This window comes from Micromonospora humidisoli, assembly GCF_016900955.1.
GTDB classification, from domain to species: domain Bacteria; phylum Actinomycetota; class Actinomycetes; order Mycobacteriales; family Micromonosporaceae; genus Micromonospora; species Micromonospora wenchangensis.
In genome coordinates this window covers 113065-228407 of record NZ_JAFEUO010000003.1, presented here as the reverse complement: position 1 = coordinate 228407, position 115343 = coordinate 113065, and the positions used below count along the sequence as shown (strand labels likewise).

The window sequence follows — 115343 nt, the reverse complement described above, 5'->3', positions numbered from 1 at the left end:
ACCGAGCTGCTGGAGCAGCGGATACTCCCGCCGCATCCGGCTCTCCGGCACCCCGGCGAGGAAGTGGATCAGGCGGTCCTGGACCAGGGACCGGCCCAGCAGCCCGCCGTGCACCCCGGGCATCTGGAACACCGGAATGCCCGTGTACTCGCCCGGGGGCGCCTCGGTGGCCGTGGTGGTCGGCAGGAACGCCACCATCCGTACGCCCGGCACCGGGCACATCAACTGGTTGCGGTAGAACGGCGCGTTGTCCAGCAGGGAACGGATGAACGGCTCGTCCGGCCCGGCGTCGGTGACCCCGAACAGTTCGATCGTCCCGAGCAGGGCCCGGAGCTGCCAGCCGGTGGCCACACCCCAGCCGTGGGCCGCCCCGGCCGGCGGGTAGTACGCCCGCCCCGCGTTGATCAACGGGCTGAACATGACCAGGGTGTCCACCGCCGGGTGCGGGTGCTTTGCGAGGTAGGTACGGGCGAGCATCGCCCCCTCGCTCTCCCCGATCAGCGCCACCGGCCGGCCGGTACGCCCGTGCAGGCGGTCCACCTGTGTCCGGAGCAGGGCGGTCCCGCTCTCCAGCGACCGGTTGGTGTCCGACGACCGGTACGGCAGCGGTCGACCGTCCCCGTCCAACCCCCGGTAGGAGAACCGTTCCACGTTCGCGTCGACGGGCGGGGTGCCGTCGTAGGCCGACCCGTGGCCGGCGAGGACGATCACCGCGTGCCGGACGTCGGCGGGCAGCCGCTGCCCCAGCACCACCTGCTCGATCGTCACCCCGGCCGGGACGACCTGCACCAGCAGCGGGATCGCCAGCGGTACGGCGAGGGCCAGCGCGACGGCGATCGGGGTGACCGGCACCCGCGCCCAGCGCACCCGGGGGGCCAGCACGGCGACGTGCACGGTGCGTTCCCAGAGCAGCCCGTTGGCCGCCCCGGCGACCAGCGCGACGGGCACCGTCCACCAGCCGGGAACGCTCCAGCACAGCGCGCTCGCCACGGTGATCACCACGAAGTTCAGCAGCGACCAGCCGACCAGGGAGATCGACGGCAGTCCACGCCACCACGGCCCGACCACGGCGGCGCGTTGCAGGAACGGCGCGAGCAGGAACATCGGCAGCAGCGAGGCGAGCAGCACCCAGGAGAGCGCGACCACCGAGGCGGCCACCGAGATCAACGCCCACGGTGCGACCAGCACGACGACCACGCCGGACAGACCGAGGTTGCGGCCGAGCAGCCAGCGCAGACCGGGCCGGTCCACCCCGGCGGGCCAGGCGAGCGTGACCAGCCCGGTGGTGAGCAGCGCCCGGAACCCGATCACCAGCAGCAGTCCGACCAGGAAGTCGGGCCACGAGTCGTGGTAGACGTACAGCCAGCGCAGGTCGTGGTAGGTGTCGTACGGCCAGACGGCGGTGACCTGGGAGGACAGCCCTTCGGCGGCGACGAACCCGAGGCGGACCAGCAGCACCGCCTCGATCGCCGGGGGCAGGGCGGCCAGGGCGCACAGCGCTGTCAGCCGGGCTCGCGGTCGGTGCACGCCCTCTCCTCACCAGGTGACCGGGGTTCCCCTAGCAGGTTCCCCCGCCCGACGACCGCGTGTCGGGTCTACCGCCGAACTACCGCCGACCGGCTTGCCGCTCGTCCCCCCGATGGGGGGTCGTCGCGCGCTGCTGGAGGCCGGCGAGCCGCAGCGCGATCCGGCGGCGCACCGGCGGCACTCCCGACACCGCGCGTAGCGCCAGGTCCCGCAGCGGCCGGCCGGCGGGCGGCAGGGTGGCCAGCCGGGTCAGCCTGGCGGCGAAGCCGACGACCTCCTCGGCGAGCGGCCGACGGCGGGCCGCGTAGTCGTCCAGCAGGGTGTCGGGGTGGCCGGCGAGGACGTCGCCGAGGGCGGCACCGAGGGCCACCGCGTCGCAGATGCCGAGGTTCATCCCCTGCCCACCGGCCGGGCTGTGCACGTGCGCCGCGTCCCCGGCGAGCAGCACCCGGCCACGGCGGTAGCGGTCGGCGATCCGGTGGTGGACCCGGAACCGGGAACTCCAGAGCACGTCGGTCACCCGGTCCGGCCGCCGGGTCGGGCCGCGTTCGTCGAGCAGCGCCTGGAGCCGGGCGGCGTCCGGGTCGCGGGGCGCGTCGGCGACGGCGGCGACCAGCCGGACCACGCCGTCCGGCAGGGGTGCCCACACCAGCGGACCCGGCCGGGCGAGGAAGAGGGCGACCTCGTCGCGGGGGAGCACGCTGTTCACCCGGACGTCGGCGAGCAGGAACGACTCGCCCCGGTCGGCCGGCCCACCGAAGCCGATGCCGGCCAGGTCACGGACGGTGCTGTGCATGCCGTCCGCGCCGACCACCCAGCGGGCCCGCACGCTCGTCCCGTCGGCGAAGCCGGCCACCGCTCGGTCGCCGTCGTGGTCCAGGCCGGTGAGCTGGTACGGCCGGTGCACCTGCCCGCCGAGGGCGGCCAGCCGCTCGGTGAGCACCGCCTCGGTCACCGACTGGGAGACCAGCAGCGCGTACGGGTACGTCGACGGCAGGTCCCCGAAGTCGAGGGTGAGCAGCACCCGGTCGCGGTCCCGCACGGTGAAGCGCGACGCCCGCAGTCCCCGGGCCACCAGTGGCGCGGTGACGCCGATCCGGTCCAACACCTCAAGCGTGTACGCGTGCACGACGGCGGCCCGGGAGGTGACCGGCGGCGCGGACGCCCGGTCGACCACTGTCACCTCGACGCCCTGTCGGGCGAGGGTGGCCGCGACGGTCAGTCCGGTCGGGCCGGCTCCCACCACCAGGACGTCGGTCTGCGCGGGCAGCATCTCCCACCTCCGTTGCCAACAAGCGTTTGCCAACACTTGTTGGCAACGGTAGGCCGGGTGGACACCGGAGGTCAACGCCTGTTGGCATAGAGTCGGGGACATGACCGCCCGCCGATCGGACGCCACCCGGGCCGCGATCCTGACCGCGGCCCGGCAGCGGTTCGCCGCCGACGGATACGAGCGCGCCACCATCCGGGCCATCGCCGCCGACGCCAGGATCGACCCGTCCATGGTGATGCGCTACTACGGCAGCAAGGAGGGGTTGTTCGCGGCAGCCGCCGAGTTCGACCTGCGGCTGCCGGACCTCACCGACCAGCCCACCGACCAGCTCGGTGAGGTGCTGGTCCGGCACTTCCTCGACCGCTGGGAGGGCGACGGGACGCTGGTCGCGCTGCTGCGTACCGCCGCCACCAACCAGGGTGCGGCCGACCGGATGCGGGCGGTCTTCACCGACCAGCTCGGCGCGGCGGTGGCCGCCGTCGTACCCGATCCGGCGCAGGCACCCCGGCGGGCCGGTCTGGTCGCCAGCCAGATGCTCGGCCTGGCGCTGACCCGGTACGTGCTACGCCTGCCCCCGGTCGTCGACATGCCGCCGGCCGACCTGGTCACCTGGCTGGCCCCCACCGTCCAGCGCTACCTCCGCGCCCCCACCTGACCGCCGTCCGCCGAACGGCCGGCCGCCGGGTGGAATTGGGCGGATGTTGCGGTGTCCCGGGGCTGGGATACCGCAACATCCGCCCAAGCGTGACCCAGCCGGGGGGGCGACCCGGGGCCCGGCGGAGGGCTGGTCAGCCGGCCAGGCCGCCGGGCTGGTCGCCCCGGACCACGGGGGCCCGGACCAGGTTGCCCCACTCGGTCCACGAACCGTCGTAGTTGCGCACCTGCGGGAAGCCCAGCAGGTGGTGCAGGACGAACCAGGTGTGGCTGGACCGCTCGCCGATCCGGCAGTACGCCACCACGTCGTCGGCCGGGCTCAACCCGAGCTGGTCGGTGTAGATCGCCCGCAGCTCGTCGGCCGACTTGAAGGTGCCGTCGTCGTTCGCGGCGGACTTCCACGGCTTGCTCACCGCGCCCGGGATGTGCCCGCCGCGCAGCGCGCCCTCCTGCGGGTAGTCGGGCATGTGCAGCATCTCGCCGGTGTACTCGCCAGGCGAACGGACGTCGACCAGCGGCCGGCCCGCCGCCACGTGCGCCATCACCTGCTCCCGGTACGCCCGGACCGGCGCGTCGTTACGCTGCGGCACCGGATAGTCGGCGCGCGGCCGGACCGTCTTCTCCCGGGTCAGCTCGCGCCCCTCGGCGATCCACTTCTGCCGGCCGCCGTCGAGCAGCCGCACGTCGGCATGACCGAACAGGGTGAACACCCACAGCGCGTACGCGGCCCACCAGTTGAAGTTGTCGCCGTAGAAGACCACCGTGTCGTCCCGGCCGATGCCCTTGGCCGCGCACAGTTCGGCGAAGCTCTCCGCGTCCAGGTAGTCCCGGGTGACCTGGTCGTTCAGCTCGGTGTGCCAGTCGACCTTGACGGCCCCGGGGAGATGACCGGTGTCATAGAGCAGCACGTCCTCGTCGGATTCGACCACGACGAGACCCTCGTCGCCGAGGTGCTCGGCCAACCATTCGGTGGTGACCAGCCGCTGCGGGTCGGCGTACGTCTGGAGGCGGGGATGCGGATCACTCGGCACAGACATGAGCCCAAGTTACGCCGGTATCCGGGGCGTCGGCCGCCCAACGGGACGGGACCGCCGGTCAGGCGCGGCGGTGGACCAGGCGTCCGGCGACGACGGTGGCGAGGCAGCGACCGTCGTCGGCGAAGACGGCCAGGTCGGCGCGGCTGCCGACGGTGAGGGCCGGGGGCCGGGCCACGTCGAGGACGGCGACGTCGTTGCGGGCCGCCGCCGCCCGTAGCGCCGGGTCGGTCAGGTACGCGGCGAGCACCGCGCCGACGCCCGATCGCAGCAGCACGTGCACCCGTTCGCGCGGGGTGGGGGCCGGCGGCAGCGGCCCGTCGTGCACCAGCGCCGGCCCGAGGGTGCCGGGCCACCGCCGCACCCGCACCGTCGGGTACGCCTGCGTCAGCTCCCCGACCGGGCCGACCGCCTCGATCCGGTCCCCGTCGACCAGCACCGCCCAGCCCGAGAGCGGCCCACCGTCGCCCAGGGTCGACCGGTCCGGCTGTGACCCAGCGGAGACCTGCGCCGGCCGGCCCAACTGCGGCTCGTCGTCGGCCGGGACCGCCCGGCCCGGCGGTGGCCCGTCGCCTGGCGTCACCCGGCCCGACGGCGGCTCGTCGCTCGGAATCGTCCGGCCGGGTGGTGGCTCGTCGTCGAGGGTCAGGCGCAGCAGCGGGGCGGTGTGCAGGGTGCGCACGTCAGTCGGCGACCGGGCCGAGGATGGGGCGCTTCGCGGTGATCGTGTCGCCGGAGGACCTGCCGGTGAGTCGCCGGGTGATCCACGGGGCCAGGTGTCGGCCGACCCAGCTCAGGTCGGCGGCGCGGGCGGCGAGCCACGGGGTGGCGGCCGGGCGTTCCGGCACCATCAGCCACTCCTCGTCGCAGCCCACCCCGAGCGTGGTCAGCACCTGGCCGGCGACCCGCCGGTGCCCGGCGGCGGACAGGTGCAGCCGGTCGGGGCTCCAGAGGGTCGGGTTGAGCCGGAACGCGTCGTCGGCGAACAGGTCGATCAGGATCGCGCCGTGCCGCTCGGCGATCTCGCCGATGAGCCGGTTGATCAGCGCGATCCGGGGGGAGACGAGGCGCTGGCCGGGCAGCCGGGCCAGCACGTCGGCGAACCGGAAGAGGATCACGTCGGAACCGTTGGCGCGCAGTCGGGCCACCACGGCGTCGAACCGGGTCGCCAACGCGTCCGGGTCGAAGGTGCGGCGCAGCACGTCGTTGCCGCCGGCCGCGAAGCTGACCAGGTCGGGTTTCATGGCGAGCGCGGCGGGCACCTGCTCGGCGACGACGCTCGGGAAGAGCCGGCCTCGGATGGCCAGGTTCGCGTAGCCGAAGTCCGGCCCGGCCTCGGCGGCCAGCCGGGTGGCCACCAGGTCCGCCCAACCCCGGTAGGTGCCGTCCGGGTAGGCGTCGTCCATGCCCTCGGTGAAACTGTCCCCGACCGCCACGAAGCTTCGCCAGCGCACGCCGCCCCCTCATGCCCTCGTTGCCTGCGGCGACCAGTCTGTCACCGGCAGACCGTCGTGCGTCGCCGCCCACCGCCCCAACGTGGCGCAGGTCATCGACCAGCACTACGGGGGTGGGCCGGCCGGTCCCCGGCGGTAGGGGGCCCAGGCGACGAACCGCTCGAAAAGGTCACGCGGCGTCGGCCCGTCCTGCGGGTTCAGCCGGAACAGGTCGTGGCTCGCCTCGTGATAGAGCCCGGACAGATAGACGGCCAGGTCGACGGGGTGTGCGTCGTACTCGATGCGGAGCAGCAGCCGGGCCTCGGCGCACGGCCACGGGCCGCCGCAGGCCCGGCACACCCACAGCGGTCGCAGCGGCAGGTGCGGCCGGCCGCCCGGCGGGTGGGAGCGGGGCCGGTCGGCGTACGGGCCGAGACGCGGCACCGGAAACGGACGGAAGTTCACCGGTCTCGACCTCCTGGTGGTGGGAACGGGGCCGCCCCCTGCACGGGGAGGGTCACCAGCGGGCCGGAGGGAAGGCGACCCGCTGGTGACATTCTGGTGATGACACCACTACGGTCGGAAGGCATCGACGCCGGCCGGGGCGAGGCCGGGTCGACGGAGAGGGCCGCCCGGTCGGACCGGGGAGGCGGCCGGGACAACCGTGGAGGACGTGTGGAAAGTGAACCGACCGCCGACCTGATCCGGGCACAACTGCGCAGACTGCGGCTGCATGCGGAGCTGAGTCAGGAAGAGTTCGGCAAGCTGGTCCACTTCTCCGGCTCGCAGATCTCCGCCATCGAGCTGGGCCAACGCCCGTTCGACAGGCTGTTCCTCAGGCGGGCGGACGAGGTCCTGACGACCGGTGGGCTGCTCACCTCACTGCTCAGGCTGGCCGAGCGCTACTCGCAACCGAACTGGTTCCGGCCCTGGCTGGAGGCCGAACGCCAGGCACAGCAGCTCTGGTGTTACCACCCGACGCTCGTCCCGGGTCTGTTGCAGACGGAGAACTACGCCCGTGCGGTGATCCGGGCCGACGACATGCTCAGCGACGACGAGGTGGAGCGGCGGCTCGCCGTCCGGATGGACCGGCAGAGCGTGCTCAGTCGTCAGCAGCCGCCGAAGCTGATCGCGGTGGTGGAGGAGGCGGTGCTCCGGCGCGCGGACGAGGGCTTCCGGGGCCTGATGGTGCAGCAGATCGCCCATCTGTTGGAGTGCGTCGACCAGCCGAACGTCAGTATCCACGTGATACCCGCCGAGGTCAGCACCCATGTGGGTCTCGCCGGCCCGTTCACGCTGGCACTCGGCAACGACAGCGGTTGGGTAGGCCATCTGGAGAATCAGCTCAGTGGCACCACGATCGACAAGGACGGGGAGCTGACTATCCTGATTGCACGGTGGGAGAGCGTCCGCAGCGAGGCCCTGCCCCACAACCAGTCGGCACTGCTGATGAAGGAAGTGATGACGTCATGGAGCTGACCGGTGCCACCTGGCGCAAGTCCACCCGCAGCGGCAACGGCGAGTGCGTCGAGGTCGCCGACGGTCTGCCCGGCGTCGTCGGGGTGCGCGACAGCAAGGACCCGACCGGGCCCGTCCTCACCTTCGACCGCCGGGCCTGGCGCTCGTTCGTCGCTGCCACCGGCAAGGGTGTCGGCACCCACTGACCCGTTCCGGCCCGCCGAGGCCGGCCGGCTACGTCGGAGGCCGACGGTCGCGTCGGAGGCCGACGGCTAGGCCAGGCGGTAGACGGAGACGTGGGAGCGGGATTCGGCGGTGAACTCGCCGCCGGCCCAGTCCGCGTGCCGGCTCTCCAGGGTGAACCCGGCGAGCTGCCCCATCAGGTCCAGCTCGGCGGGCCAGACGTAGCGGTGCGGGGTACGGAACAGTTCCGCCTGCCGGCCGTCGCCGAACCGGAAGTGGTGGGACACCACGTGCTGCGTCAGCACGTCGTAGGTGTCCAGGCCGACGTAGCCGGGTTCGGAGTGCCACACCACCGCCTGCTGCCCGGGTGGGAGTTTGCGCAGCTCAGGCACCCACAGTTCGACAATGAACCGGCCGCCGGGGGCGAGGTGCCGGGCGGCGTTACGGAAGCACGCCACCTGTTCGGCCTGGGTGAGCAGGTTGGCGATCGTGTTGAAGACCAGGTAGACGAGGGAGAACTCGCCGGGGGCGACCGTGGTCGCCATGTCGCCGGGGACCACCGGGACGGTGTCCGCGTCCACCTTGGTGCGGAGTTGGGCGATCATCGGCGCCGACAGCTCGATCCCGGTCACCGGCACCCCCCGGGCGGCGAGCGGAACGGCGACCCGACCGGTGCCGATGGCGAACTCCAGTGCCGCCCCGTCACCGGCGAGCGCGGCCAACCGGTCCACCGTCGGCCCCAGCACGTCGGGTGCGAACATCCCCTCGCCAGGCGTGTCGTAGTGCCGAGCAGCCTCGGCGTCCCAGATCTCGTCCTGCCGCATGCCCCGATGCTCACCGCCCCAGAAACCCATGTCCATCGAATTACCCCCACGCCACCCCGCCGCCCCTCGCCCCCTCACCCCGCCCTCTCGCCCCCTCGCCCCCTCGCCCCGGTGATCAAGAGGTTTGCGTCAACTGATCAAGAGCTTTGCGTCAACCTGAAGATCAAAGCTGACGCAAACCTCTTGATCACCGCGAAACGGCGGAGGCGGGGGCGGGGGCGGGGGCGCGCAGGGTGGGAGGGGGTGAAAGGGATCGCTGGGGTGGGGGGTGCGCCGGCTCGACGTGGCGCTCGACCTCGGCGGCCGGTTGTCGGCGGCTGGCTTGCGGGTGCTCGTCGACGACCGGGCCACCGTCTCGGCCGGGGTGAAGTTCACCGATGCCGAGCTGATCGGCATCCCGTGCGTCGTCGTGGTCGGCCGCCGACTCGTTGACGGGTACGTCGAGGTGCGCGACCGGGCGACCGGCGGACGCGACGAGGTGCCGTGGGACGGCCTGGCCGACCACCTGCTGAGTCGGGTTCGCGGCAACGGGGTGTAGCGGACGCGCCACGGGGTACCAAAGTCGGATCGACTACGGGTGTTGTGCGGAGGCTCTCATGTACCGGGTCAGTGACGTGATGACCAAGCAGGTGGTCTATCTGTCGGCGGAGACCACTCTGGACGAGGCGGCCAGGGTGATGAAGGAGGCCGACATCGGGGATGTGGTGGTCACCGACGGTTCCACGCTGGCGGGTCTGCTGACCGACCGGGACATTGTGGTCCGGGCCGTGGCCGAGTGCAGCGACCCGGCCAGCACCTCGATCGGCTCGATCATCACCCGGGAGGTGGTGATGATCGAGCAGCACGCCACGGCCGGCGAGGCGGTGGCGTTGATGCGCGAGCGGAACATCCGGCGCATCCTGGTCTGCGACAACGAACGCAAGCTCGTCGGCATCGTCTCCCTGGGTGACCTGGCGATGCAGCTCGACCCCAGCTCGGCGCTTGCCGACATCAGCGAGGGCGCCCCGAACAACTGAGCCCGAACGAACTGAGCCGGACACGACGGCCGGTTACCGGGGGCGGGTGGCAACGACGGCCGGTGCGCACGGGTGACGTGGCCGGGGGCAGGTGGACCCACCCCCGGCCGGGCCGGGTGCCCGGGGCGGGCCGACCGTCGGGCGGGGACGGCAGGGGACGGCGGTAGCCTGGCGGAATGCCCGAGATGCCGACGAAGCTGGCCGAGATCGTCGAGGAGTTCGCCGACGCGCCCCGCGACGTGGTGCTGGAGATGCTGCTGGAGTACGCCGACGTGGTCCCGCCGCTGCCGGCCGGGGTGGACCGCGACGACCTGGAGCAGGTCCCCGAGTGCCAGACGGCGTTCTTCCTGCGCGCCGAGGTCGCCCGGGACGGCACGGTGACCACCGTGTTCGACTGCCCGCCGGAGGCGCCCACCACCCGGGCCTTCGCCGGCATCCTCGCCGAGGGGCTGGCCGGGGCGAGCGCCGCGCAGGTGCTGGACGTGCCGGACGACCTCTACCAGCGGATGGGCCTGGCCCAGGCGATCAGCCCGCTGCGGGTACGCGGCGGCACCGCGATCCTGGCCCGACTCAAGCGGCAGGTACGGGAACAAGCAGGCTGAGCTGGGGGTTGTCTCCGGTCATGGAGATCGAGATCTACGCCGACGTGGTCTGCCCCTGGTGCTACATCGGCAAGCGCCGCCTCGAACAGGCCCTCGCGTCGTACGACGGCGAGGTGACCGTCAGGTACCGGCCGTTCCAGCTCGACCCGTCGCCGGTGACCACGTCCCGACCGCTGCTCGACGCGCTGGCCGCGAAGTTCGGTGGCCGGGAGCGGGCCGAGTCGATGGCCGGCCAGGTGACCCAGGTGGCCGCCGGGGTGGGGCTGACGTTGAACTTCGACCGGGCGGTGAGCGCCAACACCTTCGACGCACACCGGCTGGTCCGGTTCGCCGACGAGCACGGTCGGGCGGGTGAGCTGGTCGAGGCGCTCTACCGGGCGCACTTCACCGACGGGGTCGACGTCGGCTCGCCGGAGGCGTTGGTGGCCCTGGCCGTCTCGGTCGGGCTGGACGAGGGCGAGGCGCGCGAGTACCTGGCCTCGAACGCGGGTCGTCGTGAGGTGGCCGCCGACCTGACCACCGCCCACCAGCTCGGGGTGTCCAGCGTGCCGACCTTCGTCCTGGCCGGCAAGTACGGCGTCACCGGTGCGCAGGAGCCCGAGACGCTGCTCGCCGCCCTGACCGAGGTCGCCCAGCGGGAGTCGGCCGCCTGACGCCCCGAGCGCCGGGGCGACATCGACGGGCACGATGTTTCACGTGCAACAACATCGATGAATGCGAATGACTATGCGGGCCGGGCCAGGCCCTCCACCACCCGCGCCCCGGGCAGCGCGCCGAGCGCCGGCCCCGGCAGGGCGATCTTGCTGTGCCGTACGCCGGAACCGATGATCACGTGCGGGGTGGCGATCACCCGGGCGTCGACCAGGATCGGCCAGGACTCGGGCAGCCCGATCGGGGTGATCCCGCCGTACTCCATCCCGGTCGACTCGACCGCCTCGGCCATCGGGGCAAAGCTGGCCTTGCGGACGTCCAGCGTCCGGCGGACCACCCCGTTGACGTCGGCCCGGGTGGTGGCGAGCACCACGCAGGCGGCGTACCGGATCTCGCCCTCCCGCTTGCCGGCGATCACCACGCAGTTCGCCGACACGTCCAGCCCCACCTCGTACGCCGCACAGAAGGCGGCCGTGTCGGCCAGCGTGGCGTCGATCGGGGCGACCAGGACGGCGTCCACGTCGACGGGGGCCTGTGCCGGCCACGCCGTCAGCGCGGCGGCCACCGGTGCCGCCAACAGGTCGGGGCGGGTCCGGGCGGGCTCGGTCTGCAAGGTTCCCATCACGGCAGCGATCCTCGCACCCCTGGCGACCGGCCGCCCGACGGGCCACCCCGCAGTTCAGCGCGGAAGCGCCACGGGCCGGCAGGTCAGTTGCCGCCGAGGAAGCTGTTCTCCCGCAGGAACGCCCGGTCGTCGGCCGACGCCGACTGCGCACCCCGCAGCACCTGGGGCCGACGGGCCTCCAGATCCTCCATGCCGTGCCGCACGGCGAGACGGATCACCCCGTAGAGGAAGACCAGACCGAAGATGTAGAGCAGCACCGTGACGACGAAGACCACCATGGGGTCACGGTAGGCAGGACCGGAACCCGTAGCCGGCTCATCTTCGGCCGGTCCCCCGTACGTGTCGACCTCACTTCAGCAGGTCCACGACGGTCAGCACGAGGAAGAACCCCACCACCGCCTCGCTGATGATCCACGAGTGCCGGTCCGCCCAGTCGCGCATCCGGGGCAGCACCCGGTCCGCCCGCTTCCCGAGCAGCAGCAACGCCAGCAGGGGCAGCGCGAGCAACAACAGGGTCAGCAGCACGAACGGCACCAGGTGCCACCACGGCAGCCCGTGCCGGGCGGCGGTCGCCCCGACCGTCACCATGGTCAGGTCGTCGGAGGGCATCACCACGAACAGCAGCAGGCCCAAGCGGAACGCGTACCCGAAGCCGGCGTGCTGGAGGCGGCCCATCCACGCCGGCTCCCCGGCCGAGTGCCGGCGCAGGAACACCACCACCGCCAGCACCACCAGCAGCGCCAGCACCACCCAGTCGATGACCGTCTCGACCGGCTTGCGGCCACCCCCGCCGCCCCCGCCGGCCGCACCCCTGACCAGCCGGAAGACCAGCCAGGCAAGGGTCGTACCGGCGGACACCACGAGCGCCGCGCCGGCCAGGAAGCCCAGCGACGCCCGGCGGGGCCGGTCACCGGAGGCGAGGAAGACCGCCGCCACCAGCTGCGTACCGGCCACCATCACCACGGCCATCGGCAGGATCGTCAGGACGTTCATCGCCCACCATCCTCGCCGCCGGGCCGGCCCGTCCGACGGGATTCCCCGGGATCAGGCGGGACGTCCCCGGGCCGGCACCACCCGCCCGGCGAGCAGCGCGCCGAGCAGCGCACACCCCACCGCCACGGCGAGCGTCCCCGCGTACCCGGCCGGGCCGGGCGTCGTCCCGGCGGCGAGCACCGTGCCGGTCAACGCCAGCACGGTGGCGGTGAACAACGAGTCGGCCAGTTGCAGCGAGGAACTGTTGCGGCCCTGCTCGTCGGGGGCCGACAGAGCCAGCGTCAACACCGACAACGACGGGAACGTCAACCCCATCCCCAGCCCGGCCACCGCCCAACCGGCCACCGCGACCGCCACCGGCACCGCCGGCCAGACGGCGAGGGTGACGGTGGCCGTGCCCGCCGCCACGCAGGCCAGCCCGAGCCGGGGCAGGGTCGCCGAGGACCGGGGCGGCGGCAGCCGACTCTGCGCCCAGGAACCCACCGACCAGGACAGCGCGCCGACGGTCAGCACCAGCCCGGCGGCGGTCGGCGAGAAGCCGCGTTCCCGGGACAGCATCAGCGGGATGACCACCTCCGCGCCCGCGAACGCCGCCGCCGCCAACCCGCGCAGCCCCACCACGGTGGGCAGGCCCCGGGCCGCCCGCAGGAACCCCGCCGGCAGCAGCCGGGGCGCACAGACCCCCAGGCCGGCCAGGGCCACCGCCACCAGGGTCACCGCGAGCACACCGCGCTGCTGCCCCCCGTGGTGCAGCAGTGCGGCGCTCACCCCCGCCCCGGCCGCCCACCCGATCCGGGCCGCCGCGCCCGCCGGTGGCCCGGCCGGCGACGGTCGGTGCAGCGTCCGCAGGCCCGACTCGACCAGCAGCACCGCCGGCAGCGCCACCACCGGCACCGCGAGGAACACCCACCGCCAGCCCAGGTACTCCACGATCAGCCCGGCCACCGCCGGCCCGACCAGCGCCGGTACGACCCACGCCGCCGCGAACGCGGCGAACACCCGACGCCGCAACTCCTCCGGGTACGCCTGCCCGACCACCACGTACAACGCGACGGAGAGCAGGCCTGAGCCGAAGCCCTGCACCGCCCGGCCGACCACCAGGGTGCCCATCGCGTCGGCGCTCCCGGCGACGAACAGGCCGGCGACGAACAGGCCGACCCCGGCCCACATCGGCCCCCGCGGCCCCCGGGCGTCGCACCAGATACCGGAGAGCACCATGGCCAGCACACCGGCGGCGAACGAGCCACCGAAGGCGAGCGCGTACAGCCCCAGCCCGTCCAGCGCGCGGGCCACCGTGGGCATGGCGGTGCCCACCGCCAACGCCTCGAAGGCGAGCAGCGACACCAAGGCGACAATGCCCACCGTCATCGCCCGCAGGCGCGGGTCGTACAGGCGGGTGGCCGGGGTGAGGGTGGCGGTCACCGGACGACGCCGGGCGGTACGTCGGACATGCGCCCAGCCTGCGACCTGCACCCCGGTTCAGGTCAAGGGTGAGCCCGGTCTCGTCAGGCCGACTCCAGCGCCTCGCCGAGCCCCTTGGCCAGCCCCGACAGGTGCTGGTCGGCAAGCAGGTGGCCGGCGGTGACCACCAGGGCCAGCGGCCACTCGATGACCTGGAGGGCGGCGAGCAACCCCACCCCGGCGTAGTAGGCGAGCTTGTCCGGTGGCGGCACCGCCACCTCACCGAGCATCGGCACCTCCACCCGCCTGGTGTACGCCCGGACCGTCTCCCGGGCACCGCTGAGGTCTCGCGTGATCGTGCTCATTCCGGCCTCCCTGCCTAGCCGTCGGGTCGTCAGCCGGATTCCACGGGCAACGCCGTCCATGCCCCGCCCCCGACGGAAACTTCCCCCGCCCGGGGGGCATAACGGACGCCCGGCCGGGAAGCCAGGCCGCCTGACGAACGCGGGAGGCGAGATGGCGTACGGCGGCAGTGGGCGGGACCGATCCGGCCGTACCCCTCGATGACCACGCTGGGCCGGGTGGCCGGCCGGGTGCTCCCGTCGGTGCCGGTGCCACCGCTGCTCGGCGAGGCGTCCCGTACTTTCGGTTCGGCCGCCGGCCGGCTGGCCCGGGTCGCCGGGTTGGCCCGCCGTCAGGTCTGGTCCCGCGACGGCCGGCACCACATCGAGGTGCACGGCGTCTGCCAGGACGGCGGCGACCGGCTGGCCCGTCAGGTCGAGGCGGCGTTGGAGCGGATGCCCGGGGTGGCCTGGGCGCGGGTGAACGCCCCCTCCGGCCGGGTGGTGGTGGCCGTCGGGGAACCGAAGCCGAAACTGCGCGACCTGATCGACACGGTGACCCGGGTCGAACGGATCTGCCCGCACGAGCCGGACCCGGAGATCCCGCCCCCGCACCCGCCGGAGGACGGGCCGCGTACCCCCCGCACGCTGGGCGCGCTCGCCTCCGACGCGCTGGGCCTGACCATCTCCGCCGCCACCCGCATCCTGCCGTTCACCCCGGTGCCGGGTGAGGTGGCCGGCCTGCTCAGCGCCGTCGACCTGCACCCCCGGCTGCACGACCTCGCTGGCCGGGGCTGGCGGGCGGACCGGCGCACCGAGGTGCTGTTTCCGCTCGCCGAGGCGGTCGTGCAGGGCCTCACCGGCGGCTGGGCGGGCATCGTCCTCGACGGCGCGCAACGGATCGTGCAGTGGGGTGAGGCGCGCGCCCAGCTCACCGCATGGACCCGCGCCGAGCCGGGGCTGACCGGTGACCCGGAACGCGCCGTCGCCCGCTCACCAGGCCCCGGGCGGCCCTGCCCCCGGCCCGACGGCCCCGTCGAACGGTACGTCTCGACGATGCTCGCCACCGGGGCAGCCGCCGGGGCAGCCGCGTGGCCCGTAGTCGGCCCGAAACGGGCCGCCGCGCTCGCGCTCGCCGCGCTGCCCAAGGCCCCCGGCAGTGGCCGCGAGGGGTACGCCGCCCAACTCGGCCGGGTGCTGGCCCGCCGCGGCGTGATCGCGATGGACCGCAGTGTGCTGCGCGAACTCGACCGGATCGACACGGTGGTGCTGGACGCGGCCGTACTCGGCTCGGACCGGGGTGTCCTCGCCGACCTGGCCCCGCTGGCCGGCACGGACACCGGGGAGGTTGCCGGCCGGGCGTTCGCCCTCTTCGACCCCGACCGGCCGGACGACGTACGCGAGGCCGACGGCTGGCGACTCGGGCCGCTCGCCGGCCTTGACGCCGCCGACCCGGGTGACACCCCGCAGAGCCGGCGACTGCGCGCGACGGACGGCCCCCTGCTCGGCCTCGTCCACGACGGCACCCTCGCCGCCGTCGTCCGGGTCGCCCCCGAGCCGGCACCCGGCGTCGACGTGCTGCCCGCCGCCGCCCGGCACGCCGGTCTGCGCCTGGTGGTCGCCGGCCCCGACCCGCAGCGGTACGGCTTCGCCGACGCGGTGCTGCCCGGCGGGGACCGGCTCGCCGGCTCCGTCCGGGCCCTGCAACGCGACGGCGCGGTGGTGATGCTGGTTTCGGGCGACCGGGCGGCGCTGGCGGCGTCCGACTGCGGGCTCGGCACGGCCGGCCCCGACGACCTGCCCCCGTGGGGTGCCCACCTGCTCGTCGGCACCGACCTGCGGATCGTCGCGCTACTCATCGAGGCGGCCGGGGTGGCCCGACGGATGACCGGGCAGAACATCAGGCTCGCCATGGCCGGCACCGGCCTCGGCGCGCTGGGCGCGTTCACCGCCGCCGTGCCGCAGCTGCCCGACCGCAGCCTCTTCGCCGTCAACGGTGCGGCGGCGGTGGCCTTCGCCAACGGGGTGTGGCGGGCCCGCCGGCTGCCCGGCCCGGACGGGTCCCCGGCACCGGCCGCCACCGCCTGGCACCTGATGCCGGTCCCGACCGTGCTGCGTCACCTCGACACCGGCCCGAACGGGTTGACCGACGCCGAGGCGCAACGCCGGCACCGGGTCGACCCGGACCCGTCGGGCGGACCGGTCGGCCTGTTCCGGGCGTTCGTCGACGAGCTGGCCAACCCGCTCACGCCGGTGCTGGCCGCCGGTGCGGTCCTGTCGGCGGCGTTCGGCTCGCTCGTCGACGCGGCCCTGGTCGGCGGGGTGGTCGGCGGGTCGGCGCTGGTCGGGGCGGTGCACCAGCGCAACACCGACCGTGCGCTGGCCGAGCTGCTGTCCCGCTCGGCGGTCACCGCCACGGTGCTGCGGGACGGGGTCGAACGGGTGACCGCCGCCGAGGACCTCGTCCCCGGCGACGTGGTGCTCCTCGGCCCCGGGGACGCGGTGCCGGCGGACTGCCGGGTGCTCACCGCCGACGGTCTGGAGGCCGACGAGTCGTCGTTGACCGGTGAGTCGCTGCCGGTGCCCAAGGGGGCCGCCCCGGTGGTCGCCGCCGCCCTGGCCGACCGTTCCTCCATGGTGTACGAGGGCACCACCGTCGCCACCGGTCGCGGCACCGCCGTGGTGGTCGCCACCGGTTCCGCGACCGAGTCGGGGCGGAGCCTCGCGCTGGCCCGGCAGGCCCCACCGGAGAGCGGGGTGGAGGCCCGGCTCGGCCGGCTCACCCGCTCGGCGGTCCCGCTGGCCGTGGCCTCGGCGGTCGCGGTGGCCGGGGCGGGGCTGCTGCGGGGCGTACCGCTGGGGCAGACGGCGGCGACCGCCGCGAACCTGGCGGTGGCGTCGGTGCCGGAGGGGTTGCCGTTCCTGGTCAGCGCGGCCCAGCTGGCCGCCGCTCGACGGTTGGCCGAGCACGGCGCGCTGGTCCGCAACCCGCGCACCATCGAGGCGCTGGGCCGGGTCGACGTGCTCTGCTTCGACAAGACGGGCACCCTCACCGAGGGTCGGCTGCTGCTCGCCGGGGTCGGCGACGGCGAGCGGTTCGCACCCGTCGACCGGCTCGACGACGGGTTGCGCCGGGTCCTCGCCGCCGGGCTGCGGGCCACCCCCGACGCGGCCGATCCGCAGGAGCTGCCGCAGCACACCGACCGGGCGGTCCGGTACGGCGCGCGGCAGGCGGAGACCACGGAGCAGACCGGCGCGGCCGGCTGGGCTGCGGTGGGTGGGCTGCCGTTCGAGCCGTCCCGGGGCTACCACGCGACAGTCGGGCGCGCCGCCGACGGTCTGCTGCTGAGCGTGAAGGGCGCCCCGGAGACGGTGCTGCCCCGGTGTGGCGCGTGGCGTCGGCCGGACGGCCGGGACGAGCCGCTGGACGACGAACGCCGGGAGCGGCTGCACACCGTGCTCGCCGACCGGGCCGGGGCGGGGCACCGCATCCTCGCCGTGGCGGAGTGCCGGGCCGGTGCCGCGACGGTCACCGACGACGAGGTACGCGGGCTGGTCTTCGTCGGTTTCCTCGCCCTCGCCGACGGGATACGCGACAGCGCCGCCCCGGCGGTCCGCCGGATCAGGCAGGCCGGCGTGCACACCATCATGATCACCGGGGACCATCCGGCCACCGCCGAGGCGATCGCGTCGGCGATCAGCCCGGATGCCGACGGGCAACGGGTGGTCACCGCCACCGACCTGGACCAGTGGGACGACGCGGAGATCGGTGAACGGCTGGGCCGGACCGACGTGGTGGCCCGGTGCACCCCGGCGCACAAGGTACGGATCATCCAGGCGTTGCAGAAGTGCGGGCGGACCGTGGCGATGACCGGGGACGGCGCCAACGACGCCCCGGCGATCCGGCTGGCCGACGTCGGCATCGCCCTCGGCCAGCGGGGCACCCCGGCCGCCCGCGCCGCCGCCGACCTGGTGGTCACCGACGACCGGCTGGAGACCATCATCGCCACCCTGGTCGAGGGACGGGCGATGTGGTCGTCGGTACGCCACGCGCTGAGCATCCTGGTCGGCGGCAACCTCGGCGAGATCGCGTTCAGTGTGCTCAGCGCCGCCGTCACCGGCCGGTCGGCGCTCAACGGCCGGCAACTGCTCCTGGTCAACCTGCTCACCGACCTGGCGCCGGCACTGGCCATCGCGGTCCGGCCCCCGGACGCCGACCACACCGACGGGTTGCTCCGCGAGGGCCCGGACGCGTCCCTCGGCGGCACCATGACCCGGGAGATCGGGTTGCGGGCCGCTGCCACCACCCTCGGGGCGACCGCCGGCTGGACGGTGGCCCGGTGGACCGGCCGGGAACGACGGGCCGGCACGGTGGCCCTGGTCTCGCTGGTCGGCACGCAGCTGGGGCAGACCGTCCTGGCCGGGGGCACCAGCCCGACGGTGCTCGCGTCGACGGCGGCGTCGGTCGGGGTGCTCGCCGCCGTGGTGCAGACGCCCGGGGTGAGCCAGTTCTTCGGCTGCACCCCGCTCGGCCCGGTGGGGTGGACCATCGCCGCCGGGTCGGCGCTCGGCGCGACCTTCGCCAACGGCGCGCTGACCCGGCTGGTGGAGCAGCTGCCGACCCGGGGACGGCCCGCCGATCCGACGCCGGCGGGCTAGATCTCCGGCGGGGGTCAGGCCGGGGGCGGGGACCAGGTGGCGGCGGCGCGGCCCAACCGGTCGTTGACCGCCCGCCCGACCCCCTCGTCGGGGACCGGTTCGGCGAGGATCTCGGTCACCCCGGCCGCGTCCAGCCGGTGCAGCGCGTCGAAGAGGCGGGCGGCGGCCTCGGTCACGTCACCGGTGGGCGACAACACCTCCACCGCCGCGTAGCCGGCCGGCGGGGCCGCCCGGAAGGCCAGGTAGCCCCGCCGGACGCCGCCGTTCGCCGCCGGCACCGCACCCGCCACCACCCGCAACGGGGTACGCGGCGCGTAGTGCGCGGCCAGCGTGCCGGGGGCCACCGGCTGCCCGGAGCTGCCCGACCGGACCGTCACCGGGCCGACCGCCGCGACGAGGTCCTCCACGGCGAGCGCACCGAGGCGCAGCACCACCGGCTGCGGGCCACGCGCGTCCACGATCGTCGACTCGATCCCGCACCGGGTCGGACCGCCGTCGAGCACCACGTCGACGGCCGCGCCGAGCCCGCGTACGACGTGCTCGGCCCGGGTGGGGCTGAGCTGCCCGAACCGGTTGGCGCTCGGGGCGGCCACCGGCACCCCGGCAGCCCTGATCAACGCACGGGCGGACGCCTCGTCGGGCACCCGCACGGCCATCGTGTCGAGGCCGGACGTGACGATCGGCGGGATCACGGCCGGCCGGTCCACGATCAGGGTGAGCGGCCCCGGCCAGAACCGCTCGGCCAGCGCCGCGACGGTCGGGGGCAGCCCACCGACGAGGGCCGGCAGGTCGGCGGCGTCGGCCAGGTGGGTGATCAGCGGATCGAAGCTGGGCCTCGCCTTCGCCTCGAAGATCCGCGCCGCGGCCCGGGCGTCCAACGCGTTCGCGCCGAGCCCGTAGACCGTCTCGGTCGGGAAGGCCACCAGCCCGCCGGCCCGCAGCACGTCGGCGGCCTCGGCGATGCCGTCGTGTTCGGCGGGCAGGACGCGGGGGAAGCCAGTGGTCACCCCCCGACGCTAGCCTGCCGTCGACGCCCGGACCGGTGCGGGTGGCCGTCGCCCGGCCGGTGGGGCGACGGTCGGCGCTCCCGGCCCGGTCACGCTCGCCGGCCAGCCGGGGACGACGTCGCGATGCCGCCTCACTCCGCCCGTCGGACCGGCAGGGACGGTTGTCCGGCCGGGTCGGGGCACGCTGGCGGCCGGCCGCGCCGGGTCGCTGGAGGGTGACCCGGCAGGACTATTCCGCCGGGTCCGGTGCCGTCGCGGGCCGCCCGCCGGTCGGGGCGAATGACGCGCGTGGCGGGCCGGTCTCCGCCCAGCAGACGCCGCCCCGGAACTCGACGCCCGGGATGGTGTCGACGACCCGGGTGACGTCCGCGACGGAGGCGAGCGCCCGGGTGAGGTCAGCCCGTAGCTCTGCGCTGGCGGACGGCAGGTCGTCCTCCTCCTGCGCCCAGTCGACGTCGGCGGCGTGCAACTCGGCGACCGCGTGGTCGGTCAGCGCGGTCGGGTCGGTCACGGTGACGTCGATCCGGCAGTAGAGCTGGAGACGGCGGCTGCCCGGGTCACCATCGGTCGTCATGCGGCTCAACGGCTGACTGCTCCCACCGTGTGAAGGCTAGGGGATGCACGCCGACCGTGCCGCCCCGCGCGGTCGGTCACCCTGCTGGAGAATTGCCGGCATGCTCCGCTCGCCGCGCGCCCTCCTGCTGGACTTCGGCGGTGTCCTGGCCGATGCGCCCCCGCAGCCGCCCGCCCCACCGGAACTCGTCCGACGGCTCTACCGGCTCGTCGACGGCGCGGTGTCCGAACGGCAGATCGCCGCCGACCTGACCGGGGGCGCGCGACGGTACTCGGCCTGGCGCGACGACGCGGGCCGGACGGCCGACCCGGTGGAGCTGCCGCACGCCCGGGTGTGGGCGGAGTTCGTCACGGCATCGTGGCCCCGCCCGGCCCGCGACGCCGTCGACCGTGAGGCGACCCCCCTGTCGTACGCCTGGACCTGGCGGGCGGACTGGGCGGTGCGCCCAGGTATCCCCGAGGCGCTGGCGGCGGCCACGGGAGCGGGCCTTCCGCTGGCCGTGGTGAGCAACACCCTCTGCGGCGCCGCGCACCGGGATTTCCTGGCCGCCGAGGGGCTGGCCGGGTCGTTCGCCGCCCAGTTCTACAGCGACGAAGCCGGTCCCCGGAAGCCCAACCCGCGCCTGGCGCTGCTGGCGGCGGAGGCCGTCGGGGTTCCGATCGGTGACTGCTGGTTCGTCGGGGACACCCTCGGTCGGGACGTCGAGTGCGCCCGCCGGGCCGGGGCGGGGGCGGCGATCCTGATGCGTTCCCCCCGCACCGACCGGGAACCACCACACCCCGCGGTCACCCCGGACGCCCGGGTCGAGGACGGCCACGGCCTGCTCGACCTGCTACGTCTGGCCCGAGGCTCCGCCGGCTGAGGAACGACCCGCCCGCATCGTGACGTCCGGGGTGCCGGAGGTACCACCCACGACATCCCGCATTTTGGCGGGTTCTCCTTTGCCATCGACTGGTAGGAATTCCGCGACCGGGCAATGTTGCCAGCGAAGGGTGGAATGGTGGCTGACGCGGGGAACCCGACCCGACACGTCGTCCTCATGGTCGACATCGAGCGTTACAGCGGGCGGAACAATGTGCTCCAACACCGCGCACAGCAGGCACTGACAGAAGTCATGCGGGCGGCCTGGGAGGAGTTGGGCATCGTGCTGCCCGGGACGTTGCGCCAAGACAACGGTGACAGCCAGTTCGCGGTCCTGCCGCCGGAGACGAGTGAGCGGCGGGTCCTTCGGATCGCACCGCTCCTGGACCGGTTGTTGCGGGAGCACAACCAGGGCCTGTCCGCCGAGGCCCGGGTCCGGGTGCGGGTCGGCGTCCACCAGGGGCTGGTCCATCTCGACAGCGCGAACGGCTTTGCCGGCAGCGCTGTGGTGACCGTCTGTCGACTGGTCGACTCGCCGCAGCTCAAGAGCATGCTGCGCCGCTTTCCCCGGGCGGAGGTCGCGCTGGTCGTGTCGGATCTGATCTATCAGGACGTCGTCCGCCAGTATCAGGACCTGCCGCAGGATCAGTTCCTGCCGATCACCGCCAGCCTGCCAGACAAGGGTTTCGCGGCCCCCGCCTGGGTCTTCGTGCCGGGACAGGATGCCGCCGCATCGACCGTGCCGGACGCGTTCCCCGCCGATCCGCAGGAACGGACGGACCTGAACCGGGTGGACCGTCCTCAGGAGGTCGGCACGCCACAACCGCCGGCTGCCGGGCAGGTGTTCCAGCACATCACGTCGCACGGACCGGCCGCGTTCGGCAACGGGAACACCGTCACGACGTACGGTTCCGCCGACGACACCCGTCCGGGGCGGTCACCGCGGTGAGTACCGTCGACCCCCCTGCCGACCAGCCGGAGGAACCCCCCGTCCCGGCCCCGGGGAACGTCTACTCCGGGAACACCTCCCACGGGCCGACCGCCTTCGGTGACCACAACACCATCAACCAGGTGAACTACGGGAGCGTTCCGCCCACCCACTCGAGCGACGTCCTGTTGTCGAAAGCTCTGGAGACCCTGGCCGACGAGGTGGCGGTACGACGTCAGCGGGACGAGGAACGCAGCGGGGTGCTCAGCCGCCCGCTGCCGGTGCGATGGGCGGCAACCGAGGTCGCCGAGGCGTCGATGGGCGAGGTCACCTGGTCATCGCTCGGCCTGACCCCGGCACAGCCTCCCACCGGCGGCCTCGACGATCTCGCCGACCTGCTCACCCACCGGCTACCCCATCGCCGTCTGGTGATCCTCGGTGCGGCAGGGTCGGGCCGGACCGTGCTGGTCACCAGGCTCGTCAGCACCCTGCTCAAGGAGCGGCTTCCCGGTCAGCCGGTCCCGGTGCTGTTGCCCGCCGGGACGTGGAACCCGGGCAAGCAACTCCTGCGCGACTGGATGGCGGAGCAGTTGGCCGGGGACTACCCGCATCTGCGAGCGTCGGTGCCCCTGTCCGGACCCCGCAAACGCCTCTTCGGCAGCCGTAGACGCCGGACGCTGGCGGCCTACCTCGTCGACAGGAACCTCGTGCTGCCCGTCATCCAGGGCCTGGACATGATCGGTGACGGGCTACGCGAAGAGACGATGAACGCGTTGCACGAGCTGGGGTCCACGGTCCCGCTGGTGGTGACCAGCCTCGTCGCGCCGTACCGGAGGGCGGTCGAGAGCGCGGAACGCGGCCTGTCCCGCGCCGCGGTGGTCGAGGTGTTGCCGCTCGCCTTTGCCGACATCCGGGGGTACTTCGCCCCCGAAGGGGTGAACAGTCGGTGGGGGCAGACGTTTCTCGATCTGGATGCCGATCCGGAAGCGCCGTTGACCAGAGCCCTGCGCACGCCGTTGCTGGTCTGGCTGGCCCGCACCACCTATGCCGGTGCCGCCGCCGACCCACGCGAGTTGTGCGACCGGGTCCGGTTCCCCGATCAGGCCGCCGTCGAGAATCACCTCCTCGACGGTCTGGTGTCGGTCGCCTATCCACCACAGCCGACGCCGGCCCGTCGGCGGGACACGGACGAGACCTGGCATCCCGACGATGCGAGGAGTTGGCTGCGCTTCCTCGCGCGGCACCTGCGCGACACGGATACCCACGAGATCGCCTGGTGGCAGCTGCACCGGACAATGCGGTTCCTCAGGCCGGCGCAGTACGCGGTGACGAATCTGCTGTTCTGGGCGTCGGTGTGGCTCGTCCACGGCAATCTCATCGTTACGGTCCTGTTCGCGGCCGTGACCACGCCGGTTGCGGTGAGTGAGCGACTCCGGACCCGACTCGGCTTCGTGCCGGCCACGCCGATCCACCGGGTGCAGGTCAGTGGACGCCGGTTGCGGCACCTCCTTCGTACGACATCCGTCAGGCTCATGCTGGCGTCCTTGCTGGCCGGCTCGGGAGTGGTGTTGTGGTATCTGTCAGGTGACAGCCTGCCGGGCATCATCGGTGGGCTCGGCCTGATGGCGTCGGCCGTGGTCGTTCCCGTCTGGAGCCTCCACCGACACAGGGTTAACGACCCGTCCCGCGAGATCGTGATCGCCGAGGATCCCGCCCGCGCGGACAACCCCCTCGCCACCTTGCGGGCCGACCGCAGATCGGTGCTGGCACCCGCTGGCGCCCTGCTTGTCGCGGGGGCCACCCTGGCGCTGCTGTTCGGTGGTGGACTGCGGTCCCCGGTCGCCTACATGCTCGCGTTCGCGATCGGCTGGGTGGGCTACGGCGCCTGGACCGAGTATGCGATCGCGCGGGCCGTCCTGGCGATGCGGGGTCGGCTGCCCTGGCGGACGATGGCCTTTCTCCGCGACGCGGCCGAGCGGGGCGTACTCCGCCAGGTCGGTGCCGTCTACCAGTTCCGTCACCCCCGGCTTCGCGACCGGTTGGCCGCCGACCCTCCCGCACCGCCACGTCCCGACCACCTAGCCCCGCGGTAGCGCGCCGTCCACGGACGACGCGCCCGGCACCTGGTGGACCGCGACGACAGCATCGAGCGGCAGAGCCGAGTAGACGTGCGGGAAGGGCTCACCGTCGGGGACGCCCTCCCAGCGCACCGCCGCGCCGAGAAGCCGGGCGTCGAAAGCGGCGACCACAAGCGCCGGCTCCTGCGCGAAGAACCGCAGCGCGGTCGCACCCACCTGCTCGCGCGAGGAGCAGTGGATGAAGCCGCTGCGGTGGTCGAGCGGTGAGCCGTCGAAGCGGCCGGCGGCCTCGAACTCGGCCCACTCGGCGGGCAGCAGGATCTTGTAAATCAGCACAGCCCAGGGTGGCAGATGGCCGGGTGATCCGCAGCCACCGCAACCCGTCAGCCTGGCCGAAGTTGGTCTGCGCCGGCGAAGGTACACGTGGGTTGTCCGGCCGGCGTCGGGTGCTGCGCGTGCCCGGTATCCCGCGCGTGTCCGGCCCGGCGGCTGCCGCTGTCGATCGCTTCCGCCTGCTATGCCGGTGGCGTGACCGGCCGCCAGGCTGCACGGGCCCCAGGACCTGTGGCCATCATGTGCCCGTTGATCTTCACGAGCTGTAACACCTGGTCAAGGGTGATGCTGGTGGAGCCCAGGGGACTCGAACCCCTAACCCCTGCCTTGCAAAGGCAGTGCTCTGCCAGTTGAGCTAGGGCCCCGAGGGCGGGTCGAGCCGCCGGGTGCTGGCTGGTCAGCGCAGGTCGGGCGAGGTGGTGGCCTCGTGCCAGAGGGCGCGCTCGTCGTTGGATTCTTTGACCTTCTTGGCCACCACAGCGGCGACGCCGATGATGCCGACCAGGAACAGAAGCTTCTTGAACATGGGGCGACCCCTCGCGCTCGACTCGACTGCCCGTCGGAACGGTGTGCGGTGGGGCTAGCTGGAATCGAACCAGCGACCTCAGAGTTATCAGCTCTGCGCTCTAACCGACTGAGCTATAGCCCCGCGTGGCGACGAGCAAGATTAACCCATCGCGTCGTCCGCTCCCAAATCGGGGTGGCCGACGCTCCCGCGCCTTCCCGACCGTACCGGTCGGCCCGCGACGGGGCGAGCCCTTTCCGCCCGCTCCCCGGGCCGGAGATCGATTCCGTTGAGCGGAGACAGCGGTATCGGGGCGGCCTGGACCACGGCTGGATCGACCCACGAGCGAGCGCCCCGAGCCAGGCGGAAAGCACGACGCCGGGGCGGCCGCTGTTCGCGGCGCCCCGGCGTCGGGTCGGATCAGTCGCGCTCGGCGAGCGTCAACTCGATCCCGCCGACCAGGTCGGCGCAGACGTTGTAGACGAACGCCCCCAGGGTGGCGAGCGCGGTGAACAGCACCACGTTGACCAGCCCGACGAGGGCGGACGTCAGGATGACGCCCTTCGCGGTGATCTGGAAGCCGCTGTCGGTGCCCTGCCCGCCACTGGCGCTGACCAGGTCGGTCAGGCTGTCGTTGACGCTCTGGAACACGCCCATCGCGTCCAACGCGAGGTAGAGCACCGAGGTCGCCACGACCACCACGATGAAGAGCACCACGGAGACGGCGAACGCGAACTTCATCACGGACCACGGGTCGATCCGCTTGAGGTTCAACCGGGCCCGGCGCGGCCCCCGGGAGGCGGCCGAGCTGACCGAGGTACGCGCGGCGCGTACCGCGTCACCCACCCGCGCCGCACCGACGGCGGCCGCACCACCGATGCCCGGGGGCAGGCCGCCGCCGTTGGCGGGACGGGTGGTGTCCGGGCTCGGCCGGAAACCGCCGATCTTCGGCTGGGTGCCGGTCGTGGACGGGGAGGTCGCGGCCCCGACCGTGATCGGCTGTGTCGTGTTGCTCGACCGGGCCGCCGCAGCCACCGGCTGGGTGGCGGACGAGGGCGCATCGGTGCCGCCCGTCGGCTGGGGCTTGTCGGTCGTCCCCGAACCCTCACCGGGCTTGTCCGGCGGCGGTGCCATGCCGGGTGCCCGGGTGAACTTCGGGGCAGGCGCGTCGGCGGGGACGGTGGCCCGACCCACGGCGGCGCGGCCGGCGGGGGTTGTACCGCTCTTGGCGGCCTCCTCGTCGACCGGGGTGGCCGAGGTCCCCTTGTTCCCCGACTTCGCCTGTGTCTCCGTCATTCAACTAGTCCTGTTCGTCAGGCTCGTCGGCATTGCGAGCAATCGCCACGATAGTCACGCCGTCCGGGAGGTCCATCAGCTTGACCCCCATTGTGTTCCGGTCACGGGTACGGCGTACAGGCTTCACCGGAGTCCGGATGACGCCGCCGTTGCTGGTGATCGCGAACAGCTCGTCGTCCGGGTCGATCACGACCGCGCCGACCAGACCACCGCGGCGCTCGGTGATCTTCGCAGTCAACACGCCCTTACCTCCCCGGCCCTGGACCGGGTATTCCTCGATGGGGGTACGTTTCGCGTATCCCCCGTTCGTGGCCACCAGGACGTCCAGGCCCTCCCGGACGACCTCCATTGCCAGCAGGACGTCGTCGTCGGTGAAGCGCATGCCGATCACACCCGAGGTGGCCCGGCCCATCGGGCGCAGCGCCTCGTCGGAGGCGTTGAACCGGATCGCCTGGGCCTTCTTGGAGACGAGCAGCAGGTCCTCCTCCGGCGCCGCGAGCACGGCACCGACCAGCTCGTCCTCATCGCGCAGGTTGATCGCGATGACGCCGCCGGACCGGTTGGAGTCGAACTCCTCAAGTCGGGTCTTCTTCACCAGGCCGTTTCTCGTGGCCAGTACCAGGTAGGGAGCCACCTGGTAGTTCGGGATTTCGATGATCTGCGCAATCTGCTCGTCCGGCTGGAAGGCGAGCAGGTTGGCCACGTGCTGGCCCTTGGCCACCCTACTGGCCTCGGGCAACTCGTACGCCTTGGCCCGGTACACGCGGCCCTTGTTGGTGAAGAACAAAATCCAGTCGTGGGTGGAGCATACGAAGAAGTGGCTGACAATGTCGTCCTGCCGCAGCGTCGCGCCGCTCACTCCCTTGCCGCCGCGCCGCTGTGAGCGGTAGAGGTCGACCTTGGTGCGCTTGGCGTACCCGGTGCGGGTGATGGTGACCACCACGTCCTCGCGGGCGATGAGGTCCTCCATCGAGACCTCACCGTCGAACGGGACGATCTTGGTGCGCCGCTCGTCGCCCCACTTCGCGACGATCTCGCTCAGCTCCTCGGAGACGATCTTCCGCTGCCGCTCCGGCTTGGCGAGGATGTCCTTGAGGTCGGCGATCTCCAGTTCGAGCTTGGCCAGGTCGTCCAGGATCCGCTGCCGCTCCAGGGCGGCCAGCCGGCGCAGCTGCATGTCCAGGATCGCGGTCGCCTGGATCTCGTCGATCTCCAGCAGCCGGATCAGGCCCTGCCGGGCGTCGTCGACCGTGGGCGACCGCCGGATCAGGGCGATCACCTCGTCCAGCGCGTCCAGCGCCTTGGACAGACCGCGCAGGATGTGCGCCCGCTCCTCGGCCTTGCGCAGCCGGAACGCGGTCCGCCGCCGGATCACCTCGATCTGGTGCTCGACGTAGTACCTGATGAACTGGGCCAGGTTGAGCGTGCGCGGCACCCCGTCGACCAGGGCCAGCATGTTGGCGCCGAAGGTCTCCTGGAGCTGGGTGTGCTTGTAGAGGTTGTTCAGCACCACCTTGGCGACCGCGTCGCGCTTGAGCACCAGCACGATCCGCATGCCGGTACGCCCGGACGACTCGTCCCGGATGTCGGCGATGCCGCCGAGCTTGCCCTCCTTGATCAGCTCGGCGATCCGCTCGGCCAGGTTGTCCGGGTTGACCTGGTAGGGCAGCTCGCTGACCACCAGCGCCGGCCGGCCCCGCTTGTCCTCCTCGACCTCTACCACGGCGCGCATCCGGATCGACCCGCGACCGGTCCGGTACGCGTCCTGGATGGCCGACTGACCGACGATCAGCCCGTGGGTCGGGAAGTCCGGACCCTTGACGATCTCCAGCAGCGCTTCGAGGGTGGTCGCCTCGTCGGCCTCCGGGTTCTCCAGGCACCACTGCACCGCCGCGCCGATCTCGCGCAGGTTGTGCGGCGGGATCTTGGTGGCCATCCCGACCGCGATGCCCTCGGAGCCGTTGACCAGCAGGTTGGGGATGCGCGACGGCAGGATGGTGGGCTCCTTGGCCCGGCCGTCGTAGTTGTCCTGGAGATCGACGGTGTCCTCGTCGATGTCCCGCAGCATCTCCATCGCCAGCGGGTCGAGCTTGCATTCGGTGTTGTGGCTGACGAAGCCGTCGGAGACGAAGGAGTGGTCCTCGGTGTCCACCCGGACGCTGTAGACCGGCTGCACCCCCGCGTCGGTGATCTCGGTCACCTCGGCGTAGTAGAACCGGCCGTCGACCAGCGGCTCGACCACGTCGAGCACCCCGGCCTCGGTGATCCGGGCGGCGATCTCGTCGCGGTCCCGCTCCCAACGCTCGATGCGGTCGACGTTGTGCCGGCGCAGCCAGTCGCGCTCGGTCCAGCGGGTCGCGCCGTGCTCCCGGATGAAGTCGCCCACCAGCGGCACATGGTCGCTGGACAGCGCCGTGCTGCTCGCCGGCGCCTGAGCCAGCTCGGACTCCAGCTTGGCCTGCTTACGGCCGAGGAAGCCGACGTGGGCGGCGAAGATCCGGACGTCCCGGCGGTTGGTCACCACGACCTTGATCTCGCCGTCGTCGTACCGGGTCTGTCGGCTGATCACGCCGAACTCCAGCAGCAACTGCTGGACCTCGCGGGCCAACCGCTCGCTGCGGGTCGAGTACGAGACCTGGATGGTGTTGCGCGGCAGCAGCGACGAGGAGCCGTCACCCTCGAAGAGCGCCTGGAGGAACGCCCGCTTGATCGCGGCCGGCCCCTGCCACACGAACTCGGGCACGAACTTCGCGGCGCTGCGCGCTCCGGCCAACTCGCCGAGGATGCTGGCGCGCAGCGCCGACAGGTCCTGTACGTCCAGCTCGTGCAGGGTGCTGCCGGAGGCGATCACCCGCTCGCTGACGTACCGGGGGCCGCCGACGGCCAGGTCGTAGGCGGCGACGACGCGCAGGAAGTAGTCCCGGTCCACGTTGTTGAAGCCCGCGCGGGCCGCCGACACCCAGCCCTCCGACACAAACGCGCCGGCGAGCACGGCCGCCTCGACGTGTTCCAGCGTCGGGTAGCCGATCTCGTCCGGCACCGTCCGCTGGAGCACCACCCGGTCGCCCGGGGAGATCTCGGCGAGCAGCTTCCACAGCAGGGTCGGCACCCCGGCCACGTCCACCAGGCAGAGCACCGGGTGGTTGTGGGTGCCGGTCAGCTCGTACCCCTCGCGGGTGCGCAGCCGCAGCGTCGGGTGCTCGCCGGAGTGGAAGAACTTCGACGCGCGGACCAGGTCGCCGTTGCGGTCGCGGACCTTGAGGTCGACGTCGGTCTCGCTGCTCGGCGCGACGCCCGGCACGATGTCGCCGAGCCGCACGCTGCCGTCGGCGGTACGAATGCGGACGTCTGCGGTCAGGCAGTAGCGCATCGCGGCAGCCGGATCGTTACCGGGCGAGCCGAAGTTGCCGTTGCCGTCGACCAGCGGGTAGCGCAGCGCCCAGGGCTGGGCCATCCGGACCAGCGCGTCGTAGATGGCCGAGTCGCCGTGCGGGTGGAACTGCCCCATCACGTCCCCGACGACCCGGGAGCACTTCACGTAGCCCCGGTCCGGCCGGTAACCCGAGTCGTACATGGCGTAGAGGATCTTGCGGTGGACCGGCTTGAGCCCGTCCCGCACGTCCGGCAGGGCCCGCCCGACGATCACGCTCATCGCGTAGTCGAGGTACGAGCGCTGCATCTCGACCTCAAGCCCGACCGGCTCGATCCGGTCGTGCTGGACGACCGCCGCGAGTGGTGTCTCGGGGGTTTCCGGCTCGTTCGGGGTGGACTCGGGAGTATCGGTCACTGTTAACCCTTATCAGACTCAGAGTCGTGTTCGTGCTGTGGATAACGCTGTGGAAACCGGCCAGGCTGTGGATAACCCGGTGGACGACGGCCGGCCGGTGCGGCACCGGCCGACCGGGCCGTCAGATGTCGAGGAACCGCACGTCCTTCGCGTTGCGCTGGATGAACGAGCGGCGGGCCTCGACGTCCTCACCCATCAGCACGCTGAACAGCTCGTCGGCGGTGGCGGCGTCGTCGAGGGTGACCTGACGCAGGGTCCGGGTGGCCGGGTTCATCGTGGTCTCCCACAGCTCGGGGTAGTTCATCTCGCCGAGACCCTTGAACCGCTGGATGTCGTCCGGCTTGGCGTTGGGCTTCTTCTGCTGGCGCAGCGCGATCAGCCCGTCGCGTTCCCGGTCGGAGTACGCGTACTGGGCGTCGTCGCCCTTCTTGTTCCACTTGATCTTGTAGAGCGGCGGGGCGGCCAGGTAGACGTGGCCCAGCTCGACCAGCGGACGCATGAAGCGGAACAGCAGGGTGAGCAGGAGCGTCTGGATGTGCTGGCCGTCGACGTCGGCGTCGGCCATCAGCACCACCTTGTGGTACCGCAGCTTCTCCATGTCGAAGTCGTCGTGGATGCCGGTGCCCAGCGCGGTGATCAGCGCCTGGACCTCGTTGTTCTTGAGCACCCGGTCGATCCGGGCCTTCTCCACGTTGAGGATCTTGCCGCGGATGGGCAGGATCGCCTGGGTACGCGGGTCGCGACCCTGCTTGGCCGAGCCGCCGGCCGAGTCGCCCTCGACGATGAAGACCTCGGACTCGCGCGGGTCGGTGGACTGGCAGTCGGCCAGCTTGCCGGGCATCGAGCCGGACTCCAGCAGCGACTTGCGGCGGGCCAGCTTGCGCGCCTGCTGGGCGGCGATCCGGGCCCGGGCCGCCTGGGACGCCTTCTGGATGATGGTCTTGGCCTCGGCCGGGTTGCGGTCGAACCAGTCGACCAGCCGGTCGTTGCAGACCCGCTGCACGAAGCTCTTGACCGGGGTGTTGCCCAGCTTGGTCTTGGTCTGGCCCTCGAACTGCGGGTTGGCCAGTTTGACCGAGATGATCGCGGCCAGGCCCTCGCGGATGTCCTCGCCGGAGAGCTTCTCGTCGCCCTTGAGCAGCTTGCGGTCGGTGCCGTAGCGGTTGACCACGCTGGTCAGCGCGGCCCGGAAACCCTCCTCGTGGGTGCCGCCCTCGTGCGTGTTGATCGTGTTGGCGAAGGTGTAGACCGACTCGCCGTACGACTCGTTCCACTGCATGGCGATCTCGACCGACATGCCCTCTTCCTCGGCGGCGAACTCGACGACCGTCTTGTGCATCGGGTTCTTCGAGGCGTTGAGGTGCCGGACGAAGTCGGCGATGCCGCCCTCGTAGAAGAAGGTGACCTCGCGGGGCTTGCCCTCCTCGCCCTCGGCGACCCGCTCGTCGAGCAGGTGGATGGACAGGGCCCGGTTGAGGAAGGCCATCTCCTGCAGGCGGCGGTAGATGGTCTGGAAGTCGAAGTCGACCGTCTCGAAGACGTCCGGGTCCGGCCAGAAGGAGACCGCCGAGCCGGTGCGGTCGGTGGTCTCGCCCTTGTCGAGCGGCTCCGGCTTGGAGTTGTGGTACTTCTGCCGCCACACGTGGCCGGACTTGTGGATCTCGACGGCCATCCGGGTGGAGAGGGCGTTGACCACGGAGACGCCGACGCCGTGCAGACCACCGGAGACCGCGTACGCCTTGCCGTCGAACTTGCCACCCGCGTGCAGCACGGTCAGCGCGACCTCGACGCCCGGCTTCTTGAGCTTCGGGTGCAGGTCGACCGGGAAGCCACGGCCGTTGTCGGTGACCCGGACCCCGCCGTCGGCGAGCAGCACCACGTCGATGGTGTCGCAGTAGCCGGCGAGCGCCTCGTCCACCGCGTTGTCCACGACCTCCCACACCAGGTGGTGCAGGCCACGCTCGCCGGTCGACCCGATGTACATGCCGGGTCGCTTGCGGACCGCCTCCAGCCCTTCGAGGACGGTGATCGACTCTGCGCCGTAATCCTGCTTGTCCTGCGCTGCCACCCTCGGCCACTTTCTCGCACCATCCGCGCCGGGGCGCGGGGGCGCGGGTTCGGCGGACAGGACGCGACGTCGGCGTGCACGGCGAGAGCCCCGCAGGGCGGTCGCGGATCGTGCGCGCCGGTCGCCGCGGTTGCCCGCGGATCGCGATCGGCCAGACCCGACCCGGGACGTTGATCAGGTGCCGGTGAGGGCCCCTGTCCGTCGCACCGCGTCAGGTCGTCGTCTCAGCGTCAATCTTACTGTGCGCACACGACAGAACCGCCACTCGGCACCCCTTGAAGGCGGCTCAGACCCTCGTAGCCGGCCGAATCTCGCTGTCCGCGACTCCCCCTACACGCCCCGGTCCGGTTTCCGTGCCCGCCGCCACCGGATCGTCCGGCTCGCCGGGCGGCACGGGGTCGCGTCGGGCGGTGGTCGTACCGTAGCTTTGCGGCGCGCGACGAAGTCGCTCGTCTTGATCTTTTCCACCCGTAACCGGGACGATGGACCCGATCGATCCGACACGTGCTCTCGAAAGGTGACACCAGATGGGGCTGGACAATGTCGCGGTGCACTGGCCGCGGACCGGCCGCTTCTACGATCCGGTCGCGCCGGCCGAGTTCGTCGACTTCGGCGAGATCGTCGACATCCCCGGCATCTCCGCGCCGACCGCCGCGCTCGCCGAGCACATCGCCAAGACCGGCACGGTCCGGGCGACCGCCTACACCGAGCTGGTCGACCTGATCCTCGGGCTGGAAAATGTGCTCTACGCCACCGACGCCGCCGCCGAGGACGAGGACCCGGTGATCGACCCGGACGGCTGTGCCTGGATCGCCGGCGGGGTGGAGAAGTTCGTCGCCCAGCACCGGCCGCACGGCGAGACGGTGACCTTCGAGTCGGTCAGCGACGTGCTCCGCGCCCTGCTCGGTGACGGCCGCCTGGCCGAACAGCAGTTGCGCTGGCTGGGCAGCCGGCTCGACCGGCTGCGCGACGAGAACGGCGACCCGCCGCAGTGGGACTTCACCTGCGCCGAGCTGGGCGTGCTGGCCGCCTTCTACCGGCGCTGCGCCGACCGGGGGTTCGCGATCTACGCCGACGCCGAGCCCGGCCGTCGTCCCGGTCCGCAGCCCTGAGCCGACCCGGCAGCGGGGTCAGCTGTCCGGCGGCGTGGGTGCGGCGGTGACCGCGCCGTTGGCGGCGGCTATCACCCGGGTCAACGCCGCGTGCAGGTCGCGTAGCTCGGCCAGCGGCAGCCCGAGCCGGGCGACGACCGCCGGCGGGATCTGCTCGGCGCGTGCGCGCAGCGCCCGACCGCTTCCGGTGAGCGACACGGCCAGGCTGCGTTCGTCGGCCGGGTCCCGCTCGCGGCGCAGGTAGCCGGCCACCTCCAGCCGCTTGAGCAGGGGCGACAGCGTGCCCGGGTCGAGTTGCAGCAGCCGGCTCAGCTCCCGGACCGACAGCGGCGCGTACTGCCAGAGCGCCAGCATGACCAGGTACTGCGGGTGGGTGAGCCCCATCGGCTCCAGCAGCGGCCGGTAGACCGCGACGACGCCCCGGGCGGCGACGGAGAGCGCGAAGCAGACCTGCTCCTCCAGGGCCAGCGGGTCCCCGTCGGGCTGTCCGTCCACGTGTGCTCCTCCTCGTCGCCGTTGCGATGCTACCAACGATTGGTGTACCAATGGTTGGTACACCAATCGTCGAGGAGGGGTCGGTGCCGATGAGCGAGGACAAACCGGCGGCGAAGGCACCTGGCGAGGGTGGCCGGCTGCTGGCCTGGGCGTTCAAGAACCTGGCCGGCCCGCCGGAGGTGGCCGGCGCGGTGCAGGGCGGCTCCCGGCAGGCCCGCGACGCCTGGAAAGAGGACCTGGAACGACGCAAGCAGTGGAGCCGCGAGCAGCGCGAACGAAAGCGCGCCGAGCGGGAGGCCCGCCGCGCCGAACGGTGAGGGTCAGCCGTAGGTGTCGCGCGGCCCCCGACCACGCACCCGGCGTGGCCCACGCGACCAGGACGGCGCCGCCGGCCCGTGGATGTGCAGCTTGCGCACCACGTTGTGGCCGACCTCCCCGGCGATCCGCTTCAACAGCGACCCGGCCAGCAACCGCAGCTGGGTGGCCCACGCGGTCGATCGGGCCTCCACGGTCAGCTCGCCGTCCTCCAGCTTGACCGGGCGGCTGTGCTGGGCGATCTCCGGCCCGACGACCTTTTCCCAGGCGCCGAAGACGGTCGCCTCGGCCGCCGGTTGCTGCCAGCCCCGGGCCTTCATCAGCCGTTCCAGCACCGCGCCCAACGGCTGCGGGTCACGCGGGTCCGGTCCCGGCCCCGAATAGCCGCGCAGCCGTCGCCCACCGCCGTCGGCCGCGCCGGTCACCCCCGGCCGCCGGTTACGGGCCGCCGACTCCCGCCGGGCCCGCGCCGCGTCCAGCACCGCCCGTGCCAGTTCCGGCCCGCTCGCCTGCGCCGCCCCGGCGTCGGCACCCGACGCTCCGCCGGAACCCGCACCACCACCGGCCCCGTCGCGGCCCCGCGAGGTGGCCTCCGAACCACCGGCCCCGGCGTCCGCGCCGGTCCCGGCCGGTCGGCCCCGCGCGCCGTCCGCACCCCCACCGGCTCCCCCGGGGGTACGCGCACCGCGTGCCCCGCCCGGGGCGGTGCGCCCCGGGCGGCCCGTCGACCCGGCGGGCTGCTCCGGTTCAGTCGACACGACGCACCGTCCCCTCCCCGACGGCGTACCGGGTGCCGCGCAGGGCCACCGGGACGTCGTCGTCCACCGCACAGGTCACCAGGAGCTGACCGGCCCCGCCGACCAGTTCGGCCAGCCGTTCCCGGCGGCCCGTGTCCAGCTCGGCGAAGACGTCGTCGAGCACCAGCACCGGTTCGATCCCGTCGGCGCGCAGCAGGTCGTACCCGGCCAGCCGCAGCGCCAGCGCGTACGACCAGGACTCGCCGTGGCTGGCGTACCCCTTGGCGGGCAGCGGGCCGAGGGTGAGCACGAGGTCGTCGCGGTGCGGCCCGACCAGCGTGGTGCCCCGCTCGATCTCGGCCGACCGGGACTCGGCCAGCGCGGTGGTCAAGGCCTCGGCCAGCACCTCCCGGTCGGTGCCCACCCCGGTCAGCTCCACCGACGGCCGGTACGCGATGCCCGCCGCCCCGGCCCCCGCCGCCACCGCGTCGTACGCCTTGGCCACGTGCGGGGTGAGCGCGGCGACCAGTTCCAGCCGGCCGGCGAGCAGCTCGGCCCCGTGCCGCGCCAGGTGGGCGTCCCAGACCGCCAGGGTCGACAGGTCACCGCCGCGCGACCCGCCCGTCTTGCGGGCCAGGTACGCCGTACGCAGCAGGGCGTTGCGCTGCTTGACCACCCGGTCGTAGTCGGCGCGTACCCCGGCGTACCGGGGCTGCCGGAGCACCAACAGGTCGTCGAGGTAGCGGCGGCGTTCAGCCGGGTCGCCCCGGACGAGTTCCAGGTCCTCCGGGGCGAACAGCACCAGTCGCAGCGCGCCGATCACGTCCCGGGCCCGCCGGGCCGGAGAGCGCCCGAGCCGGGCCCGGTTGGCCTTTCCGGGAACGATCTCCAGCTCGATCAGCAGTTCCCGGCCGTCGTGCACCACCGCGCAGCGGATCACGGCGGCGCTCGCCCCCAGCCGGACCAGGGGGGCGTCGGTGGCGACCCGGTGCGAGTCCAGGGTCGCCACGTAGCCCAACGCCTCGACCAGGTTGGTCTTGCCGACGCCGTTCGCGCCGGTCAGGACGTTCGGCCCCGGCTCCAGATCGACGCCGACCCGCTCGTACGAGCGGAAGTCGACCAGTTCGAGCCGGCGGACGTACACAGCCTGTGGATGCCGCTCAGCGCTTGTGCACGGCGTGCCCGCCGAACTGCTGGCGCAGCGCGGCGACCGCCTTCATCGCGGGCGAGTCGTCCTGCCGGGAGGAGAACCTGGCGAACAGGGCGGCGGTGATGACGTTGAGCGGGACGGCCAGCCGGATCGCCTCGTCGACCGTCCAGCGCCCCTCGCCCGTGTCGTCGGTGTACCCGGTCAACGTGGCCAGGTCCGGGTCCTCGTCCAACGCGCGGTCGAGCAGGTCGAGCAGCCAGGACTGGACGACGGTGCCCTCCCGCCAGGACTTGATGATCCCCGGCACGTTCGTCACCATCTCGGCGGCGGAGAGCAGCTCGAAACCCTCGGCGTAGGCGTGCATCAGGCCGTACTCGATGCCGTTGTGCACCATCTTGGCGTAGTGGCCGGCACCGACCGGGCCGGCGTGCACGAAGCCGTGGTCACCTGCCGGCTTCAACGCCTCGAAGATCGGCATCAGGTGGTCGACGTGCTCCTGCGCGCCACCGACCATCAGGGCGTAGCCGTTCACGTTGCCCCAGACCCCGCCGGAGACGCCGACATCGACGTAGCCGATGCCCCGGGCGGCCAGCCGTTCGGCCCGGGGGGCGTCGTCGCTGAACCGCGAGTTGCCGCCGTCGATGATGATGTCGCCCTCGCCCAGCACCTCGGCGAGCGCGTCGATCGTCGCGTCGGTGACGGCGGCGGGGACCATCACCCAGACCGCCCGGGGTGACTGCAGCTTGTCGGCCAGTTCGGCGAGGCTCGTGACGTCGCTGCGGTCGGCGTTGCGGTCGTAGCCGACGACCTCCTGGCCGGCGGCGCGCAACCGCTCGCGCATGTTGCCGCCCATCCGGCCGAGTCCTACCAGGCCGAGCTGCATCTGCTCCTACCTCCGTGCGTCCGGGTGCTGCCGGTGCCGATCAGCGGGACACGCGGATCGGCATGATGAGGTACCGGTACCCAGGGATGACCTCGCCATCCTCACCTGCGGGGGAAATCACCGCCGGCTTGAAGGCGTCCACGAAGCGCAGCAGGGCGTACTGGGCCCCCAGGTTGGCCAGGCCGTCGATCAGGTACTGCGGGTTGAACCCGATGGTCAGCGGCTCGCCGGTGAAGGTGGCCTCCATGGCCTCGCTGGCGCGGGCCTCCTCGGTGCCGCCGGCCTCGACGACCAGCCCGTCGGAGCTGAAGCTGAGCAGCACCGGGGTCGTCCGCTCGGCGACCAGGGCGACCCGCTTGACCACCTCGATCAGGGTGCTCACCGGCACCCGGGCCTCGGCGTTGCTGGTGGCCGGGAAGAGCGAGCGGACCGGCGGGTAGTTGGCCCCGTCGAGCAGCCGGCTGGTGGTGCGGCGGGTGCCGCCGGAGAAACCGATCATGCCTTCGCCGGCACCGCCCTGGGACAGCGCCATGGTCACCTGGCCGCCGAGCGGGCCGAGCGCCTTGGCGGTGTCGTTCAGGGTGCGGGCGGGAACGAGCGCGTTGATGCTGATCTCGGGGTCGTCCGGGTTCCACTCCATCTCGCGCAGGGCGAGCCGGTAGCGGTCGGTGGCGAGCATCGCCAGGGTGCCGCCGGAGAGTTCCAGCCGGACGCCGGTCATCATCGGCAGCGTCTCGTCCCGGCCGGCGGCGATGGCCACCTGGCCGACGGCGGCGGCGAACGCGGCGGCCTCCACGGTGCCGGCGCTCTCCGGCATCTCCGGCAGGGCCGGGTAGTCCTCCACCGGCATGGTGGGCAGGGTGAACCGGGCGCTGCCGCAGACCAGTTCCAGGTGGGCGCCGACCGCGGCGATGTCGACCGGCTTGGCCGGCAGCGCCTTGGTGATCTCGGCGAGCAGCCGGCCGGAGACCAGGGCGGCCCCGTCGGCGTCGCCCTGCACCTCGACGGTCACCTGGCTGGAGACCTCGTAGTCGAAGCCGGAGACCTGGAGGTTGCCGTCGGTGACCCGCAGCATCACCCCGGCGAGCACCGGTACGGACGGCCGGCTGGGCAGGCTCTTCGCGGTCCACGCCACCGCTTCGGCGAGCGCGTCGCGCTCCACTCGGAACTTCATCAATGCCTCCGCGTCGACGTCAGCGACAACTCTCTCATGCCGACCGCTGCCCACCGTCCCGCCCGACCGTGCGGGTACCCATCGCACCTTAGGGCGCGTGGGCATCGGCTGTGCGCCCGACCCCGTGCTTCCGGTGCCGGGGCGACTGCCGACGGCAACGCTGCGGCCCGATCCACAGGAAGTCCAACGGTGATGATTGGTTTTTGATTCTTCAGAAGAGATAACTCATCGTCTTCATCGCACCTGTGCAAACTGTGGGTAACTCGCGTCGTCGCAGCTCAGACACGTTATCCACCGGTGGGTTCGCTGTGGAGAACCGGGGGGTAAACCCCCTGCGCCCTCCACAGGCACCCGGTGTCCCCAGAGTTGTCCACCGTTGTCCACCGGTTGTCCACCGGTAATCCACCGGGTTTACCCCCAGCGCTGTGGACAACCGGTCCGGCCCGGACCGCCGTCGTCCCCAGAACCTTCAACAGGTTGCCCACAGGCCCACCGTCGTCGGTGGACAACGCCGAGGTTGTCCCCAGCCGTCCACAGCACTGTCCCCAGGGTTTGTCCACAGTCTGTGGGTAACCGGCTCCGGACGGAGCGTGGTTATCCACCGGTTGTGGAACAGGGGGTGTGGACAACCGGGTGGTCCTGTGGACAACGACGACGCCGTCATACCCGGATCGTGGCCCCTCGACCCGGTCGAGGGTCAACCTCGCCGGGGCGTACCGCCACGCAAACGCCCGGCCGAGGGGATCGGCCGGGCGTCGGTGGTGCAGCGGGAGTGGCGTACGTCTCAGGTGTTCTGCTTGATCCGGTTGGTCAGCTCGGCGATCTGGTTGTAGAGCGAGCGCCGCTCCGCCATCTGCTGACGGATCTTCCGGTCGGCGTGCATCACCGTGGTGTGGTCCCGACCGCCGAACGCCTGCCCGATCCGGGGCAGCGACAGGTCGGTCAGCTCCCGACAGAGGTACATGGCCACCTGGCGGGCGTTCACCAGCACCCGGGAGCGCGAGTGCCCCCGCAGGTCCTCCAGGCTCACCCCGAAGTACTCCGAGGTGGAGACCATGATCTGGTCGGCGGTGATCTCGGGCCCGGTGCCGTCGGGGATGAAGTCCCGCAGCACCTCCTCGGCCAGCGACAGCTCGACGTTGGAGCGGGTCAGGCTGGCGAACGCGGTGACCCGGATCAGCGCCCCCTCCAGTTCCCGGATCGAGTTCGACACCCGGGAGGCGATGAACTCCAGCACGTCCGGTGGGGCGTACAGCCGCTCCTGGGCCGCCTTCTTCTGCAGGATCGCGATCCGGGTCTCCAGGTCGGGCGGCTGGATGTCGGCCAGCAGCCCCCACTCGAACCGGGTCCGCAGCCGGTCCTCCAACGTCGCCAGCTGTTTCGGCGAGCGGTCGGACGTGATCACGATCTGCTTGTTCGCGTTGTGCAGCGTGTTGAAGGTGTGGAAGAACTCCTCCTGGGTCCGCTCGCGGTTCTCCAGGAACTGGATGTCGTCGATCAGCAGGATGTCGACGTCGCGGTAGCGGCGCTGGAACGCGCTGGTCTTGTCGTCCCGCAGCGAGTTGATGAAATCGTTGGTGAACTCCTCGGTCGAGACGTACCGGACCGAGCGGGCGTTGCCGAGCGTCTGGGCGTAGTGCCCGATCGCGTGCAGCAGGTGGGTCTTGCCCAGCCCCGAGCTGCCGTAGATGAACAGCGGGTTGTACGCCTTGGCCGGTGACTCGGCCACCGCGACGCTCGCCGCGTGGGCGAACCGGTTGGACGAGCCGATGACGAACGTCTCGAACATGTACTTCGGGTTGAGCCGGTTGCCGCTGGACTCCGTACCGCCGGGGCGTCGGTCACCGGCACCGGGGCGGTGGTCGACGCCGGCCCGACCGGGCCCGCTGTCGGTGGTGCCGTCGCGGGCCAGGCCGCGCGGACCCTGCGGGTCACGCGGCGCGCGCCCCTGGTCCCGGTACGCGGGCTCGTAGCCGCGCGGGTCGGCGTCCGGCCCGGGGGGGCGGTGGCGTTCCTCGACCCCGTGCCGCTCAGGGGCGGGGTGGTGCGGTGGGGGCTCGGCGAAGGCGACGCCGAAGAGGGTGTCCTGGCCGCCGTCGCGGCTCACCGGTACCTGGGGCGGGCGGTGCCCGTCGCGCTCCGGCGGCCCGGCCGGTGGCGGCTCCTCCCCGGCCTGCTCCGACGGCCGGGCCTCCCGCTGGTACGGCGGCGCGGGGTCGTCGTAGGCCGGCGACCGGAAGCCGGGATGATCGTCGACGGACGGTCCGGTGACCACCGGGGCGGCCTCGGGCCCGCTGCGGTAGACGGTGCCGGCGGGTCGCCCGGAAGCGTCCTCGGCGATCCGGACGGTGACCGCGACCTGGATCGGGCGGCCCAGCCGACGGGTGAGCGCCTCGGTGATGGCCGGCCGTAACCGGGACTCGATGACGTCCCGGGTGAAGGCGTCCGGCACCGACAGCAGGGCGGTGTCCTCGACGATCGCCCGCAGCCGGGTCAGCCGGAGGTAGGCACGCTGCTGGGCGGAGATGATCTCGTCGGCGAGTTCGTCCGTCGCCGCGGTCCACACCGCGGCAAGGTCGATCGTTCCGGCCACCGTCGTGCCACCCCCTCGCCTCTGCTCCCGGCCGCCGCTGTGGTCCAGCGGATCGTGCCGGGCCCGCCACCGCGTTCGAGCGGGTGGTACCTCTCACCCACCGGACGGCTGACCGGCCGGCATCCACAAGTTATCCACAGCCTGTGTGTACCGACCGATTGTGGCCGCCCGCCGGACGCGGGTCGGACCTGCCCCCCTTGTCGCGAGGGCGTTGAAGCGGGTTCACCGTGCCGAACGATTCACTGCCGGGTCCGGTCTTGCACTCCGAACGACAACCCGGACCTGAAGCTGACCGCAAACGCGCACGGTAACAGCGACGGCGGGCCGCCATCAACCGACACCGCCCCGACGCCCCGTCGGAACCGGGACGCGGGGCCGGATCGGCGGCGGTACCGACCTGCGGAGCCGCAGCCCAGGGCGGTTTGACGGGCATTGCCCCCCTGCGTAGGCTGGAGGGGCTGCTCTGTCGCCCTCTGCTAGGGTGATGGGTGCTCGCTGTCCGTGGTCGCCGCCTCGCCCGCCGAGGTTCCGTGCCGCCGGGCAGCACCGATCGGAGGCCACCGGCGAGGTGGTCTGGTCCATCAAACGACCCCGGGCGAACCCGCACCGGGGACGTACGAAAACGGAGAGCCTGACGTGAGCAAGCGCACCTACCAGCCGAACAACCGCCGGCGCGCGAAGACCCACGGCTTCCGGCTGCGCATGCGCACCCGGGCCGGCCGCGCCATCCTGTCGACCCGCCGCGCCAAGGGTCGCGCCCGCCTGTCGGCCTGAGGCCGACCGGTCCGGCGACGTGGACAGTCGTGCTGACGGCCGCACAACGACTGCGGCGTAGCACCGACTTCGCCGCAGCGGTCCGGGGTGGTCGACGCGTCGGTCGCGGCGCGGTCGTCGTGCACCTGACGCTGCCGGCGGCCTCCACATCCACCGCGGCCACACCCATCGGGACAACCTCGCCGGAGCCGGCGCGGACCACCGACCCGGAGTTGATCTCCGAGTCGAGCCGCGCCGGCTTCGTCGTGTCCAAGGCCGTCGGCCCCGCCGTGGTCCGCAACAAGGTCCGCCGCCGGCTGCGGCACCTGGTCCGCGAGCGGCTGGCCACCCTGCCCGCCGGCAGCACCCTGGTGGTACGCGCCCTGCCCACCGCGGCCGGGACGCCGTACCTCCGGCTGGCGGGCGATCTGGACGCGGCCATCGCCGCCGCCCGGCAGCCCAAGCCGCGGAGGCCGCGGTGAGCAACAGCCCGATCGCGCCGCCGCGCCGGAGCATGGGTGCCCGGATGCTCAGTGGCCCTATCATCGCGTACCGTCGTTGGATAAGTCCGGCGTTGCCGGCCCGCTGCCGGTTCTACCCGTCGTGCAGTGCCTACGCCCTGGAGGCGGTGACCCGTCACGGTGCACTGCGGGGAGCCGGCCTGACGGTCCGGCGGCTGTCGCGCTGCCACCCTTTCCACCCTGGTGGACACGACCCGGTGCCGGAGCCGGGCCGCCGCCGACGCGCCGACGTGACTGGAGTCTGAGAATTGAGTCTCGACTGGATCTACTACGCGATCTCGTGGATCCTGCTGACCTGGCACTCGGCGTGGGACGCCATCGGGGTGCCTGTCGACGCGGTCCTCGGCACCAACTGGTCGTGGATTCTCGCCATCGTCTTCCTGGTGGTCACCGTCCGGGTGATCCTCTTCCCGGTCTTCGTCAAGCAGATCAAGTCCCAGCGGGCGATGCAGGCGCTCCAGCCCAAGGTCAAGGAGCTCCAGGAGAAGCACAAGGGTGACCGGGAGACGCTCCAGAAGGAGATGATGGAGCTCTACCGGAAGGAAAAGGCCAACCCGCTGATGGGCTGCCTTCCGATGTTCCTCCAGATCCCCGTCTTCCTGGGCCTGTTCCACGTGCTGCGCCGGCTCGACCCGGCCAAGGAGGCCAAGAGCCTCTACGGCTGGACGGCCGAGCAGTTCGACAGCGCCTCCAGTGCCAAGATCTTCACCGCCCCGATCGCCGGCAAGTTCGGCTCCACCGCCGACGAGTTGGCCCGCCTCGGTGCGAACGGCACCACCGTGAAGGTGATCGCCGGCATCCTGGTCCTGGTGATGATGGGCACCACCTACCTGACCAGCCGCCAGATGATCCTCAAGACCGGCTGGGCCGAGGACCCGCAGCAGCGGATGATCCAGCGGCTGATGCTCTACGGCATCCCGCTCTCCCTGCTGGTCTCCGGTTCGATCTTCCCGATCGGTGTGATCATCTACTGGGTCACCAACAACCTGTTCACCCTCGGCCAGCAGCAGTGGGTGCTCCGCAAGTTCCCGCCGCTGGTGACCAACAAGGGGGTCACCGGCACCAAGGCGACGACCCCGGGTGGTCGGAACCCGGTGCAGCCGGCCAAGTCCGGTGGTTTCCTCAACCGGAACAAGCCCGCCGCGCAGGTGCCGGCCAAGCCCGCCGCGCCGAAGGTCGCCGGGCCGAAGCCCGGTGCCAAGCCGGCCAACCCGAAGAAGGGCCCGGCCAAGCGCCAGGGTTGAGCCAGCCGGGCTGCCGCCGGCACGACCGGCGGCAGCCTCCGGTACCGCGCAGCCGCCGTGACGGCCGGCGCCGGGCCGGATGCGCCGCGCCCGACGCGGCAGCCGGGACTGCCCCTACCAGACGTGCCCGTGTCGACCGGCCCCCTTCCGCCGGCCGTCCCGGGAGACCAACGGACCCGACGGTCCGGCCGAGCTAGTACGGAGATGACACCGTGACCGACACCAGCATCCCCAGCGCGGACGCCTCGCTCGACGAGGAGACCGTTCCGACCGCCGCGACCGGTGAGGGTGAGCCCGCCGACGGCGGCAGGGAGAAGAAGTCCGCAGGCGAAGGCGAGTTGTTCGCCCAGAGCGAGATCGCCGCCGACTACATCGAGGGCCTGCTCGACATCCTCGACTACGACGGCGACATCGACGAGCTGGTATCCGGTGGTCGTCCGGTCGTCGAGGTGGTCGGCGGCCGGTTGCAGAACCTGGTCGGCCAGCGGGGTGCCACCCTGGAGGCGCTCCAGGAGCTGGCCCGGCTGGCGGTGTTCCGGCAGACCGGTTCGCCGAGCCGGCTCCTGCTCGACGTGGGTGGCTACCGCGCCACCCGGCGCAAGGAACTCGCCGCGGTCGCCAAGAACGCGGTGGAGAAGGTCAAGGAGCACGGTGAGCCGGTCCGGCTGGAGCCGATGTCGGCCTTCGAGCGCAAGTGCGTGCACGACGTGGTCAACGCGATGAGCGGCGTGGAGAGCGAGTCCGAGGGTGTCGAGCCGACCCGACGCATCGTCGTCCGGCCGGCGGACTGAACTGGTGTCCACCGACGACGCCACGACCGATACCGCTGCCGGCCCGGGTGGACCGCCACCCGGGCCGTCGCCCGAGCCGCCCGTACCCTCGGCGCAGGACGCCGCGCTCCCGACCGGGCTGGCCGCCGCCGCGCGGACGCTCTTCGGTGACCGGCTCGACCTGGCCACCGGGTACGCCGAACTGCTCGCCACCGACGCAGTGGTACGCGGCCTGATCGGCCCCCGTGAGGCACCCCGGATCTGGGACCGGCACCTGCTCAACTGCGCGGCCGTCGCCGAACTGATCCCCGAGGACGCCAGCGTGATCGATGTCGGCTCCGGTGCCGGACTGCCCGGGGTGGTGCTGGCGATCGCCCGTCCGGACCTCAACGTCGTGCTGGTCGAGCCGCTGGCCCGGCGTACCTCGTTCCTCGTCGAGACGGTGGAACGGCTCGGGCTGGCCAGGACCGTCCGGGTGTTCCGTGGCCGGGCCGACGAGGCGTCCACCGGAGCGAGCGGTGTCGGCCCGTTCACCGCCGACGTGGCCACCGCCCGCGCGGTGGCGCCGCTGGACCGGCTCGCCACCTGGAGCCTGCCGCTGGTCGTCCCCGGTGGGCGGCTGATCGCCCTCAAGGGGGCCTCCGTAGCGGACGAGATCGTCGAACATGCCGGGGCGGTCGCCGCGCTGGGCGGCGGCGAGCCGACGGTACGACTCTGCGGAGCCGACCTCCTCGACCCGCCCACCACCGTGGTGGAGATCGTCCGGGAGCGGGTGCTCCGCGCTCCTGGCGCGAAGAAGGCCCCGAAGCGGTCGCGTGGCGGTCGCAAGCGCGTCCGCTGAACCCTGACCTGTCGGTCTGGAGCGCCACACGGTGTCACGGACTGCCCGACGGGTGGGGGAGCATCCATCCATCCGACAACGAAGATGGACCCGCCGCGCCCGTCCCCCGTAGGCTGACCGCGCGTCGATAGTGTGGGGCGGGCGGATGTTCGGGGCACCGGGTACCGATCGCCCCCGCCGGGCCGTACGCCCCGCGGTGTGAGCGCGTGTACGGCAAGCGAGACGGGGTGCGGACCGACCATCCGGAGCGGGTAGGGATGACAGGTGCATGACGACGGCAGGTACGACGACCCACGGGTGAACCGGCCCGAGGGGCCGGGCTCAGGCGTGGACCCTGTTTCACGTGAAACCGACCATCAGCAGGGCTGGACGACCGGCGGGCAGCCCATGATCCGTCCGTCGGAGCACGACCCGGGGGTACGCCGGGAGCCGCCCGCGGTCGGTGCCGCCCGTCCGGTGCCCGAGTCGTACGTGCCACCGCCCCCCGTGCCGGCCGGGCCCGACGGTCGACCGGTCAACGCCCCGGACGACCGGGCGACCACCGCGGTACGACGGAACGCGGGGGCATCCTCGCGCTTCGATACACCGGTGCACGGCAACACGCCACCGGTGCCCGTACAGCCCTCTCCCGGCGCGGTGCCCGATGCCGTGACCGTGATCGGTGCCCCCGCTCCCGGGGCCGCCGGTGCGGCGCAGGCCGCGTACGTTTCACGTGAAACCCCGACGCGCGAAGAGGATGATCCACCGTTGGCTATGGAGGCGATGCGCGCCGTGCAGATCCTTAATCCGAGTGGCGAGGTGACCATGCCCCGTCCCGAGCGGACCCGGGTGATGTGCGTTGCCAATCAGAAGGGCGGCGTGGGCAAGACCACGACCACGGTGAACCTGGCGGTGGCCCTGGCCCTGCACGGGAACCGGGTGCTGGTGGTCGACCTCGACCCGCAGGGCAACGCTTCCACCGGGTTGAACGTCCCGCACCATACCGGTGTGCCGGACGTCTACGACTGCCTGATCGACAGCGTGCCGCTGGCCGAGGTCGCCCAGGAGGTGGAGGGCATCCCCAACCTGTGGTGTGTGCCGGCGACCATCGACCTGGCCGGCGCGGAGATCGAGCTGGTCTCGGTGGTCGCTCGGGAGTCCCGGCTGAACCGGGCCATCGAGGCGTACCCGGGGCACTTCGACTACGTGTTCATAGACTGCCCGCCCTCCCTCGGACTGCTGACGGTCAACGCTCTGGTGGCCGCCCAGGAGGTGCTGATCCCGATCCAGTGCGAGTACTACGCGCTGGAAGGGCTGAACCAGTTGATAAACAACATCAATCTGGTACGCCAGCACCTGAACCCGAAGCTGGCCGTCTCGACGATCCTGCTCACCATGTACGACCGCCGTACCCGGCTGGCCGACGCGGTGGAACAGGACGTCCGTAACCACTTCGGCGACAAGGTCCTTCAGGCCGTCATTCCCCGCAACGTCCGCGTGTCGGAGGCCCCGAGCTACGGGCAGTCTGTGATGACCTACGATCCCGGATCGCGGGGGGCCACGAGTTACTTCGAGGCCGCCCAGGAGATTGCCGAGCGCGGTGCCAAGGAGCCGGTGATCCGGAATGCGTAGTGCGGACGAGTCGCTGGGAGGCGTCGCATGAAGAACCGTCCACGGGGCGGTCTGGGTAGAGGGCTCGGTGCGCTGATCCCGACCGGGCCTGTGCAGGAGAGCAGCACGGCCACGGCGACCATGCCCGTGGAGGTCGACCCGGCGCGTCCGGTGATCGAAACGTCCGCCGATCCCGTGAGCCCGGCCCTGTCGATGCCCACCCCGACGGTCAGCGCGCCGCCGCCCGAGGAACCCCAACTCAGCCCGGTGCCCGGCGCGCGCTTCGCGGAGATCTCCGTCGACGCGATCGTGCCGAACCCGAAACAGCCCCGGCACGTCTTCGACGAGGAGGCGTTGGAGGAACTGAAGACCTCCATCCAGGAGGTCGGCTTCCTCCAGCCGATCGTCGTGCGTCAGCTCGACGGCGAGAAGTACGAACTCGTCATGGGCGAGCGGCGCTGGCGTGCCGCCCAGGCGGTCGGCCGGGAGAGCATCCCGGCAATCGTCCGGGAAACCAAGGACGACGCGATGCTCCGGGACGCGCTCCTGGAGAACATCCACCGGGCCAACCTCAATCCGCTGGAAGAGGCCGCCGCGTACCAGCAACTGCTGGAGGAGTTCGGCGCCACCCACGAGGAACTGGCCCGCCGGATCGGACGGAGCCGGCCGCAGATCTCGAACACGATCCGACTGCTGAACCTGCCCCCGCAGGTCCAGCGTCGGGTGGCCGCCGGTGTGCTGTCGGCCGGCCACGCCCGTGCGCTGCTCAGCCTCGACGAGTCGGAGGCACAGGAGCAGCTCGCCCTGCGCATCGTCGCCGAAGGACTCTCTGTGCGGGCAACCGAGGAGATCGTTGCTCTGGCGCTCAGCGACGGCCCCACGAAGACGCCGGCCGCCAAGCGTCGGGCCAAGCCGCACGCGCCCGCATTGACCGACCTGGCCGACCGACTCTCCGACCGGTTCGACACCCGGGTGAAGGTGGACATCGGCCGGAGCAAGGGCAAGATCACGATCGAGTTCGCCACGGTGGACGATCTGGAGCGGATCGTCGGCATCATCGGCGTCGGTGAGGAAGAACAGGCGGAACCCGAGGACTGACGACCGTCCGGCACGCCGGCACAGCCCCGTCCGCCCGAGCCTGCCCTGATCGTCGTTTCCGGCCGCGTACCCCGAGTGGGTACGCGGCCGGTCGCTTCTCCCGTGGAACTGCCAGTCGGGGTTGCTCGACCGTCCGGCTTGCTGTCGACGGGGGACACGAGGCTCGGCATAGTGCATTCCGGGATTCCCGACCTCCCATGCCGTCGAGGGCGGCGGGTGGTCGGTCGACCTGACGACGGGACACCTGCGGAAGAGGATGTCGGCGTTGTCCGCCCGAGCGGACGGCTTCCCGGTGGAAGTCCGCTTCCGGGGTGGCATCAACTCGGCTGCCGCTTCCGGCGTGATCGGTGGCCGCCGCAGGCCCGACTGGCCGTGGCGGCGACGGCACCACTGGCCTACCCCGGGGTCCGTTTCACGTGAAACCCGGGATGCGGCGGCGATGCTCGGCTCGCCGTCACCGCATGGCAAGTGGTGCTCTGGTGAACGACCAACCAGAGAGGACCGGACCCGACGGGTACGGGCGGTGGCGAGCCAGCGAGCGCCGCGCTTCCGATGTCGGTACGACCGGGCTCCGAAGCAGTGAGGCGGGGTGGTCGACGGCGCGCGGGCCTCGGCTGTCCGGTGCGGGTGGCGGGAGTCTCGCCTCCCCCGTCCGACCCGGTGAGCCTTGTGAGGCATGGACGACGACGGCAGAGGTGGAACCAGCCGGAATCGCAGCGCAGAGATCAGCCCGGGTTGGCTGCTCAGATCGCCTGGGACGCGATGAACGCCGCGCCCCACAACTGAGTCTGTCCGGGAGGCGTGAAGGCCGGCACGATCGAGCTGAGGGGCCCCACGGCGCGATCACGCCCGACCGGGCGTCGAAGGAGTGACCAGGAGGGTCCAACATCGCAACGTTTCACGTGGAACACCGGGTCAAGCGGCATTCATGACCACCCCGCCACTCCGCCAAGGTGACTCTCGCCAGCCGCCAGCAACAACCGCGCCGCGACTCCCCGCCCGATGACCTGCCGGGCCTACACCCCAGGTTGTCGACACGCGGCGACCCAGCTACCGCTCACCATCCGGACCGGACCCGCGCCGCCACTCCCTTGTCACCACCCGGCTGATCTCCTCGGTGCACCTCCGCGCGCGATCCGACCGATGGCCGGCTCTGACTGCAGGCCGTTGCCGGTGTGGAATCCATCGGCAACGGCACGTCCATCCGGGCGACGTCGAGACCGGCCGAGTGGTGCCGGGCCGCCCCGCCGAGGACGCGACGCCGGCCCACCTGCACCCTCGAACACGCAACGCGGGGCGCTGTTTCACGTGAAACCCGCCCGATCAGGTACCGGCCGGCTGCTTACTCGGTGCCGATCGCGGTGTCCCGCAGTGCCACCTCCACCGAGGAAAGCAAAGTGGCCGACGTGAAGGGTGACCGGACCCCGCCGGTGGCCGCTCCTGCCTGCCCGCCCCGCGCCAGGGGCCAGAAGAGTGGACCCGGGTGACCTGATCCCCGGCACCCGTTGCGGAAAAACGGCGGTCACCCAGCAGCCAGGCGAAGCCCTCGATCGTTGAGGAAGACGGACCCCTGCATCCTGTGAACAGTGCTGTGGATGAAGCGCCGAAGTTATCCACAGAAGTTTTCCACAGGCCGCACCCGTTTCACGTGAAACAGCGCGTCAGAACCCTCCCCAGCCTGTGGATGACGGGGTGTGGTGGTGATCTCATCAGCCTGTGGACAACCGTCGTGACGCCCACTCGCGCCCACCCGTCAGCCGCCTCCCACTGGCCGAAATCACCTCATGATCAGCGGCGTTCGGGGTAGGGACAGCGGTCCTCGTCTCGGTTAGGGTCAGCGTCGTGCACGACACCCCTTCCCCCTCAGTTCCGGACTTCACCCAGTGGCCGTCGTTCCCCTTCGAAGGTGACCTGCGGGTCAAGCAGCTCGACGAGCCGGTAGCGGTCGAGCCTCCCCGCAAGGGCGAAGGGCTTCGGGAATGCATCGCCTGCAACGCGCCGGATGACGCGTACATCTGGGTGGGTGAGCGCTGGCGGGTCCGGGCGATGGATCGCCCCACCGGCCTGCCGATGGTGCTCATCCTGGAGTCGCGGTCCCACCTCGACCTGGGCGACCTGCCCAACCTGCTCGCCGCCGAACTCGGGGTGATGACCGTTCGGCTGGAGCGCGCCATCCGCTCGCTGGACGGGGTCGCCCGGGTGCACGTGAACCGGTGGGGCGACGGGTCCGCCCATCTGCACATGTGGTTCCTGGCCCGGCCCTACGGTCGGCTCCAGCTGCGTGGCACGTTCCTGTCGCTCTGGGACTCGATTCTGCCCCCCATCTCGGAATCCCAGTGGCGGGAAAACCTCGCGCACGTCGCGGCCTGGCTGGCCGAGTTCGGTGGACGCCCGCTCGCCGAGCCGCCGCGCATCCAGTGGCAGACGCCCTCCAGCATCGCCGCGCAGTCGTCGGCCGAAGCCGCAGCGGCAGCCGCCGAGGACGCCGTCTCGGTGATCGAATCGGAGGAGGAGACCCCGCTCCCGCTCCCGGAGCACGGGGCCACCCCGGACCTGCCCACCCCGCCGGCAGCACCCGCCGTCGCGGAGGACGCCGCATCGGGAAACGCCCAGGCGGAGCCGCCTGGCAACCGCACGCGGGGCGACGACGGTGCCCTGGGCGACGACCTCGGCCCGGAGACCGACCGGGACAGCGGTCAGCCCACCGAGGCCGCAACCCACCCGCGCAGCCCGGCAGGAAACCCGGGCACCGATCCGGCCACGAGCGGCCCCGACGATCCAACGGTGGAGGCCGCCCGGACCACCACGACCGACGACCCGACCGGAACCGGGGACCACACCGGCGGAACGGTCACCCCGGACCCCGCCCGGCGTTGACGGAGCCCCGGCGGCGGGCCGGTGAACCGCCGCGGGGCCGGTGGACAGCAGAGGGTCAGGATCGGCGGGCGGCGGCCCGGCCGACCAGCGTGCCGAGGACCTGACCGAAGTCAAGCCCGGCCGCCTGGACCGCCAACGGCAGCAGCGACGTCTCCGTCATGCCGGGCGAGACGTTGACCTCCAACACGTGGGGCTGGCCGTCCCCGTCGACGATCAGGTCGACCCGGGACAGGTCACGCAGCCCGAGCGCGGTGTGTGCGGCCAACGCCACCTCGGCCACCGCGCCGGCCACGGCCGGATCGAGCCGGGCCGGCGCGTGCCAGGTGGTACGGCCGGCGGTGTAGCGGGCCGCGTAGTCGTACACCCCGTTGCGGGGGACGATCTCCACCGGCGGCAGCGCCTGCGGTCCGTCGCCGAGATCGAGCACCGACACCGCGACATCCATGCCGGCGACGTACCGCTCGACCAGCGCCGTGGAGTCGTACGCGAAGCAGCCGACCATCGCGGCCGGGAGGGCGGCGGCGTCCTTGACCACGGCGGCGCCGAGGCCCGAACCGCCCTGCGTCGGCTTGACCATCAGTGGCAGCCCGAGCCGGTCCACGATCCGGTCGAGCACGGCCACCGCGCCCAGCTCGGAGAAACGGTCGTGCGGCAGGGCCACCCAGTCGGGGGTGGGAATGCCGTTCTCCCGCAGCACCGCCTTGGCCGACGGCTTGTCCCAGGCCAGCCGGGCGGCCCGCGCGTCACACCCGACGTAGGGCGCGTCGCAGAGGTCGAGCACGCCGCGCAGTGAACCGTCCTCGCCTGTCGCGCCGTGCAGGGCGATCACCACCGCGTCGGGCGGGTCGGCGGCGAGCGCGGGCAGCAGCGCCACGTCGGCATCGCGTAGTTCCGCCTCAACCCCGGCGCTACGCAACGCGTCGAGAACCCGCCGGCCGGACCGCAGGGAGACGTCCCGCTCGTAGGACAGGCCACCGGCGAGCACGAGCACGTGCAGGTCGGTGGCGGTGGAACCGGTCACGAGGGAGCGTTCGACGGGGGTGACAGCCATGCCGGAATCATGCCAAGTCGGGGCCGGGGACGTCCGGACCACCCCGCCGGCCGCCGGTCGGGGTGACCGGCCCGAAGACCTGCCGCATCGCCAGCTCCTGCTCCATCACCCGGGCCAGCCGGCGCACCCCCTCGCGGATCCGCTCCGGGGCGGGGAAGGAGAAGTTGAGCCGCATGTTGCCGGTGCCGGTGCCGTCGGCATAGAAACCGGTGCCCGGCACGTACGCGACCCGGGCGGCGATGGAACGCGGCATCATCGCCTTGGCGTCCAGCCCGTCGGGCAGGCTGGCCCAGACGAACAGCCCACCGGTGGGCCTGGTCCAGGTGGTGCCCTCGGGCATCTGGTCGTGCAGTGCGCCGAGCAGCGCGTCGCGGCGCTCCCGGTAGAGCTCCCGGTAGACCTTGAGCTGTTCGCGCCAGGGCATCGTCGACAGGTACGTCGAGACGGCGGCCTGCGCGAAGGCGCTGGGGCAGAGGATCTGCGCCTCGCTGGCGATGACCAGCTTGTCGCGGACGGCGTGCGGGGCGAGGATCCAGCCCACCCGTAGCCCGGGGGCGAAGGTCTTGGAGAAGGTGCTCAGGTAGAACACCCCGTCGCGGCGGCGGGCCCGCAGCGGCGCGGGCGCGTCGCCCTCGAAACCCAGCTGGCCGTAAGGGTCGTCCTCGACCACCAGCAGGCCGGCCCGCTCGCAGATGTCGAGCACCCGTTCCCGCCGTTCGTCGCTCAGCGTCACGCCGGCCGGGTTCTGGTAGGTGGGGATGGTGTAGAGGAACTTCACCCGCCGGCCGGCGCGGGCCTGGTCGGCGATGGCCACCTCCAGAGCCTCCGGGATCAGCCCGTCGTCGTCCATCGGCACGTGCACGACCTGGGCCTGGGCGGCCTGGAACACCCCGAGTGCGCCGACGTACGTCGGGCCCTCGGCGAGCACCACGTCACCCGGGTCGAGGAAGAGCCGGGCCACCAGGTCGAGCGCCTGCTGCCCGCCGACGGTGACCACCACGTCGTCGGGGGAGGCACCGCAGGAGGCGTCGATGCCGGAGAGCGCCATCACCTCGCAGATCCGTTCGCGCAGCTCCGGGCTGCCCTGGCCGATGCCGTACTGGAGGGTGGTGGAGCCGTGCTCGGCGCCGAGCCGGCCGAGCATCTCGCCGACCGCGTCGAGCGGCAGCGCGGCGATGTAGGGTGCGCCACCGGCGAGCGAGACGACCTCCGGCCGGCTGGCGACCGCGAAGAGGGCCCGGATCTCCGAGGCGGTCATGCCCCGGACCCGCCGGGCGTACCGGTCGGTGTAGTCGTCGAGCGTCGTTCCGGTCATGACATCACCTCGATCGGGTGTCGGTCGGGCTCCCGCCCGCTGGGGTACCCGCGGTGCCGGCGACCATGGCGGCGCGGGACGCCGGTCGGCCGATCGTAGTCCCCGCCCGGCAGCCCAGCGGTCACGATTCGGGTCGGGTCCACATCCCGGACGCCCCGTCCCCGTCCCGGGTGGCTATTCGCGCGTCCCCTCCCGTACGGTCGGCAGGCGGCGTACGATCGCTCGTCGGGGACGCAGCGGGCGATGCTGCCGCCGCGGGCTGGTCTCGCCTCCGAGCCTAAGTGTGGGGATGCTCTGATGTCGCGACGTCTGGTCAGTCTGACCCTCGACACCCTGGAAGACCTGCCTCGCCCGTGCCGGCAGTGCGTCTACTGGGAGCTGGACCCGGTTTCCGCCGAGCGGGCCTGCGCCAACGGCGACCCGGGGCTGGAGAAGGAGGCGTGGGTCTCCCAGACACTGCTGGAGTGGGGTTCCTGCGGCAAGCTGGCGTACGTCGACGGGATGCCCGCCGGGTTCGTGATGTACGCGCCGCCGGCCTACGTACCCCGGTCGATGGCGTTTCCGACCTCACCGGTCTCGGCGGACGCCGCGCTGCTGATGACCGCCAACGTGGTGCCCACCTTCGCCGGTGGCGGGTTGGGCCGGATGCTGGTTCAGGGTGTCGCCCGGGATCTGACGAAGCGGGGCATCAAGGCGATCGAGGCGTTCGGCGACGCGAAGTTCGGTGACGAGCCGGACGACACCCGGGCCTGTGTCGCCCCGACCGACTTCTTCCTCTCGGTGGGCTTCAAGACGGTCCGCCCGCACCCCCGCTACCCACGCCTGCGCCTGGAGCTGCGCACCGCGCTGAGCTGGAAGTCCGACGTCGAGTACGCGCTGGAGAAGCTGCTCGGCTCGATGAGCCCGGAGAGCCTGCTGCGGCCGGTACGCCCCGCCCCGGCCACCCGCTCCAGCGCGGGCTGACCGGGCGTCGACGCGGGCCGCGCCCGGCTCAGTCGCGGACCGCGCCGGCCGCCACCACCGCCCGCAGGGCGCTGACGTCGATCGAGCCGGTCGGCACGTCCCGTTCGACCGGGAAGAACATCCGCTGTACGGCCGCCACGAGCGCCTCGACGATCCGGTCCCGGAACCGGGGGTCGACCAGCCGGGCCCAGTCCTGCGGCGAGGTCAGGTAGCCCACCTCGACCCGTACGGCGGGCATCCTGGTCAGCCGCAGCAGGTCCCACGCCTTGGCGTGGGTACGGCAGTCGCGCAGCCCGGTCCGCGCCACGATCTCCCGCTGCACCAGCCCGGCGAGCCGCTCCCCGGTGGCCGAGGTGACACCGTTGTCGGTGCCGTAGTGGTAGGTGGCGACCCCGTCGGCGGCCGGGTTGGCGTGGCCGTCGGTGTGCAGCGAGATGAACACGTCGGCACCGAGGGAGTTGGCCAACTCGGCCCGGTCGATGTCCGGCAGGCAGGTCCGGGGCGCGGGACCCCGGGTCAGCTGCACCCGGACGCCGGCTGCGGCGAGCCGCCCCTCCAGCCGGCTGGCCAGGTCGTGCACCAGATCCGCCTCGGTCCAGCGCAGCGTCCCGTCGGCCACCACCACCCCCGGATCGGTGCCGCCGTGGCCGGGGTCGATGACGACGGTCCGCCCGACCAGGGTGGGACCGGACTGCCGGATCGCGTCGGATTCGCGTAGCCACTGGGGTCGTCCGCCGACCACCTTGCGGCCGAGCCGGCGCAGCGCGCCCATCGTGTACGGCCCGCAGGAGCCGTCCGGTTTCAGCCCCACCTCACGCTGGAACTGCGCCACCGCCCGCGAGGTGCGTACGCCGTAGACGGCGTCGGCACCGCCGACGTCGTACCCCATCTCCAGCAGGCGTTCCTGTAGGGACCGGACGTCCTCGCCGATCAGCGGGTCGGGCACCGCGTGGTAGAGGGTCCGGGCGCCGAGCCGCCAGCGGGCGGCGTCCAGGGCCCGCCAGGTCTCGGCACCGACCCGCCCGTCCGCGCTGAGCCCACGCGACTGCTGGAAGGCCCGGACGGCACGTTCGGTGGCGGCGTCGAACTCGTCGCCGGGCGCGGTGAGGAGGTCCAGGCCGGTCAGGACGGCACGGATCTCGGTCACTGCCGGTCCGCGGTCACCGGGTCGGATCGGACGCACGCAGGACCCCCTCAGAGGTTGGCTGCCGGGCACCTTCGCTGACGGCCACGCTTGCGCCTCCGGTAGGACCAGCGCTTACGGAGCGTACCGTGGCCGGTTGCCGCCGGCCGGTGGTTCGTGCAGGTCAGCGGCCCGAACGGCCGGAACCCCGCACCCGGAGGGGTGCGGGGTTCCCGGTGGTGGAGCGGGGTTTACAGGGCCGACTCGATCAGCCGGACCAGTTCGCCCTTCGGCTTGGCACCGGCGATCGACTGCACCGGCTCGCCGTTCTTGAAGATGGTGAGGGTCGGCACGGACATCACCCGGTAGGCGCGGGCGGTCTCCGGGTTCTCGTCGATGTTGAGCTTGACAATGGTGACCTGACCGGCCATCTCGCCGGCGATCTCCTCCAGCAGCGGCGAGACCTTGCGGCACGGCCCGCACCACTCGGCCCAGAAGTCCACCAGGACCGGCTTGTCGGACTTGAGCACGTCAGCGGTGAAGCTGGCGTCGGTGACGACCTTGGTCGCTCCCACTATGACCCTCCTTCTCAGTTGTGGTGTTGCAGTCGTTCAGCTCAGGGTGGCGATGAACCGCTCGGCGTCGAGTGCTGCGGCGCAGCCGGTGCCGGCGGCGGTGATCGCCTGCCGGTACGTGTGGTCGACCACGTCACCGGCGGCGAAGACGCCCGGCACGCTGGTGCGGGTGCTCGGCGACTGCACCTTCACGTAACCCTCGTCGTCCAGCTCGACCTGGTCGCGGAAGAGTTCGCTGCGCGGGTCGTGGCCGATCGCCACGAAGACGCCGGTGACGTCGAGCACCTTGACGTCGCCGGTGTGCACGTTGCGGACCCGGACGCCGGTCACCTTGCCGTCGTCGCCGAGCACCTCCTCGACGGTGCTGTTCCACTCCACCCGGATCTTGTCGTTGCTCAGCGCGCGGTCGGCCATGATCTTGCTGGCCCGGAACGAGTCGCGCCGGTGGATGATGGTGACCGACTCGGCGAACCGGGTGAGGAAGCTGGCCTCCTCCATCGCGGAGTCACCGCCGCCGACCACCACGATGTGCTGGTTGCGGAAGAAGAACCCGTCACAGGTGGCGCAGGACGACACGCCGTGACCGAGGTACTCCTGCTCGCCGGGCACGCCCAGCGGACGCCAGGCCGAGCCGGTGGAGAGGATGACGGCCTTCGCCCGGTAGGCGGTCTGCCCGACCCATACGGTGCTGACCGCGTCGGAACCGGTGTCGCCGGTGTCCTTCAGCTCGACCCGGGTGACGTCGTCGGTCAGGAACTCCGCACCGAACCGCTCGGCCTGCTTGCGCATGTTGTCCATCAGCTCGGGGCCGAGGATGCCGTCGGCGAAACCGGGGAAGTTCTCCACCTCGGTCGTGGTCATCAGCGCACCGCCGGACTGCACACCCTCGATCACGAGTGGCTTGAGGTTGGCGCGTGCGGCGTAGACCGCCGCCGTGTACCCGGCCGGCCCGGAGCCGATGATGATCAGGTTGCGGACCTCGTCCACTGCCGTCTCCCGATGTGTGTGTACGACATCGGCGGCGCACCGACGTCGATCCGAGCGCCGACGGTTCAACGACGTCGGCGGCTGACTTGCAGAACGTCATCGTACGAACCGGGGATTCCCGGACCGGTCGTCCGGTGGGTCACGTCACGCCATGCGGGACGAGTGGTGACCGGGCCCTCACCCTACCCGCGACTGGTAGCGGGTGTCCGCGCCGGATCCCGGCACACCGCACTCCGCGCCACTCACCCACGCCCACCGCGCGCCCGTGGCATCGACGAAGTGGACCACCAGCGCCGGCTCGCCGTTGAACGTGGCGTAGTCGACCACCTCGACGGTGACCGGACCCCGCCGGTGCGCCGCCGCGATGTCGGCCAGGCAGGCGTCGAGCGCCGCCCGCCCGGTCAGCCGGTCCAGCCCGGCGGGGGCGGCGAGCCGTTTGCTCTCCGGTGCGCCGGGGCTGATCTGGGTGGTGACCTCCGGCTCGTCACCGGGCTGGAGACCCGGCGGAGTGACGGGTTGGACCAGCGGGGCGTCCGTGCCGCCCCGCAGCGTCGACGGGGACCAGTCGACGCCGCTGCGCCGGGTCTCGCCGCTGAACCGGAATCCGCGCTCCGCGTTCTCCTGCGCCGGCCGGGCCATCGAGGTGGCCGCGTCCCGGCCGGTCGTACCGTCGATCAGGTGGGCGACGCCGAAGCCCACCGCGGCCAGCGATGCTGCGGCCAGGGTGACCGGCCCGGCGAGCCGTACCCAGCGTCGCCGCCGGCCGGGGCCCGACGGATCGGCACGCCCGTCGCCGGGTCGACCGCCGGGGGTACGCCGACCGCCCGGCTGCGTCGGCACCGGGCCGGCTGCCCGAACCGGCCGGACGTCGCCCGGTGCGGCCCGGCGGGTTGTCGTGTCGTCCTCGGTTGGCTGGTCGGCGGCCGGACCGGCACCGGCGAGCACGGCGGTGAGCCGCTCCACCACGGCCAGCGGCATCTCCGGTGCGGCGGCGGCACCCCAACCGGCCAGGGCGTCGTGCACCCGGGCCACGGCGGGCGTCAGGACCGCGTACGCCTCGGCCCAGGCCGGGTCCTCGGCCACCAGCCGGGCGACGGCGGGGTGCTCCGGGGTGCCGTCCAGTGCCCCGCCCACATAGTCGGCGAGCAGGTCGTGGTCGACCTCCCTGAACTCCCGGCCCGTCACGTCTCCTCCTGGATGGCGTCCCGCCGGGCCTGCCCCGACCCCGATCGGACGCCGCTGGCCGGCTGCCGGTTCCCGGGTGTGACGTCGGGAACGCCCCGACTCGCCGGGTGGGGGCCGGTCGACCCGGCCGGGGGCGGCGACTGCCGGTCCCCGCCGGTACGCAGGTGCCCCAGCACGCCGGCCAGCCGGGCCCGGCCCCGGGCGCACCTGCTCTTCACCGTGCCCTCGGCCACGCCGAGGATCCGGGCGACCTCGGCGACCGGATAGCCCTGCACGTCCACCAGGATCAGCGCGGCCCGCTGCTCCACCGGCAAACCGGCCAGCGCCTGGCGCACCACCAGGGCGGTGTCGTGGTCGGTGGCCGGGGCGGCGGGCTCGACGCCGCCGGTGCCCCGTGCGTCGTCGGTGTGGTTGCCGTCGGGCAGCGGGACGGTGGGGTGCGCCTGCCGGCGGCGGAGCCGGTCCAGGCAGGCGTTGACCACGATCCGGTGCAGCCAGGTGGTGACGGCGGAGTCGCCCCGGAACCGGCCGGCGGCGCGGTGGGCGGAGAGCAGCGCGTCCTGGAGGGCGTCGGCCGCCTCCTCCCGGTCGCCCGTGGTCCGCAGGGCCACCGCCCAGAGCCGGTCGCGGTGCCGGTGGAAGAGTTCGGTGAAGGCGTCGCGGTCACCGGCGACGTGGGCGCGGAGCAGATCCAGGTCGGTGGTCTCGGGCTGCGACACCACGACCGACGCCGGCCCACCGGTCGCCGGGTCGGGTGACTGCCCGCCGCGACCGACCATCACCACGTCCGGCGGAGGCGGCGGCGGTGACGGAGGCGCGGCGGGCGGATCACGATCCCTGGACCGAGATCTCCTGGACGCCCAGCTTGAAACCCCGCTCGGTAGAGGGCAGTTCGGTGATCCAGAAGAGCAGGTACTGGTATTTCTGCTCGGGGTCGAACCCGTCGAAGGCCATCTTGGTGCCGTCGTGCTGCTCGAACGGCTGGCCGATCCGGGTCTTGAAGCCCTTGACCAGGTCCTTGTCGCCCTGCGAGGTGGACGGGAAGTCGCCGTCGCCGGTGAACAGCGCGGCGGAGACGCCGGAGTCCGACAGGGTGGCGGTGAGCGACTTGACCGTGTGCGGGGCACCGAGGTCGATCCAGACCCCCATGCCCTTCTTGTAGTTGCTGAAGTTGGCCGAGTAGTAGGTGTCGGTCTCCCAACCCTTGTCCTCGTCGCCGTCCATCATCTTCTCGGCGTCGTCCAGCTCGTTGCGCTGCCGGCTGTCCGGGTCGATGATCCGGATGTCCTGGATGGCGAGCTTGCGCACCACGGGGGCCGGGGTGGCGTCGCCGGCCGGCGCGCTGGTCGAGGGACGGGCCACCGGCTCGGTCTCCGGGCTGTCGTCGCCGCCCAGGGTGGTGATGCCGATGAGCAGGCCGACGAGGGCGACCGCCAGCAGCCCGGCGATGCCGATCGCGACCTTCCGGCCGCCCGCGGCGGCGAGCGGCGACCGGTCCTCGACGCCGTCGGCGGTGAACCGGATGGTGCCGGTCTGGTCGAGGAAGTGGTCCTCGGCGGGGATGTCGAGCCGACCCAGCTCGGCGGAGAGCACGTCCGACGACGGTGGGGCGATCTCGGCGTCGAGCAGGTCCATCGTCAGGTCGTCGAGGTAGGCCGGCACGCCGGCCCGGACCTGCCGGGGGGCGGCGATGGCGCCGCTGGCGTCGCGGACGGCGTCGGGGATGGCGGCCCGGCCGTGGCCGGCGGTCGCGCCGCGCAGCGGGGCCTCGGCGTGCGGCCAGTGACCGGTGAGGGCGAAGTAGAGGACGCCACCCACCGCGCGGATGTCGGCTTCCTGGCTGTCGTCGCCGTCGGTGCGGGCGTCGGCCAGGACCACCCGGCCGTCGTCGCTGATCATCACGGTGCCGGGGTGCACGTTGCCGTGGACCATCCCGGTGGCGTGCACGGCGGCGAGGGCGCTGGCGACCGCGTTGCCGACGGCGGTGGCCCGGGCCGGGTCCAGCGGACCTTCGGCGACCAGGTCACGCAGGGACCGGCCGTCGACCCACTCCCGGACGACGTACGCCCGGACGTCTTCGTCGATCGCGTCGTAGACGCCGACCAGGTTGGGGTGGATGACCCGGCTGGCCGCCACGGCGGCCTGGAGCATCTCGGTGGCCGAGTCGCCGCCGGGGTAGCGGAGCACCACCGCCACGGGCCGGCGCAGGATGACGTCGACCCCCCGCCAGACCAGACGCCCGGCGCTGTCGTTGTTGATGTGCTCGACCAGCTCGTACCGCTCGGCGAGGATCTCACCGGCCGTGGGAGCACCGAAGGTCATGACCGGAGGAGCAGTTTCCTCCGCCTCCTGACCCTCGCCGACCTGGGTCACCCGTCCTCCCTCGGTGATCGTGTCGATCGATGGACCCGCGCTGCTGGGCATGTGGCTTCCCGCTCCGCCGTCGCTGGAACCGACCGGCGGCGTCGACTCGGGCGTCGGCCACCTGCCGTGTCCGTCGACAGCGACCTTACCCGGACCGCCCGTCATACCGACATGTCATCTTCCCGCCGCGCTCGACGGCCTGTCGCATATGGGGTGAAAAGTCCGGTTAACGCCACTCTCTCCCACGTTGCTGACACATGTACTGGCCAATCTAGACGCCCGTCGCAAACCGTCGACCTCCGGGCCGACCCACCGGCGACAATCAGGTGTCGACAGGTCTGGTTCCCGCCGAACGGCCGTACATGCTCAGCCTTATGGTTGGTTATCCACAGCCCTTTACGGTGACTGAGCGGCCAGTCATCGAGTTATCCACAGGCGTGTCCCCAGGCTGGTGATCCTCGTTCACCCTGCGTGTCCTCTGCCCGGCCCCGGGCTGGCCGGCGGGTCAGCGGCCGAGCCGCCGCCGCACCATCGCGACCACCTCGGTGATCTCGCCGATCCGCAGCACCATCGCCAGGCCCAGGTACGTCCCGCCGATCACCACCCCGCCGAGGACCAGCCGCACCGCCGCCGCCGTCCAGCTCAGGTTGCCCGGGTCGCCGGGCAGCAGGTTGACCACCAGCAGGCCGACCAGCGCCGCACCGAGCGCCGCCACCAGCACCTTGCCCATGGTCCGCATGATCCGGCCCAACCCGATCCGGCCCACCCGGGGCCGCAGCAGCATCGCCGAGAGCACCGCCGCCGCCACGTACGAGATCGCGTTGCCGAGCATCATGCCGGCCGCCGCGAAGGTGGCCGAGAAGGCGACGAAGACCCCGATCTGCACGGCCACCCGCAGGATCACCACCGGGATGTTGACCAGCGCCGGGGTGCGGGTGTCCGGCAGCGCGTAGAAGGCGAAGGTGAACAGCTGGCTGATCGCGAACGGCACCAGGCCCAACGCGGCGACCAGCAGCACCAGCGAGGTGGCCAGCGCGTTGTCACCGGTGAACGCGCCGTACCGGAAGACCACCACGGATACCGGGCCGGCCAGCACCGCATAGCAGACCGCGATCGGGGCGAGCACCGCCGTCACCATCCGGGTGCCCCGGGACAGGTCGGCGGTGACGTCGGTGAACCGGCCCTCGGCGGCGGCGGCGCTCATCCGCGGCATCAGCGCCGTGATGATCGAGACGGCGATGATGCCGTGCGCCATCATCAGCAGCAGGAAGACGTTGTTGTAGATCAGCAGGCCGGCGTTCTCCTCGTCGCCACCGGCGGCCCGGGTGAGCAGGTTGACCACCACGAACAGGCCGAGCTGGTTGACCGCGACGTAGCAGAACATCCAACCGCCCAGCCGGGCCAGCTCACGCAACCCCAGCTCACGGAAGTCGAACCGCAGCTTCCAGCGGAAACCCACCTTGCGCAGCGCCGGCAGCAGCCCGGCCGCCTGCACCGCCACGCCGAGCAGGGTGCCCCCGCCCACCAGCAGGATCCGGTCCCAGCCGATGTCCTCCGGACCCAGCGCCCGCGCGCCGTACACCGCGATGTAGAGGCCGAACGTGCCGATGACGACCAGATTGTTCAGGATCGGGGCCCACATCGGCGCGGCGAAGTGCCCCCGGGTGTTCAGCACCGCCGCGATCAACGCGCTGACGCCGGTGAAGAACAGCATCGGCAGCATCAGGTACGACAGGTTGGTGACCAGGCCCGTGTAGGCCGCGTTCTTGCCGCCGGCGTAGAGCGTGGTCAGGGTCGAGGCCAGCAGCAGCGCCAGCACCACCGTCACCGCGAGGGCCAGCACCGCGAGGGTCAGCAGCCGCTGGGCGTACGCCTCGCCCCGGTCCGGGTCGGCCTTGCGGCGGCGCACCAGCACCGGGATCAGCACGCTGGTCAGCACGCCACCGAGCAGGAATTCGTACACCTGGTTGGGCAGGAACTGGGCGGTGGTGAACGCGTCGCCGACGGCGCTGCCCAGCGCGGCGCCGATCATCAGGTTCCGGACGAAGCCGGTGCCCCGGCTGACCAGGCTGCCGATCGCCATCACCGCGCTGTTCGCCGCCGCGCTGGTCTCGGCGACCACCTCCTGCGGCGGCGCGGTCGCCTCCACCCCCGGCTGGTTCAACGGCTCGGCGGAGATGAAGGTCGCCCCGTCGTACGGCCGGGGCCCGTCGCCCCCCTGCGCGGCGTTCGCGCTGCGGTAGAGCCCGCCGCTCATCTCCAGCCTCCCCGGGGTACGTCGGAGCCGGCACCGGTCCGCACGTCCATGACCATAGTCAACCCGCACCCGACACCCGCGCCCGGCGGATCGGTTCCCGTCCCCGCCCGATAGGCTGGCGATCCCATGTCCGAAGCCTCCACACCCCACGCCGCCGCACGCCGTGAACTGACCACCGTGCAGCGCAACGCCGTCGCCGAACTGCTCCGCGTCTCCCCGGTCGCCGACGAACTGGGCCGCCGGTTCGCCCGTGCCGGGCACGAACTGCACCTGGTGGGGGGTTCCGTACGCGACGCCCTGCTCGGTCGGCTCGGCGACGACCTGGACTTCTGCACCGACGCCCAGCCCGAGCAGACGCTGCGGATCATCAAGGGCTGGGCCGAGTCGATCTGGGAGACCGGTCGGGAGTTCGGCACCATCGGCTGCCAGCGCGACGGTCTCCGGCTGGAGGTCACCACCTTCCGCGCCGAGGCGTACGACCAGGTCAGTCGCAACCCCGTCGTCGAGTACGGCACGAACCTCACCGACGACCTGAAGCGGCGGGACTTCACCGTCAATGCGATGGCGGTCAGCCTCCCCGACCACCGGTTCACCGACCCGTACGGCGGGCTGGACGACCTGGCCGCGAAGATCATCCGTACCCCGGGCACGCCGGCCGAGTCGTTCGGCGACGACCCGCTGCGGATGCTGCGGGCCGCCCGGTTCGCCGCCCAGCTCTGCTTCGCCGTCCACCCCGACGTGCGGGCGGCGATGGTGGCGATGGCCGCGGACCTGGACCGGATCACCGCCGAGCGGGTCCGCGACGAGTTCACCAAGCTGCTGTGCGGGGCCGACCCGATCACCGGGCTGCGGCTGCTGGTCGACACCGGGCTGGCCGACCGGTTCCTGCCCGAGCTGACCGGCCTCAAGCTGACCATCGACGAGCACGCCCAGCACAAGGACGTCTACGAGCACACCCTGACCGTGGTGGGCAACGCGGTGTCGTACGAGACCGACGGCTGCGACTTCGTGCTGCGGATGGCCGCGCTCATGCACGACGTGGGCAAGCCGGCCACCAAGGCGGTCGGGCCGGACGGCCGGGTCAGCTTCCACCACCACGAGGTGGTCGGTGCCCGGCTGACCAAGAACCGGATGAAGGCGCTGCGCTACCCGAAGGACGTCACCGCCCAGGTCACCAAGCTGGTCGGCCTGCACCTGCGGTTCTACGGCTACGGCCGGGGCGAGTGGACCGACTCGGCCGTGCGCCGGTACGTCACCGACGCCGGTGACCTGGTGGACCGGCTGCACAAGTTGACCCGCTCCGACTGCACCACCCGCAACCGGCGTAAGGCGGCCCAGCTCGCCGCCGACTACGACGCGCTGGAGGAGCGGATCACCCGGATCGCCGCCGAGGAGGACCTGGCCCGGGTCCGGCCCGACCTGGACGGTAACGCGATCATGGAACTGCTCGGGGTGCCGCCGGGGCCGGTGGTCGGCCGGGCCTGGCAGCACCTCAAGGAGCTGCGCCTGGAACGCGGCCCGCTCGACCGCGACGAGGCCGAGGCGGAACTGCGGCGCTGGGCCGCCGAGCAGGGCCTGAGCTGACCTGAACGACCCGAGGGGCCGCCCGGCACACGCCGGACGGCCCCTCGTCGCGTACGGTCAGCGGGTCTCGACCGCGCTGCCCTCGACCGAGGACTTGCCGTTGGCCGGGGAGCCGGCCGACGCCGCGCCCAGCTTGGCGAGCAGACCGGCCAGGTCGATGCCGGTGAGGTCGGAGCCGAGCTGGAGGCCCTGCGCCACGTTGCCGGCCACCGACTTGGTCAGCGACGACGCCCCGTCGGTCGAGATCACCGTCATCTTGTCGATCGCGCCGATCGGGGCGCTGGCCGCCTCGACCACCTGGGGCAGCACCTTGACCAGCAGGTCGAGCACGGCCGCCTCGCCGTACGCGGCGAACGCCTCGGCCTTGCGGGCCATCGCGTCGGCCTCGGCCTGACCCCGGGCCAGGATGGCGGTGGCCTCGGCCTGACCCTCCCGCTCGACCGCCTCGGCGATCGCGGACCGCCGACGCTGCTCGGCCTCACCCTCCTTGGCACCCTCGATCGCGTTCGCCTCGGCCAGCGCCGCCCGGCGGGCCCGCTCACCCTCACCGGTGAGCCGGGCCTGCTCGGCGGCGGCCTGGGCGGCGGCGATGGTGGCCTGCCGCTGCGCGTCGGCGTTCAGCACCGCCGCGTTGCGGGCCGCCTCCGCCTCCTGCTCCACCTTGTACCGGGCCGCGTCGGCCGGCTTGCGGACCTCGGTGTCGAGCTGCCGCTGCTTCAGCTCGGCGTTGCGCTCGGCCACCTTCTGCTGCTCGGAGAGGATCGCCTGGTCCCGCTCGGCCTGGGCGAGCGGCCCGGCCGCCGCCGACTTGGCCTTCGCCGCGTCGATCTCGGCCTGGATGCCGGCCTGCTTCAGCGACAGGTTCCGGTTCGCCTCGGCGATCGCCTCCTCGGCCAGCAGCCGCTCCTGCTCGGCCTGCTGCCGGGCGCGCGCCTCGGCGATGGCCGCGTCCTTGAGCACCCGGGCCGCCTCCGGCCGCCCCAGGTCCTGCAGGTACGACCCTTCGGCGAGGATGTCCTGGAGCTGGAAGGTGTCCAGCACCAGGCCCTGGTTGGTCATCGAGTGCTCGGCCTCCTCGGCGACCGCGTTGGCGAACGCGGCCCGGTCCCGGATGACCTCCTCGACGGTGAGCCGGCCGACGATGGAGCGCAGTGCGCCGGCCAGCACCTCCCGGGTGAAGTTGTCGATCTCGTCCTGCTGGTGCAGGAAGCGCTGGGCGGCGGCGCGGATCGCGTCCTCGGTGCCGCCGACCTTGACGATGGCCACACCGTGCAGGTCGGCCCGGATGCCCTGCTTGCTGACCGCGCCCCGGATGCCGACGTCGATCCGACGGCTGGACAGGTCGAGCGACTGGAGCTTCTGCACCACCGGCAGGACGAAGACCGACGCGCCGAGGACGACCTTCTGGCCGGAGTTGTCGGTGGACCGGCCGCCGTCGGCGGTCTGCGTGGTCCGACCCTTGCGGCCGGTGACGATGAACGCCTCGTTCGGGCCGGCCACCTTGATCCGGGAGAGCACGAACAACACGAGGACGAGGGCGAGGACGACCGCGCCGACGATGGCGATGAGGAGAGGCATGGTGGTTCCGTCTCTGCGAGAAGAGGGGTCAGTAGGTCTCGACGTGCACGCTGGTCTCGCTCAGCGTCTGCACCACGAAGATCTGCGCGCCGAGCGGGATGGGCCGGTCGGCGCGGGCGTTGAGTTTCACGGGTTGGCCGGCGACGCGGACCCGGACCTCGCCGTAGCCGGCGTCCGGGATCGGGGTGACCACCAGGCCGAGCGCGCCGACCAGGTCGTCCCGGGTGGGGGTGGCGTCGGTGCGCATGTCGCGCGCCGCCCGGCTCAGCCGCCCCGCCAGCCACGCGGTGGGCACCGCGGCGAGCGCGCCGCCACCGACCGCCGCCGCGATCATCCCCGGGGTACGCCCACCGAGCAGTTCGTTGACGATGGCCGCGCCGAAACCGAACGCGCCGAGGAAACCGGCGACCGCCTCGACGGAGACCGGACCGTCGACGTCGGGATGACCGAAATGCAGGAGTTCACCGCCGAGCAGGGCGAGCGCAAGCACGCCGACGCCCGCCCCACCGATGATCAGAAAGATGAGCGTCCCCGTGGCCACGACCTGCACGGTAGCGACCGGACGCAACGTCCCGCGTGATCATTTGGGGGCGACGGACACCGTCCGTTCGGCCAACTCCCGCGGCAGCGGCAGCCGTTGCAACTCGTGTCCGGCGGGGTCGGCGAGCACGACGTCCCAGTAACCACCTGGCCGCCGGTACAGCAGCCGGTCGTCGTCGACCCAGGCGACGTCGGCCACCGGCAGCGTGCCGAGCACCGTGCCGGTGACCGCGTCGACCAGCAGCGGCTCCCGCTGCCCCTGGACCACCACCCGGTTCCCGTCGGGCGACCAGGACCACGGACCGGCCGGGTCGCCGGGGATCTTGACGAACCGGGTCGGCCGCCCGTCGTCGGCGGAGAAGAACTGCACCCCCCAGCGCGGATGGCGGTTGCTCTCGGACTGTGGCGCGAAACTGTCGGTCAGGGGCAACGTCAGCTCCCGGCCGTCCCGGGTCCAGGTGAAGACGCAGTGGTCGGTGCAGCGGTACCTGACCGGGTCGATCCGGTACTCCCGGTACCGCCCGCCGACCTCCAGCACACCGAGGCGGTTCACCCCGCCCCGCAGGACGGTCACCGCCAACCGGCGGCCGTCCGGCGACCACTGGACGGCCAGCGCACCCCGGACCCGCTGCCAACGCAGCTTTCCGGTGGCCGCGTCGGCGAGGCCGAGCTGGCCGGGGTGCTGCTCGTCCCGGACGGCGGTGACCGTGCCGGTGGGGGCCGGCCACACCTCGGCGTATCCGCCGGCACGGACGTAACGGGACCGGGTGCGGTCCAGCACGTACCCGGTGCCGCCGGTCACGCCGCCGGTGACCACCCAGCCGCCGGGCAGCGCCAACGGCCGGGCCGGCCAGTCGGCACCGGGGGTGGGCAGCAGCGTCGTGCCGGGGGTGGGGCTCGGCGTGGGCTGAGCCGGTTGGACCGGTCGGTCCGGCCGGAGCAGCACGAGCGGCACCAGCAGGGCCGTGACCGCCGCCACCGCGACGCCCGCGGCGGCCACCCGCCGCCGGGTCCGCCGCCGTCGGCCCCGGATCAGCGCCGCCAGGGCCAGCCCCGGTGCCGGTCGCGCCTCCTCGGCGAGATCGTGTACGGCTGCCCGCAGCGCATCCTCCGCCGGCCGGTTCATCGCTCCACCTCCGGACTGCTGGCGGGATCGAAGGACGGCACCAGCTCCCGCAGCCGGGCCAGGGCGCGCGACGCCTGGCTGGCGACCGTGCCGGCCCGGCATCCGAGGAGCGCGGCGGTCTGCTCCACGCTGAGGTCCTCCAGGTAGCGCAGGGTCAACACCGCCCGTTGTCGGGGCGGCAGGCTCCGCAGCGCGTCGCGCAGCAGCATCCGCAGCTCGCTGTCGTGGCCGCTGTCCCGATCCCCGGGCCGCTCGGGCAGGACGGGCATCGGCACCTCGCGTCGCCGGGCCAGCCGTCGCCAACCGGAGACCTGGTCGTGGTAGAGGATCCGGCGCACGTACGGCTCGGCGTCACCCCGGATCCGGGGCCACCTGGCGTACGCCTTGGCCAGCGCGTTCTGCAACAGGTCCTCGGCGGCGTGCTGGCTGCCCGCCAGCGCGTGCGCGACGCGCAGCAGCGCGTCCCCCCGTTCGTTGACGAACGCGGTGAACTCCCCGTCGGTGCCTTCGGTCACCGTTCACCTCCGTACCAAAGACGCCCGGCGGTGGCTGAACCTTGCCTCGTCCGACGCACTTTGTCGCCGTCGCCTGCCGACCGCTGCCGCCTGGTCCCGCTCGGGACCAGGCGGGGAGGCGTCGGGCGCCCGTCCCGGGATCGGGCGGCGGTCCGTTGCGCCGCGCCGCACCTGAAGCGCCTTCCGCTGCACAGCGCGTGTATAAAACTACTTTCCCGCGCAATTATCGGTAGATGGGAGTTGACCGTTCCGGGCGAGGGGGAATGCCTTGCGCTAGCTGTAACTCCTATCTAACATATTGACAACGCCGAATTGCTGATCCGAGGTGAAGATCCGGATAAATCGAACCTTGACGCGTACCTCTCCTCTCCAGGGGGCGCCAGCAGGGGCGTTCCTTTGCGAACGAGGAGGAATTCATGAGGGAATTCAGAATCAGTCGACGGGACGGGCTCACCGCGCTGGCCGCCGGCCTGGGTGCCGCACTGCTCGGTACGGGCCCTGCCGGTCGGGCGACGGCCGGGGTGGGCGGGGGCACCGGGCTGGCCACCGCGTCCCCGAAGGACCCGGTCGGGTACGACATCACGATTCTGAACGAGTCCGCGCTCGACGGCATGAATGCCATCCTCTTCCAGGAGATGCCCCAGCTCCCCAGCGACGCGGTGACGCTCGCCTGGATGTCGAAGATGTGCCACCCGTCCACCACGGTCGAATACCAGTGGACCATCGACTACAACTTCGTCTGGGGTCAGGTCGGCACACTCGTACCCGGAACGCAGTTCGTGGCGGGCCAGACCCTGTCGGCCGACCTGACCCAGAACAATCTGGTCACCCTCTCCTACGTCAAAGGCGGCTTCGAATTCGGGCCGACCAGTTCCTCCGGAAAGAACGGAAGCCTGATAATCAAGGAGGACGACACCGTTCCCGGGCCGGGCAACCAGGATCAGGGAAGCGTGGGCATCGGCATGTCGGGGGCCGGTACGTTCGTCGTGCCGACCCTGACGAACGCCGGAGTCGAGTTCGACCCGAAGCCCACCTACTGGGTCGCCTTCGGGAGCTTCGAGAGCAGCGAGGTGATGGACGTCTCCGAACTCACCACGCCCGCACAGGTGTCGTACCCCGACGGCATGACCAGCGCGAAGGCCGCCTTCGACGGCAAGAGCTGGAGCATCTCCTACGGGAACTAGGGCCGGCCCCGCCGCCCTGCCACCCCCGGTGTCGGTCGGGGCGGGAAGAATGGTCGGTATGCGCTGGACCGTGCTCGACTCGCCGATCGGGGAGTTCTCCGTCGCCACCGACGGGACAGCGGTCTGCGGCACGCACTTCGGTCGGGTCACGTCGGCCGCCGACCGGCCCGCCGACGGGCTGGCCGGCCGGGCGGTCGCGGAGCTGCGGGCGTACTTCGCCGGTGAACTGACCGGGTTCACGGTGCCGGTGGAGGCGCCGCGCGGCTCCGAGTTCGAGCGCGCCGTGTGGCGGGAGATGACCCGCATCCCGTACGGGGAGACGCTCACCTACGGCGAGGTGGCCCGGCGGGTCGGCGATCCCGGGGCGGCGCGGGCGGTCGGGGTGGCCTGCAACCGCAACCCGGTACCGGTGATCGTCCCCTGTCACCGGATCGTCGGCGCGGGCGGCAAACTGGTCGGCTTCGGTGGCGGGCTGCCCCGCAAGGTGACGCTGCTGGAGTTGGAGGCGGGGGTGGCACTGCGCCGCGCCTGGCTGCCCGAGGGGTGATCGCACAGTCCGTCCGCCCCGATCCGAGCGATCCTCGCCACCATCGTCCCGGACGACGACCCGGCGAGGAGGAGACGTGGCGTCGAGCGTGGTTGACCAGCCGACCGACGAGTTATACAAATCTGGTATGGCCTTCACCCTGAACCTGAAGCCCGAGGTCGAGCAGCGACTCAAGGAGCTCGCCGAGGCGGAGCACCGGTCGATGCACAAGACGGTCGAGGTGGCGGTACAGGCCTACCTGGACCGGCACGACCGGGACGAGTGGACCCGCCAGGCCGCCCGCCGGGTGTTCGAGGAGGACGCGGAGTTCTTCGCGATGTTGGGGGACAGATGACCCACCCCTGGCCGGACGCCGAGGATCTGCTGATCCTGCTCGCCGAGCACACCGGCCCCCGGAGTCAGGTACGCGACGCCGGGATACTCGCGGCGGCGGCGGCCCGACCGTACGCGCGGTTGGTCGGACAGGCCGCCTACCCGACCGCGCTGGACAGGGCGGCGGCACTGCTGCACGGGTTGATGATCTGGCGTCCCCTCGACCTGTGGAACGCCGGGCTCGCCTGGGCGGCGATGCGCATCCTCCTGTCCCGTTCCGGCCTGCGCCTCACCATGCCGGCCAAGGACCGGATGGCGTTGACCGACGCGTTGACCAGCGGCGAGGTCGACTCGGTCGAGGAGTTGGCGCTGCGGCTGTCGCCGTACCTGGAGATGGCGGACTGAACGCGCGAGGGCCGGGTCCGTGCGGACCCGGCCCTCGGCGGTGCGGTGGTCGGCGGGTCAGCGCTCGACGTCGCCGGTGATGAAGCCCTCGACGGCGGCGTGCGCGTCGTGGTCGGCGTACTGCACCGGCGGGGACTTCATGAAGTACGAGGAGGCCGACAGGATCGGGCCACCGATCTTGCGGTCCAGCGCGATCTTGGCGGCCCGGACGGCGTCGATGATGACACCCGCCGAGTTCGGCGAGTCCCACACCTCGAGCTTCAGTTCGGCGTTGAGCGGGGTGTCACCGAAGGAACGACCCTCCAGGCGGATGTACGCCCACTTGCGGTCGTCCAGCCACGGCACGTGGTCCGACGGGCCGATGTGCACGTCGCTCTTGACCATCTCGTGCGGGATCTGGGACGTGACCGACTGGGTCTTCGAGATCTTCTTCGAGACCAGCCGGTTGCGCTCCAGCATGTTCATGAAGTCCATGTTCCCGCCGAAGTTGAGCTGGTAGGTACGCAGCAGCTCGACCCCACGGTCCTCGAACAGCTTCGCCAGCGCGCGGTGCACGATGGTGGCGCCGACCTGGCTCTTGATGTCGTCACCGACGATCGGCAGACCGGCGTCGGTGAACTTCTGCGCCCACTGCGGGTCGGAGGCGATGAAGACCGGCAGCGCGTTGACGAAGGCGCAGCCGGCGTCGATCGCGGCCTGGGCGTAGAACTTCGCCGCCTGCTCGGAACCGACCGGCAGGTAGCAGACGACCACGTCGACCTGGGCGTCGCGCAGCGCCTTGGTCACGTCGACCGCCTCGGCGTCGGACTCCTCGATGATCTCGCGGTAGTACTGGCCCAGGCCGTCGAAGGTCGGGCCGCGCTGCACGGTGACGCCGGTGGGCGGCACGTCGCAGAGCTTGATGGTGTTGTTCTCGCTGGCGACGATCGCCTCCGCGAGGTCCATGCCGACCTTCTTGGCGTCCACGTCGAACGCCGCGACAAAGTCCACGTCCGATACGTGGTAGTCGCCGAAGGTGACGTGCATGAGACCCGGGACGCGGTCGTTCGGGTCGGCGTTGCGGTAGTACTCCACGCCCTGCACGAGGGACGAGGCGCAGTTACCCACACCGACGATGGCGACGCGGACGGAGCCCATAGCGTCTGCCTCCTTCTTCTTCATCACGGCCGCTCTTTCCTGGACTCTCCAGGCGGAGGCGGGCTGTTGTTGTCTCGTGGACCGTCGGCCACCCCGGGTCGCGGGGCGGTCGGGGCACGGCCGGAGCGCTCGTTGGCGATGAGCTCCTCCAGCCAACGGACCTCACGCTCGCAGGCGTCGAGGCCGTGGCGTTGCAGTTCCAGGGTGTACGCGTCGAGTCGCTCGGCCGCCCGGCCCAGCACGTCCCGAAGTCCTTCGCGACGTTCCTCGATCGTGCGCCGGCGGCCCTCCAGGATGCGCAGCCGGGTCGCCTGGTCGGTGCGGGCGAAGAACGCGAAGTGCACGCCGAAACCCGTGTCGTCGTACGTCTCCGGGCCGGCCTGCGCGATCAGCTGCGCGAACCGTTCCTTGCCCTCTGCGGTGATCTTGTAGACCACCCGACCGCGTCGGCTGGTCAGCGCGGGGACCTCCTCGGCGGTGGCGGGTGTCCCGGCCGCCTCGGTGATCCAACCCGCCGCCTGCAACCGGCGCAGGGTCGGATACAACGAGCCGTAGCTGATCGCCGCCCGGATGGCGCCGAGCTTGGCGGCGAGCTCCTTGCGGAGTTCGTAGCCGTGCATCGGGGACTCCTGAAGGAGGCCGAGGATGGCGAGTTCCAGCACGGGCCATCCTTCCCCTGCCGTCGGGACGGAAGGTTAACCGCCTCGATGTATCGGACCGATACATCGCACGTTAGTACCTCGATCGGCGTCCGGGCAAACCCCCGTTGTGCGCCGACCTCTTCACGGATCGTGACGGTGGTCGCCCCGCCCGACCGGAGCGCGTACCCTTTGCCGCATGCGCACGTCTCGCCAGGTGGTCGACTACTCGCTCCAGAAGCGGGCGGTGCTGCGTGACCTCCATGCCGGGCGGGTCGGCACGTACGACGTCTGCGACGCGTCGCCGTACCTGAAGAACGCGGCCCGCTTCCACGGCGAACCGACCGAGCAGCGGTGTCCGATCTGCCGGAGCGAGAACCTGATCCACGTCCACTACATTTACGGGGACGAACTCAGGCAGTCGGCCGGCCAGGCACGTTCCCTGGCCGAATTGCCCGTGCTGGCCATGACGCTGCGTGAGTTCCAGGTCTTCGTGGTGGAGGTGTGCCCCGGCTGTGACTGGAACCATCTCGTCGAGCAGTTCCTGCTCGGCCGGGACGGGCTGGCCGAGGGTGGCCCGGAGCAGGGCACGGCGGAGGCCACCACCGCTGCCACGCAGGGGCGAAGGCGAGAGGCGCAACGGTGAACCTGGCTGATCCGGTCAACTCGGGTGGCGTACGACACAGTCACCGTGACCGGCGGCCCCTCGGCCCGAATGGCCCGAATGATGTGGAATTTGCAGCGCGTCCCCGGCTCCGCGCCGGCCTCCCGACGCGTGTGTCAACTCACGGCAACCCGGTGGTGACGCCCCCGCGTCCCACCGCGACCGGCAGGGTGTGAGGAATGAACTCGTACGGCGATCCCAGTTCCCCGCGTGCGCGGGCCCAGGTACCGGGTTCGAACGGCGGCCCCGGACCGGGGGCGGATGACGGGTACCCCCGGCGGGGCGGTGACGCCCGGGGCGCGGCCCCGGCCGGCCGGGCCCCGGTCGGCGGTGCCGCGCCCACCGGGCGGGCCTCGGCGGCGGTCCCGCCGCCGCGCGCGACAGGTGGCGCCGCCGGATCGGCCTCGGTCGGCCGGGCGACCCCGGGCCGGGCCTCGGTGCCGGTCTCGCCGGCCGGGCCCGGCCGGGCGTCGGTGCCGGTCTCCCCGGCATCGCCGGGATGGGGTGGCCCGGGTCGGGCGTCGGTGCCGGTCTCGCCGGCGGGCGGACCGGCCGGCCGGGCCTCGGTGGGGACAGCCTCTGCGGGCCGGGCCAGCGTCGGCGCGGCCTCGGTCGGCTCCGCCGGGCGGGCCTCCGTGGCGCGGGCCGGCGTCGCGCAGGTCGGTGGCGGGCCGGGTGGCCCGAACGGGCCGAACGGGCCGGGGCGTGGCTATGGCGGTGGTGGCGGGCGCGGACGCGGTCCGGGTGACCCGGACGCGATGGCGCGGGCGAAGCGGCGCAAGCGGATCAACCTGCTGATCGCCGGCTTTGCCGTCTTCATCATGCTCGCCGGCCTCGGCGTGGTCGGGTTCACCTACTACTCCACCACCGTGGTACTGCCGAACCAGATCAAGCTGCCACTCGCCACCACCATCTACGCGAGCGACAACAAGACGGTCATCGCCAAGGTGGGCGAGCAGAACCGCACCTTCGTCTCGATCAACCAGATCCCGCAGCACATGCGCGACGCGGTGGCGGCGGCGGAGGACAAGAACTTCTACGAGCACGCCGGTGTCGACTACAAGGGCATCGCCCGCGCCGCCTGGAACAACCTCTCCAACGGCGACAAGCAGGGTGCCTCGACGATCACCCAGCAGTACGCCCGCAACGCCTACGAGAACCTCCAAGACGACTCGTACGCGCGGAAGGTGAAGGAGGCGATCGTCGCCTCGAAGCTCAACGATCAGTTCACCAAGGAACAGATCATGGAGCACTACCTCAACACCATCTACTTCGGTCGCAACGCGTACGGCATCGAGGCGGCGGCGTGGGCGTACTTCGGCAAGTCGGTCTCGAAGGTCGACGTGGCCGAGGCCGCCGTGCTCGCCGCGTTGATCAAGCAACCGGAGCCGAGCGCCACGCACAAGGGCTTCGACCCGTCGATCAACCCCACCGAGGCCAAGGACCGCTGGGACTACGTCATCAAGAACATGATCGAGATGCACTGGGTCGACGCCCCCGGCCGGCCGGCGCATCCGACGGAGTACCCGACGAAGACGTTGCAGACCCCCAAGGAGTCCCGGTCGGGCGTCAAGTTCGGGGTCAACACCCCGATCGGTAACGTCATCAACTACGTGTCGGCGGAGATGCGGGAGAAGAAGCTCTGCACCGACAACGACGCGGAGGTGACGGAGCGTAAGCCGCGCTGTTCGGCGATGCTCCGCGAGGGTGGTTACCGGATCAGGACCACCATCGACAACAAGGTGCAGAAGGCCGTCACCAGCGCCGCCCAGCGCAGCACCAAGGGCTCCGAGCTGGACGGTGCCCGCAAGAACCTGATGGCCGCCGTGGTCTCCATCGACCCGCGTAACGGTCGGGTGCTCGGCTACTACGGCGGGGACGACGGCACCGGTACCGACTACGCCGGGACCAACACCGACACCAACGGCAACGTCACCGGTGGGCACTCGCCCGGCTCCAGCTTCAAGATCTACACCCTGGCGGCGGCGCTGGAGGCCGGCAAGTCCGTCGAGTCGCGCTGGAAGGGCCGGGCCTTCACCCCGGAGGGCGTGGAGTTCCGGGTCAGCAACGCCGGCACCGACAACCCCAGCTGTGGGGACTCCTGCACGCTGCGGGAGTCGACCCTGAAGTCGTTGAACGTCCCGTTCTACCACGTCAGCCTGGACATCGGCCCCGACAAGATCGTCGACATGGCGGCCAAGGCCGGCGTCAGCATGATGTGGCAGACCAACGTGAGCCCGCCCAAGGGGCACGACCTGACCAAGGAGAAGGCCGCCGACCTGGCGCCCGACCCCTTCTACCACGTGGTCGCCTACGGCCAGTACCCGATCACCGTGCTGGACCACGCCAACGGCATCGCCACCTTCGCCAACAAGGGCATCTACAACAAGGCCCACTTCCTGATCTCCGCCGAGAAGCAGAACAAGGAGACCGGCAAGTGGGAGAAGCTCGGCGGTGAGCAGCTCAAACCGCAGAAGCGGATCAACCCCGACGTGGTCGCCGACGTGACCGACGTGCTGGAGGACTACCCGGGCCGGATCAACCACACTCTGGCCGACGGCCGGAAGGCGACCGCCAAGACCGGTACCTGGGAACTCAAGGAGGGCACCACCCAGAACGGTGACGCCTGGACCGTCGGATACACCCCACAGCTTGCCACCGCCGTCTGGGTGGGCAACAAGGGCAAGCGGGAAGCGATCAAGCTGAACAACGGCGACAACATCAGCGGTGCCACCATGCCCGGCGAGATCTGGGAACGGGTCATGAACGGCGCGCTCAAGGGCGAGGAAAAGCTGGACTTCCCGCCAGCGGCGAAGGTCGGCGACCCGGAGTCCGGCAACGGCACCCCGCCCCCGCCCCCGCCGCCGCCGTCGAACCCGAACGGGCAGAACTGCGCCCCGACCGACCTGCAGTGCCTCCTCGGCGGCGGCAACCAGGGTGGGAACCAAGGCGGCAACCAGGGCGGAAACCAAGGCGGCAACCAGGGTGGTAATCAGGGTGGGAACCAGGGGGGCGATCCGCCGAACCCGCCCAACCAGAACCTCCCCGGCGGAAACGGCGGCGGCCTGCTGCCGACCCCACGCGCCCGGGACTGAGCCGAACCCGCACCGACAAGCATCAATGCCGCTGCCGGCGACCCGCAGACCTGCGGTCGCCGGCAGCGGCATGTCGCGGATGGGATGGTCCGCGTCGGGCGTACGGATTCCGCACCGCGACATGCTGCTCGTCCGGGAGCCATTCATAGGGCAGGATGCATTCTCATGAGCACCCAGCCGACGGCCGGCATCGACGACGCCGGGAGCAGCGACCACCCGTCCCGATCGGACGGCTTCGTCCGAGGCGTCTCCGAGGCGATCGGCGGGCCGCTCGGCGACCATGCGGTCGCCGTCGACCGGCCCGCCGGTCGGGAGAGCCGGTTCTGGACGGCCGCCCGGATCGTGCTGGCCCTGGCCTGCCTGACCCTGGCCCTGCACTGGGTGCAGAAGGCGCCCTGCCAGAACGGTGCCTGGCAGAACAACATCCAGTACACCCGGATGTGCTACACCGACGTGCTGGCCCTCTACTACGCCGAGGGCCTGCACGAGGGCAAGGTCCCCTACCGGGACCACCCGGTGGAGTACCCGGTGCTCACCGGCTACATGATGGGCGCCCTCGGCCTGCCAGTGCATTCGCTCGGCGTCGACGACCCGACGATCAACCAGGGCCGCTGGTTCTACAACGCCAACGCGTTGGCCCTCAGCGCGCTCGCTGTCGCCACCGTCGGGGTGATCCTCGCCCTGCGCCGTCGACGACCCTGGGACGCGGCCCTGTTCGCGCTGGCCCCGGCGTTGTTCCTCACCGCCACCGTCAACTGGGACTTCCTCGCCATCGGACTGGCCGCCTTCGGGCTGGCCGCCTGGGCGAAACGACAACCCGCCCTGGCCGGCATCCTGCTCGGCCTCGGCGGTGCGGCGAAGATGTGGCCGCTGTTCCTGCTCGGCCCGATCCTGATCCTCGGCCTGCGCGCCGGTCGACTACGGTCCGCGCTCACCGCCGTCGCCACCGGCCTGGTCGCGTTGGTCGCGGTGAACCTGCCGGCGGCGATCCGCTACCCCGACAACTGGGGACGCTTCTTCGAGCTGAACACCACCCGGCCCATCGACTGGGGCACGCTGTGGTACATCGGGCGGTACCTCGACGGCAAGGTGAACACCGGCAGCCCCGGCGATCAGGGCCCGTTCCAGTGGCTGAACGCCAACATCCCGACCCTCAACAACCTGTCGTACGCCCTGTTCGGGCTGGCCTGCATCGGCGTGGCCGTACTGGCGCTGCGGGCACCCCGACGGCCCCGGCTGGCCCAGCTCGCGTTCCTGGTGGTGGCCGCATTCCTGATCTTCAGCAAGGTCTGGTCGCAACAGTTCGTGCTCTGGCTGCTGCCGCTGGCGGTGCTCGCCCGGCCCCGCTGGGGCGCCTTCCTCGCCTGGCAGTTCGCCGAGGTCTGCTACTTCGTCGCCTTCTACGGCGAACTGCTCGGCTCGGCCACCAGCCGTCCGGTCTTTCCCGAGGGGGTCTTCGTGTTGGCCTCGTCGCTGCGGCTCGGCACGGTGGTGGTGCTCTGCGTCCTGATCGTCAAGGACATCCTGCACCCGGAGCGCGACGCGGTCCGCCAGACCTACTCCGACGACCCGGACGGCGGCGTGCTCGACGGGGCCCCCGACGCCCCCTGGCTGTCGAAACTCCGCAGTAGGACCTCCGCCCCCGAACCCGAACCAGCCCCCACCCCCGCCTGAAATCCACCCCACCACCCCGACGCGCAAGTTCGAGACGGCCGTGCGCCCGTCAGGTTTGCGGGGGAGCCCAGCCGGCGCAGGGATCAAGCCTGACCGCCCGGAGCCGGCTGGGCTCCCCGCAAACCCCACCGCAACCCCGACCTCAGAGACGGAACACCACGGCGTTGCCGACCTGCTGGCGGGTGATGCCCAACTGTTCGACCGACGCCTCCACCGTCACCTCCCACGGCGTACCGACGATCTGGTCCCGCAACACCACCACGTTGCGGACGCCGAGGGTGCGCAGGTAGTCGACGCTGGTCTGGTCGGGGAAGGCCGCCGACACCCGGCGTACGTCGTCGAGCTGCTTCGGGGTGAAGCCGCTGCCCCCGTTGACCACCTGCTGGAACCGGCTGGTCGACCAGAGCATCACCGGCTGGTCCTGGTTCTGACCGCTGGGCAGCACCAGCAGCGGACCGTCCACTGTGCGCATCGCCTCCGGCTGCTCCGGCACCACCGGGTGCGGGGTGTTGTTCAGCCCCTCCACCAGAACCAGCAGCAGCGGCAGCAGGGTGACCGCCCGCAGCCACGGCGACGGCCGGGCGGACACCCGGTCGGTGCTGATCTCGCGTACCCGCCGGGCGAAGGCGCTCACCGCACCGGCCGCGAGCAGGCCGAGCAGGAGCGTCGTCCAGAGCATCATCCGTCCCGGGGTACGCAGCCCGTTGAACCCGGGCAGGTGTTCGAACAGCGGGGCGTAGGTGAAGGTGCCGTCGAAGAACCGGGTCCCCATCGCGAGGACCATGGTGACGATCACCCCGGCGAGCATCAGCAGCCGGTGCCGCAGCCGCCACACCGAGAAGAACAGCCCACCGGCCGCCAGCGCGTACAGCACGAAGCCCGGCAGCAGGGTCATCTCCGGATGCCAGGGCAACGCGGCCCGAGCCCCCTCGTGCAGCCCGCCCCAGATCCACGACTCGGCGGGCGCGGTGAAGAAACCGCTGGCCGGCGGCGAGTAGACGCCGATGTCGCCGAGGGTGCGTTCCGCGTTCGGGTGCAGCTCGGCGACCTTGAAGTACGGCACCGCCAGCAGCGCGCCGACGGCGGCGAAGAGCAGCCCGCCGACCAGGTCGGCGACGAACAACCGACGACCGAAGGGCCGCCGCGCGCCCCGTAGCCGCCGCCAGAACCACACCGCCGCCGCGACCAGCAGGACCAGCGCGAGGACGTACGCGAAGACCAGGCCGATGCCGAAGCCCAGGCTGAGCTGCCAGGCGGCCACCGCCCACCCGGCGTACGCCCAGCCGACCCGGCGGCGCTCGGGACGGTAACCGTGCCGCAGTGACCAGCCGTGTCCCCGGGCCAGCATGGCCAGCGCCAACGGGATACCACCGTTGGAGACGATGTGCAGGTGACCGGCCTGGGCGAGCAGCCACGGCGCGTAGGTGTAGCTGACCCCGGCGACGGCCGATCCGATCCGGCCCGCGCCCAACTGCCGGGCCAGCACGTACGCCCCGAACGTGGCCATCGCGTGGGCCAGCACGAACATGATGTTGTAGCGGAGCACGGCGGCGTCCGGACCGGTGCCGAGTAGGCCGGCTGGGGCGTACCCGAGCAGCATGTCGGAGAAGGCGAAGCTCCACGGTTCCGGGAAGAACGTGTTGGACTGGAACAGCTGCCCGGGGTTCGTTCGCAGGGCGTGCCCGGACCAGGCCATCTGCCAGGCCTGGAGACTCGGATCCCAGTAGTCCTGGGGGAGCGTGTAGAGCGGGTAGCGCAGGGTCGGCCAGGTCAGTCCCACGGCCAGGGCGAGCGAGGCGAGGACGGCGAGCGTCCACTCGTGCATCAGGAACCGGCCGGTGGCGCGGACGGCGCGTCCGGGGCGGCCGGGCACCGGCTCCGGCGCGGGCGCGAACGAGGTCCACGGATCGGCCTCGGCGGCCGGCTCCTGCCGCTCCGCTCCGCTCCCGGCCGGCTCGTCGCTTCGGTCCTTGCCGGCCTCGTCTTTCCCGGCCTTGTCCTCGCCGGGGTCGTCCTTCCCGGCCTTGTCCGCGCCGGGGTCGTCCTTGCCGGCCCTGCTTCTGCGGAACATATCCTTCCAGGTCCTGCGCCTGCCGGTCTGGTCGGGCGTCGTGCCGGTCTGGTCGGCTGCCGTCGCTGCGGGCTTCTCCGTCGTCGTCCCCGCCAGCTGGGCCTCTGCGCCGGACCCGGCCGGCTTCGGGTCGGAGTCGGTGGTCGGGGGTAGCCCGTTACCGTCCGGCTCGGAGCTGTCGCGCGCGTCGGGTGCCGGCCGGTCCTGCGGCGATCCCGCCCCGGGGGTGGGGTCCGTGCCGCCGGTCTGCCGTGCGGGTGGGCTGCCGCCCGTCGCGTTGGTGGTCATCGGAGTTCAGGCCCCCACGCCGAGCTGCTCGCGGAGGAAGGCGATGTCCGCGCCCTGACCCGCGGCCCCGCCGGGGGTCTCCACGATGACCGGGGCGTCGGCCGCCCGGATCACCGCCACCAGCAGCTCCGGGTCGATGGTGCCGCCGTCGAGGTTGTCGTGCCGGTCCTGCCCGGAGTTGAATCCGCCCTTGGAGTTGTTCGCGTGCACCAGGTCGATCCGGCCGGTGATCGCCTTGACCCGGTCGACCAGGTCAAGCAGTTCCTCGCCCCCGGCGTACGCGTGGCAGGTGTCGAGGCAGAAGCCCACCTCGTAGTCACCGAGGGCGTCCCAGAGCCGGGCCAGTGCGTCGAGCCGCCGGGCGCAGGCGTTGTCGCCCCCGGCGGTGTTCTCGATCAGCACCGGTACGGGGAACCCGCCGGAGTCGGCCGCGTACGCGAAGGTCTTGCGCCAGTTGTCGAAGCCGACCGCGAGGTCGTCACCGGCGTTGACGTGGCCACCGTGCACGATCAGCCCCCGGGCGTCGAGCTGCGCCGCCGCGGTGGCGTGGCCCAGCAGCAGCTTGCGGCTGGGGATGCGGATGCGGTTGTTGAGGGTGGCCACGTTGATGACGTACGGGGCGTGGACGTAGACGTCCACAGCGGCGGCGCGCAGCTGGTCGGCGTCCTCCCGGGGTTTCGGGGCCTTCCAGCCCTGCGGGTCGGAGAGGAAGAACTGCACCGCCTCGGCGGCACGGGTGGCCGCCTCCGTCAACGGGTCGGCCTGGTCGACGTGGGCTCCGATACGCATGCAGGCGAGCCTACGTCCCACCCCCGACGTGCGAGGGGTGACGGTGGTGGGCAAGTCGCGCCCGCGGGACGTGCGGCGTCACCGGTCGGGGCCGGCGATCGTTGAGGGGAGTGGAACAGCCGGACGAATAGTTTCAATTCGGCTATCACGTGACGATCGCCGTTGTATCGTCAGATAACAACAGGATGAAGCTCCGCGGGGTGTCCTCGATCCAACCTCATCGGTGTGGTCGTTCCTCCCCAGGTCCCACCCAAGGAATGCGGACAGGACGCCCCGCGGCCCCGTGGACAGGGGTCCGCCGTCGGCCTTCGGGTGTCGCGGCGGGCCCCTGTCACCGTCGTCGTCCCCACCGCCGACCTGCCGGGTCGACCTGCCCGGGGGTGATCGTCGGGACCGGGTATCCTGGTCCGGTTGTCCGCGTCCGGCCGGGTTCCCCCGGCGCGGGGCGGGCACGACGCACGACCTCCTGCCACGGAAGGACCGTGGCCGCCTAGCCCACAGGAGGTGAGCACGTCTTGCGTCACTACGAAGTCATGGTGATCCTCGATCCCAGTCTCGAGGAGCGCACCGTCGCCCCGTCGCTCGACACGTACCTGAACGTGATCCGGACCGCGGGTGGCTCGGTGGAGAAGACCGACGTGTGGGGCCGCCGGCGCCTCGCGTACGAGATCAACAAGAAGGCCGAGGGCATCTACGCCGTCGTCGACCTTCAGGCGACGCCGGAGGCGGTGGCCGAACTCGACCGCCAGCTGCGGCTGAACGAGTCCGTGCTGCGCACCAAGGTCATCCGACCGGAAATGCGCTAAGCATCCAACCCGGTTCGCCCGGATCAACCTCATCGTGATGTCGGAGGGCTCTGAGAGCCTGTACGGCAGAACGCTGAGTGCGCGAGGAGTTGGTCATGGCAGGAGACACCACCATCACGGTCATCGGCAATCTGACCGATGACCCCGAGCTGCGGTTCACCCCGTCCGGTGCGGCGGTCGCCAAGTTCCGGGTCGCATCGACGCCCCGGTTCATGGACAGGACCACCAACGAATGGAAGGACGGCGAGCCGCTCTTCCTGGCCTGCACCGTGTGGCGGCAGGCGGCGGAGCACGTCGCCGAGTCGCTCCAGCGGGGCGCCCGCGTGATCGTCTCGGGTCGGCTGCGCCAGCGGTCGTACGAGACCCGCGAGGGTGAGAAGCGCACCGTCATCGAGCTTGAGGTCGACGAGATCGGCCCGTCGCTGCGCTACGCCACGGCGAAGGTGCAGAAGATGTCGCGCTCCGGTGGCGGCGGTGGTGGCTTCGGCTCCGGTGGCGGTGGCAACCAGGGCGGCGGCGGAGGCAACTTCGACGACCCCTGGGCCTCTGCTGCCCCGGCCCCCTCCTCCCGCGGTGGTTCGGGCGGCAACTTCGACGAGGAGCCTCCGTTCTAATGGCGCCGAGCGCCCGCGATCGCAAACCAGGAGCACGTGCAATGGCCAAGGCTGCGGCACTTCGCAAGCCGAAGAAGAAGGTGAACCCGCTCGACAAGGACGGGATCACCTATATCGATTACAAGGACACCGCGCTGCTGCGCAAGTTCATCTCCGACCGCGGCAAGATCCGCGCTCGGCGGGTGACCGGGGTCACCTCCCAGCAGCAGCGGCAGATCGCCCGTGCGGTCAAGAACGCCCGTGAGATGGCGCTTCTGCCGTACACCGCCACGGCCCGCTGAGAGGAGGCACCGACATGAAGATCATCCTGACCCAGGAAGTTTCCGGTCTCGGTGCCCCCGGCGACATCGTCGAGGTCAAGAACGGCTACGGCCGTAACTACCTGCTGCCGCAGGGCTTCGCGATCAGCTGGACCAAGGGTGCGGAGAAGCAGGTCACGGTCATCAAGCGGGCCCGCTCGGCCCGGGAGATCCGCGACCTCGGCCACGCCAACGAGGTCAAGGGCCAGCTCGAAGGCCTGAAGGTCAGCCTGAAGGTCCGCGCCGGCGACGGTGGCCGGCTCTTCGGCTCGGTCACCCCGGCCGAGGTCATCGACGCCGTCAAGGCGGCCGGTGGCCCCGTCCTCGACCGTCGTCGGCTGGAGATGCCCGGTCACATCAAGTCGACCGGCTCCTACCCGGTGAAGATCAAGCTGCACCCCGAGGTGTCCGCCACGTTCGACCTCAACGTCGTCCAGGGCTGACCTCAAGCACCAGCAACATCCGTAGTGGCCCGCACCGGCATCCGGTGCGGGCCACTACGCACTTCCCACACTCCACGCCGCGGTGCACCGGGTCCGGCCGGGCCGCGCCCCGACACCCGTGCGGTCAGCCGATCGGCTGACCGGTGACCGCGCTGATCATCACGGTGGACAGGCCGCCACCGACCACCGCCGCCGCCAGCGCCACCGTCGCCGGCCGCCAGGTCGTCCCGACCCGGCGCAACAGCACCGCCACCACCAGGCTGCTCAGCAACGACAAACCGAACCGGGGACCACCCGCGACCAGCGAACCCAGCGCATGGGCCCGGGGCGGCTCACACCCGCCACCGCTGATGTCCGTGACACAACCGGCCGGCGGCTGACCGTCCAGGGTCAACAGCCACAGGAACACCAAAACCGCCGGCACCAGGTAACAGGCCGCCGTGTAGACCAACGGACGCAGCGGACCACCCGGATCCGGGTCCAGTAGATCGTCCTCCAGACGACGGTTCCACGAACCGGCACCCACCGCGCCGATCCGCTCCCGCAGCGAGGACGCCGACGCCGCCCGCCCGGCCGCCCGCCCGGACACCGGCTCCGCCCGACGACGGGGGGCCGCCCGGGGGCGCGGCGCGGTGTAACCCACCACCGGCGACCGGGGCGCCGAGGTCGGCGGATCCATCCAGCGGGGATCGTCACCCGCCAGGCGGGTACCCGACCAGAAACCCTCCGGCTGCCCACCCCACGGCCAGCCCTCACCGGTGACCGGCTGCGACGACCGGGGCGGCACCGACCGCTCCCACCGGTCCACCCCACCCGCGTCCCGCCGGTCGGGCCCAACCCGGTCCCACGGGCCCACCTCGTCGCGTTCCGGACGGTCGACCCGGCCCGAATCCCGACCGTCCCACCCGTCACCCTCCGCCGTCACCTGACCCCACCGGCCGACGTCCGTCCGGTCCCACTGGGCGGTGTCGGTGAAGCGGTCCCACTGGCCGGTGCTGTCGCTCTGCCCCCACCGCGACGACCCGCCGAGGCGGTCCCACCGGTCGTCGGTGGGCGGACTCTGCCAACCGTGCACGCCGGAGGCGTCCCACGGGTCCACCGCCGGGCGGTACTCCGGCTCCGCTTCGGCCGACCGGCTCCACGGGTCGGCCGCCGGGCGGCTCGCCGGGTCGGTCAGCGGCCGGGCCCACGACTCGTCGGTGTTGCGTCGCCGACGCCGGGGCGGCTGCTCGGGAACGGCCTCCACAGGCAGGTCGGAATCGTCACCACCGGACCAGATCACCTCGGGACGACGGGACGACGCCCGACGCGGGCGGGCCGTCGGGGCCGCCCCGGACACCGGCTCACCCTCGTCGGCGTCGGCCCGCCGGCTCCCGACGTACCCCTGCTCCTGCTGGGGACGGTCGAAGGTCCACTCCCGGGTGTGGTCGTCGGACCCGGGGCCCGCACCGACCGCCCGTGCCTCCCGGCGTTCGCTCTCCCGCCGCCGCCTGGCCGCCCGCCGACCCACCCCGGCGACCCGCCGGGTGTCGTCCTCGTCGTCGTCCGGGGCGGCGTGCCGACCCCGGCCGTCGGCGTGCGCGATGCCCGACTCGACCGCCCAACTCGGCAGGTAGGCGTCGACAGGCTCCTGCTGCCCACGCTCGACCGCCCGACGCCGACTCGGCGTACGGTAGCGGTCCGTCGAGGAGTATGAATCCGACGGAACCGGGTCGCCGAGGTCGTCCCACGGGGCGATCGGCTGACGCGCGCGCGGGCTGCCCTCCCCGCGCTCCCAGTCCCGGTAACTCACGGCCGGAGCGTGACCCTTCTCAACCGAAAGTGCAATCCGCTGTCCAGGTGTAGCCGTTTCGCAGAGATAGTACGGGAAGACCGACCCAAGAGCCTTACCGGAAAATATTCGTCCACAGGCTGTGGATAGTGAACCCCCAGGTCGCAGCGCCTACCCTCAGAATTCCCCCACAGTTTTCCACAGGCTGTGCACACGCTGCGCACATGGTTGTCCACGCGCGTCCACAGGTTGTCCCGAGGCTCGTCCACCGCGCCGGTTGAGGGTCTGACCTCGGGGTCCGTATCGTGGGGCACCGACCGGTCGCGCGATGGCCCCCCGATCGACCTGACCGGACGGTGTCACACCGCCGGCGTACCGCCGGGCCGACCGCGACGCTGTGGAGGGGGAACCGTGTCGATCACCGACGACATGCGGGCGGAGCCCCGGGTCGCGGGGCAGTCGTCCGCCCCGCCGCCCCGCGACGGCCAATTCGACAAGACCCCACCGCAGGACGTCGCCGCCGAGCAGTGCGTCCTCGGCGGCATGCTGCTCTCCAAGGACGCGATCGCCGACGTCGTCGAGATCCTCAAGTCCACCGACTTCTACCGGCCCGTCCACGCCACCATCTTCGACGCGATCCTCGACATCTACGGTCGCGGCGAGCCCGCCGACGGCATCACCGTCGCGGCGGCCCTCGCCGACTCCGGCGACCTCGCCCGGGTCGGCGGCGCCCCCTACCTGCACACCTGCATGGCAGCCGTGCCGACGGCGGCGAACGCCTCCTACTACGCCCGGATCGTCGGCGAACGCGCCGTGCTGCGCCGCCTCGTCGAGGCCGGCACCCGGATCGTGCAGCTCGGCTACGGCACCGCCGCCGGCGGCAGCCGCGACGTCGACGACGTCGTCGACCTGGCCCAGCAGGCGGTCTACGAGATCACCGAACGGCGGGTCAGCGAGGACTTCGCGGTGCTCGCCGACATGCTCCAGCCCACCCTGGACGAGATCGAGGCGGTCGGCGCGCAGGGCGGCGTGATGACCGGGGTGCCGACCGGCTTCACCGACCTGGACCGGCTGCTCAACGGCCTGCACCCCGGGCAGCTCATCATCGTGGCCGGCCGCCCCGGCCTCGGTAAGGCACTGGCGCTCGACACGCCGCTGCCCACCCCCGACGGCTGGACCACCATGGGTGAGGTCCGCGTCGGCGACCGGCTGCTCGCCGCGGACGGCACAACGACCACGGTCACCGCCGCCTTCGCCGTCATGCACGGGCGACCCTGCTACGAGGTCGAGTTCTCCGACGGCAGCGTGATCGTCGCCGACGCCGGGCACCTGTGGCGGACCACCACCCGGACCCGGGCCCTCGCCCCGGCGGGCGGCACGCCGACGGGCGCAGCCCCGGACCCTGCCGAGGACGGCGTGTTCACCACGGCGCAGATCGCGGCGACGCTGCGTACCGGGCCGCAGGGACTCCCCCGCCACGCCGTCGCCACCTGCGCCCCCCTGCAACTGCCCGAGCGGGCGGTGCCCATCCCCCCGTACGGCCTGGGCGGCTGGCTCGGCGACGGCCGGGCCGACCCGGGCCACCTCGCCGGGTCCTTCCTGACGACACTGCGGGAGGTCGGTGTCCTCGCGGACAAGCACATCCCCCGCGACTACCTACGTGGTTCCGAGGCGCAACGTCGGGCACTGCTCGCCGGGCTGATGGACACCGCCGGCACCCTCACCCCGACCGGCGAGCACCGGTACACCTCGACGTCGCGGCGGCTCGCCGGCGACGTGCGGGAACTCGTGGTGGGTCTCGGCTACCGCTGCACGTTCACCGAGCGGCCGGCACCGGGTCGGACCGGGACGTCGTACACGGTCGCCTTCGCCACCCCGGACGCCGTCTTCCGGCGGGAGCCCAGGGCATCCGCCGAGGCCGTCCGCCTGCGCACCGACCCGGGTGTCCGGTACGTGGTGGACGTCCGGCCGGTGGCCAGCGTGCCGGTGCGCTGCGTGACCGTCGACAACCCCGACCACCTCTACCTGGCCGGCCGGTCGATGATCCCCACCCACAACAGCACGGCCAGCATGGACTTCGCCCGCAACGCGGCGATCCGGGCCAACCAGGCCGCCGCCATCTTCTCGCTGGAGATGAGCAAGGTCGAGATCGTCATGCGGCTCCTGTCGGCCGAGGCGCGGGTCCCGCTGCACGTGCTGCGCAGCGGTCAGCTCTCCGACGACGACTGGACCAAGCTGGCCCGTTGCATGGGGGAGATCAGCGAGGCGCCGCTGTTCGTGGACGACACCCCGAGCATGAACCTGATGGAGATCCGGGCGAAGGCGCGGCGGCTCAAGCAGAAGCACGACCTCAAGATGATCGTCGTCGACTACCTCCAGCTGATGACCTCACCGAAGCGTACCGAGAGCCGTCAGCAGGAGGTCGCGGACCTGTCCCGTGGCCTGAAGCTGTTGGCCAAGGAGGTCGAGTGCCCGGTGATCGCGGTCAGCCAGCTCAACCGTGGTCCCGAGCAACGCACCGATAAGCGACCACAATTGTCCGATTTGCGTGAATCTGGCTCGATCGAACAAGATGCTGACGTCGTCATCCTGTTGCATCGCGACGACTACTACGACAAGGAGTCGCCGCGCGCAGGGGAGGCGGATTTCATAATCGCCAAGCACAGAAATGGTCCGACCGACAGTATAACGGTCGCGGCCCAGCTTCATCTCTCTCGATTCGTCGATATGGCCATCGGGTGACCGAGACCGGGACGCAACTTGCCGCCGAGCGACGACGAGACGTGGTTGCACGCGCGGAGAGCGGGGAGAGCATCACGAGTATCGCCCTGCGTTACGGGGTGACAAGGCAGGCGATCCGCGGGATGCTCCGTCGTCGTGGCGTACCTGCACGTCGGACCGGAAAGCTGACGGATGCGCAGCGGGAGGAAGTGGTAAAACGATTTCTCGATGGGGTGAGCCTCGGGCAGATCGCTGCCGATTTCAGCGTAACGGTTCCGGCTGTTCGCGGCCTGATCTCCCGCCGAGGAATCAATATCCCATCAGTCTCACAGGGCTTGCGGCACGATGCCTTCGACAGCCTGACGCCTGATGCCTGCTACTGGATCGGGTTTCTGTTCGCTGACGGATGTGTCAGCTACCGGCCAGGTTACCTGCCGCAGATATCGATAGGGCTGGCTGAGCGAGACCGAGACCAGTTGGTCGCGCTGCGGGATTACCTGGGCTGTGGCAACAGCATTTCACGAACAAATCCGATCCAAGGCTCGTGTCAGTTCTCCGTACGGTCGCGGAGCTTGGCGGACCGGCTCATCGAATTGGGCAGATACGGTGATTCCATCGATGAACGTTTGGTCGTCTCGCGCGACTTCTGGCGCGGTGTCGTCGATGGTGATGGCTCGCTGGGGATCTACAAGCGGGCATCCCCGAGTGGTCGAACATTTGCTCAGTTCAGAGTGGTCGGAAGGCGACATGTCCTGACCGCATTCGTTGCTTTCCTCGAAAGTAGCGGCATCAGTGGTCTGTCGGTACGTCCACACAAGAGCATCTGCACTGTTGGAACCACCTGTGGACCGGCTGAGAGGATAGCCTCCCTTCTCTACCTTGATGCCGAACCGGCGCTGGCGCGGAAGGCGGAGATTGCCGCACAGATGATCGCCCGTCAGCGATAGCGCATCAGTTCCGCGCGCGCCGAGATCAGCCGAGCAGCGGAAACCAGCCGGCGGCCTCGCCCAGCGCCACCCGGTCCCCGTCGGTCAGCGCCTCCCGACCGGTGGCCTTGCCCAGGTAGGTCAGGTCGTCCCAGTCGGCGGGCCGGACGGTGTCGTCGCTGAGCAGGCCGTCCATGGTGGCGACCGCGACCTCGACGGCCAGCGGACCGGGCGGCGGCGCGGCGGGCAGGTCGGACACCAGGTCGAGGTGGTGCACGACGGCCTCGGTGGTCAACGTGGCCAGGAAGTCGGGCACCCGCAGCACGTGCCCCTGGGTGGTGACGTGGCCCCGCGGGTCGGCGGCACCCGCCGCGCGGACGGCGGCCGGGGCGGTGTCCGCCCAGATCCGCACCACGCCGGTGGGCCGGTCGAAGGCGGCGGCCGAGCGGCGTACCCACCACGCGTGCCGGGCCCCGGCGTCGGGGTCGGCACCCGCCGGGAACGACCGCCAGTAGCTGACGTCGTCGGTGTCGGCCGGCCCGTCGACCGGGCTGGCCAGGGTGACCAGCGCCCGTCGGGCGTCGCCGAGCAGGTGGAAGAGCAGGTCGGCGACGAGCCAGCCGCGACACCGGGTGGGGCGTTGCAGGGTGTCGTCGTCGAGGTCGGCGACCACCCGGGTGATGCCGTCATAGGCCTGCGCCAACGCGGTGTGCTGCCTGACGAACGTCATGCCGTGCAGCGTCGCACGCCCGGCGCGGTCCGGCATCCGGACCCGGAACCCGCCTGCGGGAACCCGGGCGGCCGGCGGCGGTGACGGGACCGGGCCGGGCGCGGGAGGACCCGGCCCGGCCGTCAACGGAACCGGTCAGCCGAACATCTCGTCGAGGAAACCCTTGTGCTTCTTGCGCTTGTAGTGGCCGTGGTAGCCGTGGTGCTGCTGGTGGCCGTAGCCACCGTGGCCGCCGTACGCGGGCTGCGGCGGGTAACCCGGCGGGGGCGGAGGCGGCGGCACGGCACCGTAGCCCGGCTGGTGGCTCGGGACCGGCGGCGGGGGCGGCGGCGGATACCCGCCCGGTGCCTGGACGTGCTGCTGACCGGGGACGGTGCCGGGCTGACCGGGCGCGCCCGCACCGCGCTGCCGGTTCCAGTTCGCCTCGGCCTCGAACAACTTTTCGAGTTCGCCGCGGTCCAGGAAGATTCCCCGGCACTCGCCGCACTGGTCGATGACGACTCCGCTGCGCTCGTACTGGCGCATATCTCCGCGACACTTGGGACAGGTGAGCTCCATCGCTCGACGGTACCCGGTCGGCGCAGCATTTCAGGCGGTGGTGATCAGCGCCGAGGTCACCTCGTCGTCGTCGACCTCGTGGAAGTCGTCGTAGTAGGCGCTGACCGCGGTGAAGTCGACCGGGTGCTGCGGGCAGACCACCTCGTCGGCCTCGGCGGCAAGCATCTCGTACGCCTGTTGTGCGCCCACCGGCACCGCGACCACGACCCGTCGGGCGCCGAGCCGCCGGGCGACCTGTACGGCGGCGCGGGCGGTCGCGCCGGTGGCCAGGCCGTCGTCGACGATCAGGGCGGTACGTCCGGTCAGGTCGAGCGGGGGTCGGCCGTGCCGGTAGCGGGTCTCCCTGCGGTCGAGTTCGGCCTGTTCACGGCGTTGCACCTCGGCGCGGTCGGCGGGGTCGAGCGGGGCGGCGACCTGGTCGTTGAGGACTCGGACCCCGCCGGGGCCGAGCGCGCCGAAGGCGACCTCGGGTGCCCGGGGCAGGCCGAGCTTGCGGACCACCAGCACGTCGAGCGGTGCGCCGAGCCGGTCGGCGACGACCCGGGCCACCGGCACCCCGCCGCGTACCAGGCCCAGCACGACGACGTCGGGCTGACCGGCCAGGGCGGTGAGCCGTTCGGCGAGTCGGCGGCCGGCGTCGGCGCGGTCGCGGTAGCTGCTCATGTCCTCAGGTCTACGCCCTGTGGGCAGGGTGCGTCGGGAACTCGGCGGAACCGGTGCCGGGCGGGTGGTGAGGGCGGGGGCCCAGGACAGCAGGGCGATCGGGTAGAGCAGGTAGCCGAAGCGGGTGGTCGGCATCAGCAGGATCGCGGCGAGCAGGCCGTACCCGCAGATCAGTGCGGTGGCGGCGGCGGTGCGGGGCGGGCGGCGGAGGAGCCGGACGGCGATCGCGGCGCCGACGGCGACGAGCAGGACGGCGGCGACGACCCGGCCGCCGGGCAGGGCGGTGGCGATCAGGTGGCCGGGGAACGGGGACTGGGCGGGGCTGGTGACCTGGCCGTGGCCGAGTGGGAAGCGCAGCACGTTCTCCACCAGCGCGTCCCGGTCGACCAGCAGGGCGGGGAGCAGGGCGAGGGCGGGCAGCCCGAGCGCGCCGGCGGCCACCCGCAGCCCGGCCCGTCGGGTCGTCCCCCAGAAGATCAGGACCAGCGCGACCGGCCAGGCGAACAGTTTCAACGCGCCGGCCAGCCCGACCGCCAGCCCGGCCCCGCCGGGCCGCCCGGTGGCGGCGAGTGCCAGCGCCAGCAGGCAGAGCGCGAGGACGGGCAGGTCGTCGCCGCCGGTGGCGAGGGTGAGTGCGCAGATCGGTAGGACGGTGGCGGCCTGTACGCCGCGTAGCACCGCCGCTGCTCCGGCTGCTGCGCCGATGGTCGGGGCGGGGCGGCGTAGTGCGACCACGGCCCAGGCCAGGGCGGCGGCGGTGGCCAGCGCGAACCAGACGCGGGAGTCGGTCCACCAGGTGTCGGTGGCGGCCCGGGGTAGCCCGAACAACGCCATTCCCGGCTGGTAGGGGGTGTAGCCGAGCAGCCGTTCGTCGGCGGGCAACGCGGCGATGGCGTCCGGCCCGAGGTAGGGGGTGCCGTGTTCGGCGAGCCGGATGCCGGCCTGCTCGACCACCACCACCTCCTCCTGGGCCCGGTCGGTGCGTCCGGCGGCCCGCTGCCCGGCCTGCATGATCAGCGGGAGCAGGGCGGTGCCGGCCCAGGCGAGGCCGGTGACCACTGCGCGGGCGGTGGTGCCGACCAGCCCGGGTCGGTGGCGGCGGAGGAGGAACTGGGCGGCGACCAGGACGGTGGCGGCGAGGTAGCCGACGGCGGCGATGCCACCCCAGGCCCGGTGCGGCGGCAGGGTGGAGGTGACGGCGGTGACGGCGGCGAAGATCGCCGAGAGCAGGTAGAGGCCGAGGTCGAGGGCGAGTCCACCGGCGGCGGTGTCGACGGCCCGGAGGCGGCGGGCGGCACGGTCGGCGGCGGTCACGCCGGCAAGTGTGGCAGACCCGTCGGGCGGTTCCGGGCGGGCTGGCGGCGGCCGGGGGTGCTGAGTCGGATGACCGCGCCGGTGTCGTGCAGCGGGGTGGCGAGACTGCCGGGGCGGCCGCCGGAGCCCCGTTGCAGCGCGGCGAGGAGCGCGCCGGCCGGCAGCGGGCGGGCGAACAGGTGTCCCTGGCCGGCGGCGCAGCCGAGCGACCACAGGGCCCGGCGCTGCGGTTCGCTTTCCACGCCCTCGGCGACGACGGCCAGGTCGAGGCTGCGGCCGAGGTCGAGGGTGGAGCGGATGACGGCCGCCGCCTCGGCGGAACTCTCCATCGCGGTGACGAAGCTGCGGTCGATCTTCAGTTCGTGCACGGGGATGCGGGAGAGCAGGGAGAGCGAGGAGTAGCCGGTGCCGAAGTCGTCCAGGGCGAGCCGGATACCGGAGTCGCGGAGCCGGTTGAGCACCCGGTCGACCACGTCGAGTTGGCTGAGGGTGAGTGTCTCGGTCAGCTCCAGGACGAGCCGGTCCGGGGGGAAGTCGTGGGCCTGGAGCCGGGCCAGCACTGCGCCGGGGAACCGGGCGTCGAGCAGGCTGCGGGGCGAGACGTTGACCGAGACGGGCAGGTCGAAGCCGGCGGTCCGCCAGCCGACGGCGGCGACGAGCGCCTGGTCGAGGATGGCCTCGGCGAACGCGGGGAGCATGCCGGAGCGTTCCACCGCCTCGATGAAGCGCAACGGGTCGATCACCCCGTGCCGGGGGTGGTGCCAGCGGGCCAGCGCCTCGGCTCCGGTCACCTCGCCGGTGCCGAGGTCGACGATGGGCTGGAAGTTGACGGTGAACTCGTGGTCGGCGACCGCGCGGGGCAACTCACCGCCGAGGGTGAGCCGGCGCAGGTCGGCGGTGTCCCGGGTGGGGGCGTACGTGGCGATCCGCTGGCCGGCCCGTTTGGCCTGGTACATGGCGACGTCGGCGCGGCGCAGCAGTTCGGGCATGCCGCCGGTGGCCGGGGCCGCCGCGATGCCGCCGCTGGCCTCCACGCTGATCCGCATGCCGTCCACGTCGATCGGTTCGTGCAGGGCGCCGAGCAGGGTCTCGGCCCGGTGGGCGGCGATGGCGGGGGCGGGCAGGTTGCGCATCAGCACGGCGAACTCGTCGCCGCCGAGGCGGGCGACCAGGTCCTCGTCGCGGGCGGCGGCGCGCAGCCGGTCGGCCACCCGCATCAGCACCTGGTCACCGGCGGCGTGGCCGAGGGTGTCGTTGACCTCCTTGAAGTGGTTGAGGTCGATCAGGACGAGGGCGGTCACCCCCTCGGCGTGCCGGGTGCCGAGCTGTTCGGTGCCCCGGTCGAGCAGTTGCCGGCGGTTGGCCAGGCCGGTGAGGGCGTCGTGGCTGGCGGCGTGGGCGTGTTCGGCGGCGACTCGGGCGAGTTCGGCGTACGCCTGGGCGTTGCGGACGGCGGTGCACAGCGCGGAGGCGAAGGTGCGCAGGGTGTACTGCTCGCGTTCGTTGAGCCGGACCGGCCCTCGGAAGCGCAGCCGCAGCATGCCGACGTCGACGGTGCGGTCGTGGCCTTCGAGGCGGGCGGGCAGGACGGTGCCCTCGATCTCGCTGGGGGTGCCGGACGGGCCGTCGTAGGTGATCGTGCCGCTCGCGCCGCGGACGGTGCGGCCGGCGTCGCGCAGTTCGATCTCGACCTCGTCGGCGGAGAAGAGTTCGGTGGCCTGGGTGACGGCGGTGGTGAGGACCTTGTCCAGGTCGACCACGTTGAGCGCGTCGGTGGTGCGGGCCAGCCGTTGCCAGGCCTGTTGTTCGGTGCGGGACTTGACCTGGTTGGAGTAGAGCAGGTGCAGGCTGAGCACCAGGGGCGGCACGGCGAGCAGGAGCCGGGGGTCGGCCTGGAGGATGGCCAGGGTGACGGCGATCAGGAAGAAGCGGGCCAGCGCGCTGGTCAGGCGCAGGCCGAGGTCGTCGGCGAAGAGCCGGGGCAGCGGGGTGCCGGTGGCCAGCGCGATGACGGGCAGGGTGAGTAGTTCGTCGAGGACCACGGCGACGACGTAGGCGAGCCCGATCATGCCGATGGCGTTCGGCAGGGCGGTGTCCTGCGGGGACCAGCCGAGGGTGTGCAGGGCGACGCCGCCACCGGCCGCCAGCAGCATGCTCTTGGCGATGCCGAAGGTGGTCTTCAACGGTCCGCGTTTCATGGACAGCAGGGCTATCGCGACGCCGGTCCCGGTGGTCAGGACGACCAGGGGCGCCGGTGCGACGGCCAGCCCGAGGACGATCGCCGTCTCACTCCAGGAGACCGCGTGGACGGTGGCGCGGATGCGGATCTGCCAGTTGATCCGGACGCTGAGTGCGGCCATGAAGGCCAGTGCGACGGAGCGGGTGAGGTCGCCGCCGGTGAGGTCGAGGTGGACCAGTTGGTAGAGGGCGACGACGGCCGCTGCGGTTGCCACCACGCAGACGAGGCCGACGTGCAGCGTCAGCTGCCGCTCGGCCTCCGTCTTGCCTTCGTCCGGTCGCGCCACCGTGTCCTCGACAACCACTCCGTGTCGCTGAGCAGAGGCCAAGGCTACGTGGGGTCACGCCACCACCACAATCGTTCAGAGCCACTCGTGTGCGGACATCGCGTTCGCCCTCCCCTGGTCGTTGTCGCCGACCCTTGCGGTCGGGATCTGACAGGGGACAGCCTAAGGGCGGTTAGGCCGATTTTGGAGGTATAAATGTAACTATGAGCGATAGGTGAGAATTGAGTGCACCTTGGTGACTTTCCGTTTCCATGGGGAAACGGAGTGCTGAGCGCTCCCGACGGTTCTCGTTAACGCTAGATAATGGTGCAGACGGCGGCTTCGCGACATCGGACGAGAGGGGTCGTTTGCCGTACGTCGAGGTGGCCGGTTGTGCGAGTGCGACAGATCACCCCATTGCGGAACGCAGCGTAGTCGGGTCGGCGCGGTGGTGCCAACGTCGTCGAAGTGGCCCGGTGGCGATTCGCGGTCACGGCGCGACGTAGGGTTTCTCGGGCATGACGATCTCGCGCGTGATGGTGTTTCCCGCTCTGTCGTCGATGCCAGAACCTATTAGTGGCGACCGATGAAATCGACGATGAACTACCGATCACGAATCGTCCCCGAGCGCTCGGTGTCGCTGTTCCCGGTCGTCGTCGCGCACCGGGCCGTACCCTCTGGTCGGAGCGCACCGCTAGGCTCCCGGACGTGACCGATCCCGCGCAGCTCAGCCACGTCGACGCCGCGGGCGCGGCCCGCATGGTCGACGTCTCCGCCAAGCCGGTGTCCGGCCGGGTCGCCGTGGCCGCCGGGCGGCTGCGCACCACCGCCGAGGTGGTGGAGCTGCTGCGCCGCGACGGGCTGCCCAAGGGCGACGCGCTGGCCGTCGGCCGGCTCGCCGGCATCATGGGTGCCAAACGCACCCCCGACCTGATTCCGCTGTGCCACCCGATCGCCCTGCACGGCGTCACCGTCGACCTCGAACTCACCGACGACACCGTCGAGATCACCGCCACCGCCCGCACCGCCGACCGGACCGGGGTGGAGATGGAGGCGCTGACCGCCGTCGCCGTCGCCGGGCTGGCCCTGATCGACATGGTCAAGGCGGTCGACCCGGCCGCCGCCGTGGACGGCGTCCGGGTGCTGCGCAAGACCGGCGGCAAGACCGGCGAGTGGGTCCGCCCGCAGGACCGGCCGTGATCCGGGCCCGGGTCGTCGTGGCGTCCAACCGGGCCGCCGCCGGGGTGTACGCCGACACCAGCGGCCCGCTGCTCGTCGCCGGTCTGCGCGAGCTGGGCTGCCAGGTCGACGAGCCGGTGGTGGTGCCCGACGGCGAGCCGGTCGGCGAGGCCCTGCGCGCCGCCCGCGCCGACGGGATCGACGTGGTGCTGACCAGCGGCGGCACCGGCATCACCCCCACCGACCGGACCCCGGAGGTGACCCGGGCGCTGCTCGATTACGAGATCCCCGGCATCGCCGAGGCGATCCGCGCGTACAGCCGGGACCGGGTGCCCACCGCGGCGCTGTCCCGGGGGTTGGCCGGGGTGCTGGGCCGGATGCTCGTGGTCAACCTGCCCGGCTCGCGGGGCGGCGCGAAGGACGGGCTGGCCGTGCTCGGGCCGATCCTCGGCCACGCGGTCGACCAGCTGCGCGGCGGCGACCACTGACCACACGCCCGGCGCGGCGGCGATAGGCTCGCGGAGGTGTACGCGTGAAGTTCGAACGGAGGCCCCCGGTGAGCACGGAAACCGCCGCCGCCGCGGCCCAGGTCGCCGCGCCGCCGCCGGCCGGATGGGAGGAGGCCCGCTCCCGGGTGTACGCGGTCGGCCTCGCCGCCGCCCTGCCCCCGGTCAACCGGTCGCTTTCCGACGCCGACGGGTACACCCTGGCCGAGCCGCTGACCACCCGGACCGACCTGCCCGCCTTCCCCACCTCCAGCGTCGACGGCTGGGCGGTGCGCGGGGCCGGCCCCTGGGACGTGGTGGGACGGGTGCTCGCCGGGCAGACCCCGGCCGGGCTGACCGCCGACGGCACCACCGTGGAGATCGCCACCGGCGCGATGGTCCCCACCGGGACGACCGCCATCCTGCGGATCGAGGACTCGGGGCGTACCCCGGACGGGCGGGTGACCGGCACGCCACGCCCGAACCCGGAGTGGCGGGAGCCGGGCGAGGAGGCGGTGGCCGGCGAGGAACTGCTGCCGGCGGGCACCCCGGTCGACCCGGCGCTGATCGGGCTGGCCGCCTCCTGCGGGCACGACCAGCTCGCGGTGCGCCGCCAACCACGCGCCGCGCTGCTGGTCTTCGGCGACGAACTGCTCACCGCCGGGCCGCCCGGGTCGGGCCGGGTCCGCGACGCGCTCGGCCCGGCGGTGCCGTCCTGGTTGCGGCGCTACGGCTGCCAGGTACGGCCCTCCGACGTGGTCGGCCCGGTGGCCGACACCCTCCCCGCCCACGTGGCCGCCCTGCGCGCCGCGCTCGCCGGGGCCGACCTGGTCTGCACCACCGGCGGCACCATGCACGGACCGGTCGACCACCTGCACCCCGCGCTGGAGGCGCTGGGGGCCGACCACGTGGTGAACACGGTCGCCGTGCGGCCCGGCTTCCCGATGCTGCTGGCCCGGCTGGTCGACGCCGACGGGCGGGTGCGGTTCGTGGCCGGGCTGCCGGGCAACCCACAGTCCGCGATCGTCGCCCTGGTGTCGCTGGTCGCGCCGCTGCTCGCCGGACTCCAGGGCCGGGCGCTGCCGGCGCTGCCCCAGGCCACCCTCGCCGGGCCGGTGCCCGGCCGGGGCGACTACACGCACCTGGCGCTGGTCCGGCTGGACCGGGCCGCCGGCACCGCCCACCCGGTCCGCCACGTCGGGTCGGCGATGCTGCGCGGGCTCGCCGGCGCGGACGGGTTCGCGGTGATCCGGCCGGGCACGTCCGGCGAGGTCGGGGCCCGGGTGCCGGTCGTACCGCTGCCGTTGCTGCCCGGGGAGCGTACGTGGTGACGACCGGCCCGACGACGGCCCTGCTCGCGGTCACCGACCAGCCGCTGGACCTGGCCGCGCACGAGGCGGCGGTGGCCGACCGCCGGGCCGGCGCGGTGGTCTCCTTCCAGGGCGTGGTCCGCGACCACGACCACGGTCGAGCGGTGACCCTGCTGGAGTACGAGGGCCACCCGAGCGCCGTCGAGACGCTGCGCGCGGTGGCCGCCGAGATCGCCGCCGACCCCGACGTCTACGCGGTGGCGGTGTCGCACCGGATCGGCCGGCTCGACATCGGTGACGTGGCGCTGGTGGCGGCGGTGAGCACGGCACACCGGGCGGCTGCCTTCGCGGCGTGCGCCCGGCTGGTCGACGAGGTGAAGGCGCGGCTGCCGATCTGGAAGCGGCAGGTCTTCGCCGACGGCACCGAAGAGTGGGTCAACTGCCCCTGACCCGCCGGGGCGCACGCTCACCCTCGACCGGAGAGGTGCCGGTGCGCGAGCGTCGCCGGCCGGTGGGGTCAGCGGCGGCCGGCGGTGGCGGTGGCGCGGGCCAGCCGGTCGGCGTAGAAGGCGGGTTCGGCGCCGGGCCGCCACGGCAGGGCGGCGACCAGCACGATCAGCGCCAGTGCGAGCGAGTTCTCCATCAGCGCGCCGAACAGGCCGTTCTGGTAGTGCGACACCTCGGGGAGCTTGTGCTCGTACGGCCAGATCGGTGAGATCAGGAAGAGCAGGTACAACCCGAGCGCAGCAGCCCCGTGCCGCAGCCCGGTCAGCGTCGGGTACCAGATCGGCGGGCGCAGCCCGCTCACCCCGGGCGGCCCGCCGAACGCCTGCTGGCCGGTACGCAGCGACAACCCCCGGCTCGCCTCACGGCGGCGCACGGCGGCGTCGGCGAGCACGACGATCGCCGGGATGACCCAGACCAGGTGGTGCGACCAGGAGATCGGGCTGATCACGTTGGCGGTCAATCCGACCAGGGTGAACGCGGTCAACTCGTCGCCGTCGGCGCGGGCGTTGGCGGCCCGGGACAGCCCGACGGCCAGGATCAGCACCGAGAACGCCAGCCAGAGCAGGCCGGGCGTCTCGATCGAGTCGTACAGCCGGGCCAGCAGGCCGGCCAGCGACTGGTTGGGCGTCATGTCGGCGGCCCCGACCCGTTCGGTCTGCCACAGCACCCCGCCGAAGTAGGCCCGCGACTCGGTGCCGACCAGCGCGAAGCTGCCCAGGGTGACGCCGATGGTGGTGCCGACGGCGGTGGCGGCGACCCGCCACTGCCTGGTGATCAGGAGGTAGGCGATGAACAGCGCCGGGGTGAGCTTGACGGCGGTGGCCAGGCCGATGCCGACCCCGGCCCAGGAACCGCTGTAGAACAGCCGCAGGAACGGGCCGTCGGTGTCGCGGCCGTGGGTGCCCCGCCGGGAACGCCAGCGCAGGCCCACCAGGTCCGCCATGATCAACGCGAACAGGAGCAGGTTGACCTGGCCGTACCCCAGGGTCTCCCGGACCGGTTCGATGGCCGTGGCCATCGGCGTGGCGATGGCCACGGTGAACCAGAGCGGCCAGCCGAGCCGGTCGACGATCGGACGCAGCAGCGCGGCGAGGACCACCGCCAGGGCGGCGATGCTGCCGGCCGCGTTGACCCAGCCGGCCACCTCGATCGGCAGCCCCGCCATCGGCAGCATGGCCAGCGCGGCGAAGGGCGGGTAGGTGAAACCCAGCGTGGTGGTGGGCGCGATGAACTCGTACAACTCGTGCCCGCTCGCCCACCACACCACCGCGCCGTGGTAGATCTTCATGTCGAAGAAGTTGTACGGCCGCCCGAAAGCACCGATGGCGAGCCATGCGGCATAGGCGACGGCGGCCACGATGCCGATCCGTACGACTGTCCTACGATCGATCCCACGCGTTGCGCGACGGACTGGGGCGAGGCGGTCCGCACGTCTACCGACGGTTGTCGGCATGGCGTGGCCACCCCCGTACCAAGGTCGTCCTACCCGTCCAGGTCCGGTAGGGAGCCTAGAACGGCGCCTCACGTTGCTGCCTCCCGCGTTATCCGACCGTGTCCGATCCCACACCAGTTTTTGACATTTCCACCGCGTTAACGGGTGTCGGGTGGTTCAGGTAATTCGCGGCCTTACGGGGGGTGGTGGCCGAATCGATGCAGGTCAGCCGGGAAGCCGGCGGGCGGCGGCGGCCGACCGGACGGCGATCCGGGCCTCCCGCCGGGCGGTACGCACCGCACGACCCACCGACCGTCGGGAGTGGCCGATGCGGTGACCGGCCCGCCAGCGCAGACCCGGCCTGCCCTCGGTGTCGGCGGCGGCGAGCAGCAGGCCACCGAAGAGGCCGAGGTTCTTCAGGAAGTGCACCTGGTTGTTGTTCCGGGTCGTCGGATCGTCGTTGCTCCAGAACGGGTGCCCGGCGGCGGTGGTGGGCACCAGCGTACCGGCCAGGACCAGCGCGGCCGGGCGGGTGAACTTCCCGGTGGCCAGCATCAGGCCGGCGGTGAACTGCACGGCGGCGTTGGCCCGGATCAACGTCTCGGTGTCGGTGGGGAGCTGCGGGGCGACCTGCTGGATCAGCGGCGCGACCCGGTCGGTGACCGGCTTGGCCGCCGGGACGAGCCGGTGGGGGTGCTGAAAGTTGCGGGCGCCGCTGACCACGAAGATGCCGCTCAACATGACACGGGCGAGGGAGCGCACGGGTTTCATGGCTCAGTCATACCCCGTTTGACGCTCCACTATCCGGGCAATGGCCGATCCGCGGCGGTCTGCGTGTCGACGGTCCGCACCGGTGCGTCGTCGTCCACCACCTCGCGGAACGGACGCGCGTACCGGCGGGCCCGGGCGCTGCGCCACGCCGAACGAAGCGACCGTCGCTGATGAACGGGCCCCGGCCGGTAACGTCGCGCGGGTGACGACCCTTCGGCTGCGCCCCGAGGGCCCGGCCGACGCCGGCCCGGTCCGCCGGGTGCTGGCCGCCGCCTTCGCCCGCCCCGACCGCACCACCCCCGGTGAGGTCGCGCTCGTCGACGACCTGCGCGGCAGCGCGGCGTGGCTGCCGGAGCTGGCGATGGTCGCCGAGTACGGCGGCGAGGTGGTCGGGTACGCGCTGCTCACCCGGGTGCAGGTCGAGGCCGACCGGGTCCGCGTCCCGGCTCTGGTGCTCGGGCCGGTGGCGGTGGCCCCGCACCGGCAACGGGTCGGGCACGGCACGGCGGTGGTGCAGGCCGCCTTGGAAGCCGCCACCGAACTGGGCGAACGGCTGGTGGTGGTGCTCGGCGACCCGGCGTACTACAGGCGGTTCGGCTTCGCCCGGGCCGACCGGATGGGGCTGGTCAGCCCCTGGTCGGGGCTGGGCGAGCCGTGGCAGGCGCTCGTGCTGCCGCCGGAGGTCAGCGACGCGCCGCCGCCACCGCGCGGCGAGGTGGTCTTCCCGCCCCCCTGGTCCCGGGTCTGAACCCGGCGGCTCCCCACCCCCGTGGCCGGTACCGGCCCTCCGGCGGGTCGGTCGCCGCGTGGCCGACGTGGATCAGGCCGGCTGGGTGCGCAGGTAGCGGCCGAAGTGCGGGACGGTGAAGGCGACCGTGCCGCGTTCCCCGGAGTAGATCAGCCCCTTCTTGATCAACGCGTCCCGGGCCGGGGAGAGGCTCGCCGGCTTGCGGCCCAACGCGCGGGCGATCTCGGCTGTCGGCACGGCGGCGTCCATGTCGTCCCGACCACCGCCGTCGACCTCGCCCGCCACCTGGGACAGGGTCGCCATCGCACGCATGTACTCGCGTTCGGCAGGGGTGGCCCGCTCGAACCGGGACCCGAAGAAACCGACAGCCAGCTCCGCCTCCGCCTCCGGCGCGGCGACCCGCACGTCCGCGTCGGTGATCGGTGACCGGGGAGCGTGGTCCCAGGTCGCCTTCCCGTACGCCTGCACGAAGTACGGGTAGCCGCCTGACGATTCGTAGAGCAGGTCGAGGGCCTTCTGCTCGTACTCCACCTGCTCCCGGCCGGCCGGCGCGCACAGCGCCTGGTCGGCGGCGATCCGGTCCAGCCGGTCGATCCGCAGGTAACGGAACAGCCGCTCCGAGTACGACTTGGCGGCGCTGAGCACCGCCGGCAGGTGCGGCAGACCGGCACCCACCACGATCAGCGGCGCGCCGAGCTGGGACAGTTCGTGGCAGGCCGCGCAGAGCGCCGAGACGTCCTCCGCGCCGAGATCCTGCATCTCGTCGATGAAGACGGCGATGCCGGTGCCCACGTCCCCGGCGACCGCCGCCGCGTCGGTGAGCAACTCCACCAGGTCGATCTCGATGTCGCCGGAGTCGGCCCGGCCGCTGCTGGCCGGCACGTCGATGCCGGGCTGCCACCTGTCACGCAACCGGGCCGCGCCGGCCCGCCCGGTGGTCGGCGCGCTGCGCTGCGCAAACGCCTTGAGTACGCCGAGGAAGGCGTCGATCCGCTCCGGTGCGCGGTGCCGGGGGGCCAGTTCCCGGACCGCCATGTGCAGGGCGGCGGCGACCGGTCGGCGCAGCGACTGGTCCGGCCGGGCCTCGATCTTGCCGGTGCCCCAGAGCCGGTTGATCGCCTGCGAGCGCAGGGTGTTGAGCAGGACCGTCTTGCCGACCCCCCGCAGGCCGGTGAGCATCAGGCTGCGTTCGGGACGACCCCGGGCGATCCGCTCCAGCACCACGTCGAAGACGTCCAGCTCCCGCCCCCGCCCGGCGAGTTCGGGCGGGCGCTGACCGGCGCCCGGGGCGTACGGGTTGCGGACCGGATCCACGCATCGCACAGTATCGGGCCCTCTAGCCGGCGGACTAGAGATGCGTAGACGGGGCTACCGGCGTGTCGCCGGCCCGCCCCGGCGGCAGCTCTCGACACGGGTATGGGGCTGTCTAGCATCCACGCTAGACAGCCCCATACTTTCCTGTTCAGCTCCGCTTGCGCAGGCAGAGCACGTAGTCGAAGAGGTCCACCGAGTTGTCGTGCACGTAGTTGGCGTTCGACTCCGGTGCCAACGTCCGGCACCGCTCCCCGTTCGTGGACGCCGGAATCCGCAACAGCACCTCGTACGTGTTCGGGCCGCACGGCACCTTGCGCAGTTCGGCGTCGCTGGCCGTACCGTCGTTGACCACGCAGTCGCCCCGGGCGATCTGTGCGGTCCTGGTCGGGGTGGGGGTCGGCTCGGTCGTCGGTTCCCCGGTCGGCTCCGCAGCGTCCGTCGGGGTGCTCCCCGTCGGACCGTTCGCGGTGGGGGTGGCGGAGCTGCTCGTCGGGGTCGCCGGATCGTCGCCCTCATCCGACGCCAGGAACACCCAGGCGCCCATCCCGACGCACGCGCAGAGCAGCAGGACCACCACCAGCCCGATGATCAGCGCGATCCGGCCGCCCCGTCCCTTCGCCGGTGGCGGGGTCGGATACCCGGCCTGCCCCGGGAAGGCCGGCGGCTGCTGTCCCGGGAAGCCGGGCGCGGCCTGGCCGGGATACCCGGACGTGGGCGCGGCCGCCCCGGGGAACCCGGAGGACGGCGGGGGTGCCGGCTGGCCCGGGTAGCCGGACGTGGGCGCGGATGCCCCGGGGAACCCGGGCGACGGTGGTGGCGGCGCGGCCTGGCCGGGATAGCCGACCGGTGGGGGCGACGCGGGTGCGTTGAACGCGCCCGCCGCCGGTGCGGCCGTCGGCCCGGCGGGCGGGAACGGCCCCGGCGGCGGGTAACCGGCCCCCGAGGACGCCGCCGGCTGCCCGGTCGGCGGCAGATAGGTGTCCGGCGGCGGGTAGCCCGCTCCCGAGGTGGGCGGCGGCGGGTACCCAGCGCCCGAGGTGGGCGGCGGCGGGTAGCCGGCTCCCGACGTGGGTGGTGGTGGGTAGCCCGCCCCGGCCGTGGACGGTGGCTGGGGGGCCTCCGCTGCCGGCATCTGCGTCGTCGGGGAGTACCCGCCGGCAGGTGGAGGCGGGGTCGCCTGACCGGCCCCCGACACCGGCAGTCGGGTGGTCGGCGGTTCCGGTGACGTGGCGATCGGAGTGGTCGACGCATCGCCGGTCACGGGGGCCGTCGGCGGCTCGTTGCGCAGCACCGTGGTCGGCGCGTCGTCCGTACCGGCCCAGATCGGCGCGGTCGGCGGCTCCGGCGGGGCCGCCGACATCGGTGCGGTTGCCGGTTCCGGCGTAGCGGCAGAGAGGGGGGCCGTCGGTGGTTCCGGCGGGGCCGAGATCGGCGCGGTCGGTGGTTCCGGCGGTGACGCGGCCAGGGGGGCGGTCGGGGGTTCCTCCACCGCCGGCACGGGTGCCGTGGCCGGCTCGTCCGCCTCCCGCGACACGGGCACGGTCGGCGGTTCCGTTTCCTGTGCCCGGATCGGCTCGGTCGCCGCCTCGACCGGGGCGGTGTCCGGTTCGGTCGCCGAGCTGGCCGACACGGCGGTCGGCTCGTCGTCCGGGCCGGTCGGGACCTGCCCGGCGGACAGCGGCGCGGTCGGCTGGTCGTCGGCCGGGACTCCCCCGGTCCCGGGCACGGACCCGGACCGCCCGAGGGGCGCGGTGGGCGGCTCGGGCTCGGACTGCCCGAGGGGCGCGGTGGGTGGCTCGGGCTCGGACTGCCCGAGGGGCGCGGTGGGTGGCTCGGGCTCGGACTGCCCGAGGGGCGCGGTGGGTGGCTCGGGCTCGGACCGGCCGATGGGTTCCGTCGCGGGTTCCGGGGAGATCGGGGCGGTGGGTGGTTCGGAGCCGAAGGGTTCGGTGGGTGGCTCGGACTCGGAGGCCGTGGGCCGGTGTTCCTTGTCGGGACGGCCGGAGTCGGGTGGGCCGAAGGTTGACAATCTCTCTCCCCAGGGGTGGGCTCAGCGCTGCTTCAGGCAGAGGACGAAGTCGAGGGTGTCCAGCTCGCTGTCGAAGAAGTACCAGTTGGTGTAGCCCTCCACCACGCCGCACTTCGCCTCGGCGTCCCTTTCACCACTGGTCGCCCCGTCGAAACGGCGGAGCACCTCGTACGTCTTCGGAGCGCACGGGGCGATCAGCAGCTTGGGCTTGCCACCGGCCGGGCCCTCGTTGCGGACGCACTGGCCCGCCTTGACGAACCGGGGGTCGGCCGACGAGGCGGGGGCGGGCGTGGTGGCTGCCGGACCGGAGGTCGCGCCGTCCGGCTCGACAGGCGTCGTCGGCAGGACGGCTTCGGTCGTGGACGTCGGTCCGTCGTCGTCGCCCAGCAGGTACCACAGGACGCCACCGCCGACGACCAGCACCGCGAGCACGACCAGCACCGCGACCAGCGGGCCACGGCCGCGCCCCGGCGTCGGCGCGTCCGGGTACGCCGCCGGCCCGCTGACCGCGTACGGGTCCACCGACCCGTACGGCTCCGGCTGCCGGTACGACGGGTCGTACGAGCGTCGCCCACCCCACGGGTCCGGGGAACCCCCCGGTGGTCCGTAGTTCGCCATGCCCGTCCTCCCGCGTGCCGAGATGCCGGTTATCCGGAAGACGCCACCGACGTGGTCACCGTAGCGTGGTCCTGCGATGACCTCATCTCCCTCGGCCGCGACACCCGCCCGACCAGCCCTGATCTGGACGGCACTGATTCTCGTCTACGTGCTGTGGGGTTCCACGTACCTCGGTATCCGGGTCGTGGTGGAGTCGATGCCGCCGCTCGGGTCGGCCGCCGCCCGGTTCGGTGGTGCCGCGCTGGTGCTGGCGGTCGTGCTGCGGCTGCGCCGGGGCAGGGGTGCGCTGCGGGTCGACCGCCGGCAGCTCGGTTCCGCCGCGCTGGTGGGGGTGCTGCTCCTGGCCGGGGGCAACGGCCTGGTGGTGCTCGCCGAGTCCGGTCCGTCCGGGGTGGCGGTGCCGTCGGGGATCGCCGCGCTGCTGGTGGCCACCGTTCCGCTGCTGGTGGTGCTGCTGCGGACGGTCACCGGGGACCGCCCGCCGGGGTGGACGTTCGCCGGGGTGACGCTGGGCTTCCTCGGCCTGCTGCTGCTGGTGCTCCCCCGGGGCGGGTCCGGTGCGGTGCCGCTGGTCGGGGCGTTGACCGTGGTCGCGGGGGCGGTCTGCTGGTCGGTGGGGTCGTTCCTGTCCAACCGGTTGCGGATGCCCGCCGATCCGTTCGTCGCCACCGTCTACGAGATGGTCGCCGGGGCGGTGGCCCTGTCCGTGCTGTCGCTGGCCCGGGGTGAGCTGCGCGGGTTCTCGCCGGCCCAGGTGACCGTCCGGTCCTGGCTCGCGTTGGCGTACCTGCTGGTGGCCGGGTCGCTGGTGGCCTTCTCCGCGTACGTCTGGTTGCTGGCGAACGCCCCCATCTCGCTGGCCGCGACCTACGCCTACGTCAATCCGGTGGTGGCGGTGGCGCTCGGCGCGCTGCTGGTCGCCGAGCCGGTGACCGGCCAGGTGCTGCTCGGCGGTGCGGTGATCGTGGCAGGTGTGGCGCTGGTGGTGACCACCGAGCGGCCCCGCCGGCCGGCCGTCGGCGGGGCTGTCCCGGTGCCGTCCCGCCGGTAACGTCGACGGCCGTGCCCCTCGGCCCGCTGACCACGAGCGTGTTGCCCGCCGCACTGCTGCCCACCGTCGGGTTGGTGGCGGCAGCGGCGGCCCTCGGTGCCCTGGCCGGCCTCGCCGCACCCGGTGTCGCCCGTGCTGTCCCGCCCGCCCCGGGCCGGGGTGCGGTGTCGGTCGGGCACGGGAAGCTCCCGGTGGTGGGGGCGGTGGTCTGCGGCGGGCTGGCCGCCGCGCGTGGTCCGGAGCCGGCACTGCCGGCGTTCCTGCTGGTGGCGTCCGTGGGAGTGGTGCTGGCGGTGGTGGATCTGACCAGCCTCCGCCTGCCTGACCCCCTGGTGGGTGCGGCGGCGCTCGGCGGCGGCACCGCACTGACCGTGGCCGCCGTCGCCGCCGGCACTCCCGGCCGCCTGGCGCTCGCGCTGGTCGGTGCCGCACTCTCCTTCCTGCTGTACGTGGTGCTGGCGTTGCTGCCCCGGTCCCGACTCGGCTTCGGTGACGTGAAACTGGCGGCGGTGCTCGGCCTGCCGTTGGGTTGGCTGGGCTGGCCCACCCTCTGGCTCGGCCTGCTGCTGCCGCACCTGCTCAACGGGGTGCTGGCGTTGGCGCTGCTGGCCGCCGGCCGGGTACGCCGGGACACCGCCCTGCCGTTCGGCCCGGCCCTGCTCGCGGGTGCCTGGCTCGCCGCCGTCCTCGCCTGACCCGCGCCTCCGGACGGGTGGGCAGCAAAATCGCGCACCGAGCGATATCAGCGCGGGCGGATACCGCTACCTGGACCCTGTAGGTCGGTCGACGGGCCGTCAGATCAGGCGAAGCTGACGGTCCTTGGGGCGGCGGGGCTCGGCCTCACCGAACCGTTCGAACAGTCCCGGGTCGACGACGTCCAGGAAAGGCGACGGTCGGCAGTCGCGTTCGGTGCCGTGGCGCACCCGGCGGGCGGCGTGGCTGACGTAGAGCCGGTCCTGCGCGCGGGTCAACCCGACGAAGAACAGCCGCCGCTCCTCGGCGATCGCGTCGTCGTCGGGTGTCGAGCCGGGCCAGCGCAGCGGCAGCAGAGCGTCCTCCACGCCGACCAGGAAGACCACCGGGAACTCCAGCCCCTTCGCGGCGTGCAGGGTGAGCAGGGTGACCGCCTCGGCGCGCGGGTCCAACGCGTCCACCTCGGCCCCGGTGGCGAGCTGGGAGAGGAAGAGTTCCAGGTCGTCGCCGCAGCGGCGGGCCAGCGGGGTGAGCAGGTCGACGGCGGTCCGCACGTCCTCGGGTCGGACGGTGCCGGCGGCATCCAGGGTGGGGGCGGCGAACCGTTCGGCGAGCACCTGACCGGCGGCCCGGACCCGGGCGGGCAGCCCGCCGGTGGAGCCGTCGGCGTGCCGCAGTTCCCGGGCGATCGCCAGCACGCCGGGCCGGTCCCGCAGCCGGTCGTGCGACCGCTTCTGCACCGGGATGTTGGCCCTGGCCAGGGCGTCCACGATCGGGGCGGCCTGCGCGTCGGTACGGTAGAGCACCGCGATGTCGGAGAAGGACAGGCTGGTGGACCGGCCGTCGATGCGTCCGGAGTCCAACGACCGGTGGGAGAGGCCGCCGACCAGGTCGTCGACGGTGCGTACCACGAAGTCGGCCTCGTCGGCGACGGACGCCGCCGGGTAGCGGCCGACCAGCGGGGCCTCCGGGTCGAGCCGGGCCGGGTCGAGCCGGCGGCCCCGGACCAGCGACGACGGCGCGATGGCCTGGACGGCGGCGGCGAGGATCGGCGCGGATGAGCGGTAGTTGCGGTTGAGCCGGACCAGCCGGGCGTCGGTGAAGTCCTCGGAGAAACGCAGGAAGTAGCCGACGTCGGCGCCCCGGAACGAGTAGATCGCCTGGTCCGGGTCGCCGATCGCGCAGAGGTTGCCGTCGGCGGGGCTGAGCAGCCGCAGCAGGTCGTACTGAACGGCGTCGACGTCCTGGTACTCGTCGACGAAGATCCACCGCCAGCGTTCCCGGTAGTCCCGGACCAGCTTCTTGTCGCCCTTGAGCAGCCCGACCGGCAGGGTCAGCAGTTCGTCCAGGTCGACCAGGTCCTGCTTGCGCAGCAGCGCGGTGTAGCGGGCCGGGTCGTCGCCGGCCTCCGTCCGGGCGGCCGACCGCTCGGCGTCGTCGGCGATCCGGAAACCCTCCGGCAGGCCGGCAGCGGCGGCGTTCTCCCGCAGGATCGTCAACCCGAGGGAGTGGAAGGTGCCGACGGTGACGTCCTCGGCGACCGGGCCGAGCAGCCCGTCGAGCCGGTGCCGCAGCTCCTCGGCGGCCCGCCGGGTGAACGTGATCGCCAGGCACTGCTCGGGGAAGACGTTCAGCTCCGCGCAGAGGTAGGCGATCCGGTGGGTCAGCGTGCGGGTCTTGCCGGTGCCCGGCCCGGCCACGATCAGCAGCGGGCCGCCGGGCGCGGAGGCGGCCACCCGCTGCATCGCGTCCAACCGGTCCAGCAGGCCGGTGCCGACCTCCTCCATGCCGGCGAGCATCGGCTCGAACGGCTCGTGCGGCGACGGCGTCGGGGCGATCGGTGGCGGCGGCGGGGTCGGCGCGGGCTTCGGCTTCGGCTCGGCCTTGGCCGCCGTCGGCCGCTTGGCCTTCGGTTTCGCCGCCGGCTCCGTCGGCCTGCGCTGCGCCGGCACCGGTACGTCGAACAGCGTCTCCTGCCCCGAGCCGGCGGCCCCGCCCAGCTCGGCCGGGTCGAAGAGGGTGATCACGCCGTACTCGCCGTCGTAGCCGGGGACCCGGCGCACGTCGCCCCGACGCAGCCGGCCGATGCCCTCGGCGAGCAGCTCCCCACCGACCCGGCCGATCTCGTCGACCGGGGTACGGGTGAGGATCTCCAGCTCCGGGCCGAGCGCGGCGACCAGCTCGTTGAGTTTCCCCTCGACCTTCTTGGACCGGGGGCCCACCTTGTTGATCTCGCCGAGGATCTCGGCCAGCGGCACCAGGTGGGTCACCTCGCGGGCGTGCTCCGGGCGGTGCCCGTCGGGCCGGTCGGCGAGCTCCTCGACCCGGCTGAGCACCCCCACGGTCAGCGGCTTTCCGCACTCCGGGCAGCGCCCACCGGCCGCCCGGGTGCGCTCCGGCGACCAGTTGACGCCGCAGAGCCGGTGCCCGTCGGCGTGGTACTTGCCCTCCTCGGGGAAGAACTCGATCGTCCCGGCCAGCCCGTCACCGGTCCGCAGGGCGTCGCGGATGGCGAAGTAGTCGCGGGCCGACGAGAAGACGGTGGCCTCCCGGGCCAGGGCCGGTGGGGAGTGCGCGTCGGAGTTGGAGACCAACCGGTAGCGGTCCAGGCTGCCGACCCGCCAGTTCATCGCCGGGTCGGAGGAGAGCCCGGTCTCCACCGCGAAGACGTGCTCGGCCAGGTCGGCGTAGCAGTCGGCGATCGCGTCGAAGCCGGACTTGGAGCCGAGCGCGGAGAACCACGGTGTCCAGATGTGCGCCGGCACCAGGTAGCCGTCTTCACTGGCCTCCAGGGTGATCTCCAGCAGGTCCCGGGAGTCCAGGCCGAGGATCGGCCGGCCGTCCGAGCCGAGGTTGCCGATCCGGCCCAACGCGGTGTTGAACCGGGCCACCGCGTCCAGGTCGGGCAGGTAGATCAGGTGGTGCACCTTGCGGGTCCGGTCGTCCCGCTTGTAGATGGTGGAGATCTCCACGCTCAGCATGAACCGGACCGGGTCGGCCTCCGCCGCGTCGGCCAGCCGGGGCGGCAACCGCCTGGCGATGTCCGCCTCGGCCTCCGGGCCGAGCCGGTACAGGCCGGGCTCGGCCGGTTGCAGGGTCTCCCGCAGGTGGTCGTACCAGGCGGGATGGGTGAAGTCCCCGGTGCCGAGCACCCCGATGCCCTTGCGTCGGGCCCACCAACCGAGGTTGGGCAGGGTGAGATCGCGGCTGCACGCGCGGGAGTACTTCGAGTGGATGTGCAGGTCCGCGAAGAACGGCGGGACGCCACCAGGGGGAGCGGCGTTGAACGGAGGCACGCCGCATCCTGTCACGGCTGGTCCACTACCCGCCTGCCGCCACGCGTACGCGTGAGGAGAGCAATCCGGTGCTGGACTCCACCGCCCGGACGAGGTATGAGCCGGGCTGACCGACCAACCAGGCAGGTCACGGGGCGCGCAGCTCGACCAGGGTCACCTGTGGCGGTGCGCCGACGCGGACCGGGGGACCCCAGAAACCGGCCCCGTTGGTGACGTAGACCTTGGTGCCGTCGACCTCGCCGAGGCCGGAGACCACCGGCTGTTGGAGCTTGACGGCCAGGTTGAACGGGGCGAGCTGCCCGCCGTGGGTGTGCCCGGACAGTTGCAGGTCGACGCCGAACTTCGCCGCCTCGTGCACGGCGATCGGCTGGTGGGCGAGCAGCACCACCGGGCGGTCGACGTCCCGGCCGCCGAGCGCGGCGGTGAAGTCGGCGGGGCCGGCGACGCCGGTACCGTCGGCGGTGACGTCGTTGATCCCGGCCAGGTCGAGCACCCCGCCCCGGGCCCGGATCTCCTGCCGCTCGTTCTGGAGCACCCGCAGGCCGAGCCGGTCGACCTCGGCCACCCACTCCTCGACCCCGGAGTAGTACTCGTGGTTGCCGGTGACGAAGAAGCTGCCGTAGCGGGAACGCAGGTCACGCAGCGGCTCGGCGGCCTCGCCCAGCTCGGCGACCGACCCGTCGACCAGGTCACCGACGACCGCCACCAGGTCGGCGTCCAGTCGGTTGATCATCGCGACGATCCGCTCGGTGTGTACCCGGCCGCGCAACGGACCGAGGTGGATGTCCGACACGGTGGCGATGCGCAGCCCGTCCATGCTGCGGGGGAGCTTCGCCAGCGGGATGCGTACCCGGTCGAGTTGCGGCGGGCCGAGTGCGGTGCGGACCCCGTACCCGGTGATGCCGGCGGCGGTGAGCCCGGCGAAGATGGCGGCCCCCCGGGCGAGCAGCAACCGTCGTGACTCGTCGTGGTCGGGGTGGTCCACCGCCTCGGCGGCCGGCGGGTCGACGCCGCCGGCCGCACCCACCAGCGCCGGTTCCGGTGCGGCCGTGGTCGCCTCGGCGGCGGCGCTGCGGCGGCGCAGGACCAGCCGGGCCACCGCCATCGGCACTTCCAGCACCACCAGCACGATCAGCAGGTAGAACATCACCGCGAGCCAGAGGTAACCGGGCCAGGCCAGCCAGAACGCCCCGGCGATCTGGGTGCCGGCCATGGTCGCCGGGACGAGCACTGCCAGCAGGAGCGCGACGACCGTGCCGACCCGCCGCCACCGGCCGGGCCCGGTGGTGTCCTTGACCAGCCGCTTCCACAGGTAGAAGTGGATCAGGCCGGTGATCAGGGCGAGCGTGCCCACGAACCCCAGAATCGCCAACACGGCAGCCCTTCCTCAGCCGCCCGCGAAGGGGGGCAGCACGTCGATCGTGGTCCCGGCCGGCAACGGTGTCTGACGGTCGTGGCAGGCCACCCCGTCGACCAGGAAACTCGCCACCTGGAGCACCGCGGCCAGCCGGGGGCCGTGCCGCTGGGCGAGTTCGCCGAGGAGTTCGTCCAGCGGGCGGCCGGCGGATGCGGTCTCCTCGCTGCGGCCGGCGGCGGCCCGCGCGCCGGCGAAGTACCGGACGGTGAGGTCCACCCTCAGCCTCCGATCGCCGACATGGGTCGGACGGGTTGCAGGAACGTCGGGTCGTCGATGCCGTGGCCGGCCCGTTTGACCACCGTGGCGGCCTGCCAGCGGCGGGCGATGTCGGCGTCGTCCGCGCCGGCCCGCAGCGCGCCACGCAGGTCGGACTCCTCCGTGGCGAACAGGCAGTTGCGGATCTGGCCGTCGGCGGTGAGCCGGGTCCGGTCGCAGTCGCCGCAGAACGGCCGGGTCACCGAGCCGATCACGCCGACCCGGGCCGGCCCGCCGTTCACCAGCCAGGTTTCGGCCGGGGCGGCACCCCGGTGCGCCGGGTCGGGGGTGAGCGGGAACCCGGCGGCCAGCGACGTGAGGATCTCGTCGGCGGTGACCATCGTGGCCCGGTCCCAGCCGTGCTGGGCGTCCAACGGCATCTGCTCGATGAACCGCAGCTCGTAGCCGTGGTCGAGGGCGAACCGCAGCAACGCCGGCGCCTCGTCCTCGTTGACCCCGCGCATCAGCACCGCGTTGACCTTCACCGGGGCGAGCCCGGCGGCGGCGGCCCCGGCCAGCCCGGCGAGCACGTCGGGCAGCCGGTCCCGCCGGGTCAGCGCGGCGAACCGGGCCGCGTCCAGGGTGTCCAGCGACACGTTCACCCGGTCCAGCCCGGCGTCGCGCAGCGCCGGGGCGAGCCGGTCCAGGCCGAGACCGTTGGTGGTCAACGAGATCCGGGGCCGGGGGGTGAGCGCCGCCACGGCGGCGACGATGCCGACCAGCCCCGGCCGGATCAGCGGCTCGCCCCCGGTGAACCGCACCTCGGTCACCCCGAGCCGCTGCACCGCGACCCGGACCAGTCGGACGATCTCCGCGTCGGTGAGCAGCTGCGGGCCGGCCAGCCAGGGCAACCCTTCGGCAGGCATGCAGTAGGTGCAGCGCAGGTTGCACTTGTCGGTCAGCGACACGCGCAGGTCCCGGGCGATCCGGCCGTACCGGTCGACGAGGACGCCGGCGGTCGTCGGGGCGGCGGTCACCCGTCGACCGTAGCGCGGCCGACGCCCCGCAGCGCCGCTCGGGCGGCACCGACAACCGCATCGCGGTACGCCCCGCCGAACAGGGCGGTGTGCACGAGCAGCAGGTGCAGCTGGTGCAGGGGCACCCGTTCCCGCCATCCGTCGGCGAGCGGCCACGCCTCCCGGTAGCCGGCCATGATCCGGTCGTGGTGCGGCGGCCCACCGAAGAGCGCCAGCTGGGCCAGGTCGGTCTCCCGGTGTCCACCGTGCGCCGCCGGGTCGACCAGCCACACCCGCTCGTCGGCACCCCAGAGCAGGTTGCCCGGCCACAGGTCGCCGTGCAGCCGGGCCGGCGGTTCGTCGCCGCCGAACTCGCCGATCCGCGCCACCACGTCTTCGACAAGCGCGGCGTCCGGGCCGTCGAGGGCACCGCCGTCGACCGACGTCCGCAGGTACGGCAGGAGCCGTCGCCGGGCGAACCAGTCCGGCCACGGCCCGTCGTCGGGGGTGTTGTCCTGCGCGAGGGTGCCGATGAACCCGGGCCACGTCGCCCCGAACCGGTCGGCCCCGGCCCGGTGGGTGCCGGCCAGTTCCCGGCCGAACCGTTCGGCCGCGTCGGGCGTCGGCTCGCCGGGGTCGACCCAGTCGAGCGCCAGCAGCTCCGGCAGCGCCACCACCACCTCCGGTACGGCCACCGCGCCGGCCTCCCGCAGCCAGCGCAGCCCGGCGGCCTCGGTGTCGAAGAAGCCCGTCGGTACCTGGCGACCGGTCCGCTCCGGCCAGGTCTTGGTGAAGACCGAGTGGCCGTCGTCCAGGGTCAACCGGGAGGCCACGCAGCTGTCCCCGCCCGCCACCGGGGTCTCGCGGATGCGCTGGTGGGTCAGGAAGGTGGGCAGGTGCTCCGGGTGCGCCCGCAGGTACGCCAGGTTCATGAGCGCAAGGTAGCCGCTCGGACCGACCCCGGTGGGCCGCGTAACCTCCAGAATCGCACCGACCTGCACAAATACTCTCCGTATCTGTGGATAACCCGTGTGTCGTCCACAGGGCCTGTCGGAGCGGTGCCCGCCCACCGCACGCTGCCGGACATGAACGCGACCGACCGCCCCCGGCTCACCGTCCGCTCACCCGCCGACCTGATCACCGCCGTGCCCTACCTGATCGGCTTCCACCCCGTCGACAGCATGGTGGTGGTGGCGATGCGGGGCCGGCGGATCGTCTTCGCCGCCCGCGCCGACCTGCCCGGACCGGGCACCGATCCGGCCCTGCCGGCGCGACATCTCGGTGACGTGATCGGTCGGCAGGATGCCGAATCCACCACCGTCATCGGGTTCGGCCCGCCCGAACGGGTCACCCCGGCGGTGGACGCCGTCCGGTCGGCGCTGGCCGACCTCGGCCTGCCCGTGCTCGACGCGCTGCGGGTGACAGATCGCCGCTACTGGTCCTACCTCTGCGAAGCGCCTGACTGCTGCCCACCCGACGGCACCCCGTACGACCCGGACGCCAGCCAGGTCGCCGCTGCGGCGGTCTACGCCGGTCAGGTTGCGCTCCCCGACCGGGCGGCACTCACCGCCCAGGTTCTTCCCGCCGGGGGCGTCGACCGGGGTGCCCTGCGCCAAGCCGGCGACCGGGCCGAACGTCGCCTGCTGGGTCTGCTGGAGGAGGCCCCCGACACCGACGAGTTCGGCGAGCGGACCATCCGCAGGGCCGGCACCACGGCGGTACGTCAGGCGCAACGCCGGCACCGGCGCGGCGACCGGCTCACCGACGACGAGGTGGCCTGGCTGACCCTGCTCCTGACCCACCTGCCGGTACGCGACCACGCGTGGGAACGCACCGACGGCCGGGAGGAGGACATCGCCTTCTGGGGTGAGGTGCTGCGCCGCGCCGAGGAGGAGTTGGTGCCCGCTCCCGCCTGCCTGCTCGCGTTCGCCGCGTGGCGGGCCGGCCAGGGTGCGCTCGCCGCCGTGGCCCTGGAGCGGGCGCTGGCCGTCCGCCCCGACTACACCCTCGCCCGGCTCCTCGACGATCTGCTGCGGCGTGGTGTCCCGCCGTCCGACCTGGACGGGTGGCCGGCCGTGACCGAGTCGGAGGTGCTGCGCCGCCGCCGTCGCCGGCCCCGCCGCCCCCGCTGACCCAGCGGCCCCTGAACTGGCGGCCCTGCTGACTCGGGCGGGGCCCTGCCGGCCCCGTCGGCCTGCTGATCTCGGCGGCCTGCTGATTTCGGCGGCCCGCCGGCCTCGATGGCCCGGCCGGCAACAGGGTCACTGCCGGTGAGGAGGGTCGGGGCCAGGTGGTCTCGAAGAGAGATATGACTGGCAGTCATATCTATGCCTGACAGGAATACGGCTGTCAGTGGCATGGTGTTGGAGCGGACACGGTCGGCACCTGCCGGGTCGTTCCCTGACGCGACATGCCTGCCCCGGATCTCGGGGCAGGCATGTGTCACCGGGCAGGTCGGTCAGGCGCGATCGGCCAGCCCGGCGACGAACGTGCGCCACGAGGTGGGGGCGAACGTCAGGGCCGGTCCGTCCGGGTCCTTGGAGTCCCGCACGGCGACCGCGCCGGGAAGGTTGTCGGCAACCTCGACACAGTTCCCACCGCTGGTCCCACTTCGGGTGGACTTCCGCCACTGCGCATCAGTCAGGTCCATTGGCCTGCAACTCCCATGATTAGCTCTAACGACTGCCGTCGTGGCAGCGTCTCGTTCCGGATGCTCTCCCACCGCTCAAAGAGCGTAGCCAGGTCTGTCGGCTGGCTCACCACATCGCCACCCAACTGGCTTTCGAGGTGTCCGATCCAACTGCCGTCGCCCAGGTGTGCGAGCGACAGTGGACCGGAGAGCCCGGCGTAGAGACCAGCCTCAGCGGGCACGACGTGGATGCTGATATTCGGTCGTTCCGCACAAGCTACTAGGTGGTTGAGTTGCTCGGCCATCAGTTTCTCGAAGCCCTCGCCAGCACGATGGACTGCGCTCATATCAATCACCGCGACAAGTTGGGGTGGGTCATCTCGGCACAGGACATCTTGTCGTTCAATGCGTCCAGCCACCCGGCGATCCACCTCACTGTCAGACAGCCGCGGATCGAGCCGAAGAACCGCGCGGGCGTAGGCTTCGGTTTGTAGCAGGCCGGGAATCAGGTTCGGTTCGAAATACCTGAGTTGGGTCGCGTTGCGTTCGGCGTCGAGCCACGGCAGGAACCACGACGGTGTGCCGAGCTTGCTCACCAGCCGTTCGAAGAGCCCACCGGTGCTGAGCGCCCGATCAGCTCCCTTGATGAAGTCCAGGGTCAGCGCCCGGGTGCCCCCCTCGACGGCACTGACGTGCGATGCGCTGAAGCCGGCGCCCCGCCCGAACGCCTCCTGCGTCATACCGGCGGCCCCCCGGGCGCGGCGGATCTCGGCAACGACGAAGTCGGCGAGCGGATCTGGTACGTCAGCCATGCACAGCACCCCAATTTGAAGATCGACTATTCATGCCGCCACCCGCTCGGCGGCCCTTCATCCAGCTCGGCCCGGACTCCCGCTGCACCTTTCGAGCCTAGCGGCCTCCACATCAGAGTGTCACCAGGGCGGCGCTGTCGGTAGTGGTCGAGAGCTGGCGGTGGCGTCTGCGGGAGGGGCCGTCCGTGGAAGGGCGGCCGGCCCCTCCTCCACCCCGACACGGACACACCGACACAGACTCACCGAACGCAAAGGAGACGC

Annotated in this window: 103 protein-coding genes, 2 tRNA genes and 2 pseudogenes (1 of these 107 running past the window's edge); 45 read left to right on the top strand and 62 right to left on the bottom strand. The window is 72.2% G+C overall.

Annotated features, from left to right (window positions below):
• Together JQN84_RS11700 and JQN84_RS11695 are read right to left on the bottom strand one after the other, a co-directional pair.
• Nucleotides 1-1527: the 5' portion of an alpha/beta fold hydrolase gene (locus JQN84_RS11700; protein WP_204958401.1), read on the bottom strand. The gene continues 105 nt to the left of window position 1, outside the view; the window shows 1527 of its 1632 coding nt (coding positions 1-1527); its start codon is at nt 1525-1527; its stop codon lies beyond the left edge, outside the window.
• 79 nt (nt 1528-1606) lie between these two features.
• On the bottom strand, nt 1607-2800 hold the full coding sequence (locus JQN84_RS11695) for an FAD-dependent oxidoreductase (RefSeq protein WP_204958400.1): 1194 nt from the start codon (nt 2798-2800) through the stop codon (nt 1607-1609).
• A gap of 100 nt (nt 2801-2900) precedes the next feature.
• Between JQN84_RS11695 and JQN84_RS11690 the strand changes: the two genes are divergently transcribed.
• Nucleotides 2901-3455, top strand: coding sequence for a TetR/AcrR family transcriptional regulator (locus JQN84_RS11690; protein WP_204958399.1), 555 nt, complete (start codon nt 2901-2903; stop codon nt 3453-3455).
• A 133-nt stretch (nt 3456-3588) separates the two neighbouring features.
• On the opposite strand, the gene JQN84_RS11685 is transcribed toward JQN84_RS11690, so the two are convergent.
• The 4 genes from JQN84_RS11685 to JQN84_RS11670 form a co-directional block, all read right to left on the bottom strand.
• Entirely contained in the window at nt 3589-4491 is a 903-nt protein-coding gene (locus JQN84_RS11685) for a sulfurtransferase (protein WP_204958398.1), read from the bottom strand.
• Nucleotides 4492-4549: 58 nt separating this feature from the next.
• Nucleotides 4550-5170 carry an imidazolonepropionase-like domain-containing protein gene (locus tag JQN84_RS11680; protein ID WP_239485267.1) on the bottom strand — a complete coding sequence of 207 codons (621 nt, stop codon included), beginning with the start codon at nt 5168-5170 and terminating at the stop codon, nt 4550-4552.
• A 1-nt stretch (nt 5171) separates the two neighbouring features.
• Nucleotides 5172-5942, bottom strand: a complete 771-nt coding sequence (locus tag JQN84_RS11675) for an SGNH/GDSL hydrolase family protein (protein ID WP_204958397.1) — start codon at nt 5940-5942, stop codon at nt 5172-5174.
• Between the two features lie 105 nt (nt 5943-6047).
• Entirely contained in the window at nt 6048-6386 is a 339-nt protein-coding gene (locus JQN84_RS11670; protein WP_204958396.1) for a hypothetical protein, read from the bottom strand.
• Nucleotides 6387-6596: 210 nt separating this feature from the next.
• On the opposite strand from JQN84_RS11670, the gene JQN84_RS11665 reads away from it, so the two are divergent.
• Together JQN84_RS11665 and JQN84_RS11660 are read left to right on the top strand one after the other, a co-directional pair.
• Complete coding sequence (locus JQN84_RS11665; RefSeq protein ID WP_204958395.1) at nt 6597-7400, top strand: helix-turn-helix domain-containing protein; 804 nt, start codon at nt 6597-6599, stop codon at nt 7398-7400.
• On the top strand, nt 7391-7585 hold the full coding sequence (locus tag JQN84_RS11660) for a DUF397 domain-containing protein (RefSeq protein ID WP_204958394.1): 195 nt from the start codon (nt 7391-7393) through the stop codon (nt 7583-7585). The genes JQN84_RS11665 and JQN84_RS11660 overlap by 10 nt, the downstream gene beginning before the upstream one ends.
• A gap of 66 nt (nt 7586-7651) precedes the next feature.
• Here JQN84_RS11660 and JQN84_RS11655 read toward each other — a convergent pair whose 3' ends face one another.
• Nucleotides 7652-8386 (bottom strand): class I SAM-dependent methyltransferase, encoded by a 735-nt coding sequence (locus JQN84_RS11655; protein ID WP_204958393.1) that lies wholly within the window; start codon nt 8384-8386, stop codon nt 7652-7654.
• A gap of 274 nt (nt 8387-8660) precedes the next feature.
• Here JQN84_RS11655 and JQN84_RS11650 point away from each other — a divergent pair.
• The 4 genes and pseudogenes from JQN84_RS11650 to JQN84_RS11635 all read left to right on the top strand — a co-directional run.
• A pseudogene (locus JQN84_RS11650) lies at nt 8661-8924 on the top strand (His/Gly/Thr/Pro-type tRNA ligase C-terminal domain-containing protein); the annotation flags it as partial.
• A gap of 58 nt (nt 8925-8982) precedes the next feature.
• Entirely contained in the window at nt 8983-9402 is a 420-nt protein-coding gene (locus tag JQN84_RS11645; RefSeq protein WP_204958392.1) for a CBS domain-containing protein, read from the top strand.
• 176 nt (nt 9403-9578) lie between these two features.
• On the top strand, nt 9579-10004 hold the full coding sequence (locus tag JQN84_RS11640; RefSeq protein ID WP_204958391.1) for a SufE family protein: 426 nt from the start codon (nt 9579-9581) through the stop codon (nt 10002-10004).
• A 20-nt stretch (nt 10005-10024) separates the two neighbouring features.
• The gene (locus tag JQN84_RS11635) at nt 10025-10657 is read left to right on the top strand and encodes a DsbA family oxidoreductase (protein WP_204958390.1); all 633 of its coding nucleotides are present in this window, start codon (nt 10025-10027) and stop codon (nt 10655-10657) included.
• A 71-nt stretch (nt 10658-10728) separates the two neighbouring features.
• Here the strand turns inward: JQN84_RS11635 and JQN84_RS11630 are convergent, their stop codons facing one another.
• The 5 genes from JQN84_RS11630 to JQN84_RS11610 form a co-directional block, all read right to left on the bottom strand.
• Nucleotides 10729-11277 (bottom strand): YbaK/EbsC family protein, encoded by a 549-nt coding sequence (locus tag JQN84_RS11630; protein ID WP_204958389.1) that lies wholly within the window; start codon nt 11275-11277, stop codon nt 10729-10731.
• Nucleotides 11278-11363: 86 nt separating this feature from the next.
• Nucleotides 11364-11558 (bottom strand): hypothetical protein, encoded by a 195-nt coding sequence (locus tag JQN84_RS11625; protein ID WP_204958388.1) that lies wholly within the window; start codon nt 11556-11558, stop codon nt 11364-11366.
• 70 nt (nt 11559-11628) lie between these two features.
• A complete protein-coding gene (locus JQN84_RS11620; protein ID WP_204958387.1) occupies nt 11629-12273 on the bottom strand; it encodes a GAP family protein in 645 nt (214 codons plus the stop codon).
• 51 nt (nt 12274-12324) lie between these two features.
• The gene (locus JQN84_RS11615) at nt 12325-13695 is read right to left on the bottom strand and encodes an MFS transporter (RefSeq protein ID WP_307821171.1); all 1371 of its coding nucleotides are present in this window, start codon (nt 13693-13695) and stop codon (nt 12325-12327) included.
• Between the two features lie 83 nt (nt 13696-13778).
• The gene (locus JQN84_RS11610; protein ID WP_204958386.1) at nt 13779-14039 is read right to left on the bottom strand and encodes a hypothetical protein; all 261 of its coding nucleotides are present in this window, start codon (nt 14037-14039) and stop codon (nt 13779-13781) included.
• Nucleotides 14040-14237: 198 nt separating this feature from the next.
• On the opposite strand from JQN84_RS11610, the gene JQN84_RS11605 reads away from it, so the two are divergent.
• On the top strand, nt 14238-18674 hold the full coding sequence (locus JQN84_RS11605; protein ID WP_204958385.1) for a cation-translocating P-type ATPase: 4437 nt from the start codon (nt 14238-14240) through the stop codon (nt 18672-18674).
• A gap of 14 nt (nt 18675-18688) precedes the next feature.
• Here JQN84_RS11605 and JQN84_RS11600 read toward each other — a convergent pair whose 3' ends face one another.
• Both JQN84_RS11600 and JQN84_RS11595 read right to left on the bottom strand, forming a co-directional pair.
• Nucleotides 18689-19657, bottom strand: coding sequence for an L-threonylcarbamoyladenylate synthase (locus JQN84_RS11600; RefSeq protein WP_204958930.1), 969 nt, complete (start codon nt 19655-19657; stop codon nt 18689-18691).
• A gap of 253 nt (nt 19658-19910) precedes the next feature.
• Complete coding sequence (locus tag JQN84_RS11595; RefSeq protein WP_204958384.1) at nt 19911-20255, bottom strand: hypothetical protein; 345 nt, start codon at nt 20253-20255, stop codon at nt 19911-19913.
• A 100-nt stretch (nt 20256-20355) separates the two neighbouring features.
• On the opposite strand from JQN84_RS11595, the gene JQN84_RS11590 reads away from it, so the two are divergent.
• From JQN84_RS11590 to JQN84_RS11580, 3 genes are all read left to right on the top strand, one after another.
• Nucleotides 20356-21117, top strand: a complete 762-nt coding sequence (locus tag JQN84_RS11590) for an HAD-IA family hydrolase (RefSeq protein WP_204958383.1) — start codon at nt 20356-20358, stop codon at nt 21115-21117.
• Nucleotides 21118-21294: 177 nt separating this feature from the next.
• Entirely contained in the window at nt 21295-22065 is a 771-nt protein-coding gene (locus tag JQN84_RS11585; RefSeq protein WP_239485265.1) for a hypothetical protein, read from the top strand.
• The gene (locus tag JQN84_RS11580) at nt 22062-24137 is read left to right on the top strand and encodes an NACHT domain-containing protein (RefSeq protein WP_204958381.1); all 2076 of its coding nucleotides are present in this window, start codon (nt 22062-22064) and stop codon (nt 24135-24137) included. Before JQN84_RS11585 ends, JQN84_RS11580 begins: the two co-directional genes overlap by 4 nt.
• Here JQN84_RS11580 and JQN84_RS11575 read toward each other — a convergent pair.
• The 7 genes from JQN84_RS11575 to gyrB all read right to left on the bottom strand — a co-directional run bounded on the left by JQN84_RS11575 (nt 24123) and on the right by gyrB (nt 32111).
• Nucleotides 24123-24458, bottom strand: coding sequence for a DUF952 domain-containing protein (locus JQN84_RS11575; RefSeq protein WP_307821169.1), 336 nt, complete (start codon nt 24456-24458; stop codon nt 24123-24125). The two genes, JQN84_RS11580 and JQN84_RS11575, sit on opposite strands and share 15 nt — an antisense overlap.
• Before the next feature lie 286 nt (nt 24459-24744).
• Nucleotides 24745-24820 (bottom strand) — tRNA-Ala (locus JQN84_RS11570).
• Nucleotides 24821-24852: 32 nt separating this feature from the next.
• On the bottom strand, nt 24853-24981 hold the full coding sequence (locus tag JQN84_RS31345) for a DLW-39 family protein (protein WP_211291697.1): 129 nt from the start codon (nt 24979-24981) through the stop codon (nt 24853-24855).
• 49 nt (nt 24982-25030) lie between these two features.
• Nucleotides 25031-25104, bottom strand: a tRNA-Ile gene (locus JQN84_RS11565).
• A gap of 276 nt (nt 25105-25380) precedes the next feature.
• Nucleotides 25381-26256 carry a DUF3566 domain-containing protein gene (locus JQN84_RS11560; protein ID WP_204958380.1) on the bottom strand — a complete coding sequence of 292 codons (876 nt, stop codon included), beginning with the start codon at nt 26254-26256 and terminating at the stop codon, nt 25381-25383.
• A 4-nt stretch (nt 26257-26260) separates the two neighbouring features.
• Nucleotides 26261-30043, bottom strand: coding sequence for an intein-containing DNA gyrase subunit A (gene gyrA, locus JQN84_RS11555; RefSeq protein WP_204958379.1), 3783 nt, complete (start codon nt 30041-30043; stop codon nt 26261-26263).
• Nucleotides 30044-30164: 121 nt separating this feature from the next.
• Nucleotides 30165-32111, bottom strand: a complete 1947-nt coding sequence (gene gyrB / locus JQN84_RS11550) for a DNA topoisomerase (ATP-hydrolyzing) subunit B (protein WP_204958378.1) — start codon at nt 32109-32111, stop codon at nt 30165-30167.
• 527 nt (nt 32112-32638) lie between these two features.
• Here gyrB and JQN84_RS11545 point away from each other — a divergent pair.
• On the top strand, nt 32639-33223 hold the full coding sequence (locus tag JQN84_RS11545) for a hypothetical protein (RefSeq protein ID WP_204958377.1): 585 nt from the start codon (nt 32639-32641) through the stop codon (nt 33221-33223).
• Between the two features lie 18 nt (nt 33224-33241).
• On the opposite strand, the gene JQN84_RS11540 is transcribed toward JQN84_RS11545, so the two are convergent.
• Nucleotides 33242-33718, bottom strand: a complete 477-nt coding sequence (locus JQN84_RS11540) for a MarR family winged helix-turn-helix transcriptional regulator (RefSeq protein ID WP_204958376.1) — start codon at nt 33716-33718, stop codon at nt 33242-33244.
• Between the two features lie 50 nt (nt 33719-33768).
• Here JQN84_RS11540 and JQN84_RS11535 point away from each other — a divergent pair, with 50 nt between their 5' ends.
• Entirely contained in the window at nt 33769-34035 is a 267-nt protein-coding gene (locus JQN84_RS11535; protein WP_239485264.1) for a hypothetical protein, read from the top strand.
• Nucleotides 34036-34038: 3 nt separating this feature from the next.
• On the opposite strand, the gene JQN84_RS11530 is transcribed toward JQN84_RS11535, so the two are convergent.
• From JQN84_RS11530 to dnaA, 5 genes are all read right to left on the bottom strand, one after another.
• The gene (locus tag JQN84_RS11530; RefSeq protein ID WP_307821167.1) at nt 34039-34791 is read right to left on the bottom strand and encodes a DciA family protein; all 753 of its coding nucleotides are present in this window, start codon (nt 34789-34791) and stop codon (nt 34039-34041) included.
• Nucleotides 34781-35914, bottom strand: coding sequence for a DNA replication/repair protein RecF (recF, locus tag JQN84_RS11525; protein WP_204958375.1), 1134 nt, complete (start codon nt 35912-35914; stop codon nt 34781-34783). Before recF ends, JQN84_RS11530 begins: the two co-directional genes overlap by 11 nt.
• Before the next feature lie 16 nt (nt 35915-35930).
• Nucleotides 35931-36803, bottom strand: coding sequence for a phosphogluconate dehydrogenase (NAD(+)-dependent, decarboxylating) (gene gnd / locus JQN84_RS11520; protein ID WP_204958374.1), 873 nt, complete (start codon nt 36801-36803; stop codon nt 35931-35933).
• Between the two features lie 40 nt (nt 36804-36843).
• The gene (dnaN, locus tag JQN84_RS11515) at nt 36844-37977 is read right to left on the bottom strand and encodes a DNA polymerase III subunit beta (protein ID WP_088643664.1); all 1134 of its coding nucleotides are present in this window, start codon (nt 37975-37977) and stop codon (nt 36844-36846) included.
• Between the two features lie 784 nt (nt 37978-38761).
• The gene (dnaA, locus tag JQN84_RS11510) at nt 38762-40570 is read right to left on the bottom strand and encodes a chromosomal replication initiator protein DnaA (protein ID WP_204958373.1); all 1809 of its coding nucleotides are present in this window, start codon (nt 40568-40570) and stop codon (nt 38762-38764) included.
• Between the two features lie 636 nt (nt 40571-41206).
• On the opposite strand from dnaA, the gene rpmH reads away from it, so the two are divergent.
• The 9 genes from rpmH (at nt 41207) to JQN84_RS31340 (ending at nt 50264) form a co-directional block, all read left to right on the top strand.
• Nucleotides 41207-41344 (top strand): 50S ribosomal protein L34, encoded by a 138-nt coding sequence (gene rpmH / locus JQN84_RS11505; RefSeq protein WP_007073824.1) that lies wholly within the window; start codon nt 41207-41209, stop codon nt 41342-41344.
• A 29-nt stretch (nt 41345-41373) separates the two neighbouring features.
• Complete coding sequence (gene rnpA / locus JQN84_RS11500; protein WP_204958372.1) at nt 41374-41805, top strand: ribonuclease P protein component; 432 nt, start codon at nt 41374-41376, stop codon at nt 41803-41805.
• Nucleotides 41806-41849: 44 nt separating this feature from the next.
• Nucleotides 41850-42089, top strand: a complete 240-nt coding sequence (gene yidD / locus JQN84_RS11495; protein ID WP_204925644.1) for a membrane protein insertion efficiency factor YidD — start codon at nt 41850-41852, stop codon at nt 42087-42089.
• Nucleotides 42090-42092: 3 nt separating this feature from the next.
• Nucleotides 42093-43088: a membrane protein insertase YidC gene (yidC, locus tag JQN84_RS11490; RefSeq protein ID WP_204958371.1), complete on the top strand. Its 996-nt coding sequence runs from the start codon at nt 42093-42095 to the stop codon at nt 43086-43088.
• 212 nt (nt 43089-43300) lie between these two features.
• Nucleotides 43301-43879, top strand: coding sequence for a Jag family protein (locus tag JQN84_RS11485; RefSeq protein WP_145922477.1), 579 nt, complete (start codon nt 43301-43303; stop codon nt 43877-43879).
• 118 nt (nt 43880-43997) lie between these two features.
• On the top strand, nt 43998-44699 hold the full coding sequence (gene rsmG / locus JQN84_RS11480) for a 16S rRNA (guanine(527)-N(7))-methyltransferase RsmG (RefSeq protein WP_239485341.1): 702 nt from the start codon (nt 43998-44000) through the stop codon (nt 44697-44699).
• 264 nt (nt 44700-44963) lie between these two features.
• Nucleotides 44964-46310, top strand: coding sequence for a ParA family protein (locus JQN84_RS11475; RefSeq protein WP_307821165.1), 1347 nt, complete (start codon nt 44964-44966; stop codon nt 46308-46310).
• Between the two features lie 27 nt (nt 46311-46337).
• Nucleotides 46338-47387 (top strand): ParB/RepB/Spo0J family partition protein, encoded by a 1050-nt coding sequence (locus JQN84_RS11470; RefSeq protein WP_204958369.1) that lies wholly within the window; start codon nt 46338-46340, stop codon nt 47385-47387.
• Nucleotides 47388-49229: 1842 nt separating this feature from the next.
• Complete coding sequence (locus JQN84_RS31340; RefSeq protein ID WP_372445968.1) at nt 49230-50264, top strand: hypothetical protein; 1035 nt, start codon at nt 49230-49232, stop codon at nt 50262-50264.
• A gap of 55 nt (nt 50265-50319) precedes the next feature.
• Here the strand turns inward: JQN84_RS31340 and JQN84_RS11460 are convergent, their stop codons facing one another.
• Both JQN84_RS11460 and JQN84_RS11455 read right to left on the bottom strand, forming a co-directional pair.
• Entirely contained in the window at nt 50320-51315 is a 996-nt protein-coding gene (locus tag JQN84_RS11460) for a D-alanine--D-alanine ligase family protein (RefSeq protein ID WP_204958368.1), read from the bottom strand.
• A gap of 7 nt (nt 51316-51322) precedes the next feature.
• On the bottom strand, nt 51323-52630 hold the full coding sequence (locus tag JQN84_RS11455) for an aminotransferase-like domain-containing protein (RefSeq protein ID WP_204958367.1): 1308 nt from the start codon (nt 52628-52630) through the stop codon (nt 51323-51325).
• Between the two features lie 297 nt (nt 52631-52927).
• On the opposite strand from JQN84_RS11455, the gene JQN84_RS11450 reads away from it, so the two are divergent.
• Nucleotides 52928-53593 carry a GNAT family N-acetyltransferase gene (locus JQN84_RS11450; protein ID WP_204958366.1) on the top strand — a complete coding sequence of 222 codons (666 nt, stop codon included), beginning with the start codon at nt 52928-52930 and terminating at the stop codon, nt 53591-53593.
• A gap of 28 nt (nt 53594-53621) precedes the next feature.
• Here JQN84_RS11450 and JQN84_RS11445 read toward each other — a convergent pair whose 3' ends face one another.
• The 7 genes from JQN84_RS11445 to murJ all read right to left on the bottom strand — a co-directional run bounded on the left by JQN84_RS11445 (nt 53622) and on the right by murJ (nt 62084).
• A complete protein-coding gene (locus tag JQN84_RS11445) occupies nt 53622-54776 on the bottom strand; it encodes an N-acetylmuramoyl-L-alanine amidase (RefSeq protein ID WP_204958365.1) in 1155 nt (384 codons plus the stop codon).
• Between the two features lie 191 nt (nt 54777-54967).
• Nucleotides 54968-55291 (bottom strand): thioredoxin, encoded by a 324-nt coding sequence (gene trxA, locus JQN84_RS11440; protein WP_088643651.1) that lies wholly within the window; start codon nt 55289-55291, stop codon nt 54968-54970.
• A 36-nt stretch (nt 55292-55327) separates the two neighbouring features.
• Complete coding sequence (gene trxB / locus JQN84_RS11435; RefSeq protein ID WP_204958364.1) at nt 55328-56278, bottom strand: thioredoxin-disulfide reductase; 951 nt, start codon at nt 56276-56278, stop codon at nt 55328-55330.
• 177 nt (nt 56279-56455) lie between these two features.
• The gene (locus JQN84_RS11430) at nt 56456-57463 is read right to left on the bottom strand and encodes an RsmA family anti-sigma factor (protein WP_204958363.1); all 1008 of its coding nucleotides are present in this window, start codon (nt 57461-57463) and stop codon (nt 56456-56458) included.
• Complete coding sequence (gene sigM, locus JQN84_RS11425; RefSeq protein WP_372445967.1) at nt 57460-58248, bottom strand: RNA polymerase sigma factor SigM; 789 nt, start codon at nt 58246-58248, stop codon at nt 57460-57462. Before sigM ends, JQN84_RS11430 begins: the two co-directional genes overlap by 4 nt.
• A 43-nt stretch (nt 58249-58291) precedes the next feature.
• Entirely contained in the window at nt 58292-59887 is a 1596-nt protein-coding gene (locus tag JQN84_RS11420; protein ID WP_204958361.1) for a protein kinase family protein, read from the bottom strand.
• Nucleotides 59888-60332: 445 nt separating this feature from the next.
• Complete coding sequence (gene murJ / locus JQN84_RS11415; protein WP_204958360.1) at nt 60333-62084, bottom strand: murein biosynthesis integral membrane protein MurJ; 1752 nt, start codon at nt 62082-62084, stop codon at nt 60333-60335.
• A 126-nt stretch (nt 62085-62210) separates the two neighbouring features.
• Here murJ and JQN84_RS11410 point away from each other — a divergent pair, with 126 nt between their 5' ends.
• Complete coding sequence (locus tag JQN84_RS11410) at nt 62211-63668, top strand: CCA tRNA nucleotidyltransferase (protein WP_204958359.1); 1458 nt, start codon at nt 62211-62213, stop codon at nt 63666-63668.
• 57 nt (nt 63669-63725) lie between these two features.
• Here the strand turns inward: JQN84_RS11410 and JQN84_RS11405 are convergent, their stop codons facing one another.
• Genes JQN84_RS11405 through JQN84_RS11390 form a run of 4 tightly spaced genes read right to left on the bottom strand, consistent with a single transcriptional unit; the run spans nt 63726 to nt 67427 of the window.
• Nucleotides 63726-65246, bottom strand: coding sequence for a flotillin family protein (locus JQN84_RS11405; RefSeq protein ID WP_204958358.1), 1521 nt, complete (start codon nt 65244-65246; stop codon nt 63726-63728).
• Between the two features lie 28 nt (nt 65247-65274).
• A complete protein-coding gene (locus tag JQN84_RS11400) occupies nt 65275-65796 on the bottom strand; it encodes an NfeD C-terminal domain-containing protein (protein ID WP_281901646.1) in 522 nt (173 codons plus the stop codon).
• A gap of 30 nt (nt 65797-65826) precedes the next feature.
• Nucleotides 65827-66912 (bottom strand): TolB-like translocation protein, encoded by a 1086-nt coding sequence (locus tag JQN84_RS11395; RefSeq protein ID WP_204958356.1) that lies wholly within the window; start codon nt 66910-66912, stop codon nt 65827-65829.
• Entirely contained in the window at nt 66909-67427 is a 519-nt protein-coding gene (locus JQN84_RS11390; protein ID WP_204958355.1) for a SigE family RNA polymerase sigma factor, read from the bottom strand. Before JQN84_RS11390 ends, JQN84_RS11395 begins: the two co-directional genes overlap by 4 nt.
• A 416-nt stretch (nt 67428-67843) precedes the next feature.
• Here JQN84_RS11390 and JQN84_RS11385 point away from each other — a divergent pair, with 416 nt between their 5' ends.
• From JQN84_RS11385 to JQN84_RS11370, 4 genes are all read left to right on the top strand, one after another.
• Nucleotides 67844-68611 carry a RhiA family protein gene (locus tag JQN84_RS11385; protein ID WP_204958354.1) on the top strand — a complete coding sequence of 256 codons (768 nt, stop codon included), beginning with the start codon at nt 67844-67846 and terminating at the stop codon, nt 68609-68611.
• A gap of 58 nt (nt 68612-68669) precedes the next feature.
• On the top strand, nt 68670-69158 hold the full coding sequence (locus tag JQN84_RS11380) for a methylated-DNA--[protein]-cysteine S-methyltransferase (protein WP_204958353.1): 489 nt from the start codon (nt 68670-68672) through the stop codon (nt 69156-69158).
• A 127-nt stretch (nt 69159-69285) separates the two neighbouring features.
• Nucleotides 69286-69492 carry a ribbon-helix-helix protein, CopG family gene (locus JQN84_RS11375; protein ID WP_204958352.1) on the top strand — a complete coding sequence of 69 codons (207 nt, stop codon included), beginning with the start codon at nt 69286-69288 and terminating at the stop codon, nt 69490-69492.
• A complete protein-coding gene (locus JQN84_RS11370; RefSeq protein WP_204958351.1) occupies nt 69489-69875 on the top strand; it encodes a hypothetical protein in 387 nt (128 codons plus the stop codon). Before JQN84_RS11375 ends, JQN84_RS11370 begins: the two co-directional genes overlap by 4 nt.
• Nucleotides 69876-69932: 57 nt before the next feature.
• On the opposite strand, the gene JQN84_RS11365 is transcribed toward JQN84_RS11370, so the two are convergent.
• The gene (locus JQN84_RS11365) at nt 69933-71012 is read right to left on the bottom strand and encodes an inositol-3-phosphate synthase (protein ID WP_204958350.1); all 1080 of its coding nucleotides are present in this window, start codon (nt 71010-71012) and stop codon (nt 69933-69935) included.
• Nucleotides 71013-71035: 23 nt separating this feature from the next.
• Nucleotides 71036-71674 (bottom strand): PadR family transcriptional regulator, encoded by a 639-nt coding sequence (locus JQN84_RS11360; protein ID WP_145922454.1) that lies wholly within the window; start codon nt 71672-71674, stop codon nt 71036-71038.
• A gap of 175 nt (nt 71675-71849) precedes the next feature.
• Here JQN84_RS11360 and JQN84_RS11355 point away from each other — a divergent pair, with 175 nt between their 5' ends.
• The 3 genes from JQN84_RS11355 (at nt 71850) to JQN84_RS11345 (ending at nt 77083) form a co-directional block, all read left to right on the top strand.
• On the top strand, nt 71850-72296 hold the full coding sequence (locus tag JQN84_RS11355) for a DUF5318 domain-containing protein (RefSeq protein WP_204958349.1): 447 nt from the start codon (nt 71850-71852) through the stop codon (nt 72294-72296).
• A 197-nt stretch (nt 72297-72493) separates the two neighbouring features.
• Entirely contained in the window at nt 72494-75409 is a 2916-nt protein-coding gene (locus JQN84_RS11350) for a transglycosylase domain-containing protein (protein ID WP_204958348.1), read from the top strand.
• 165 nt (nt 75410-75574) lie between these two features.
• Complete coding sequence (locus tag JQN84_RS11345; RefSeq protein ID WP_204958347.1) at nt 75575-77083, top strand: glycosyltransferase family 87 protein; 1509 nt, start codon at nt 75575-75577, stop codon at nt 77081-77083.
• 142 nt (nt 77084-77225) lie between these two features.
• On the opposite strand, the gene JQN84_RS11340 is transcribed toward JQN84_RS11345, so the two are convergent.
• A complete protein-coding gene (locus JQN84_RS11340; protein ID WP_204958346.1) occupies nt 77226-79442 on the bottom strand; it encodes a hypothetical protein in 2217 nt (738 codons plus the stop codon).
• A 6-nt stretch (nt 79443-79448) separates the two neighbouring features.
• Nucleotides 79449-80231 (bottom strand): deoxyribonuclease IV, encoded by a 783-nt coding sequence (locus JQN84_RS11335; protein WP_204958345.1) that lies wholly within the window; start codon nt 80229-80231, stop codon nt 79449-79451.
• Nucleotides 80232-80746: 515 nt separating this feature from the next.
• On the opposite strand from JQN84_RS11335, the gene rpsF reads away from it, so the two are divergent.
• The 4 genes from rpsF to rplI all read left to right on the top strand — a co-directional run bounded on the left by rpsF (nt 80747) and on the right by rplI (nt 82393).
• Nucleotides 80747-81037 carry a 30S ribosomal protein S6 gene (rpsF, locus tag JQN84_RS11330; protein WP_088643630.1) on the top strand — a complete coding sequence of 97 codons (291 nt, stop codon included), beginning with the start codon at nt 80747-80749 and terminating at the stop codon, nt 81035-81037.
• 77 nt (nt 81038-81114) lie between these two features.
• Nucleotides 81115-81651: a single-stranded DNA-binding protein gene (locus JQN84_RS11325; protein ID WP_204958344.1), complete on the top strand. Its 537-nt coding sequence runs from the start codon at nt 81115-81117 to the stop codon at nt 81649-81651.
• Between the two features lie 41 nt (nt 81652-81692).
• Nucleotides 81693-81932: a 30S ribosomal protein S18 gene (rpsR, locus tag JQN84_RS11320; RefSeq protein WP_007073789.1), complete on the top strand. Its 240-nt coding sequence runs from the start codon at nt 81693-81695 to the stop codon at nt 81930-81932.
• 14 nt (nt 81933-81946) lie between these two features.
• Nucleotides 81947-82393, top strand: coding sequence for a 50S ribosomal protein L9 (rplI, locus tag JQN84_RS11315; RefSeq protein ID WP_088643629.1), 447 nt, complete (start codon nt 81947-81949; stop codon nt 82391-82393).
• A gap of 124 nt (nt 82394-82517) precedes the next feature.
• Here the strand turns inward: rplI and JQN84_RS11310 are convergent, their stop codons facing one another.
• Entirely contained in the window at nt 82518-84185 is a 1668-nt protein-coding gene (locus JQN84_RS11310; RefSeq protein WP_204958343.1) for a hypothetical protein, read from the bottom strand.
• Nucleotides 84186-84575: 390 nt separating this feature from the next.
• On the opposite strand from JQN84_RS11310, the gene dnaB reads away from it, so the two are divergent.
• Nucleotides 84576-86906: a replicative DNA helicase gene (dnaB, locus tag JQN84_RS11305; RefSeq protein WP_204958342.1), complete on the top strand. Its 2331-nt coding sequence runs from the start codon at nt 84576-84578 to the stop codon at nt 86904-86906.
• A complete protein-coding gene (locus JQN84_RS11300; RefSeq protein WP_204958341.1) occupies nt 86903-87832 on the top strand; it encodes a hypothetical protein in 930 nt (309 codons plus the stop codon). Before dnaB ends, JQN84_RS11300 begins: the two co-directional genes overlap by 4 nt.
• Nucleotides 87833-87857: 25 nt before the next feature.
• On the opposite strand, the gene JQN84_RS11295 is transcribed toward JQN84_RS11300, so the two are convergent.
• From JQN84_RS11295 to JQN84_RS11275, 5 genes and pseudogenes are all read right to left on the bottom strand, one after another.
• The gene (locus JQN84_RS11295) at nt 87858-88541 is read right to left on the bottom strand and encodes a maleylpyruvate isomerase N-terminal domain-containing protein (protein WP_204958340.1); all 684 of its coding nucleotides are present in this window, start codon (nt 88539-88541) and stop codon (nt 87858-87860) included.
• Between the two features lie 135 nt (nt 88542-88676).
• Nucleotides 88677-89099, bottom strand: a complete 423-nt coding sequence (locus JQN84_RS11290) for a TFIIB-type zinc ribbon-containing protein (RefSeq protein ID WP_204958339.1) — start codon at nt 89097-89099, stop codon at nt 88677-88679.
• 30 nt (nt 89100-89129) lie between these two features.
• Nucleotides 89130-89762 carry a phosphoribosyltransferase gene (locus JQN84_RS11285; protein WP_204958926.1) on the bottom strand — a complete coding sequence of 211 codons (633 nt, stop codon included), beginning with the start codon at nt 89760-89762 and terminating at the stop codon, nt 89130-89132.
• A gap of 27 nt (nt 89763-89789) precedes the next feature.
• A pseudogene (locus JQN84_RS11280) lies at nt 89790-91076 on the bottom strand (glycosyltransferase 87 family protein); the annotation flags it as partial.
• Nucleotides 91073-93601, bottom strand: a complete 2529-nt coding sequence (locus tag JQN84_RS11275; RefSeq protein ID WP_204958338.1) for a putative bifunctional diguanylate cyclase/phosphodiesterase — start codon at nt 93599-93601, stop codon at nt 91073-91075. The pseudogene JQN84_RS11280 and the gene JQN84_RS11275, both read right to left, overlap by 4 nt.
• Nucleotides 93602-94288: 687 nt before the next feature.
• On the opposite strand from JQN84_RS11275, the gene moaC reads away from it, so the two are divergent.
• The 4 genes from moaC to JQN84_RS11255 all read left to right on the top strand — a co-directional run bounded on the left by moaC (nt 94289) and on the right by JQN84_RS11255 (nt 97003).
• Nucleotides 94289-94780 carry a cyclic pyranopterin monophosphate synthase MoaC gene (gene moaC / locus JQN84_RS11270; RefSeq protein ID WP_204958337.1) on the top strand — a complete coding sequence of 164 codons (492 nt, stop codon included), beginning with the start codon at nt 94289-94291 and terminating at the stop codon, nt 94778-94780.
• Nucleotides 94777-95247 (top strand): MogA/MoaB family molybdenum cofactor biosynthesis protein, encoded by a 471-nt coding sequence (locus JQN84_RS11265; protein WP_204958336.1) that lies wholly within the window; start codon nt 94777-94779, stop codon nt 95245-95247. The genes moaC and JQN84_RS11265 overlap by 4 nt, the downstream gene beginning before the upstream one ends.
• A 68-nt stretch (nt 95248-95315) precedes the next feature.
• The gene (locus JQN84_RS11260) at nt 95316-96575 is read left to right on the top strand and encodes a molybdopterin molybdotransferase MoeA (RefSeq protein WP_204958335.1); all 1260 of its coding nucleotides are present in this window, start codon (nt 95316-95318) and stop codon (nt 96573-96575) included.
• The gene (locus JQN84_RS11255; protein ID WP_281903316.1) at nt 96572-97003 is read left to right on the top strand and encodes a molybdenum cofactor biosynthesis protein MoaE; all 432 of its coding nucleotides are present in this window, start codon (nt 96572-96574) and stop codon (nt 97001-97003) included. Before JQN84_RS11260 ends, JQN84_RS11255 begins: the two co-directional genes overlap by 4 nt.
• Before the next feature lie 68 nt (nt 97004-97071).
• Here JQN84_RS11255 and JQN84_RS11250 read toward each other — a convergent pair whose 3' ends face one another.
• Nucleotides 97072-98514 carry a glycosyltransferase 87 family protein gene (locus JQN84_RS11250; RefSeq protein ID WP_204958334.1) on the bottom strand — a complete coding sequence of 481 codons (1443 nt, stop codon included), beginning with the start codon at nt 98512-98514 and terminating at the stop codon, nt 97072-97074.
• Nucleotides 98515-98718: 204 nt separating this feature from the next.
• Nucleotides 98719-99264, bottom strand: a complete 546-nt coding sequence (locus JQN84_RS11245) for a DoxX family protein (protein ID WP_204958333.1) — start codon at nt 99262-99264, stop codon at nt 98719-98721.
• 202 nt (nt 99265-99466) lie between these two features.
• On the opposite strand from JQN84_RS11245, the gene JQN84_RS11240 reads away from it, so the two are divergent.
• Entirely contained in the window at nt 99467-100012 is a 546-nt protein-coding gene (locus tag JQN84_RS11240; RefSeq protein ID WP_307821160.1) for a GNAT family N-acetyltransferase, read from the top strand.
• A 72-nt stretch (nt 100013-100084) separates the two neighbouring features.
• Here the strand turns inward: JQN84_RS11240 and JQN84_RS11235 are convergent, their stop codons facing one another.
• From JQN84_RS11235 to JQN84_RS11225, 3 genes are all read right to left on the bottom strand, one after another.
• Complete coding sequence (locus JQN84_RS11235; protein ID WP_204958331.1) at nt 100085-101326, bottom strand: ATP-binding protein; 1242 nt, start codon at nt 101324-101326, stop codon at nt 100085-100087.
• A 148-nt stretch (nt 101327-101474) separates the two neighbouring features.
• A complete protein-coding gene (locus JQN84_RS32655) occupies nt 101475-103052 on the bottom strand; it encodes an LppU/SCO3897 family protein (protein WP_239485263.1) in 1578 nt (525 codons plus the stop codon).
• 324 nt (nt 103053-103376) lie between these two features.
• Nucleotides 103377-103973: an LppU/SCO3897 family protein gene (locus JQN84_RS11225; RefSeq protein WP_239485262.1), complete on the bottom strand. Its 597-nt coding sequence runs from the start codon at nt 103971-103973 to the stop codon at nt 103377-103379.
• 76 nt (nt 103974-104049) lie between these two features.
• Between JQN84_RS11225 and JQN84_RS11220 the strand changes: the two genes are divergently transcribed.
• Nucleotides 104050-105024: an EamA family transporter gene (locus JQN84_RS11220; RefSeq protein WP_204958330.1), complete on the top strand. Its 975-nt coding sequence runs from the start codon at nt 104050-104052 to the stop codon at nt 105022-105024.
• Nucleotides 105025-105035: 11 nt separating this feature from the next.
• A complete protein-coding gene (locus JQN84_RS11215; protein WP_307821157.1) occupies nt 105036-105719 on the top strand; it encodes a prepilin peptidase in 684 nt (227 codons plus the stop codon).
• 99 nt (nt 105720-105818) lie between these two features.
• Here the strand turns inward: JQN84_RS11215 and JQN84_RS11210 are convergent, their stop codons facing one another.
• From JQN84_RS11210 to JQN84_RS11190, 5 genes are all read right to left on the bottom strand, one after another.
• Nucleotides 105819-109013 (bottom strand): UvrD-helicase domain-containing protein, encoded by a 3195-nt coding sequence (locus tag JQN84_RS11210; protein ID WP_204958329.1) that lies wholly within the window; start codon nt 109011-109013, stop codon nt 105819-105821.
• A gap of 127 nt (nt 109014-109140) precedes the next feature.
• On the bottom strand, nt 109141-110388 hold the full coding sequence (locus tag JQN84_RS11205) for a metallophosphoesterase (protein WP_204958328.1): 1248 nt from the start codon (nt 110386-110388) through the stop codon (nt 109141-109143).
• 12 nt (nt 110389-110400) lie between these two features.
• On the bottom strand, nt 110401-110646 hold the full coding sequence (locus JQN84_RS11200) for a MoaD/ThiS family protein (RefSeq protein WP_204958327.1): 246 nt from the start codon (nt 110644-110646) through the stop codon (nt 110401-110403).
• A 2-nt stretch (nt 110647-110648) separates the two neighbouring features.
• Nucleotides 110649-111662: a GTP 3',8-cyclase MoaA gene (moaA, locus tag JQN84_RS11195; protein ID WP_204958326.1), complete on the bottom strand. Its 1014-nt coding sequence runs from the start codon at nt 111660-111662 to the stop codon at nt 110649-110651.
• Nucleotides 111659-112573 carry a fructosamine kinase family protein gene (locus JQN84_RS11190; protein WP_204958325.1) on the bottom strand — a complete coding sequence of 305 codons (915 nt, stop codon included), beginning with the start codon at nt 112571-112573 and terminating at the stop codon, nt 111659-111661. Before JQN84_RS11190 ends, moaA begins: the two co-directional genes overlap by 4 nt.
• Nucleotides 112574-112726: 153 nt before the next feature.
• Between JQN84_RS11190 and JQN84_RS11185 the strand changes: the two genes are divergently transcribed.
• Nucleotides 112727-113773 (top strand): DUF4192 domain-containing protein, encoded by a 1047-nt coding sequence (locus JQN84_RS11185; RefSeq protein WP_204958324.1) that lies wholly within the window; start codon nt 112727-112729, stop codon nt 113771-113773.
• Between the two features lie 326 nt (nt 113774-114099).
• Here the strand turns inward: JQN84_RS11185 and JQN84_RS11180 are convergent, their stop codons facing one another.
• The gene (locus JQN84_RS11180) at nt 114100-114291 is read right to left on the bottom strand and encodes a DUF397 domain-containing protein (protein ID WP_204958323.1); all 192 of its coding nucleotides are present in this window, start codon (nt 114289-114291) and stop codon (nt 114100-114102) included.
• The gene (locus JQN84_RS11175; protein ID WP_204958322.1) at nt 114282-115082 is read right to left on the bottom strand and encodes a helix-turn-helix domain-containing protein; all 801 of its coding nucleotides are present in this window, start codon (nt 115080-115082) and stop codon (nt 114282-114284) included. The genes JQN84_RS11180 and JQN84_RS11175 overlap by 10 nt, the downstream gene beginning before the upstream one ends.
• Nucleotides 115083-115343 lie beyond the last annotated feature (261 nt).

Coding starts and splice junctions, on each gene's coding strand:
- JQN84_RS11695 (WP_204958400.1), bottom strand. CDS start 2,800: ATGCTGCCCGCGCAGACCGACGTCCTGGTGGTGGGAGCCGGCCCGACC.
- JQN84_RS11690 (WP_204958399.1), top strand. CDS start 2,901: ATGACCGCCCGCCGATCGGACGCCACCCGGGCCGCGATCCTGACCGCG.
- JQN84_RS11685 (WP_204958398.1), bottom strand. CDS start 4,491: ATGTCTGTGCCGAGTGATCCGCATCCCCGCCTCCAGACGTACGCCGAC.
- JQN84_RS11660 (WP_204958394.1), top strand. CDS start 7,391: ATGGAGCTGACCGGTGCCACCTGGCGCAAGTCCACCCGCAGCGGCAAC.
- JQN84_RS11655 (WP_204958393.1), bottom strand. CDS start 8,386: ATGCGGCAGGACGAGATCTGGGACGCCGAGGCTGCTCGGCACTACGAC.
- JQN84_RS11645 (WP_204958392.1), top strand. CDS start 8,983: ATGTACCGGGTCAGTGACGTGATGACCAAGCAGGTGGTCTATCTGTCG.
- JQN84_RS11640 (WP_204958391.1), top strand. CDS start 9,579: ATGCCCGAGATGCCGACGAAGCTGGCCGAGATCGTCGAGGAGTTCGCC.
- JQN84_RS11635 (WP_204958390.1), top strand. CDS start 10,025: ATGGAGATCGAGATCTACGCCGACGTGGTCTGCCCCTGGTGCTACATC.
- JQN84_RS11630 (WP_204958389.1), bottom strand. CDS start 11,277: ATGGGAACCTTGCAGACCGAGCCCGCCCGGACCCGCCCCGACCTGTTG.
- JQN84_RS11625 (WP_204958388.1), bottom strand. CDS start 11,558: ATGGTGGTCTTCGTCGTCACGGTGCTGCTCTACATCTTCGGTCTGGTC.
- JQN84_RS11620 (WP_204958387.1), bottom strand. CDS start 12,273: ATGAACGTCCTGACGATCCTGCCGATGGCCGTGGTGATGGTGGCCGGT.
- JQN84_RS11610 (WP_204958386.1), bottom strand. CDS start 14,039: ATGAGCACGATCACGCGAGACCTCAGCGGTGCCCGGGAGACGGTCCGG.
- JQN84_RS11605 (WP_204958385.1), top strand. CDS start 14,238: ATGACCACGCTGGGCCGGGTGGCCGGCCGGGTGCTCCCGTCGGTGCCG.
- JQN84_RS11595 (WP_204958384.1), bottom strand. CDS start 20,255: ATGACGACCGATGGTGACCCGGGCAGCCGCCGTCTCCAGCTCTACTGC.
- JQN84_RS11590 (WP_204958383.1), top strand. CDS start 20,356: ATGCTCCGCTCGCCGCGCGCCCTCCTGCTGGACTTCGGCGGTGTCCTG.
- JQN84_RS11585 (WP_239485265.1), top strand. CDS start 21,295: ATGGTCGACATCGAGCGTTACAGCGGGCGGAACAATGTGCTCCAACAC.
- JQN84_RS31345 (WP_211291697.1), bottom strand. CDS start 24,981: ATGTTCAAGAAGCTTCTGTTCCTGGTCGGCATCATCGGCGTCGCCGCT.
- JQN84_RS11560 (WP_204958380.1), bottom strand. CDS start 26,256: ATGACGGAGACACAGGCGAAGTCGGGGAACAAGGGGACCTCGGCCACC.
- JQN84_RS11545 (WP_204958377.1), top strand. CDS start 32,639: ATGGGGCTGGACAATGTCGCGGTGCACTGGCCGCGGACCGGCCGCTTC.
- JQN84_RS11535 (WP_239485264.1), top strand. CDS start 33,769: ATGGTTGGTACACCAATCGTCGAGGAGGGGTCGGTGCCGATGAGCGAG.
- gnd (WP_204958374.1), bottom strand. CDS start 36,803: ATGCAGCTCGGCCTGGTAGGACTCGGCCGGATGGGCGGCAACATGCGC.
- dnaN (WP_088643664.1), bottom strand. CDS start 37,977: ATGAAGTTCCGAGTGGAGCGCGACGCGCTCGCCGAAGCGGTGGCGTGG.
- yidD (WP_204925644.1), top strand. CDS start 41,850: ATGCTCAGTGGCCCTATCATCGCGTACCGTCGTTGGATAAGTCCGGCG.
- JQN84_RS11470 (WP_204958369.1), top strand. CDS start 46,338: ATGAAGAACCGTCCACGGGGCGGTCTGGGTAGAGGGCTCGGTGCGCTG.
- JQN84_RS11460 (WP_204958368.1), bottom strand. CDS start 51,315: ATGGCTGTCACCCCCGTCGAACGCTCCCTCGTGACCGGTTCCACCGCC.
- JQN84_RS11455 (WP_204958367.1), bottom strand. CDS start 52,630: ATGACCGGAACGACGCTCGACGACTACACCGACCGGTACGCCCGGCGG.
- JQN84_RS11450 (WP_204958366.1), top strand. CDS start 52,928: ATGTCGCGACGTCTGGTCAGTCTGACCCTCGACACCCTGGAAGACCTG.
- JQN84_RS11420 (WP_204958361.1), bottom strand. CDS start 59,887: ATGCCCAGCAGCGCGGGTCCATCGATCGACACGATCACCGAGGGAGGA.
- murJ (WP_204958360.1), bottom strand. CDS start 62,084: ATGAGCGGCGGGCTCTACCGCAGCGCGAACGCCGCGCAGGGGGGCGAC.
- JQN84_RS11410 (WP_204958359.1), top strand. CDS start 62,211: ATGTCCGAAGCCTCCACACCCCACGCCGCCGCACGCCGTGAACTGACC.
- JQN84_RS11405 (WP_204958358.1), bottom strand. CDS start 65,246: ATGCCTCTCCTCATCGCCATCGTCGGCGCGGTCGTCCTCGCCCTCGTC.
- JQN84_RS11395 (WP_204958356.1), bottom strand. CDS start 66,912: ATGAACCGGCCGGCGGAGGATGCGCTGCGGGCAGCCGTACACGATCTC.
- JQN84_RS11385 (WP_204958354.1), top strand. CDS start 67,844: ATGAGGGAATTCAGAATCAGTCGACGGGACGGGCTCACCGCGCTGGCC.
- JQN84_RS11380 (WP_204958353.1), top strand. CDS start 68,670: ATGCGCTGGACCGTGCTCGACTCGCCGATCGGGGAGTTCTCCGTCGCC.
- JQN84_RS11375 (WP_204958352.1), top strand. CDS start 69,286: ATGGCCTTCACCCTGAACCTGAAGCCCGAGGTCGAGCAGCGACTCAAG.
- JQN84_RS11370 (WP_204958351.1), top strand. CDS start 69,489: ATGACCCACCCCTGGCCGGACGCCGAGGATCTGCTGATCCTGCTCGCC.
- JQN84_RS11365 (WP_204958350.1), bottom strand. CDS start 71,012: ATGGGCTCCGTCCGCGTCGCCATCGTCGGTGTGGGTAACTGCGCCTCG.
- JQN84_RS11355 (WP_204958349.1), top strand. CDS start 71,850: ATGCGCACGTCTCGCCAGGTGGTCGACTACTCGCTCCAGAAGCGGGCG.
- JQN84_RS11350 (WP_204958348.1), top strand. CDS start 72,494: ATGAACTCGTACGGCGATCCCAGTTCCCCGCGTGCGCGGGCCCAGGTA.
- JQN84_RS11345 (WP_204958347.1), top strand. CDS start 75,575: ATGAGCACCCAGCCGACGGCCGGCATCGACGACGCCGGGAGCAGCGAC.
- JQN84_RS11340 (WP_204958346.1), bottom strand. CDS start 79,442: ATGACCACCAACGCGACGGGCGGCAGCCCACCCGCACGGCAGACCGGC.
- JQN84_RS11335 (WP_204958345.1), bottom strand. CDS start 80,231: ATGCGTATCGGAGCCCACGTCGACCAGGCCGACCCGTTGACGGAGGCG.
- rpsR (WP_007073789.1), top strand. CDS start 81,693: ATGGCCAAGGCTGCGGCACTTCGCAAGCCGAAGAAGAAGGTGAACCCG.
- rplI (WP_088643629.1), top strand. CDS start 81,947: ATGAAGATCATCCTGACCCAGGAAGTTTCCGGTCTCGGTGCCCCCGGC.
- JQN84_RS11295 (WP_204958340.1), bottom strand. CDS start 88,541: ATGACGTTCGTCAGGCAGCACACCGCGTTGGCGCAGGCCTATGACGGC.
- JQN84_RS11290 (WP_204958339.1), bottom strand. CDS start 89,099: ATGGAGCTCACCTGTCCCAAGTGTCGCGGAGATATGCGCCAGTACGAG.
- JQN84_RS11285 (WP_204958926.1), bottom strand. CDS start 89,762: ATGAGCAGCTACCGCGACCGCGCCGACGCCGGCCGCCGACTCGCCGAA.
- JQN84_RS11250 (WP_204958334.1), bottom strand. CDS start 98,514: ATGCCGACAACCGTCGGTAGACGTGCGGACCGCCTCGCCCCAGTCCGT.
- JQN84_RS11245 (WP_204958333.1), bottom strand. CDS start 99,264: ATGAAACCCGTGCGCTCCCTCGCCCGTGTCATGTTGAGCGGCATCTTC.
- JQN84_RS11225 (WP_239485262.1), bottom strand. CDS start 103,973: ATGGCGAACTACGGACCACCGGGGGGTTCCCCGGACCCGTGGGGTGGG.
- JQN84_RS11220 (WP_204958330.1), top strand. CDS start 104,050: ATGACCTCATCTCCCTCGGCCGCGACACCCGCCCGACCAGCCCTGATC.
- JQN84_RS11190 (WP_204958325.1), bottom strand. CDS start 112,573: ATGAACCTGGCGTACCTGCGGGCGCACCCGGAGCACCTGCCCACCTTC.
- JQN84_RS11185 (WP_204958324.1), top strand. CDS start 112,727: ATGAACGCGACCGACCGCCCCCGGCTCACCGTCCGCTCACCCGCCGAC.
- JQN84_RS11180 (WP_204958323.1), bottom strand. CDS start 114,291: ATGGACCTGACTGATGCGCAGTGGCGGAAGTCCACCCGAAGTGGGACC.
- JQN84_RS11175 (WP_204958322.1), bottom strand. CDS start 115,082: ATGGCTGACGTACCAGATCCGCTCGCCGACTTCGTCGTTGCCGAGATC.